The following is a 115,343-nucleotide window of genomic DNA, read 5'->3' as shown; positions in this document are numbered from 1 at the left end:
ACGTCTACGGGATGATAAGGTCGCGACCCTGTCGCGATCACAATATTCTTGGCGCAAAGAATTTCAGAAGTGCCCTCGGAGCTTACCCTTAGCGTATTTGCATCGATGAAGCTAGCATTACCAAAGAAAATCTGACAACCATTACGATCATAAAAGCTCTGACGCATACGAACTTGTTGTTCAATGACTCGTTCAGCATGACGCAAAATATGAGAGAAGGAGGATGATGTGATGGTACGTAGATTATCGTTGTACAACGGATTCTGGTTGAATTCGATAATACGGCTAACCGCGTGACGTAACGCTTTAGAAGGAATGGTCCCCCAATGGGTACATCCACCGCCGACATTGTGGTAACGTTCAATAACGGCGACACGAGCGCCTTGTTTAGCTAGCCCCATTGCGGCACTCTCACCGCCAGGACCCGAACCAATAACGATGGCATCAAAATGGGAATGCTGTTGCATGTGGCAAAAACCTATTTTCAGACAAGATTGCCGCCCGATGCTAACACTATCTTATTTATAACCCAACTATCTATTGGCTTTTTCACTATGATCTTTTTTGCGAAGTATACTTACGAGCACCGCACAACGCAGAGTTCATTAGATTTCTTGCAAAACCTACTACGTACTGCAAATTCTGCGTTATCTATAGACGTACTGCTGGAGTAACACAATAAGTGCAACCAGCCCCAATAATGTAGGTTTCACAACAGATCTGGCCATATAATGGTGATTCACACTACAATCAACGGTTTCATCAGAGATCTATTAAAAAATTGGATATATTTGGATACGATTATGGGGGTTCGGGCACAACAAAAAGAACGTACTCGTCGTTCTCTTATCGAAGCGGCGTTCAATCAACTGAAAGCTGAACGCAGTTTTTCCAGCCTCAGCTTGAGAGAAGTCTCCCGTGAAGCAGGCATTGCGCCAACTTCTTTTTATCGACATTTCCGTGATGTTAATGAGCTTGGATTAACCATGGTCGATGAAAGCGGTTTAATGCTGCGACAGCTTATGCGTCAGGCACGCCAGCGCATCGCCAAGGGCGGCAGTGTTATTCGTACATCTGTGACCACATTTATGGAATTTATTGGCGAGAATCCAAATGCGTTTCGTTTGTTACTGCGTGAACGCTCAGGTACATCGGCAGAGTTTCGGGCTGCAGTAGCACGCGAAATTCAACATTTTATTGCTGAATTAGCGGATTATTTAGAACTAAAAAATAATATGCCACGTAGTTTTACCGATGCACAGGCCGAAGCAATGGTAACTATTGTATTCAGTGCCGGTGCGGAAGCGCTCGATATTGATATTGCACAACGCAAGAAGTTAGAAGAAAGTTTGGTATTACAATTACGAATGATCTCCAAAGGGGTTTATTACTGGTATCATCGTGAGACAATAAAATAGACTTCCTTCATAGTCTACTGTGCGGTGTGAATTCGGCGTGAAATCAAGGTACACAAGTGAATGATCAAACATATTTTTCCAGTAAAACTCCACATTCCATATGGCAGCTATAGGGAAATTGGTCAAATAACGCTAATCTTTTGATTTTATGACTGTATTTTAACTGTCCGAGGTTAGCACACAAGGTGATTGGATTGCATGAAATATAAAGGATACGTGGGTAAGCACGCACCATATCGAGCATGTTATTATCCAATCCACTACGTGGCGGATCGACAAAAATGGTTTCACAACGATAACTATTTAGAGCAATAGATTGCAAACGATTAAATTTTCTCACTCCCTGTAAGGCCTGGATAAGTTCTTCTGCCGACATACGAATAATTTTTACGTTATCGACATTATTAGCCACAATATTAAATTGCGCAGCGGCAACTGAAGGTTTTGCTATCTCTGTGGCTAATATCCGATCAAAATTACGCGCCAGTGCCAACGAAAAATTTCCATTACCACAATAAAGCTCAAGCAAATCACCCTGAACATTTTTTGTTATTTCTATAACCCATTGTAACATATGAATATTTACTGCCGCATTGGGTTGAGTAAAACTGTTTTCTACTTGCCGATAAATAATATCACGCCCAGCAACAGGTAATATTTCATCAACATAATCTTGATCCAGAAGAATTTTAGTCTTGGCAGCACGCCCAATAAGGTGCAAATCAAATCCCTGTGACCGTAGCTGATCACGCAAAATGCTCGCATGCTGCTGCCATTCTTCATCTAATGGGCGGTGATAAAGCAAAGAAGCAATAATTTTATTACTGCGTGTCGACAGATAATCAATCTGAAATAGTTTATATCGTAAAACAGGCTTATCTTTGATGGCAGCGATCAACGCACGCATCAGGAGGTTGATTAACTGGCTAGCAGCTGGAAATTGTTCAATACGGATATGCTGTTTCGTTCCTGGCACAAACATGATGTGATAGAGCTGATCTCCATCATGCCATACCCGGAACTCTGCTCTCATGCGGTAATATTTTGCTGGGGAGCTAAATATCTCTGCTTCAGGTGCTTGGAACGGGGCCATCATGCTCTTGAGGCAAGCCACTTTTTCTGCCAATTGATGAAGGTAACTCCCACTAGGCAAGGTATTGAAGATCATCAAGGTCCCTCGGCTGGCTATTGATATTTATTCGCTCAAAAGGCAAGTACCGCTCGACCTCTAACAACGGCTTCGCTGTCCATGGTAGGATCGTTCACCTATTTGATAAAAATTACGAGACGGTTTATGGCGACCACACTCCAGAACGCGAACATTTTTTCACTGGAAGCTATAACTTCTAAGGCTAACCCGGCCCCCCACTACCGCCGACTGTGCTAATTCTTGATTCAGGAGTCGGCGGCCTGTCAGTATACCAGCACATCCAAAGATTACTGCCGGATCTTCATTATATTTACACTTTTGATAATTTTGCCTTCCCTTATGGCGAAAAATCAGAAGAATTTATTGTGGCACGCGTATTGAAGATTGTTACAGCAGTGCACCAGCGCCATGCATTGGCACTGGCGGTCATCGCCTGTAATACTGCTAGTACCGTTTCTCTGCCTACCCTACGCACACACTTTTCTTTTCCTATAGTCGGTGTAGTTCCTGCCATAAAACCCGCCGCATGGCTCACTCATAACAAGGTAATTGGCTTACTGGCGACTCGGGCAACGATCACTTGTTCTTATACACAGGATTTGATTAAACGCTTTGCTAGTGGTTGTCAGATTGAACAGCTATGGTCCTCCGAGTTGGTTAAACTGGCAGAAGCAAAATTACATGGCACCAGGGTATCTATCGATATGTTAAAGGAGATTTTAACCCCTTGGATTAATATGCGAAAACCACCTGATACCCTGGTACTCGGCTGCACACATTTTCCTCTGCTAATAGAAGAATTGACACAAATTCTACCACAAGGTACCCAAATGGTAGATTCAGGTGCAGCGATAGCACGTCGTACATCTTTACTGCTTTCACCCCTGAGCAATAGGGTATCCGCTGAGGAAAATATTGCTTATTGCCTCGTTAAAAACACTGACACTGATCTTTTATTACCTGTTTTACAGCAATATGGTTTTACCACAGTGAAAACATTACCCATTTAACAACATGATAAATAAACAACGAACAGAGCATTGGCTTAATACTTTTCCAGTTAGGTACCATTCTGGTGGTATTTTGGTCTGTCTCGTCTTTCTGAGAAATTTAGCGTTGACAGTATGATCACAGCTGGATATGATGCGCACCGTTCACATCATTCCCCTGTAGTTCAGTTGGTAGAACACCGGACTGTTAATCCGTATGTCACTGGTTCGAGTCCAGTCAGGGGAGCCAAATACGATATTAGCCAGTATTAGTGGCTGACTGTAGTGATAAAGAAGCCCGCATTCTAACTAGGTTTGCGGGTTTTTTATTGCCTGTTCTCTTCCAGTATGGCATGGCTATATTCTGTTTTTTAGGGACTAGATTTGGGACTCTATTTTTTAGTCCCCCAAATAGGTAGTTCCAGAGTCCTATTAATGGTGATTAATATGGTAATACAAATAAAATCCCTGACCAATGATAAAAGCAGTAAGGCAGAACGATTGGTAAAATTAGATCATACAACCGATTCGCTTGATGCTAGTGACAAATAGAAAACTATTAGGCAACTGATTTAGTGTTTTTAATGGCGATGGCTATATGTTAACTGTCCCTAGATAAAAAACAGTCTTTTACTGGCTTGTAGAATTTGTTACTTCTATACCCATCGCCATTAAAACCACTGGAAAATTTGCTCAACTAGATTAAAAATAAGGTCATGAAAATAAACTCACTGACAGCCTCTCAAAAACAAGATTTGGAACGCCTTCATCGTTACGAACACGATGGCCGTGTTCGAGATCGAATCAAAGCCGTGTTGTTGAAAAATGAAGGCTGGAATAACAAAGCGATTGCCCAAGCATTACGTATTCATGAAGAAACAGTGAGGCAACCTGTAACAGATTGGCTTTCAGACGAAAAATTAAAGCCTGAAAATGGCGGCTCGTATAGTAAGTTGAGCGTGCATGAATCTTTATTGCTTGAAAAACACATTGAAAGCACGACTTATAGCCGTGTCATCGATATCTGTGCTTATGTGGAAACCCAATTTGGCGTCTGTTACACCGTATCTGGCATGACAAAATGGCTGAAAGCGCATTGTTTTAGCTATAAGCAGCCCAAAGCGATGCTGGTTAAAGTGGATGTTGCTCAGCAAGAAGCGTTTATCGCGTCTTATTTCACTTTGCTAGAGAGTGCTCTTAAGAATGAACCGATTGTTTTTATGGATTCAGCCCCTCCAACGATGGCCACCAAAGTGGTCTGCGGTTGGATAAGGAAAGGCAAAGATAAGCCGCTGGTCAAAACAGGGGCAAAAACACGGGTTAATGTCATGGGAGCCATTGAATTGAGCACCATGAAGGTGGTCAGTGCCCGTCCTGAGCAGGTGAATTCAGAAACCACCGTCGCTTTTTTTGAGCAGCTCAAAGCTGCTTATCCTGATGCACAAAAGATACACATTATTTTAGATAATTCTGGCTATCATTGCCGTCAGCGAGTCAAAGACGCCGCATTAGAGAAGGCTATCGTACTCCATTATTTACCCCCTTATAGCCCTAATCTTAATCCCATCGAGCGATTATGGAAGGTCATGAACGAGCGTGTCAGAAACAACCGATTTTTCTCTTCAGCCAAAGAGTTTCGTGGGCTATAGCCGAATTTTTTGATAATACATTGGCAAAAATTGCTCCCTTTCTCAGGGGCAGAATTAACGATAATTTCCAAACCATCTAATCCAGACCTTCAAGTTGAATGAGTATATAACAATTTATTCAGGATCTCTCGCTAAGGTTAAAGAAAGAAAAATCAAGCGAAAGAATGCGGTTTATAAGGAGCACAATAAGATGTCGGAGCCGATTTCTAATAGTACGGCTACTCTCGTGACTACTAGCGTAACCATTGCTGATGTATTATCACGGGCGGATGCAAATGTACTGATCGCTGCATTAGCAGGAGCAGTAATTTTTGTTCTATCGGCAATAGAATTTACATTGTTCAAAAGAATCATGTTGTTTGCGGTATCTTTTTTTACGGGTATTGTTACAGCTGGTTTTGTTTCTGAGATGCTCGCCACGATTGTACCCACACAGATAGAAGTTAAAGCGCCTATCGGCGCTCTACTTGCTTCAACAATCTCCGTCCGTTTTTTGATGTCGATTAACAATAACCTTACTTTTTTTATAAACCGTTTTGACAAGCGAGGTGGTGAAGATGTTAAGTAAATATGTAATTATTGTTAATGCAATCGCATGTTTGGTGACTGCGGGCGCTTGTTCTCATATCAACGCCAAGGCGCCGCCTATCGCCCGTGGGCTGGATTTTATGCGTATATTCTGATTGTTGCCAGTGGATCTGTAACAATCCGCGTTCTAATGGGTGATTACACGACTGCTGACTGGTCAGAAACCTTAATCAACATCACAGTATGTATTGCTGTTGTCGCTGCGCGTGGAAATATCATGCGTTTAGCACGACCTGCAAAAGATAATCTGTAGTTACGTTACATTAACATCAATAAACCAGTTTCCTAATAGCCCTCCATCATATTTTCAATCGGCTAGAAGAAAATAATAAAGTCGAAAGAGGGCGCAGAGATGAAAGAAATAGAAATGACCAATGCAGATCGCTTGTTACTATATATCATATTCTAATGTTGCGCTTTCATCACTAATTGTTATGGTGACCGTTGAGTCAATGATAAGAAAGCGCATATCTGAAATATGTCCATTAGGAAAAAAATCTTAGAAATTGTATATTTCTTTACATTTTCTGCAATAACTTCATAAGCTCTTTAGTTATATTGTGATTTACCTCCACCTATATTTTCATCCCACCGACAACAATACCTCGTATTTTACTTAACGCACCAGAAAATTCTAATCTTTGCATGTATCGGTCTATCTTGTAATAGAAATCCTCTCCGACCTCTTCTATAAATAGAATGGCATCTTTATAAGAAAAATTGTATTTTGTTCCAACGAGCGCTGCTACTACAGTTAAATTCCCCCAATCAATTTTCCCTTATATTCGCCTGTTTGGTTGAGTGAATTATTATCAATTGAATAATTAATTTTTTTTCGGCCAATATTTTAAAAATATTTTCATAAGATATCGGAGTTGATTCAGGCACTCTGATAATATCTTGTCCATGTATGTTCCAGCATAAGAATAGTAGTGATTATATTTATCAAGGGTATTAGATCCAAGTTTAACAATATAGCCTTTGCCTTTAATCATATTAATTGCCATATTTAAAAATAAATAATTTTCATCCTTTACCGCACCAGCAGGAGACAAAATTGCAATTTTACTACCTTCTTTTAAAGGCTTAGGCCAATTTGGATTATTTGATATCATTGTATTGCCGCATTTCAATCATTTGTTTTCGCATCATAAATTTTTGCACTTTTCCTGTAACGGTCATTGGCATTTTATCGACAAAACGTACGATTTTTGGAATTTTGTAGCTGGCGATCTTTTCTTGGCAGAACATAATAATCTCCTCTGCGGTCGCTTGTTCACCCAAGCGTAACACCACCCATGCACAGACCGCTTCACCATATTTTTTATCGGGTATACCAAAAACCTGTGCTAACTCAATTTTGGGGTGCCGGAATAGAATATCTTCAACTTCACGTGGATATATGTTCTCTCCACCACGAATCAGCATGTCTGTCAGCCTACCGACAATGCTGCAATATCCATCGATGTCAATTGTAGCAAGATCACCCGAGTGCATCCATCCATCTATAATTGCCTTATTTGTTGCTTTTTCATCAGCCCAATACCCCCTCATCACTGAATATCCACGGGTACATAGCTCCCCGATTTCAGTAAGTGGTACAATTTTACCTTCCTTATTGACGATCTTTACTTCCAGATGCGGATGAATACGCCCGACAGTAGTAGTGAGCTTATCGATAGGATCCGCAATGTCGCTTTGGAATGAAAGTGGGCTGGTTTCTGTCATGCCGTAAGCAATCGTGATCTGGTTCATATGCATCTTGCTAACGATGCGCTTTATCGTTTCAACTGAAAAGATTGCACCTGCCATGATCCCAGTTCGCAGGTGGCCCAGATCATATCTATCAAAATGTGGATGTCCAAGTTCGGTGATAAACATCGTTGGTACGCCGTGCACCGCGCTGCAACGCTCCTCACTGATGGCAGAAAGTGTAGCCTCTGCGTCAAAGATTTCACCAGGAAACACCATAGTTGCTCCCGTAGAAACACAGACCAACACGGAAAGTACCATACCCATGCAGTGATACAGAGGCAAGGGAATACAAAGCGAGTCGGTTTCCTTCAGATTTATCGCCAGTGCTGAATAGCGAGCATTGTTGACGATGTTGTGATGTGTCAGAGTCGCCCCTTTGGGATGACCTGTTGTTCCACTGGTAAACTGAATATTGATGGGATCCTGTGCTGCTAACCGAGCTTCTACTTCATTCAGTTGGCTGATATCCAACGATTCTCGACCTTGTGCCATCACGTCTTGGAATCTAAACATTCCTGGTGTTACCTGCCCGCCCATTCTGATTACAACACGTAAATGTGGTAAACGAGCCACGCTTAAAGCGCCAGGCTGTGAATCGATTAGTTCCGGTGCTAAAGATTGGAGTATTTTCGACGCCTTGGCATGGGGTGACAAGATCAAAACCTTACAGTCGACTTTATTCAGGGCATACTCAAGTTCTAATTCAAGGTATGCTTGATTGATATTCACTAGAATTGCACCAATTCGTGCTGTTGCAAACTGTGTCAGTAACCATTCAAAGCGATTTGCAGACCAAATACCAACACGGTCTTTAATATTCACTCCTAACCCTAGTAATCCGCTTGCGAGTATGTCGACTTGTTCGGCGAATTGACGCCATGTCCAGCGAATATTCTGTTCTCGAAAAATAATGGCAGGATGATCGGAAAATTTTGAAACTGTCTCGTCAAGAAAACGCCAAATAGTGGCGTCACTCAAGGGAATATTGGTCGAACCACGCACATAAGAAAGGCCATCTAATGGAGCAGTTCGTTTATCACTTTGTATAAATTGAGTTATCATTGGTTGGCTTCCTTTTTTCACTTCTGACCGACTTAAGTTCTGCTAAGTCATCGGCTATTTGCTTGCCAATTAATTAAACTTCTTACAAAACCGTCACGAGTGCTGCGAAGTCAAGGCGCCTGGAGCGCAGCAACCGCTGTGTAATATATCCACCTGATGGAAAATATTGTTTATAACTTGTTCGAAATCTCTTGTGATCGCCGTATTTTGGTCAAGTAATTCGTCAAAAACACGCTCAAAATGCTCATTGATTCCCTTTTTGTTGTATACAAAGAGTAAACCGCGCTTTTTTGCCCATTTTTTCCTCTTCTGAGCACAGCGAAAAAGATTTGGAACAGATTCTTAGAGACAGGACTCTTTGCCTATACGAACAAGAAGCACAAATCATAGCGTAAAAATATGATTACTTTTTAAACCATTTTTTATATCTATGAAATTAATTTTTATCATCGTGCAGTTCCCTCGCGGCCTCGACTGATCGATTGAGGTCTCTTTCTTTTAAACTCCCTGAACCATGACGATGTAAAATAACAGTCGTGCCTATCTGTCTATGCACATTTGATCTTTGTTTTCTTTTTTTATGAAGTGTGTTGAAAAGATGCCAGAACAGACCACTTTTACTCCAGAGCCTAAAGCGGGTGTAAATTTCTTATAAAATCTGACTCTTTAATTGGACTTTTTGTAGAACCGTCGTTCGTTATGTGCAGCCAAGGCGCACAGCAGCCGTAGTGTACATACGAGTACATGAGGATTGCGAGCACACCGCGTAACGCCGAATTCACACCACGCAGCAAATTATGCAAGAGGTTGATTAGGTAATACGCTACACTGAGTGTTTTGTTGTAGATAATTGATCACAATATCGTGGTGATTGTCCGTTTTGAAATTATCAAATACTTTTTCCACTTTGCCATCAATATCAATCAAAAAACTAATCCGATGAATGCCATCATAGGTTTTTCCCATGAAACTTTTACGACCCCAAACGCCGAATTTTTCCGCAACCTTATGGTGTTCATCCGATAGCAAAGTAAAATTCAATAATTCTTTATCGGCAAAACATGCCAATTTTTTCGGTGTATCGGTACTAATGCCCAGTACTTCAACGTTGGCTTTTTTCAATACATCCATTTTATCGCGTAGGCCACAGGCTTGAACGGTACAACCCGGTGTCATCGCTCTTGGATAAAAGTAAATCAAAATACGTTTTGTAGAAAAGTCGCTAGACTTAATCTCTGAGCCATCTTGATCGAGTAAACTAAATTGTGGTGTAACATCTCCGGCTTTCAATGGACTCATCATTCACTCTCCGTTTAATCGCTATATTGTGAATAGTTCATAATATTAATATTGCCCTGTACATTAAATTCTGTACATAACTGTTTGAAAGTTGTTTAGGTAATTGAGTTATTTTCGCTGGTAGGACTATGAAAGTTACTTTTATATGTCTTGTAACCCGTGAGTATGATACCTCATAGTAAAAGTAAAAAAACACAGGTTTCCGAGCGTTCATAACACACTTAGTTACTTGATTTTTGATAGAGGTAACTGTTTTTTATATTTGTTTCCCAGTGATTTCTGTACAAAATTACTACTTTTATAGTAGATTTTGCAACAAGCCTAATGTGCTACCACAATTAAACGTATCGCATCAAGCCGCCAATTGGCTTGATTCAAGTTAGCTAAAACTTGTTTATAATTATCTTGCAAGGCTACTATTTCGCTATCACGAATAGTTGAGTTGACCATTTTCAGTGCTTTCATACGTGCTAACTCGGTACTTAGCTGCTCGTTAGCGTTATCTTTCGCATTGTTAATCAATACCTTTGCTTGCGGTTTTACCAACACTTCAGCCTGTTGTAGTATGCCATGTACTTCTTGCTGTACGGTATTGATTAATTTACGCGCCATATGGCGGCTAACTAAGGTTAGTTGGCAATGAAAGTGCTCGAACTCTACCTGAGTAGCTAAATTAGCTCCTTTAGGATCTATTAGCATACGTATTGGCGTTGGCGGTAAAAAACGAGTCAGTTGTAAGTATTTAGGTGCTTGCGCTTCAACCACGTAGACTAATTCAGTCAGCAACGTACCAACAGGTAACGCTTTGTTCTTCAGCAAAGCAACAGTACAACTGCCAATATCACTCGATAGAATCAAATCCAGACCATTACGGATGATCGGATGTTCCCAACTGATAAACTGAGCATCTTCTCTACATAGCGCCAAATGGCGGTTGAATGTCACCGTGCAACCTTCTGGTGGTAAACCAGGAAAATCAGGCACCAGCATGTGATCCGAGGGGTTAGGATAGTCAGATTATCACTGCTGTCTTCTTGATTGATACCCACAATATCAAACAGATTAACGGCGAAGTTCACCAATTCTACATCATTATCTTGCCGAGCAAGGGTTAACGCGAGCTGCTGGCTTTGTTCTCCACCGTTGGAATGCATTTCTAGCAAGCGGTCACGACCCTGCTCCAGCTTTGATTTCAGAAGATCGTGTTGCTGGCGACAACGATGAATAAATTCATCTAGCATTTTCTTTTCTTCATCGAAGCCAGGTGAAGAGAGATAATCAATCAACTCCTGATAACAACTATCATAAATGGCACGACCCGTTGGGCAGGTATGTTCAAAGGCATCTAATCCTTCGTGATACCAACGTACTAAAATGGCCTGTGCGGTATTTTCCAGATAGGGCACCATAATTTGAATGTCACGCCGTTGACCGATGCGATCCAAACGCCCTATCCGTTGCTCCAGTAGATCGGGGTTAAACGGCAAATCAAACATCACCAAGCGGCAAGAAAACTGGAAATTACGCCCTTCAGAACCGATTTCAGAGCACAACAGAACCTGAGCACCCTCTTCTGTTGAAGAGAAGTACGCCGCTGCGCGATCACGATCAATGAGGGATAAACCTTCGTGGAATACACCAGCACGTATCGCTTCTCGTTCGCGTAATACCTGCTCTAATTGTAGTACTGTGGTGGCCTGAGCACAGATAACCAGCACTTTCTTATCACGGTTAGCAAGCAAATAATTTAATAGCCATTCGATTCGGGGATCAAAATTCCACCAGGTTGCGTTTTTACCTTCAAGTTGTTGGTAAATTTGCTCTGGATAGAGCATCTCTTTAGCACGCTCTTCCTGTTTTTTATTGACACTCATCATATCAGAGACTTTAATTGCCGTTTTATATTGACTGGGCAACGGCAACTTAATTTGCTGCACCACACGCTGTGGAAAGCCTTTGACTCCATTACGGGTATTACGAAATAGCACCCGGCTGGTTCCGTGACGATCCATCAACAAAGTGACAAGTTTACGACGTGCTACTGCCTGGTCTTCATTTTGGTTATTAACTGCCTGTAGCAATGGCTTGATGTTTTGTTCTTTGATCAATTCACTAAGCAAGTTCAGCTTATCTTGTGCCAAATGCTCACCGCCAAGTAATAGCGTCACGGCATCAGCAATTGGACGATATTTTTGTTGTTCTTCGATAAACTTTTGATAGCTATGAAAACGATCCGGATCCAACAAACGTAAACGGGCAAAATGACTTTGTTGACCTAGCTGTTCAGGAGTGGCAGTTAACAGCAAAATACCCGCGATATGTTGTGTTAACCGCTCAATAACCTGATATTCGTGGCTTGGAATGGTTTCATTCCAGGCAAGATGGTGAGCTTCATCCACCACCAACAAATGCCAACCGGCAGCGGAAATCTGATCTGAACGTTGCTTATCCTTACACACAAAATCCAGCGAGCAAATTACCAATTGCTCAGTTTCAAATGGATTACTGCTATCTTGCGTTGCTTCTATGTAACGGTTGTCATCAAACAGTGAAAAACACAGATTAAAGCGACGCAACATCTCTACCAGCCATTGATACTGTAAACTTTCTGGCACCACCAGCAACACTCGCTCAGCACGTCCCGTCAGCAATTGCTGATGGATAATCATCCCCGCTTCGATGGTCTTTCCCAAACCTACTTCATCGGCTAACAACACGCGTGGTGCATGGCGCCGACCCACTTCATAGGCGATATGTAATTGGTGGGGAATCAAATCGGCCCGGATACCGCGCAAACTACTCCAAGGGAGGTGAAACTGCTCGCTTTGGTATTTACGAGCACGAAAGCGCAGCGCAAAACGATCCATACGATCAACTTGACCGGCAAATAACCGATCTTGAGGTTTATTAAAAGTGAGTTGACTATCAAGAAAGACCTCTCGCATCGTTACATCGTTTTCGCCGGTATCCAGACGAATACCGACATAACTCAGCAAGCCATTTTTTTGCTCTACTGAGACGACTTTTAGCTGCCAGCCCTCGTGATTATTGACGGTGTCACCTGGATTAAAAATCACTCGGGTAATGGGAGGATGATGCTTAGTATAGAGGCGGTTCTCACCGGTTGCGGGGAACAGCAAAGTGACCATACGTACATCAACAGCGATGACGGTACCCAGTCCAAGTTCACTTTCTGTGTCGCTGATCCAGCGTTGACCAAGAGTAAAAGACATAAATTATCGGCTCGATTTTTGTAAACAATATTCTTCAGGATATGGAATAGACTTCTTGCAAAAACATAGCGAGTGCTGCGAGGTCAAGGCGCATGGAGTGTAAAAATCGCAGTGTACATACGAGTACATGAGGATTGCGAGCACCAGGTAACGCAAAATTTGCAGTACGTAGTAGGTTTTGTAAGAAGTCTAATGTTATTCGTGATGCAAAGTGAGGGCGGTATGTTAATGGAAGAAGCGCACTGCGTCACCTGTAAAACGTTAGGGGAAGTCGACTGATTTGCTGATTATCCTACAATAAAAATAAATCTAACAACGAGTTAAGAAATAATTTCCCTTTTTCAGTAATCTGCCAATATTCATCGGTCTCCTCCAAATAACCTTTAGCCAGGGCTTGATCCAAGGGAGAGCGAATGACACTTTCTGTTAATCCCGTTAAATTATAGAAATCAACACGGGGTGTAGTTTCCAATAAACGGAAACGATTCATAAAAAATTCGAATGGACGCTCAGTTCGTTCAACATTATACTGTTGATTTTTATACTTACCTTGCATAAAACCACGTGGATGCTTCGTTTTTACTGTACGTAATATCTGACCATCACTAAAGGTTATTTTACTATGAGCACCACAACCAATGCCAAGATAATCACCAAAACGCCAATAATTTAGATTGTGCTGACATTGATAGCCTGATTTGGCATACGCTGAAATTTCATATTGCTGATAACCGGCGTTGCTTAAAACCTGGTGCCCTTGTTGAAAAATTTCCCATAATGCATCGTCGTCGGGTAGAACGGGAGGACGAGAGCTGAAAGCGGTATTTGGTTCAATAGTGAGCTGATACCAAGAGATATGGGGTGGATTTAAGGCGATGGCTTGACGAAGATCGTCAAGGGCTTCTAACGGTGTTTGATCGGGTAAGCCGTGCATCAGATCTAGATTAAAACTACGCAATTGCAGCGAAGTTGCCAGCAGTGCCGCTTGTTTTGCTTCATCACTGCCATGTATGCGCCCAAGCTGCATGAGCTTACGGGGGTTGAAACTTTGTACACCAATAGAAATACGGTTCACTCCGGCGCACTGGTAGTGACTGAAACGATCTGCTTCGATCGCACCCGGATTGGCTTCCATTGTTATTTCAGCGTGTTTTGCCAGCGGCAGCCGTGCTCTGACACCTTGTAACAATTGCTGCATGGCTTCAGCACTCAGTAAACTTGGAGTGCCACCACCGATAAAAATGGTGCTAATTTCTCTCCCGCTACTAAGAGGCACATCAGCATCAAGGTCGGCGAGCAAATGCCTAACATATTCTTGATGAGGAACCTTTCCTTTTAATGTATGAGAATTAAAATCGCAATAAGGGCATTTTTGTATGCACCAGGGAATATGAATGTAAAGGCTGATTGGCGGTAATTTAATCATTTTTAAAAGCATTCAACAACAATTTCAATGCTTGACCACGATGGGAAACCGCCCGTTTTTCCTCATTACTCAACTCTGCCGCTGTACGCCGGAATTCGGGGATATAAAAAACAGGATCATAACCAAAACCCCATCACCCATTCGAGTGTGAGTGATTTCTCCCTGCCAACAACCGTGAAACACCAATGGAACCGGATCAGCGGCATGACGCAGATAAACTAACACACAATGAAACTGTGCTCTCCGTCGTTGATCAGGTATGTCTTCCATGCGGGCCAGTAGTTTCTCCAGATTTTCCTGATCACTGGCATGACTACCAGCATAGCGAGCCGAACAGACCCCCGGCGCTCCCCCTAATGCATCTACAGCTAAGCCAGAATCATCAGCAATAGAGGGCAAACCCGTGTGCTGTGCGGCATGACGTGCTTTTAAAATGGCATTTTCGATAAAAGTAAGGCCGGTTTCTTCAACAGAGGCAACACCCAGCGCCGTTTGCACAACGACATGCAAACCGCAACTGGACAGCGAGTCTGCCAGTTCACGTACTTTACCTGAATTACTGGTGGCTAATACAATTTTTTGCATCAATAAATCCTGACTAATTAGTTTAGACTTCTTGCAAAACCGTTTTAGAGCCGGTTCCAAATCTTCTTGAGCGACGCTCAGACGAGGAAAAAACGGGCGAAAAAGCGTATTTTACTCTTTGTATACAACAAAAGGGAGTCAATGAACATTTTGAACTCGTTTTTGACAAATTACTTGACCAAAACACGGCGAGAATAAGAGATTTCGAACAGGTTCTTAGAGTACTAACCACAACTCACCGAGCAAATCCATCCCCAGATAATTGATCAGATACAAAATCAATATCACCGCCATCGGAGAAAAATCAATACCACTCATCGATGGAAGAACACGGCGAATCGGGGTTATCAACGGCTCGGTTAATTGATACAACAGATAGTCCATTGAACCACGACCTTGGCTAATCCAACTCATTAATGCCCGAATAATCATCACCCAGAAAATGAGATGACCCACGGCTTTGAGCAAAGAGATGACACCGAATAGAAGATTGTAGGGGTTTAATGCAATGCTTCCCCTTGAATCAGCAATAACAGCGGATACTTTATCGTCATCAACAAAAATGCCAGCAGCAATGACGCCCCATCGATTGCTCCTGACGACGGCAGTATCTTACGTAAGGGAGAGACAATCGGCTGGGTAAATTTCACTACGGATTGTGCAAATGGGTTGTAAAAATCACTCCGAACCCATTGCATCCAGACTCGTAACAATAACAACATGACGTAAAGGTCAATGACGGTTTTAGTCAGAAAAATCAGTGTTAGCATAAATTGTTTTTAATCCTTAATTATATTAAATTCTTGCAAAATCTGTCGTGTAGCGTGGATTACCCTTCAAAGAGCGATGACTAAAATAGTTTCTCCATTTCTTCTGCACGGATGGTCGCCGCTTGCATGGCACGGGAAACAATACCCGATAAATCTTGCTCTTCAAAGACCTGTAACGCTGCTGCTGTCGTTCCTCCTTTCGAAGTCACTTGCTCACGTAATTTGGATAAAGGCAACTGTGGATTAGCTTCAACCAGTGCTGTAGCACCGGACGCCGCTTGTTGCACCAGTAATCGTGCTGTTGCTTCGTTAAATCCCTGTTTAATGGCCTGCTGCTGCATAGCTTCCATCAGCAGGAAAAAATAAGCGGGAGCACTGCCAGCAGCAGCAATGACTTTATTGATATCTTGTTCGTTTTCTAGCCAACAAATTTCACCGATTGAACGCAGCAGACGTTCGGTGAAATCACGATCTGCCTGATTAACATATGTTGGCGCAAACAAACCGCTCATTCCTTTGCCTACTGATGCAGGCGTATTTGGCATAATGCGGATTATATTAAGCTTATCGCCCAACAAGGCGTAAAAACGTGAAATGCCGATTCCAGCAGCAATGGATAAGATTAACTTACTAGAAAAATCGATTTTTTTCCCTTGCAGCGACTGGCAAACCTCGACCATAACTTGTGGTTTTACTGCTAGCACAATAACCTCTGCTTGCTGAGCTTGAGCGATATTATCACTGCTATTTGTGATATTAAACTCTTCAGACAAGGCATTACGCTTATCCACAGAGGGAGCGCAAACACTGATTTGCGTAGCAGGATAACCACTGGTGATCAATCCTGAGATGATCGCACGAGCCATATTTCCCGCACCGATAAAAGTAATATTACGATTTTTCATAGAAATATCTCTTTAGATTAGAGTCCTATCACGTAAACCATATAACATGATTGCTTCTGTTAATAATGTTATTTTATATCAATAGACTTCTTGCAAAACCGTCTGTAATCACGGGTGCCAAAAATAGCGCTGCCAATCCGCAGCAAAGTACTGCCGGCATGAATAGCGGCAACCATATCAGCACTCATTCCTAAAGAAAGCGTATCCATTTGAAAATAATTTCTTTTTAGTTCCAAAAAAATCTGTTTTATTTCCTTAAAATTTTCCAGTTGACGCTGATAATCATTTTCTACTGCTGGAATAACCATGAGTCCCCGTAATCGTAGCCTGGGCAAGGTACAAATATTTTCTGCCAGCTGCCGCAACTCATGTAATGGGATCCCCGATTTATTACTTTCATTACTGATATTAATTTGGATTAAAACATTTAACGCAGACATATTAACCGGACGTTGCTTATTTAATCGCTGAGCTATCTTCAGATTATCCACAGTATGACACCAAGCAAAATGCTCTGCTACTAAACGACTTTTATTCGATTGTAACCGGCCAATAAAGTGCCATTCCAATGTTAAGTTCCGTGCAAAATGATGAATTTTTTCTACCCCTTCCTGAACATAGTTTTCACCAAAGGCACGTTGTCCGGCTAAGATAGCTTTTTCGATCGCCGTCACAGGTTGAGTTTTACTCACTGCAAGCAATAACACTTCTTCTGGAGAACGTGCACAGTCTCGTGCTGTTGATGCGATCCGTTCTCTCACATCATGTATATTCTGTCGGATAGTCGTCATCTCGTACTCATATGGACCAAGGAGTTTGCAATGGATTTCGAGGAGTTCGTTGCCTTCAGTGTAAAGCATAAGGCATCCGATCTACATCTCTGTAGCGGTCATCACCCACGGTTGCGTATTGATGGTGTGTTACAGTCTTTACAGCAATATGCACCGCTAAGTGATAGCTGGACGCAAATATTGTGTCAGCAACTATTAAATGAAAGGCAATACTTAAAGCTACAGCAAAAAGGACAACTCGATTTTTCTTACACAACGAAACATGGACAACGGTTAAGAGGCAATTTTTTCCAGCAACAACACGGATTATCTGTCGCTTTCCGTTTAGTATCCAGTCACTGCCCTGAACTGAAAGCCTTAGCTGCTCCCGCAATCATCGAACGATTAATGCAGCAAGAAGACGGTTTGATTTTAGTGACAGGTGCCACTGGCAATGGCAAATCAACCACACTAAACGCCATTATTGGTGCCATTCACCAGCAAGGCGGACGGCATATTATCACGTTGGAAGATCCTATTGAATACATTCATAACGAGGGATCAGGGCTTATCCAACAACGAGATTTAAGCTGTCACACTCACTGCGCGAGCGCTGCTTTGAATGCGGCGCTACGTCAAGATCCTGATATTATTTTACTCGGTGAACTGCGTGATACGGCAAGCATTCGTCTAGCATTGACTGCAGCAGAAACCGGTCATCTTGTTTTGGCGACGTTGCATACCCGAACAGCAGCACAGGCGGTCGATAGGCTGATAGATGTTTTTCCGGCAGAAGAAAAGGCATGTGTACGAGGGCAGTTAGCCGTCGGACTAGTTGCAGTCATTGCTCAAAAGCTTGCTCGTAAGCGTGGAGGGGGTCGTATCGCTTTATTTGAAATTTTGGTTCGCAGCACAGCAGTCAGCAATCTGATCCGTGAAGGAAAAACACACCAGCTAGAAGGTGTCATGCAAACAAATGGGCAACTGGGTATGCAAACTTTTTCGCAGGGAATACAGCAGCGTCAAAAACAGAAGCTATTGGCAGAAATTGAGCAAGAAATTTAATCAGGATAAAAATAGACATAACATCAACAGACCCCTTGCAAAACCGTATTTCGTTATGCAAAGTTCGTTATGCGAAGTCAGGACCGCTTGAAGCACGCGGTGTACATTAAGAGTATTGCGAGCACCACGCAATGCAGAATTTGCAGCACGTTGGCCATTTAGAATAACAAATCACGCACAGATCTCATGCGTGCATTTTTCTTACAACAATGTTCGTATCAGAAAAAACACTACTAATCATATTTTTGCTATCAGTATGTGAAGGGCGCGCCTGCCAATCGAGGATACCATGACCAGTACTCTCATCGAGACTAACACAAGCGATAGCTGAAGTGGCAAACATTGGGGGATAGTGCCCCGGGCAGAGTTCAGCAACCAAATAACCCACCAACGGCAAATGTGATATCAACAGTACCGCGGAACACCCTTCTTTCGCCAACGTTTGTAAATAGCAAGTCATCAATACCACGTCACCGCTCGGAGTCAGCTCTGGCATGACCTCTTGCTCTCTTGGTAAAACAAGGGCTTCACGCGTAACCTCAAGGGTTTGTTTCGCTCGCAGATAGGGGCTGACTAATATTTGCTCTATATTCACGGATTGCTTATTTAGCCAACTTGCCACTTGCAGCGACTCACCTCGACCAGATAAGGTGAGAGGTCTTTCTACGTCTTTGATTGTATCCGGTACCGCGTCGCCATGACGCATAATTAAAACTTGCATATTACACCGTTTTCATTAACAAAAAAGAACGTTATACGGGAACACCTAACATGCTATAACGCCGAAGTCCCAGCTAAAGATCGAAGAAACTTTCAAACGATAAACACGCTATCTCTATGCCGGCTGTGCATTCTGCCTGAAAATTAACATGAATAAAATGTCTATTTTCTATACACATCCATTAGTAATCAGTTTATCTTCCTATCTTATCAACCAAGATCAATAATTTAACCATAATTATACTTGATGTTAATGAGTGGTTATTACCTTTAACAAAAATTCTACCCATACCCTTAACTTCTGTTAAACAAACCTGGCATTAACACTTCTATCCAGATAACACAACTCTATTTAATATCATCATAGTACAGTGCTGAATAATTGCTGCTAATTACTGACATCACCCTACTAATAAGGATAACCTTATCATTTATTTTTATTAATTTACTCTCAAGTTAAAACCTGATATTTGCTGGAATTTGGTTTTATTTTTTTCAACTTGAAATTTCAACGATTCATTTGCGAAAAAGTGCAGTCTGCATTTACTTTTTAGCAACAAAAGGAATAAATGAGCACATTTTTGACGAAATATCAGCGAAAGCAATAGGTTTCGCAAGTGGCTAAGACTATGACGTTAAAGATGTACACATTGGCTAGAAAGCAAACTAAGCAATCAAATGGCACAGAAACGCCCCTCTTTTTATTCGACAATTATCATCTTTCCAAAGGGAAAACTCACATCAAGCTCCACCAGATTATAAGGATCGATTTTAATCGTATGAACATTAACATCACCGGAAAATAAGTAAAAAATACTCTAAGACGGAATGCTATCGTGAAGCCAGGAGCTCCACGCGCTTTGACTTCACATAACGCACTACAGTTTTACAAGGAATCTATTACCAATAGCAGCGATAGCCTCTTCGCGCATTATATTAATCCTTAGAAAGTAAATTTAACGAGTAGGGATACCGCTTTCTCCCTCTTTGTATACCGTAAATTCCTCAATAAAAATGTTAATTACAGTACTTATATGAAGATATTCATGTGAAAACGGCAGAACACAAAAAACTCCGGTTATTAACCAAAGCTTTTTAGAAAAGAAAGTTAAAAAAATACGGATATCATTCGCAGAACCTATACCAAATCTATGCAAAATGCAAAAGCTCATTGATAATTCGGTGTAATACAATTATAGGGTAATCCCACAACCTACTAAAAATCTATTCCGCTCGTTGATACTTCGTCAAAAATGGGATAAAAAATGCTTATTTATTACCCTTTATTGTTACAAAAAGTGACTGCACTTTTCGCTAATTTTTTCCTTTTCTTTGAGCGTCACTCATGACGATTTCAAACAGGCTCTCAGATATCACAAAGGCTGTATGATATGATTGTTTTTATTAAAAAATTATTTATTATCAATATATTAGGTATTATTCCATAATCAGATTATGCCACTCTTGCCATGTCATTTTATGACGACTAGGTTGAAATTGAGAAATCACACTGAACGATCAGTAATTGAAAAGTTACGTAAATAAAGGGTATATAGTACTCAATATAGAGTACTATGTCCCCTTCCCTGGTGTTAGCCAATTGGCAACCCTTCTTCAAGCTACGCTTGCAGAAGGGATTTTTTGTCTGGAATGTTCGATCAATTGTCAGCACATCGTTTTAACACGATGAGCTTCTAATAATTTTTCACTGAATGTAACGCTACGTACATAAACGGCAACTGTATAGTATGACCACTATGAAACCGCTTTATATACCCGTGATCAATGAAGATGCTTGATTTTGAAGTCGATAAGGATCATGCTCATAGCCATGAAAATAGAGCTGACTGCTGACCAGAAAATTACCCTCGAAGCCCAACATCGTCAAAGCCATGACCGCCGTGTCTGTGACAGGATCCGGTGTGTTTTGTTGTCCGCAGACGGCTGGACTCCCCCTATGATTGCTCACTCACAGCTCATTAATGAAACCACGGTGCGGCGCCACCTTACAGACTATCATAAACTCAACAAGCTCAAGCCTGAAAATGGCGGCTCCGATGGCTATCTCAATGCGGAACAGACCACGTCGCTGGTTGAACATCTCACCCAGCCGCTCTACCACCACAATCACCAAATTGTGGCGTATATCGCGGGACGCTGGAACATCACCTTTACCGTATCAGGTCTGTATAAAGGGTTGAAGCAGCATGGCTTTAGCTATAAAAAGCCGAAAGGTGTTCCGCATAAATTTGCCGTTGAGAAACAGCAGCAATTTATAAAGACCTACAGCGAATTGAAAGACGCCGCGGGTAATGACCCCATACTGTTTATTGATGCCGTTCATCCGACACAAACCACCAAAATAAGCTACGGCTGGATACGAAAAGGCCAGGATAAAACGATAGAGACCACCGGAAGCAGAACGCGGTTGAATATCATGGGAGCCTTGAACATCCAGAATGTGGCTAACCCCATAATCCGTGATGATGAGACGATTAACAGCGAAAATGTGGTTCACTTCCTGTCTGCCATTCGCGCGCATTATCCCATCACGACAACGGCACATGTGATCCTCGAGGGTGCAGGCTATCACCGTTCACAGCTTGTGCAAGACGCCGCGCTTACGTTGAATATCCAGCTTCATTACCTTCCGCCGTATAGCCCGAATCTAAACCCGATAGAGCGATTGTGGAAGGTGATGAATGAGCAAACACGAAACAATAGATATTACCCATCTAAACAGAGTTTTAAGAACGATATCTTAAACTTCTTTGAAGTGAAGCTACCACAAATGGCAAGTTCTCTGGTATCTCGCTTAAACGATAATTTCCAGGCGCTAAATCCTGCATCTTGATTTCACTTGGGTATAGATTGACGTCAGTATACCGCGCAAAATATTGAGTTCTTCGCTCTCAGGGCGTGCACGAGTAAATAAACGACGTAATTTGTTCATAATCTGTCCCGGATGAACCTGACGAATAAAACCAGTGTGGACCAAAGTCTGCTCTAGATGCTGATAAAAACGTTCAAGATCATCGGCTGGTGGGTAGGCTGTGGTTTCTTCTGGTTGCAGCAAAGGTTGCTGTAACTTTAGAGAAGCCTTGTGTATTTCATAAACGAGAATTTGTACTGCCATTGCCAGATTAAGCGAGCTGTATTCTGGGTTTGTCGGGATTGCCACATGATAATGGCATTTTTGCAATTCTTCGTTAGTTAACCCTGTGCGTTCACAGCCAAATACCAGCCCAACAGGCGCTTGTCTAGCCGCAGAAACACTACGAACAGCGCACTCAGACGGTTCTGAAATCGGCCATGATAGAGTACGTGAACGGGCGCTGGTTCCGATCACCAGGCTGCATCCCTTTAGTGCATGATCCAACGTATCGACAAGAGTCGCTTCCTTGATAATGTCAGCGGCACCAGCAGCCAATGCGGTGGCCTGGTGATCCGGTTTTACCAGTGGATTCACCAGATATAGACGAGTTAACCCCATGGTTTTCATTGCCCTTGCGGTCGAACCTATGTTTCCAGTATGCGATGTTTTAACCAAAATAATACGAATATTATGTAGCATGCTCACTCTGAATGATTAAGGGGAGACAAACACATTTTAACACAGACGTAGGCATTTTTTCGATCCCCTGCTATACTGCGCGCCGCTTCCTGTTCTTTAACATCCTAGTGGAAAAAATACCCATGCATCCAATGCTGACTATTGCCATACGTTCTGCACGTAAGGCCGGTGATTTTATCGCCCAAAGTTATCACCTCCAGAATTCTACCGAATCGAGTAACAAAAGCAGGAATGATTTTGTTACTTGTCTTGCTCAGGGGCAGAACGTCAGGTTATTGACGTTATCAAAAAATACTACCCCAAACATAGTATCATCGCTAAACATTGTGGTGAACGCATTGGTGATGACAGGGATGTACAATGGGTTATTGATCCACTGGGTGGTGTTGCCAATTTTATCAAATGCCTACCTCATTTTGCGATATCTGTTGCTGTGCGTATCAAAGAGCACACTGAGGTTGCTGCGATTTACGACCCGGTGCGCAATGAATTATTCACCGCGGTCCGCGGGCAAGGAGCACAGCTTAACGGTTATCGGTTGCGTGTTATCGCTGCCCAAAAAAGAGATTTGCGTACCGCTACGCTAGTGACAGCTTTATCCGTTAATTCCCGTCAACACTCAGCAAGTTATCTCAATATATTTAACAAATTGTTTATGCAATGCACTGATATGAATAGTTCTGGTTCATCTGTCCTAGATCTGGCCTATGTTGCCGCGAGCCGTGTGGACGGTTTCTTTGGTGTCGGTTTAGAACCTCGGGATTTTATCGGCGGTGAATTACTAATACGTGAATCTGGCGCTCTGATAACAGACTTTACTGGTAATCATAATTATTACGATTCCGGTAATGTTGTCGCTGGTAATTCAAATGTAGTTAAAGCGATGCTGCAAACAATACGTGAAGAATCGAGCGAAGCACTTAAACGCTGATTTTTTTCTCCGTCTAAGCTTCACATACGACGATTCCGAACAGGCGCCAAGGACATCAAGAAAAAACAGTAAGTTGTAAGCCAATGTAAAAATCATCACTTAAACAAGCTCTATTTACCTCTTTTGCTATGCTTAGACTGATAAGTACTAACATTACTCTTGCAGAAGGATGTATGAGCCTGGAAACTTTTCCTGTGATTAAGCTATCTAATCAACAGCGACAGTGTCGTGCATTGTTGATGCTTTTTTCACCAAAATCAGCGGTGCCACTAGAGACTATTAGTCAATTCAATGGCGTAGCATCTACGATTAGTCGACAAGATATCGCTGATATTGCCAATGATATAAAACTATATCATCTGGATATTTGTATCCACGCCAATAACCGTTGCCAACTTGAAGGAAAATTATTGGATAAAAGGCTGTGCCTCATCCATTGGTTACGCCGTGGATTACGCTATTGCCCTGAGTTTATTGATAACTACTTTTCTGTGTATTTATATCAAGCATTGTCTTTAGAATCGCATCAAGTCGATAACTGGTTAAAACCGCAGTTACAGCGAATCATTGCTCATTGTGAAAAGCTGCTGACACAGCCTTTTAGTGAGAGGGATCGCCGGTTTTTACTGATTTATATTTTTTATTGTGCCTGGGAAAACCAGCAACAATGCTGCCTCAAGCTAAAAACCAATCAGAGGGACTGGCTGAATCAGAAACGAGAACGGGCCGCCGCTAATATCTTGTTTCATTCAGTAAATCCCCTTTTACCTACCCCTTTGGCTACCATTGAACGAGATATGATCATCTTAATGCTGACCTTGCTTAAACCTCATAATTATGATAGTAGCAGCTCAGTTGAAGATACGAGATTAATGGTCTCCATTCATCAATTAATTAGCCGTTTTCAGCAATTGTCCGAGAAAAAAGTGAGCAACAAGCTGGCGTTAGCGAGTCGATTATTTGCTCATTTAGGACAGGCCATCCCACGTTGTCACTTTGATATTGGTGTTGAAGGTTTATCATTAGAGAGAATCACTAAAAAATATCCACGATTGTTACGTACTACCCAGCAATCTTTGAGAGAGTTTGAAAGAGAATATCAAATCGAATTTTCATCGGAAGAAACGGGACTGATCGCACTGAGTTTTGGTGCCTGGTTAATGCAAGGTAATGCCTTACAGGAAAAACAGGTACTTCTACTCACCCGGGATAATTCTCAACTCGAAGATCAATTGGAACAGCAAATTCGAGAGTTGACAATATTGCCACTGCATATCAGATATCTGCCTCTCGATCAATATCTTCAATCAGGGAAACCAATGGATGATGAATTAGTAATAACACCCTATTTTGTTCTTTTTTCCCCATCAGCACCGCCATTGACGCAAGTTTTTCTACCACTGACTAAACAACAAAGCGAGCGAATACGTATTTTACTGGAAACACCTCATCATTCAAATTATTAGATTTGACTGTATTGTTCCCATGCATTATAAAATCCCCGTCTTCAAGCTGCGAGTTACTCGGGGAAAATCATTAGACTTCTTGCAAAACCGTCGTTCGTTATGAATTGTATTTTTGTTCATCACTTACCAACAAAAAACGGTTTTTTCTTCCTAAGAGGCTTGCCGTCGCGTAAAATTCTCGTATAATGCGCCCCCGTACCGGTGGATGGCTGTGAACAAAACACTTTTATGCTCACAAGCTATCGCCTATACGGTAGCTCCAAAGGCGGTTTTTAGGCGTCTAAAGCGGGAATAGCTCAGTTGGTAGAGCACGACCTTGCCAAGGTCGGGGTCGCGAGTTCGAGTCTCGTTTCCCGCTCCAATTTTTTCAATTTCACCTCGATTATCCACAAAGCATATTAGGCTACCACGCAGTCCGATCACTCAAAAAATTAATTTCGTCAACAGACTTATCCACATATTCCCCCTTCCTCACATACTGGTAATGAGTTAATAGCACTCCATTGTTATTATATATCTAATTGATTTTATTTATTTTATTTTTATATGCAAATATTAAATCAATCACTTGCTATTTTTTTTCTTTTAATTGACAAGGTTTTTTATTTTTATGCACAAGGAGGTCGGAACATTATCCACAAAATAATAACTGATTGAAAAGTATTAGGCATCCCGAGGTAATCCTCTTTTCACCACACGAACCAGCCGTTTTTTTTGTGCCGATTGAACCTGTACCTCTTGCGCAACACGACGAGTTAGCTGTTGATTAACCGCCCACTCAATGTGTTCATCGAGCATAGGGTGCAAACCTCGGCGTTTTTCCAGTGCTAATACAATATTGTCCTGGTAGTCAGCGTTACCTAATGCAACCGAAATATTACGCAACCAGCGTAGATGACCAATACGCCGGATGGCGGAGCCTGCGGTTATTCGCAAAAACTGTTCTTCATCCCAGGCAAAGAGATCCAGTAACTTGGGTGTATGTAATGACGCCCGTGGACTAAAATCTTCCTCATCGGTCAGTTGCGCAAAACGATTCCACGGACAAATTAGCTGGCAATCATCACAGCCATAGATTCTATTGCCCATTAACGGACGGAATTCTTCGGGGATGGTACCTTCCAATTCAATGGTGAGATACGAAATACAACGGCGGGCATCGATAGTGTAGGGGGCGACAATCGCCTGTGTCGGGCAGATAGTGATACAAGCAACGCAGCGTCCGCACCCTTCCTGTACGGGTTGATCAATGGGCAGAGGTAAATCAATTAATAATTCGCCTAAAAAAAACCAAGAACCGGCTTCACGATTTAATACCAGAGAATGTTTACCGACCCATCCAAGCCCCGCTTTCACCGCTAATGGCCGCTCCATAATAGGTGCTGAATCAACGAAAGGACGAAAACTAATTTCGTTAATATCACTGCAATAAGTTTGAATTTTATCGCCCAGTTTTTTAAGCCGTTGGCGCAACAGTTTATGATAATCCCGCCCCAAGGCATAGCGGCTGATATAACCCAAATCGGAATTATTTAATGTGCTAGCAAAGGAAGCTTCAGCGGGTAAATAATTCATGCGTACGCTGATTACCCTTAAGGTGCCGGGCAGTAACTCATGTGGTCGCGCACGTAGCATACCGTAGCGTGCCATCCATGCCATTTCTCCGTGGTATTGTTTATCTAACCATGCCTGAAGCTTGGGTTCTTCCGCAGACAAACCAGTATCGCATATTCCTACTTGCTGGAAGCCCAGTGATTGCCCCACTGTTTAATATGTTGAGCTAGTTGATTTAAATCTAGATGATGTGCCATAAGTAACCTACAAAAAAAGCAGAAAGATAACTGTGCTAGTGAACATAGCAAAGTTATGCTGCATTTCATGAGAACCTGTTCCAAATCTTTTGGGCTGTGTTCAGAAGAAGCAAAAATGGGCGAAAAGGCGCAGTCTACTCTTTGTATACAACAAAAGGGAGTCAATGAGCATTTTGAGCACATTTTTGACGAATTACTTGACCAAAACACGGCTAACACAAGAGATTTCGAACAGGTTCTAAGTCATTTTCGCAAGAAATCTAATATACTAGTACCAATAGTTTTGTTTTTTATTAGGCTTCTTGCAAAGCCGTAGTGCGTTATGTGGAGAGTTCATTATGTGAAGTCAAGGCGCCTAGTAGCGCAACAGCTGCAGTTACATGCAAGTATATGAGAATTGTGAGCACCGCGTAACACAGGATCTGCAGCGCGTAGTAGGCTCTACAACACGTAGTAGGTTTTGCAAAAAGTCTATTGTAGACGCCCTACTTATGTAGGGCAGAATGTCAGCTGTAATAGGGTGTTACAATGGGTTAACCTAGTGGAAACCGAGTCAAAATAGATGTCATCGTCGCCAATAAAACTACAAGGCAGTAATTTTACCCTGGTGGTTGTGCACTTACACAGTTCACAACCGGGGGAGATCCGCCTGGCATTACAACAAGAAGTGGATAAAACGCCCACATTTCTGCAAAATGCGCCCGTGGTGATTAATGTCGCCATGTTGCCGACAGAAACAAATTGGGTGGAGCTGCAACAAGTGGTGGCAAGCGTTGGCTTGCATGTTGTTGGCTTTAGTGGTTTTCGTGATGATGAACACAAAACTGCACTGATAAAAGCAAATTTGCCGTTACTCAGTGAAGGAAAAAAAGAAAATTCGGCACCAAATCCACCTGAGGGTAGTTTGTCTAATAAAGCACAAATCGTCCGCACTCCTGTCCGTTCTGGTCAACAAATTTATGCTCGTCATCGTGATTTGATTGTTATGAGTAGTGTCAGCCGTGGTGCCGAGTTAATTGCCGATGGTAATATCCATGTCTATGGAAAAATGTGCGGACGGGCGCTCGCAGGAGTCTCTGGCAATGTTGAATGTCAAATTTTTTGTACGCAATCGGAAGCTGAACTGGTTTCTATCGCTGGGCATTATTGGTTGAGCGATAAAATTCCGTCTGACTATAAAGACAAGATTGTTCGCTTCTATTTATTGGGTAATGCCCTAGCTATAGAATCATTAAACTAAGCCCTTTAACAAGGAATCCACTTCATGGCACGTATCATTGTTGTTACATCGGGTAAGGGGGGTGTTGGCAAGACGACATCAAGTGCGGCCATCGCGACGGGTTTGGCTCAACAGGGTAAAAAAACAGTGGTCATAGATTTTGATATTGGCCTGCGTAACCTTGATTTGATTATGGGCTGTGAGCGGCGGGTGGTTTATGACTTTGTTAATGTGATTCAGGAGGATGCCACCTTAAATCAGGCATTAATCAAAGATAAACGCACAGAGAATCTGTATATTTTACCTGCCTCACAAACCCGTGATAAAGATGCTCTGACTAAAGAAGGCGTCGAGAAAGTGTTAACGGGTCTTGATGAGATGAATTTTGAGTATGTTGTTTGTGATTCCCCTGCAGGGATTGAAACGGGGGCATTGATGGCACTGTATTTTGCCGATGAAGCGATTATCACGACCAACCCTGAGGTCTCCTCAGTACGTGATTCCGACCGCATTCTTGGTATTTTATCATCAAAATCGCGTCGTGCTAAGCGAGGTGAAGAGCCAATTAAAGAACACCTATTACTCACTCGCTATAATCCAAGTAGAGTTAGCCGTGGTGATATGCTGAGTATGGAGGATGTTCTTGACATATTGAGGATCCCACTGTTGGGCGTTATCCCGGAAGATCAGTCTGTTTTGAGCGCTTCCAATCAAGGCGAACCCGTGATCCTAAATGGGGGATCCAATGCCGGTAAAGCGTATGCTGATACTGTCGCTCGCTTATTAGGAGAAAAGCGCAACTTCCGTTTCATTGAAGAAGAAAAAAAAGGGTTTCTAAAACGCCTTTTTGGAGGATAACACGATGGCTTTATTAGACTTTTTTCTGTCAGGGAAAAAACCGACGGCCAATATCGCCAAGGAGCGGCTACAAATTATCGTTGCCGAGCGTCGTCGTGGCGAACAAGAACCTCATTATTTGCCCGATTTGAAACGTGATGTTCTGGCGGTAATCTGTAAATATGTGCAGATCAATCCTGACATGTTGCAAGTACAGTTTGAACAGAAAGGGGATGATATTTCGGTATTAGAACTGAATGTAACTTTACCGGATATGGAAGAAACATCAAAATGACGGGTTTCAAGTGATTTAATTTTTCACATCATGAGGGTAAGACAATGTCAGAAAAAAAAAGGTGGATAGTCATTGCTTCAACAATATTACTGAGTGGTACTGCTACTGGTGTACTCGCTGCCGATGGAGCTGTGATTCAAAATCATGATAATCAGCACTACTATTTATCCGTCCCTGATAGGGTTGAAATCCCGTCAATTTACGAACATTTTCTTGCTGAACAACCAGATAGACCGGACACGGCAATCACTCCTCCCCGGTATTAGATCCTAATATTTTTTGAGTATTTCCTGTAACGGCGAGGCTAATAACTCAGCACGCCATGCAGTGATGAGTTCTGGCAGCTGCTCTGTTGATTTTGGCTGCCAATGCCATTTTAATAGTTGATTAATTTGTCTACGTGAAGCCAACAACTCGCTGTTTAGTCCGCAAGTCAGACTAGTCAATTGCACTTTCTTCTTAATCTCTTTGAAAGCTTCTTTATAGTTATGCTGTTCAAACAAAGTGGTTGCCAATGGTAGTAGCAGTTTTTCTGGTGCCAGATTGCCTTGTGCGACTGATTCCAACAAAGCTTTCCCGTGAGAATGGACCTCCAACCTGCTCAGTCCCAGTGAATTCAGTTCCCCAAGAGAAGTGGGTCGATAACGTGCAACCTTCCACAACCGTTCCTCCCGTATCACAAAATTCACCGCTAAATTGCGTTCACGTGCTTCGTTTAAACGCCATTCAGCCAGTTTTTGTAAACAGGCCAGCTCAGGGATCGATAATTGCCAGGCACGAGCAATTTTACGGTAAGCCAGTGCTGGATCCAGAATTTGACTACGACGGTGAACAAGTAATAAACATTCATATTCAACGGCTTCCATCCAACCGGCAGCAACTGTTTCGGCAACCAATTGTTTCGCGAGTGGCAAAAGGTGAAATACATCGGCAGCAGCATAATGACATTGTTCTTCACTCAGTGGGCGCATCAACCAATCGGTACGCGATGCATTCTTATTCAATTCAACACCGCAATATTGCTTCACTAAAGTGGCAAGACCACAGGACAGGTTGTGTCCAGTAAAAGCCGCCAGGATCTGGCTATCAATCATGGGAGTCGCTAACTGATTGAAGAAATGTAAGAAGACTTCAATATCTTCTCCTCCCGCATGTAAAAACTTCACCACATTTTTATCCTGTAACAGCTGACAAAAGGGCTGCCATTCTCTGATAACAAGTGGATCGATAAGGGACAGATTTTCACCGTCGTACAATTGCATCAAACCTAACTGCGGGTAATAGGTGTGTGTTCTGATAAATTCTGTATCCAGTGCCACTTCTTTACGGGTACGAGCTTGCTCGCAAATTCTTTGCAACGCACTGTCACTCGTGATCAATTGATAATCCAAAGTATCATTCTCTTTCATTACGCAGTTCCCTGCGGAGTATTTTGCCTAAGTTAGATTTCGGCAATTGGTCGCGAAACACTACTATTCTCGGTACTTTATAACCCGTGAGGTAACGACGACAGTGGGCAAGCAGTTCATCTTTACTCAAACGGCTATCTTTTCGCACCACAAAAATTTTTACTCTTTCACCCGAAATGTGATTAGGCACACCCACTACTGCCGATTCCAGCACTTTCGGATGCATGGCAACCACTCTCTCGATTTCATTGGGATAAACGTTAAATCCTGAAACCAAAATCATATCTTTTTTACGATCCACAATACGCAAAAAACCTTGATCATCCATAGTCGCGATATCACCGGTTGCTAACCAGCCATCTTGTAAGACTTGCTGTGTGGCGGCATATTGTCGCCAGTAACCTAACATAACTTGGGGTCCACGTACCCATAATTCACCTGGTTCACCGAGAAGAGCACTCTTACCCTTACTATTGAGTAAACGGATCTCTGTTGATGGCACCGGTATTCCGACACTCCCGCTATACGTTTTTAGGTCGTGTGGGTTACTGGTAACCAATGGCGAACATTCCGTCAGGCCATAACCTTCATTAAGGTGTTGACCGGTTAGTCGCTGCCATTGCTCTGCGAGTGTTTTTTGTCCTGGCATGCCACCACTGACTGAGAAACGCAATGTAGAAAAATCAAGTTTTTTAAAAGCTGCATGATTTAATAACGTGTTGAATAACGTATGAACACCTGTTATCGCACTAAAGGGATAACGACTTAATTCTTTTACCATCGCCGAGATATCACGCGGGCTGGTGATCAATAAATTTTTTCCACCTCGTTCGATAAATAATAAGCAATTAATGGTCAAAGCAAAAACATGATAAAGCGGCAAAGCGGTAACGACCAATTCCTGCCCTGATTGCAGTAATGATCCGTAGGATGCTTTTACTTGCTCAAGATTAGACAACATATTGCGATGAGTTAACATGACGCCTTTAGCCAATCCGCTCGTGCCACCGGTGTATTGTAAAAACGCCACATCAGTGTTGATGATATCTGGTTTCACATATTGTAGTTGTTGCCCTTTGCGCAACGCAGTACCAAAGGGGACGGCACCAGGCAAGTGATATTGGGGTATCTGCCGTTTGATATATTGCAGCACAAAATTCACTACAATCTTCTTGGCGACTGAAAATTGATCCCCCACATGCGTCAAAATGACATGCCTTATCTGGCTGTAGCCAATAACTTTTTCTAAAGTACGGGCAAAATTAGCCACAATCACGATCGCCGTTGCACCGCTATCGTTGAGTTGATGTTGCAATTCAGGTGATGTATAGAGGGGATTGACATTCACGACTATCATGCCAGCCCGTAAAATGCCAAACAGTGCGATGGGATACTGCAACAGGTTTGGCATCATTAGAGCAACCCGGTCGCCCTTTTTTAAACCCAATTCCTGTTGCAAGTAGGCAGCAAAAGCACGGCTATGCTCTTCCAACTGGTGGAAAGTCATCGCCTCACCTTTATTAATAAAGGCAACTTTGTCTGCATAAGCTAATACTGCATTCTCGAACATCTCTGGCAAAGACGCATAACGATCCGGGTTAATCTCTGCTGGCACGTCAACGGGATAACGTTTTAACCATATTTCTTCCACCTTGCTTACTCGGTAACGATAGTCTGTATTTGTGCAGTCTGGTTATTGTACCATCCCCAATTGGGATAACCACGCAAGCCCCAGGGATCCATTAGCGCCGGTGGCATAACGATTTGCTCCGCCAGATACCAACGCTTATAACCGTTAACATTAATCACTACGAAATCATAGGGAACTTTGCCGATTTTACCCTTTTCAATGCCGGCAACGGATCCAATAACCGTGACTAAACGCCCTTGAAAATCTACAGGTTCAAGAAACGCATTAACATAAGCAATAATCCTCCCTTGAGACGCTTCACCTAAAATCGGTTTGGCACCGCTATCCAGAGGAACGCTGGTAATTTCCAAACGCGTCCGTTTCGGCTCATTGACAACACTCACAACAGTCCCCCCGAAGCGGGCTTCTTGCCCGATAAACGCCTGAGGGGTCATTTTTATTACATTCAGATTTTGTTGTGGTGTCCTGGTGGTGCCTTCTAGCACTTTAGGTACATTCACACACCCCACCAGCAACATAACAGCCAAAGTCAATGCTGTAAAAGACGCTTTATTGCTAAATACATTGATTGTCACCACAGGTTATCTCCGCCAAAAATCTGCTCAAAATCTATTTAATTTTTTCCACGTTACTTCATTGCGTAAGTAGATCGGTTCAGCTTGTTCAACTTTGATAACATCTCCGTCGTACCACGATTGTAACGCGAGCGGTAACATATCTTCCGCCCGTGGTAATGTTAATTGCCCCGTCGACAAGATCACTCCGCTGTCGGCAATCAAATCAGGATAGGTTTGCCAACCCGTCCCCACAGTAACCCAATGACCTGCCAACGACTGTGAACACAATAAAGCCTGTTGAGGTGTGATAACTGCCTCGCTATCTGTTCCCAGCCAGTAACCAGAGGCACTTTGCGTAAATTGCCCCCAATAAATCTCACCCATACGGGCATCAATCGCTGCTAATACTTGCTGCGCTCCACTCTGCCGCCATGCGCCTTGAGCTAAAGTTTGTAAAGTTGAGACACCAATCATCGGCAAATCAGTGCCTAATGCTAGCCCTTGCCCAATGCCAATACCGATACGCACACCGGTAAAACTGCCAGGACCACGCCCAAAGGCTAACGCATCCAATTGATGAAGAGAGAGTTCTGAGTCAGCTAGAACCTGTTGTATCATAGGTAAAATACGTTGTGTGTGCTTGCGAGGACAAACCTCAAATAAGGTACAAATTTCACCGTCATTCCAAAGGGCGACAGAACAAGCCTCTGTTGCCGTATCAATCGCTAAAATTCGCACCGACATGCCAACCTCGGAAGAAAAAAAAGAAGGGATTTATTTATAGTCCGTTATGCTTCGTTACAACCCCAGCGTAAACAAGATCCTGCAGAACACAAATCATAGCATACCTTGCGATGATATGAGCCTTACAACATTAGACTTCTTAGAACCTGTTAGCAATTTCTTGTGCTCACCGTGTTTTGGTCAAGTCATTCGTCAAAAACGCGCTCAAAATGCTCATGAATGCCCTTTTTATTATATACAAAGGATAAACTGCGCTTTTTAGCCCGTTTTTTCTTCGTCTGAGCGTCGCTCAAGAAAATTTGGAACAGGCTCTTCAAAACCATAGTGACATATACCCGTGATCAATGAAGATGCTTGATTTTGAAGTCGATAAGGATCATGCTCATAGCCATGAAAATAGAGCTGACTGCTGACCAGAAAATTACCCTCGAAGCCCAACATCGTCAAAGCCATGACCGCCGTGTCTGTGACAGGATCCGGTGTGTTTTGTTGTCCGCAGACGGCTGGACTCCCCCTATGATTGCTCACTCACAGCTCATTAATGAAACCACGGTGCGGCGCCACCTTACAGACTATCATAAACTCAACAAGCTCAAACCTGAAAATGGCGGCTCCGATGGCTATCTCAATGCGGAACAGACCACGTCGCTGGTTGAACATCTCACCCAGCAGCTCTACCACCACAATCACCAAATTGTGGCCTATATCGCTGGACGCTGGAACATCACCTTTACCGTATCAGGTCTGTATAAAGGGTTGAAGCAGCATGGCTTTAGCTATAAAAAGCCGAAAGGTGTTCCGCATAAATTTGCCGTTGAGAAACAGCAGCAATTTATAAAGACCTACAGCGAATTGAAAGACGCCGCGGGTAATGACCCCATACTGTTTATTGATGCCGTTCATCCGACACAAACCACCAAAATAAGCTACGGCTGGATACGAAAAGGCCAGGATAAAACGATAGAGACCACCGGGAGCAGAACGCGGTTGAATATCATGGGAGCCTTGAACATCCAGAATGTGGCTAACCCCATAATCCGTGATGATGAGACGATTAACAGCGAAAATGTGGTTCACTTCCTGTCTGCCATTCGCGCGCATTATCCCATCACGACAACGGCACATGTGATCCTCGAGGGTGCAGGCTATCACCGTTCACAGCTTGTGCAAGACGCCGCGCTTACGTTGAATATCCAGCTTCATTACCTTCCGCCGTATAGCCCGAATCTAAACCCGATAGAGCGATTGTGGAAGGTGATGAATGAGCAAACACGAAACAATAGATATTACCCATCTAAACAGAGTTTTAAGAACGATATCTTAAACTTCTTTGAGGTGAAGCTACCACAAATGGCAAGTTCTCTGGTATCTCGCTTAAACGATAATTTCCAGGCGCTAAATCCTGCATCTTGATTTCACTTGGGTATATACCAGGTCGACATTGCTCGTAGATATGACGCATCTTTCCAGTGTTAATCTATGCGTGCTTTGAGGAAATCAATCGCAATGGTTAAATCGCGAGTACGCGGCGTCGGGGGCAAACTCTTAAGAAATACTTCCCCATAGGGACGCATCACCAATCGATTGTCACAAATGATTAATACGCCGTAGTCATTAATATCACGGATTAAACGCCCAACGCCTTGTTTTAGCATAATAACCGCATCAGGCAGTTGAACCTCATTAAAGGGATCACCACCACGTAAACGACAATCCTCAATTCTGGCTTTTAATAACGGATCATCAGGGGTAGTAAAAGGCAATTTGTCGATAATAACGCAGGATAATGTATCACCGCGTACATCGACCCCTTCCCAAAAACTGGTAGTCGCCACTAACAATGCATTGCCCGTAGTGACGAATTCGGCTAACAACTGCCCTTTACTGGTTTCTCCTTGCACGAACACGGGCAGATCCATGTTGGCACGGAACGCTTCTGCTAGCTCTCGCATCATCTGGTATGAGGTACATAAAAAAAAGCAACGTCCTTGATTAGCTTCAATCAAGGGTTGAAGCATAACAACTAATCTTTTTGCCGCACCGGGTTGATTAGGTGATGGAAGATCACGCGGTACGCAGAGTAACGCTTGATGTGCATAGTCGAATGGACTCGGCAGTAACAGGGTTTGTGCTTGCATCAAACCAAGACGCTGAGTGAAATGCTCCAGTTGTTCATTAACCGATAATGTGGCAGAGGTAAAAATCCAGCTAGCCGGTTTTTCCGCGATTAATTCATGAAAACGATCCGCAATGGAAAGCGGCGTCAGTGCTAGTACAAAGTGACGTGAACTACATTCATACCAATAACTAAAACCAGGGGTACTCACTTCGTTGAGCCGTTTCAACCGATGACGGTACAGGGTTATGCGCTCGAAAGCCGCATCAAGTATAGCGGAACGCCCAAGGGATAATTTACTCACCTCATAACAGAGTTCCAGTGCATCATCTAATAATAACAACGCCTGTTGGATCGGTGTTTGTTGTAATAAATCACGCAAATTACCGCGTAAATTACCGAGAAAGCTACCCTGAGAATCAGGGTTTCCAAGTGCCAAACGAAAATCCTGTGTACGCCGAACCAAACTATCAGCACTCTTCTGCAGCTGTACTACATCCCTCACTTCGGTACGATAGGCAATAATGATATCCTTTGCCAGATCCATTAATTGGCGGCTAGTTAATTGTTGACCGAAGTATTGGCTAGCAATATCAGGGAGTTGATGAGCCTCATCAAAAATAATCACATCAGCACGGGGGATAAGTTCGGCAAAGCCACTTTCTTTCACCACCATATCAGCCATAAACAGATGGTGATTGACCACAATGATATCAGCGTCTATCGCTCTGCGTCGCGCTTTGACAACGAAACAATCCTGGTACCTTGGGCAGTCACCGCCTAAACAGTTATCATTGGTGCTGGTGACTAACGGCCAGACAAGGCTATCTTCTGAGACTTGAGAGCAGGTGCTAACATCTCCATCCCGTGTTTTCGACGACCAACGACGCAAATGTGCCAAATCTTTCAGCGTATTCTTTGTTTGCTCGCCGCCCGCAAGTGATTGTTGGTCTAAACGCTCCAGACAAAGGTAATTTGATCGCCCTTTCAATAACGCCAATCGACCTTTAAAATTTACCGCACCAGCAACGGTAGGAAGATCCCGTCCATATAGCTGATCCTGTAATGCTTTTGAACCGGTAGAGATGACAACTTTACAATTCGCCCGTAGCGCCGGTGCCAAATAAGCAAAAGTTTTCCCCGTTCCAGTACCAGCCTCTACCACCAACTGTTGTTTAGTATCAATGACTTTACTTATCGCTTGTGCCATCTGCCGCTGAGATCCCCGCGGATTAAAACCAGTGATCGCCCGTGCTAACGCGCCATCTGTTGTAAAATCGTCTATCACACTATCTCTCAGTCAGTTCAGGGCTAATTATCTCGTCGGAACCTCGCTCATGACGATTTCGAACAGGTTCTTTCGAACATTCGTTCCATAAGCGACCATCACGCGTAATCATGGCAATAGAAGCGGTTGGCCCCCAAGTACCGGCTTGATATGGCTTCGGTGCTTCATCGTCTGTCTGCCAGGCATCCATGATGGAGTCAACCCATTTCCAGGCTTCTTCAACTTCATCACGACGGACAAACAAGGCTTGAATACCGCGCATAAATTCCAGAAGTAAGCGCTCGTAGGCATCAGCGAGATGTTTTTGATGAAAAGTTTCTGAAAAACTCAAGTCAAGCTTCGTGGTTTGTAACCGATGCTTATGCTCTAAGCCAGGTACTTTATTAAGTACTTGTATTTCGATACCTTCATCAGGTTGTAGACGGATAATTAATTTATTTTGTGGCAGTTGTTGATAGGATTCACGAAATAAATTAATTGCTGGATTTTTAAAGTAAACGACGACTTCAGAGCATTTAGTCGGCAGACGTTTGCCAGTGCGTAGATAAAAAGGCACGCCAGCCCAACGCCAATCATCAATATCAACACGAATTGAGACAAAGGTTTCAGTCGCACTATCTTTATTCGCGCCTTCTTCTTCCAGATAGCCTGGTACTTTTTCTCCTTGCACAAACCCAGAAGTGTATTGACCACGGACCGTGGTATCACGCACGTTGCCATGATCGATCCGGCGTAGTGAGCGTAGTATTTTCACTTTTTCATCACGGATACGGTCAGCACTGAGATCGGCGGAAGGCGACATAGCAATCATGGTAAGGATCTGTAGCAGATGGTTTTGCACCATATCACGCATTTGCCCCGCACTGTCAAAATATCCCCAACGCCCTTCAATACCAACCTCTTCAGCAACGGTAATTTGCACATGGTCGATGGTGCGGTTATCCCAGTTTGAGACAAACAATGAGTTAGAAAACCGTAGCGCCAACAAATTGAGCACTGTTTCTTTACCTAAATAATGATCAATACGATAAACCTGAGACTCATCGAAATATTCAGCAACCTGGTCGTTAATTACCCGTGATGATGCTAAATCGGTTCCCAATGGTTTTTCCATTACCACTCGACTTGGTTGTTTATTTAACCCTGCCTGACCTAATCCCTTACAAATTGTGCCAAAGGTGTCAGGCGGCATGGCAAAATAATGTAGAGTGGTACGTTTTTTTTGATCAAGCATTGCGCTTAATTTCTTAAAGTTTTCTAAGTCATTGATATCAAGATGACAGAAATCTAGCCTGGCACTGAGTTTATGCCAAAACTGATTATCTGGTTTCTCTTTCATAAATTGTTCAAGGGCTTCCTTCATCTCTTCGATGTAGGTTGCTTTGTTCCAATCGGCACGAGCCACACCAATGATCCTGGTATCAGGATGAAGATGCCTCGCTTTTTCTAACTGGTAAAGGGAAGGCAGCAATTTTCGGCGTGCCAGATCACCTTTAGCACCGAAAATAACCAGATCACAAGCTGGAGCTGTATTGATCACTGCCATATTGATTCTCCTTGTTAGCGAACAGATGATAGGTAAACGAATACTATCAGAAACACTGCCGGGTGGTAGTCTCCTTCTACCTCGGCTTACCACTATAAAATGTCTCCTCCCATAGCACAAATAAGAGCCTTGTGTACAAAGGATGTCAACAAATGCGAGGTAACAACCCTATTATCATGCGACACAGGAAGAGGCTTCATTACCCAATGATACCAAGCAACCTACGGCACTACCTCCAGCTAACCTCTTTCTTTCTCTACTTGTCGTGAACACTGCCCTCCTATTACTAAAGAGGTCACCTCTTCCTGAAATACTTTTCTAGGGCGTTCTCGTTTGTCTTCATAATCTGATAAATACGGCTCTTTATGCTTTCTCTTACACCTTTTATGTTCCCCACACACTGCCCAAGAAAACCCGGCCTAAGAGGCTCGAGAATCGGTTACCTAAAAAACATCCTATTTATTACCAAGCTAGTTATATAATAAAGTAGGTAAACTATCTATAGATCCTCACGTGCGTAAGGATCTATCTCGCCCTGCCTACGAGTTTTAATTAATTTAAGTATCCAGGTGTACTGTTCTGGGTATGGGCTGACTAATGCTTCAATCTCTTCATTCATCCTACGAGCAATATAGTGGTTATCTGCTTGTGCTAAATCATTCATCGGAGGATGGATATAAACATCCAAACGGTGTTTATCATAATCGTATACAGGGAACATCGGCACAATGGCTGCCTGGCATACTTTCATTAAAGAACCAATAGCCGGCAACGTCGCTTTATAAGTGGCAAAAAAATCAACGAATTCGCTTTGATCAGCGCCATAATCCTCGTCCGGAGAATAATGCCCCCAAAATCCCTGACGTACCGAGGAGATAAAAGGTTTAATACCTTTCTCTCGTGCATGGAGACGACCGCCAAAACGTGATCTGGCCTTGTTCCATAAGTAATCGATAAGCAGGTTACGTTGATGATGAAAAACCACAGCAATAGGTTTACCTTCAGCAGCCAGTAACATCGCTGGGATATCTATTACCCAGGCGTGAGGAACCAGAAAAATGATGTTACGCCCTTGCTGCTGCACATCATCCAATACTTCCCTACCATGCCAATGTACGCGTGAACGCAACGATTGAGTGCCTCGAAAATACAATTCAGCCAGCATTACCATGGGCTGTGCCGCAGTAGCAAACATGTTATCGATCAGCTGTTCACGTTGTTTTTCATTCAGTTGGGGCATGCAATAGAGAAGGTTAATACGTGCCCGCCGACGCGCACCTTTAGCTAATTTACCGACGAAGCGGCCAACACTTGCCCAAAATGGGTCACGTATTTTGGCGGGGACATAAGCTAGGACAGCAAGCAACCCAATACCAAACCAAATCGCCCAATAGCGGGGATGCAGAAATGCTTTTCGAAAGCGCGGAGTGAAACCTGAGTTCGTGCTCTTCTTTTTATATTGTTTTTTTTCTTTACACATTCAGAAAGCTCTGTGTTTCACATAAAGGTTTATTAATTAAAACGTAGCTAGCTGTGACGCTACCTGCTTTACCATCGCCATATATTCGCGGCGATCTTGCCCGGTTAACCCTTCAGAACGCGGTAATTTCACAGTGATGGGGTTAACCGCCTGCTGATTCATCCATAATTCATAATGTAAATGAGGACCGGTGGAACGCCCAGTATTACCAGATAAAGCAATACGATCACCTCGTTTTACTTTTTGCCCAGGTTCAACCAAAAGCTTTTTCAAATGCATATAGCGCGTAGTGTACTGGCGACCGTGACGGATAACGACATAGTTACCCGCCGCTCCGCTACGCTTTGCTATCAATACATCACCATCACCGACAGCTAATACCGGTGTCCCTACTGGCATGGCAAAATCCACCCCTTTATGGGGAGCGATACGTCCAGTCACAGGATTAAGGCGGCGTGGATTAAAGCCAGAAGAAATGCGAAATTGTTTCATCGTCGGAAAGCGCATAAAACCACGCTCTAAACCAGAGCCTCGATGATCGTAAAATTTGCCGTCATCGGCACGAATAGCATAATAATCCTTACCTTCGGAACGCATCCGTACCCCGAGTAAGCGGCTTTGCTCGTTACGACCATCGAACTTTTCACGAGATATCAGTACAGAAAACTGATCACCACTGTGTAATTTATTCAAATCTAATTGCCACTGTAATGCTTTCGTCACCGCATGTATTTCAGCAGTATTCAACCCTGCATTTTTCGCACTGTTGAAAAAACTGCCCGTGAGACGACCGCTTAGCACACTATCGTGCCACTCACCTTGTTGTAGGGTTTTCTTTTCTTTAAAGCTATTACCAACACGGTCATAAGTGCGTGTTTCACGACGTGAGACCTCCCAGATCACCTGTTGTAGATCACCCTTTTCATTCACAAACCAGGAAATTTGTTGGCCTATTTTCAGATTACGCAAATCACGGTGTTGTGAAGCCAATAAAGAAATATCAGCCATATCAATACCATACTGTGTCAGAATACTGCCTAAGGTATCACCCGTTGAAATAACATATTCATGCGCACCGGTTTCATCAGGATACTTGCTGTCAAGTTCATCTTGCGGGATATCATCATCAGGTAATGCTTGATCGAGAGGCTCACTGGCTTCAGGGAGTAATGAGCGCGATTGAGTGAGATTCAAAGCCACACTCCTGACAACAGGATCATTTTCTGAATGATAAGACGCAGGCCGCCAAGCGATAACGGCCAATGTGATTAGGGTCAAAGACCCTAATATTATGCGATGAGGGCGGGATAGCGTGTTATACGCCAGAGTGATAGTTCGGACTATCTGCTGCACTGATATTTATCCTTATAAGTCTCATTCTAGGCAGCTCACATATTGCTTCGACAACTGAGATAAAAATCTCATATAGCTGTCCCTGCTCAATTTGATGCCATTACCCAACGGATCCAGCTCACCTGTACGTACGTTTGTATCCTTGGCAATAGCATTAATTACGGCTGGCTTGAATTGTGGCTCAGCAAAAATACATACTGCTTCTCGCTCAATCAACTGTGTTTTAATTTGATGTAAACGTCGTGCACCAGGAGGTATGGCAGGATTGACGGTAAAATGCCCTAATGGCGTCAAGCCAAACTGTTTCTCAAAGTAGCCATAGGCATCATGAAAAACAAAATATCCCTTACCCCGTATAGGTTTAAGCATACTAGCAATATTTTTCTCGCTTTGCGCTAATTTATCTTCGAATCGGCGCAGGTTTGCGTCTAGTTTGTCTTTTTTTTGCGGCATAAGTTCCAATAAATTATCATGAATGGTGATTGCAGCCAGTCTAGCTATTTTAGGTGACAGCCAAACATGCATATCATAATCACCATGATGATGATGATGCTGATCGTTAGTCGGGGGATCATCGGTTTGGTGATCGTGGTGCTGATGATCATCAGTGGATTGATCGTGTTGACTGCCAGCCATTAGTAGTCCGGCAATCTTAGCCAAGGGTGCAATGGCAATCTGTTTGCCAGTCGCCACTTTCATTAATGGCTTGCCGAGAAAGGCTTCCATCTCCACACCAACCCAGACAACCAGATCTGCGTCGTGTAAACGCTGTAAATCAGATGGTCGTAGCGCATAATCATGAGGTGAAGCGCCATCCGGTAAGAGAACTTGAACTTCTGTTGGCATGACACCCTCAGCGATAGCCGCCGCAATAAAGCCCAACGGACGTATTGAGGTAACAACTGCAGCAGAAACCTGACTAGAGGAGTTAATTACAAGCAAAATAAGCGCTAACACGGCATGATTAGCTAATACGGAACAGTGTTGCCATCTATTTTTTTTCTGTAACATCAGTTAAATTCTCTCATCGTCTTAGTGGATAAAGTGTAATACTATATATCAAATTTATTAGACCTTTTTACGTAATAGGTCTGTTCAGCAAACGTAATCATCATGTCCACACTGATAGCTCTGAATAAAATATCCGTCACTTTGGGTAATCGACAGGTACTTAGCGATATTTCTCTTTCCCTACAAACAGGTAGGCTACTGACGTTGCTTGGTCCAAATGGAGCAGGTAAATCAACTCTGGTTCGAGTAGTGCTCGGACTCATTCCGCCAACGAGTGGCACATTGATTCGCCGACCCACTTTGTGTATCGGCTATGTACCCCAGAAACTACATTTAGATGCCAGTTTACCTTTGACTGTCAACCGTTTTATGTGCTTGAAATCAGCGGCTCTGAAGTCAAAAAGAAAACGCACAGATATTTTATCTGCACTTAGTCGTGTTCAGGCTGCTCATTTGTTAGAAAGCCCAATGCAAAAACTGTCTGGCGGTGAGAATCAGCGAGTCTTACTCGCTAGGGCATTACTCAATAAACCACAACTGTTAGTGCTAGATGAGCCAACACAAGGGGTTGATGTTAATGGGCAGTTAGCGCTGTATGCTTTAATCGAACAACTAAGAAAGGAATTAGGCTGTGCGGTATTGATGGTGTCACATGATTTACATTTGGTCATGGCTAAAACTGATGAAGTGTTGTGCCTAAATCAACATATCTGCTGTTCTGGTACACCTGAAGTGGTTTCGATGCATCCTGAATTTATTGCTATGTTTGGTAACAGTGGTGCAAAACAACTGGCTGTTTATCGCCATCATCACAACCATAACCAGGATTTACATACCCATGGATCTTGTTGCAAGACCGGAGCCGTGACTGATGATTGAATTACTTTTGCCAGGTTGGCTAGCCGGCATTTTGCTAGCAGCGGCAGCAGGACCACTGGGTTCTTTTGTCGTATGGCGCCGAATGTCTTATTTTGGTGATACTCTTGCTCATGCTTCTTTACTTGGCGTAGCTTTTGGCTTGTTGTTAAATATCAATCTATTTTATACAGTTATCGCCATTACCTTAGTGCTGGCGTTGGTGCTGGTCTGGTTGGAACGCAAACCGCAACTTGCCATTGACACCTTACTCGGGATCCTAGCTCATAGTGCGTTATCTCTCGGGTTGGTGGTGGTCAGTTTAATGTCCAATGTGCGGGTCGATCTCATGGCCTATCTATTTGGCGATTTGCTTTCAGTGACGTTCGGTGACATTTGGCTTATTGCCAGCGGGGTGATAGTGGTGTTAGTGCTACTATGTTGGCAGTGGCCGGCATTACTATCGATGACCATCAGCCCCGAACTTGCTCATGTCGATGGCGTTAATCTGCAACGGACCAAGATGTTGTTGATGCTGATTACTGCACTCACCATCGGACTATCGATGAAGTTTGTCGGCGCATTGATCATTACCTCTTTACTGCTTATCCCTACCGCCGCTGCTCGTCGGTTCGCTCGTACGCCGGAACAGATGGCGGGCATTGCAGTGCTTATCGGTATGCTATCGGTTAGTGGCGGCCTTGCTTTTTCAGCCTATTACGATACGCCGGCAGGTCCTTCTGTCGTCCTCTGTGCCACAATGATATTTATGCTAACTTTATCGCAAAAAGCGCGGGGGTAGTTCATCACAAGTGGCCGCATAACAATTGTAAGCAGCCCTTAAGCATAATAACCTGTTCGAAATCTCTTGTGCTCGCCGTATTTTGGTCAAGTTATTCGTCAAAAACGAGCTCAAAATACTCATTGACTCCCTTTTTATTGTATACAAAAAATAAACTGTGCTTTTTCGCCCATTTTTTCCTCGTCTGAGCGTCGCCCAAAAAGATTTGGACAGGCTCTAAGATTGAGATCCTGCTTATTTATTGGAAAAAGTTTCAGTGTGATCAAAACACCTCGTATAATAATGTTGGATATTTTTCATGCGGTAACGGTTTTTGCCCACCCGTCTGATAAACAGTACAGTGTTTATCACCAGACAGCTGATCACCACCAATAGCAACAGGCTAGTACCTTGGTAGCGAATTATTGTGATCATATCTGGTTTACTGTGCAAACTAATATGCTGAGTACCCTGCGTATCTGTAACAATATCCGTGATGATGCCTTCTGCTTTAAAGTATGTGTTGAGTAACTGACGAGAAAGCCGTTGCAGTTCTTGCCACTGCTCCAACGCACTGTAATCAAATAGTGGTACTAAAGGAGGGGTGTGCTCTACCCATTGTTTGCCTTCACTGTTGGTTATTAAAAAACCACCGGGTGAGGGGCTATTCAGTGCCACTGTTGCCCGATGGATTTCACGATGGACATATGAAGAAATAATGATATTGACCAATCTTTGCAGCGCTTCGACTTTGACCGGGGGCAAAAGTACATTTACCTGTGCTAACCGTCCTGAACACGCAGCTTCAACAAGTACAGTCCAATTTTTGGCATGCCCCAAATTAATCAACACATTTTTTAGCCAAATGCAATCGGACGCTTTTTCGCAAAGGGCTTGAGTTTTTAAAATAATATCAGTGAAATCATCTAGCCGTGTCATACTTGATTTTTTCATTTTTGCGGTTGATTGTTGATTTCCCGAGATACCTTTGTTCTCTTGCGGATGTAATTGTCGCTTAATCGTGTTCATTAACGTGGCTACTTTCTCAATGATGGCTGATTCAGGTTGTGCTAAGGGTGCCACACTATTCCAGTAAATTCCTGAACAATCAAAGGGAGTAAAAACAACATAATTAGGATGCTTACTACTCGGTGGGACATAGCACATACCCGTACCCTGAACGCTGAGTATATCGCCTATATGCAGGGGGATCTTTCTCAGCGCTTCGATATCGGTTACGTGCCAACTTTGTGCTCCTTGGAACCAAACAACACTTAGCTTGAGTGACAGACTGAGCGGAACATACAGTAGCAGCATAATCAGGATTAATAGTGAACCGACCATCAAAATCAGGTTTCTGCCCCAGCGTTGCAAAGGGAAACGTTGCGCTTCGTCATGGAGTGATAAATGACTTCCCTGACGTATTACCTGATGATTAACGTAGATATCTATCTGGGTTTTTTTATCCAAATCATGAGTCAAACGAGATCCCCAATGAGAGGGATAAATCAAGTCGATCATACCTAAAGAAATATTATTATTCATTTGGCTTTGCTTCGATTCACCAAATAATCCCCAGCGTTTTGGTGTACCACTTAAGCAATAGACTTCTTGTAAATCGGCTTTGGATAGCGGACGAAACAAACGCCAACATGCCCAGACAAGGGGCATTAACGCAATCAAAATCAGCCAGGGTAATAGCATCCCAGGACTAATAAGACTAAAAAACAAACATGACAAAGCAATGCAAATAGTGATCGCTTCCTGCACGCCTCGCGAATGATGTAAAGTATATTCTTCAGGTGTTTCTTTGCGGATATCAATCAGCTCAATGCGTTCACCATCCTCCTTGCGCACTGATGTAATGAGTTCTTTTAGTGTCAGTTTTCGGGTTGTTGACCGACGCCGTATATAAAACCACCATCGCAAACCTACAGTGACCAAACTGGTAAACAGTAAGGTCAGTATTAACGCTATCGTGCTCATTTCATTTCCATACCAGGGTCTCTGATTTATTTTTTATCTTAACTAGCGGATATGTCAGAACAATTCTTCTACCTGCCCACGATATATCAAGGTAGTACCTACGTCCAGAGTAATATTGGCGTCTTGAACGACATAAGCAGTGGGCTGCGTCCCTTCAATAAAATACTCAGTACGACTGTCTGCCCCACCTTTTGATAGCTTACCCGTTCGCTTATCGATAACGACACTCACAACACCGTCAGGTGGTATGATTTTTTCTTCTGGTAGCCCTGTTACGGCAACTTTCATAAAATCATCCCAAGCTCTCTGAGCACTCTTTGCTCCCCCTCAGCACCAGAGATTTGCTTATCTATCACTCCTGATACACTACTGTGTCCCAAGCTCCGACGATGATCGTCAAAACCTATCCATACAGACGTCACCGTATCTGGTCCATAGCCTGAAAACCAAGCATCTCTTAAATTGTTAGTGGTTCCCGTTTTACCACCGATATCATTACGCTTTAGATCACGCGCCGAACGCCAACCTGTCCCCATCCAGCCAGATTCACCAAAGATATTGCTATTTAGTGCATCTCTCATCAAAAAAGCCAACTGTCGGCTGATAACACGTGGAGCATACAGCTGCTGAGCCTGTTGTTGATGACAACTATCACAAACGATCTTGGGATTGGCTTTGAACAACACATTACCCATATTATCATTGATTTTACTGATAAAATACGGATCCACTAAATGACCGCCATTAGCCAGCACGGCGTAACCACGTACCAGTTGCAGCGGTGTAAATGAGGGAGAACCTAACGCCAAGGATTCTGTACGGACAATATTTTGCTTTGGAAAGCCAAAACGTTGCAAATACTCTGCCGCATAGTCGACACCTATAGCACGCATTACTCTGACCATAACAACGTTTTTCGATTGCCCCAGCCCCTGACGCAAGCGAATAGCACCATTGTAAATGGGTGGGGAGTTTTTCGGACGCCAGTCAGTACCTGCACCAGGATCCCAACGAACAATAGGCAAATCATTGAAAAGGCTAGATAATGTTAATCCTTTATCCAATGAAGCAGCATACAAAAAAGGTTTAATGCTCGATCCTATCTGACGCAATGATTGCGTTACACGGTTGAATTTGCTCCGATTGAAATCGAAACCTCCGACTAGCGCCTTAATAGCGCCGTTATTGGGATCGATGGAAATCAACGCAGAATTGACATCGGGTATCTGTGCCAGCCACCAGCCATTCTCAACCTTTCTCACCCAAATTTGCTGCCCAGCTTGCACAACATCACTAACCCGTTTAGGTGTCGTCCCCTGAGCATCATCCGATTTAAAAGGACGCGCCCAACGTACTGATTCCATTGATAACCTGATATTACTTCCATCAAGACGCAACGCATTGGCTTGCTTAGCATCCGCTTGAGTGACTACTGCCGGCAGCAATGGGCCAGAAACCGGTAACGTTTTCAACCAGTCCATAATTTGTTCAAGACTCCATACAGGTTCACCGACTTTCCATAACACAGTAGATGTACCGCGATAACCGTGGCGCATATCATAAGCCAGCACATTAGCTCTTAATGCATTGAATGCCGCCAGTTGCAGTTTTTTAGTAATGGTAGTATGTACCTGATAACCATCTGTGTAAGCATTCTCACCATAACGTTTTATCATTTCCTGACGTACCATTTCTGTGAGATAAGGCGCGGAAAATGCAACCTGGGGTGCATGGTAATTCGCTACTATAGGTTCAGCTCTCGCTTGCTCATATTGTTCTCGGGTAATGTAACCTTCGTCTCGCATCCTTTTTAGTACCACATTACGACGACTCATCGCTCGGTCGTAAGAATAAAGAGGATTAGAAGTAGAAGGTGCTTTTGTCAAACCCGTGATCGTTGCTATTTCACATAAAGTAAGTTGACTGATTTCTTTACCAAAATAGACTTCTGCCGCTGCGCCAACACCATAAGCACGGTAGCCAAGATAAATTTTGTTCAGATATAACTCAATAATCTCATTTTTTGTCAATAATTGCTCAATTCGGATTGCTAAAAACGCTTCTTTTACCTTGCGCATGATGCTGCGTTCTCGACTTAAGAAAAAATCTCTGGCGAGTTGTTGAGTAATAGTACTGGCACCTTGCGAAGCATATCCTGAAGACAACGCAATAAAAACAGCACGTAGAATACCGATAGGATCGACACCATAATGTTCATAAAAACGACTATCTTCAGTAGCAATAAATGCATGGATTAACTGAGGAGGGATTTGGTTCAGAACTAGCGGAATACGACGTTTTTCACCATATTGGGCAATTAATTCACCATCGGCACTGTACACCAACATCGGTGATTGCAATCGAATATCTTTTAACATGGCAACATCGGGCAACTGCTGTTCAATATATTTGTACAAACCAAACATTGAAGCGGCTCCCAATAAAATGCAACAGGTTACAAGGATCAAAAAATACTTTACGAGCTTCACCTAAAATTTTCCATTCAATGCCATTTGGGCAGTTTATAAACAAACCTACTGTAGTATAAATGCAAGCCATAGATCGTGGATACGTTCTTTTGCTGTCTCTCAATACGGAGGTTAAACAGATGTACTCAAAACTATGGCAAGTGGGTCTGGATATTCAAACGAGCTGTGTACGGGCATTAGCTGTAATGCGACGCCGTTACGGTTGGCAGCTCCGTTATTGGTGGCAGCAGGCTTTGCCACCGGGCGTCTTACAAGATGGAAATTTACAGCAGCCCGAGGTACTTAGTGAGATACTTTGTCTGCTACGCCAACACTTACCCAAACGTATTTCATTGCGTATTGCTCTGCCCGCTCAGCGGATACTACAACAAACGATGCTGTTGCCCGATAAACGGTTAAAAGAACCTTCCCGCAGTGAATTTATCCAGCTAAATGCAATTAAACAGCTCCCGCTCAATGGTCAAACGTTAGCACTGGATTATCGGATTGATACAGGCAATAGCACCGAATTATTGATCACCGCAGCACATCAACAGGAAATACAATGTTGGAGTCACTGCCTGCAACAAGCCAATCTACCGCCAGAAGTGATAGATATTACACCTTGTGCGCTGCGCTATATGGTGATAGCGGCAGGGCTATCAACGGAATATATTTTACTCCATCGCCTGGAGAATGAATGGCTATGGGTGTCTCCACTCAGCACCCCCTTTCGCTACGGATTAATTCCACTTACGCAGAATATTTTGAAGCAATTACATCATATTTATCCATCCGAACGGGATAAGCCATTAATGGCATATTACAGCAGCATTGTTGATGAGCTTCCACCGATCAACGCCACAGGATGGTCGCCGTTTTCTATATTTAAGCGACTACAATCCCCCTTACCGGCAATTCCAATGGCTTTTGCCCTGGCGGGTGGACTGGCAATACGAAAAGTGGACTATTGATGTTTCAGGTAAATTTCTTGCCTTGGCGCGCCAGGCAATTAAAACGTCGCTATCACTTTTGGCGTAACCTGTTTTTATTGCAAGCCATCATGTTAATAACAGGAATAATGCTTATTTCGCTGTTATGGCACAGTGAGCATCTGCAACAACAAGTAACAATCAGACTACTGTTACAGCAACAAAAGGTATTATAAACGATTCTCCTTGCAACTCAACAAGGAGCGGAGCATTTAGAACGTATCAAAGCACGTCGCCGCAATCATCAAAAAATACAACATCAAACATATAATTATTTAATATTATTACAACGCTTGTCACGTCTAATTCCTGATAGTTGTTGGTTAATTAAGCTGGAACAACATGATGATCTGCTGGTTCTTGCTGGAATAGGCAACAACTACACTACAATTATTGCTTTTTTACAGAAATTAGTTGCTGAAGATAATCTGTTTAACATTCAACTACATAATCTTAATCAACAGAAAAAAGGGGAGCTGCATTTTGTGATACATGTAAAAGGGTTGTACAAAATGTACAACTTGCAGGAGAAACTCAGGGATGAATAAGAAATTGCAACAATGGTTAGCTAAGCCGGCATGGCAGTTACTGTTTTGGCAATGGAGCCTATTTATAGTGCTAGTGTGCTTTGCCTATCTGTTGGAACTGCAACCAATATGGCAAAAAAGGGCTTCAAAGCAACAGGAACTGGTTACCCAACAGAATAGAGTCTAGCAGACTCGAAAGGAATTGGCATCTTTGCCAACATTATCACTTACTCAACACCAGATTAATGAGCTACTGTCAAAAGAACAATCGCGGGATGCTACACAACATACATTAGAGCTTTTACGAGATCGTGACCAGTGGTGCACAGTCAAAGTAAAGGAAACACAACAATCTTTGTTAACTGGAAAACATAAAGATTGTGAAGGCCGTGTAATAGATTTAAAAACAGATACCACAACAACAACCAATATGTTGATAGAGCATGTTGGCAAATCGCTCACTGCTTTTGGTGGACAAATTGTTCATTGGCAACGGCAAGCACTGCTGCCAGAAAACAGCCTCATACGTCAACATTGGAGTGTCACTGTTGCTATAAATTTTCAAGGATTAATATATTTTCTTTATGATGTTCTAAACATTTATCCTCCCATATTGATTGAACAAATGCATATTACTCGTGAAAAAGACGGACTGATTGTGAAACTAAGGTTAACGGAATTCTCACCCAATGATGGATCGAATGAATAAAACCCCAATACGGCTCGTCGTCCTTATTTTGATGATGCCATCAATCGGCGGAACGAATGATACGATCCCTATTAAAGATCCTTTTCAGCCACTACCGTTGACATCCTGCAACCAAGATATTGACCATCTAAAAAAATGGCGATTACGGGGGATAGTAGGTCGACAAGGTTATCATCATGGTTGGGCATTGACGCCAGAAGGCGGATGGCACAAGCTGGTTGTCGGCAAACTTGTATTAACGAATTGGCGGGTAAGTCATATCGATCAGAGGCAGGTTGAGGTGCGTTATGAAAAAACAACACCACTATGCCTAACAGTGCGCCAAATATTATGGTCGATGCTATCAGGCTCTAACCAATGACGGGTGACACCATGAAATTTTTTCTAGGACTATTTTTGTTAGCAATAAGTAATCTGACTTGTTTAGCAGCACAACAAGATATTTCTGTTAACATGGAATTTCAGGATACGCCAGTCTCTGTCATATTACAGGCTTTAGCCGATTATCAGCAGCTTAATTTGATCACCACAAAGGAAGTCAGTGGCAATCTCAACCTGAGGCTAATTGAGGTTCCTTGGACACAGGCATTGGCCATTATCTTACGAGTCGGAAGGCTACGGGTCGAACATGAAGGTAATGTGATGTTGGTATTTACCGAACAAGAAATTACGGAAAGAGAACAACAGATAGCAAAAATACGAAACCAACAGAAAATACGCCAACAACCGCTAGACAATCTAATATTGACATTACAGCATGCCGATGCAGAACAACTCGCGGAGAGCCTTAGCAGTAGCTACGGCTCGTTAATTTCCGATCAAGGCAGCATAATTGCCGATAAACGAACAAACAGTTTACTTATCCGTGATACTCCAGAGTCTCTGATAACACTAAAAGCCTGGCTGACCGAAATGGATGCGCCCTTACAACAAGTACAATTAGCTGCTCACATTGTCACCATCAGTAGTGAAGATTTACATGAACTAGGAGTACGTTGGGGAATGAAAACTGAAGAAGGAAGCAGCCCACTGAGAATAAATAACTTCAATGTGAGTTTGCCTTTGCAAAATCCGGCTCTGGCGGCGGGTTTTCATGTTGCTCGGATTAGTGGCCGCTTACTGGATCTTGAACTCAGTGCACTCGAACAAGAAAAACAGGTGGACATCATCGCCAGCCCTCGTTTAATCACCTCTCACCAACAAACAGCCAGCATTAAGCAAGGTACTGATATACCCTATGCTGTATCGAGTGGCACAAAAGGGGCTACAACCATTGAATTTAAAGAAGCAGTCCTGGGCATGGAAGTTACACCAAAAATATTTCGTAATGGTCAAATTACACTAAAACTAAAAATTAGCCAGAATGTGCCCGGAATGGCGATTAAACGTGGTGAAGGGGAAGCCTTCGCTATCGACAAACAGGAAATAAAAACACAGATCACAGTAAAGCACGGTGAGACCATTGTTCTTGGGGGTATCTTTCAGCAAAAAAATAATCAAAGGGTGTATAAAGTGCCAGGATTAGCAGATATCCCTCTGTTAGGCGGTTTATTTAAACAAGATGTTCAGCAACAAACTCGGCGAGAATTGGTGATTTTTATTACACCTAAGCTGATCAGTTCTTAAAAAAATATGCATTTGGCATTTATTTGCAATTTTTTATGATTTTGAAGCCTTCTAAATTTGACGCTGCGAAAGATTTAGCTTACAAGTGTTATCGAAAGTTGAAGAAATACATTTCACTTTTTGAGGGTGAAGTTTTTAGGTGTTCATCGTGGGCAAAACTTAGCGCTGCAATAAACATTCGAACACCAAAGGTATCGTTGATTTAAAAACAGCGGTGTTTTTGTCGTTTCTGTCCACTGAAACCGAAGTCAGACTCATCCCACATGAGCTACGGTCCACAGAGAGTGAGGGAAGGATCGCCAAAGTAGGGTGACGAACACGTTGTAGACAACAAATTTACAGTAACAGAGTTTAAGTAATAAGTTTTAACGGATCTAGTTTAGGTCCCGTCGCTGATCTGATTGGCGGGCGGGTTATCATCAACGAATAATCTTAGTAATACCAAAAACATGGCAGAGAAACGCAATATCTTTCTGGTTGGGCCTATGGGTGCCGGCAAAAGCACTATTGGACGTCAATTGGCTCAACAGCTCAATATGGATTTCTTCGACTCCGACCAAGAAATTGAACGACGTACTGGAGCTGACGTAGGCTGGGTGTTCGATGTAGAAGGCGAAGACGGCTTCCGTGATCGTGAAGAAAAAATCATTAATGAACTAACGGAAAAACAAGGCATCGTGCTAGCAACTGGAGGGGGATCTGTAAAATCTAAAGAAACCCGCAACCGCCTGTCAGCTCGTGGCATAGTGGTATATTTAGAGACCACCATAGAAAAACAACTGGCACGTACACAACGTGACAAAAAACGGCCACTGTTACAAGTGAATGAACCTGGGCGAAAGGTACTGGAAAAGTTGGCAGCAGAACGTCGACCTTTGTACGAAGAAATTGCGGACGTTACCCTCCGTACTGACGACCAAAGTGCAAAGTTAGTAGCCAATCAAATCATTAATCTATTGGGGAATGACTGACGTTAGCATCAAGCATCATATGGTTAAAATTACTGTTACACTGGGGAAGCGTAGCTACCCGATTGCTATAGCCTCTGGGTTATTTGGTGATCCGACGGCATTTGTGCCATTGAAAACAGGTGATCAAGCGATGCTGGTGACTAATCAAACGCTGGCTCCTCTTTATTTGGATTCACTCCGGGTAACCTTGGAACTGAGTGGCGTTAAGGTCGATCAGATCATTTTACCTGATGGTGAACAGTATAAATCTTTAGTCGTTCTTGAACAGGTATTCTCTGCACTGTTAGAAAAATCACACGGGCGTGATACTACACTGATTGCCCTAGGGGGCGGAGTAATAGGCGACTTAACCGGTTTCGCTGCCGCATGTTATCTACGTGGAGTACGTTTTATTCAGGCACCTACCACTTTGCTGGCACAAGTGGATTCTTCCGTTGGTGGTAAAACGGCGGTTAACCATCCGCTGGGCAAAAATATGATCGGCGCGTTTTATCAACCTATCTCGGTAGTGATTGATCTTAATTGCCTACAAACCCTACCAATGCGTGAGTTCATTTCTGGCTTAGCTGAAGTGATTAAATATGGCATTACCCTTGATTTTCGGTTTTTTGTCTGGCTAGAAAATAATATCGATGCTTTGTTAGCGCGGGATGTAACAGCATTGAGCTGCTGTATCCGTTGGTGCTGTGAACTAAAAGCAGATGTTGTCTCCACCGATGAACGTGAAGAGAATGGAAGACGTGCGTTACTCAATTTCGGCCACACTTATGGTCATGCTATTGAGGTTAAAATGGGTTATGGTGTCTGGTTACATGGTGAAGCTATAGCCGTAGGTATGCTAATGGCTGCCGAAACCGCACGGCTACTGGGTTGTTTTGCGGAGGCCGATGTTGAGCGTATTAGAAAACTATTATCGAGTGCCCGTCTTCCTATCCACAGGCCAGCGGAAATGACAGCAGGATCTTATTTGACGTACATGAAGCGGGATAAAAAAGTGTTGGTAGGTGAACGTCGTCTGATACTCCCCACAGCCATTGGCCGAGCAGAGATCCGCAGCCGAATATCGAACGATATTGTCCTCACTGCGATTAGAGCCTGTTCCAAATCTTCTTGAGCAACGCTCGCAAGCACCACGTAACACCAAATTCACGCCACGTAGTAGGTTATGCAAGAAGTCTAATGATATGAGTATGATGATGTTGTATCATCAGTGTGATATCTTCTTTCAAATCAATTCACCCGATTGCTGTGGCGGGGAGCTTCATTTTTAGTTGGAGGGATTAAATGGACGATTTAAAGCCGAAAGACGACCTAAAAGCAGACAGCAGTGATCACCGTCCTACACACTTACGGAAATCTTCAAATGGGTCTCAACTCGCCATTTCACATCAACGTATGATGATTGGTATTGGTATTTTAGTCTTGTTATTGATTGTCGTCGCTGTTACTTCTGCTTTAAAAGCACCAACACAGCATGAATTAGCACAGCAGACACCGAATATGGCAACGAAGGAAGTCAATATTCCTGCTATTTCTTCACTAGCATCCAATGCCGATGTTTTGAAAATAGACAGTAGCCATGATACCAAAGGTGTTAAAAACAGTGTCCAGCTACAGGATGTCAGGATACCACCGATTTCTGCAGTTCCCACTGACGCAGCACCCAGGCTTGCAGCCAGTCAGACACAACGTATCGAATTATCGGGCAATATATCTGATGCTCTTTCGGCACATCAGGGTGAGATCTTATCTCACAATACAAACAATACTCCGTTATCAACTGTGCCGGCGCGAGCGACGACTATCTCTTCGTCGAAAGAGACAGTCCAACCCATAGTAGTATCTCCTCCGTCCACTCAGACAACACCTAAACCGAGTGATAATGCAGCCAAAAACCTGATTATGAGTAATAAAAATACGGTAATAACGAGGGATACTGGCACGAAGTTTGGTTCAACCCATATCGTCGGCTCATTGAGAACTGCCCCGAAGCACCATTTTACCTTACAACTGAGCAGTGCATCACGTGCAGATACCCTGAATGCTTATGCCAAACAGCAAAAATTAACCAATTATCAAGTGTATGAGACCAAACATGATGGTAAATCCTGGTATATATTGGTAAGCGGTAACTATGCCTCTTTTACTGAAGCCAAGAGTGCTCTCGCTATGTTACCCGCCGATATTCAAGCAAAAAAACCCTGGATTAAACCTGTGTATCAATTGCAGCAGAATCTGAAAGACTAAAATATTTTATCCAGTACGCTGATAAGCAGGTTTCGCAAGAGGTCTAATCTGTATCTCTGAATGACTAAGTAGCCGACGGCATGAAGAAAAACCGCGCTTTTTTAAAATGGGCTGGTGGAAAATATCAGCTAGTTGATGATGTACGACACCATCTGCCGGCAGGGGAATGTTTAATTGAGCCATTCGTCGGCGCCGGCTCGGTGTTTTTGAATACCGAATACAGGTCTTATATTTTGGCCGATATTAACAACGATCTTATCGAGCTCTATAATATTGTTAAGTTACGAACAAATGATTTTGTGCGTGACGCTCGTGTACTGTTTAGCGGTGAATACAACAACGCTGAACGGTTTTATCTTATTCGTCAAGAGTTTAATACCAGTAAAGATGCTTACCGCCGAACGCTTCTCTTTCTCTACCTTAATCGCCATTGCTACAATGGGTTATGTCGTTATAACTTGAAGGGTGAATTTAATGTACCCTTTGGTCGTTACAAAAAGCCTTATTTTCCTGAAGCAGAGCTGTACTGGTTTGCAGAAAAAGCGCAACATGCCACTTTTATCTGTGAGCATTACCAACAAACTTTATTAAAAGCGACCTGTGGTGCAGTTGTATATTGCGATCCACCTTATGCTCCATTATCAACAACTGCCAATTTTACCTCCTACCACAGCAATAATTTTACTATGGAAGATCAACAAAATCTGGCACGTCTGGCTCACCAACTTTTCAGCCAAAACCAGATTCCGGTACTTATTTCTAATCACGATACTGAATTGACACGAGCCTGGTATTATCAAGCAATACTGCATCAGGTCAAAGCTCGCCGCACTATCAGTAGTAATATTCTTGGTCGTCACAAAGTAAATGAGCTTTTAGCACTCTACAGTTAAACAAATTTTTAATGGCCTTTCATATTTTATTTTTTCGTAAAAATAGATTACTGAGCAAGTAAAAATTTTGGAGAAACAAAATGAAAGAATTTTTAATTGCCCCATCCATTCTGGCGGCAGATTTTGCCCGTTTAGGTGAGGATACAGCCAAAGTACTGGCCTCCGGCGCTGACGTTATTCATTTTGATGTCATGGATAACCATTACGTTCCCAATTTAACAGTCGGCTCCATGGTTTGTCAGTCTCTGCGAAATTATGGCATTCTTGCCCCCATTGATGTGCATTTGATGGTTAAACCTGTTGATCATCTAGCAATAGCTTTTGCTAAAGCGGGTGCCACCTCTATTTCTTTTCATCCAGAAGCCACTAAAGATATCACCTGTACCCTAGCACTAATAAAAAATCAGGGTTGTAAGGTTGGCTTAGTATTCAATCCCAATACGGATCTGAGTTGTCTCGATAATGTAAATGTAATGGACAAATTAGATATCATTTTATTGATGTCAGTTAACCCAGGCTTTGGCGGTCAATCGTTTATTCCGGCAACGCTAGATACATTATGTCAGGTACGAAAACTCATCGATGACGGTGGTTATGATATTCGGTTAGGGGTGGATGGAGGTATTAACACAGCGAACATCTATGAGACAGCAAAAGCAGGAGCAGATATGTTCGTCGCAGGTTCCGCTATTTTCAAACAGCCGAATTATAAAACGGTGATTGAGATGATGCGATGTGAGTTAGCAAAGGTTTTCCCTCCATCTGTAACAGATGTCAATCATTAAGGAAAAATAAAATGAATCAAACAACACAAAAACCCATTGTATTTAGTGGTGCTCAGCCTTCCGGTACATTGACCATTGGCAACTATATGGGCGCCCTGCGTCAATGGGTAAAGATGCAAGACGATTATGACTGTATTTACTGCATTGTTGATTTACATGCTATTACTGTACGCCAAGATGCCCAAACTCTGAGCAAAAGAACGTTAGATATCTTAGCCCTATATTTGGCATGTGGTATCGATCCGCAAAAGAGCACTATTTTTGTGCAATCACATGTCCCCGAACATGCCCAATTAAGCTGGATACTGAACTGCTACACCTATTTTGGTGAGCTAAGCCGGATGACCCAGTTTAAAGATAAATCAACACGCTACGTGGAAAATATCAACGCCGGATTGTTTAGCTATCCAGCACTTATGGCCGCAGATATACTGCTGTATCAAGCCAGCCAAGTGCCCGTAGGCGAAGATCAAAAACAGCATCTGGAACTAAGCAGAGATATTGCTCAACGCTTTAATAAGCAGTATGGCAAGATATTTACTGTCCCTGAACCCTTTATTCCTAAAAATGGAGGAGCAAGGGTGATGTCACTGCAAGAACCACATAAAAAAATGTCTAAATCAGACGATAACACTAATAATATTATTGGATTATTAGAAGATATTGATTCGGTAGAAAAAAAAATCAAACGGGCGGTAACCGATTCTGATGAACCTGCCCTGATCCGCTACGATGTAGAAAAAAAAGCGGGAATATCTAATTTGCTGGATATTCTATCAGGTGTGAGTGGACAACCTATTTCTGAGCTAGAAACACAATTTATAGGCCAAAAATACAGTGATCTAAAAAGCGCAGTGGCTATTGTACTTATTCATATGCTCGGCAATTTACAAGAGCGTTATCGTAAGGAACGTAAAGACGAAAACAATTTAAAAAATATAATGCGCGAGGGAGCGACTAAAGCACAAAAACGCGCACAAGAAACGCTTAAAAAAGTGTACGAGGCAATAGGTTTTGTGACTCCATGATAGACGATATAGTAGTACGATTTAATTTTGGTTACATAATGGATACCATTAAGTATAAATATACGACATGATTCATCTTTATTCTGTACTTATAATAAAATCGTTCTGCTATATTACGTATCTCTCATGATTGATAGGATTGAGTACCCGACTATTAAGGATTTAGAGAATTATGAAAAAAGATATATTTAGAAATATTTGTAATTCGCTTAAAAAAGATGATGAACCGGATAGAAGATGCTTTTATGTTGAAGGTGCACTAAAACCATCAGATGTTCAGATAAACATTGTAGAAGTAGGAAAAATTGATCCGCTCCCCACACAACAAGATATTCAAAAATTGATAGCGATTTCTTCAAAGGCAAAATTCGGTTTAGGAGATAAAACATTATTAGATGAAAACATTCGCGATACACAAGAAATTTCAAGAGATAAGCTACGTGTCATCATCAACGAAGATGCATTATCTATCATATTAACTAATATTAAAAATGCATTAGAACTTTCTGATGACACCACACTTGTACCTCATCTACATAATCTGTTGGTTTACGGTAAAGACCAATTTTTTAACAAACACCAGGATACAGAAAAATTGGAGGGTATGGTTACAACATTAGTCATGATATTACCCTCTCCCCATATTGGTGGTGACTTGATCGTCGAACATAATAAAAAACAATGTATTTTTTCTTCAGAAAATATTGATTGTAACATGATAAAATATACCGCTTTTTATGCTGATTGTCATCACGAGATTAAAAAAACCACACAAGGATCTCGTATCGCTTTAACGTATAATTTAGTGTTAACATCAAAAAATATTGCTGGAAAAAAAAATGAAAATCCTCATCTAGAAAAAGCCATTGGCGAATATTTTAATAGCAAAGAAAATTTAAAACCCTTGCCACTTGTCTATTTTTTAGATCACAGTTACACAGAACACAGTCTGGGATGGAATATATTAAAAGGTCTTGATCGTGTTAATGCCTCTTCTTTTTATATCACTGCAAAAAAAATTGGGGTTCATTCTTCATCTTGCCCTGATAGAAATTTATCATTCGTAGGCGACAATCGGATATGATGAAGATCCACAAGTTGATGAACTCATTGACAATGCAACAATTTTATCCTACTGGATAGATGCCGATAATAAAAAATCACCTTTTTCTGAGTATGATGTTTCAGACGATTATATCTGTTGCAATACAGAAACAGAGGATTTTGTCCCTTTTAATTCAGAATATGAAGAATATACCGGTAACACTGGTAATACTATGGACTATTGGTATCGGCGAGCAGCAATTGTCTTATGGCATACATCAAATCAAATTCCGATGAATTTTTTGTTAAATTATGAAAATGCGATAAAAGAACTGTTGTTGCTGACAACGATACCAGCTCAAGAAGAAAAGGTTATCGAAATTATTCACAAAGCTGGAGAATATTTTCATCAATCTGGCAAACAATATCAGAAAAATGATTTTTCAACTTATAGTCGTATTGGAATATATATTCAAAATAAAGAGTTAGCTCAAGCAATATTGTCCCATTTTAAATGGAAAATACTAGAATATGATATTGTTAATGAACTTATCGCTTTACAAGATCTTTATGGTGTTGCCTGGTGCCTTGAACTTTTAAAAACCTGGAAAAAAGAAAATAAATTTTACCACCACTTTACAAAAAATTAATTTTGAAAAATATCAACTCTTTTATAAAGAGTTTCTTATCCTGTAATGGTGTCGTTCAGATAGCTGAATTATTATTAGATACTCAGAGCGATGCTATAATTAACAATGACAAATACTTGTATCAATATAAAAAATCAATAGACTAAAAAAAACACTACCACAAAGAATAGATTGGGTAAAGGGTATACTACAGACCGCTGTTACCATTAAATATGACAGAATACTCGATAAAATAATTAAACACTTAATATCAAACCCTAAATTATATCCAGAAGTTCATTTATCTAAACTTTTTTATACTAAAAGATGCAATTTCGTCTGACGATTTAGTTTATTATCAATCGCTACAAAACTATTTAATAACAAAGATACAGAAAGAACTCACCTTGGGTTTACAGCATAAAGATAATTTTTCGATCAAAACAGAATTACCTTGTCAATGTGAATACTGCAAAATAACCACGAATTTCTTATGTGCAGAAACTAAAAAAACAAAAATATGGCCCATTCGTGCAGAAATCCTCGATCATATTATGAATATCTTTCAAGATTCTGACTTACCGATTGACCTATCAGTAGAAAAGAAAGGGTCTCCCCATCGACTTATTATGACAAAAAATAGTCGCCTACACCAAGATGCTGAAAAAAAGTTTGACCCATTAAATCATTACTACCAAAAATTCTACAAATAACAGGATCTCCCTTCTCTAGTATGCCAATGCAAAAAACCGGGCAAGCCCGGTTTTTTGTCTGCTCACAGCAATTTTGGTACAACTATTCCGTTTTTTCTACTTGCTCAGATGATTGGGATTCAACCAGTTGGATGTAAGCCATAGGTGCATTGTCACCCGTACGGAAGCCACACTTTAAAACTCGAGTGTAGCCACCTGGACGCGTCGCAAAACCTGGACCTAGATCATTAAACAACTTTGCTACTATTTCGTTATCACGAAGATGATCAAATGCTTGACGATACCTGGCTAAATGCTCAGTCACTGGCTTAATGGCACTTTCCTTGGCTTTCTTGGCTGTATCATACTCGTCGAACTCATCGAGCTTACTATGTTTTTCTTTGAACCTCTTCTTAAGATCCGCTTTGAGACTCTTTTTGAAATTCTCAAGATGTTTCTCGAACCCTATGAGCTTTTGGGCTTCCTCCTGCTCAGATTTATACTCCTCACTTTCAGTTACCAGTTCCTCTAGCTTAGTTTCATATTTTTCTTTCGCGGCTTTGTACTCCTCCTGCTTAGCTTCGTACTCCTTCTTCTTAGCTTCGTAATTCCCTTCGTGAGCTATATAGTCGTTCTTAGCAAGAGTAATTAGTGGTTCAACAACACGACGCAACTCTTTTGCTTTCGGCAAGGTTGTTTTGATCACCTCGTGACGAAGCAAAGAACTGGCCATATTGCGTAACATAGCCTGTCGATGACTGCTATTGCGGTTCAGTTGACGACCACTTTTACGATGGCGCATAACCTTATCCTTTTCAGTAAAACTTTAATCTACGATTGTTATGAGTGTTCTGTTAGATCGTCGGCGATACAAACTGGAGGCCATTTTTCCAAGCGCATGCCTAAAGACAGACCACGTGAAGCCAGCACATCCTTGATTTCAGTGAGCGATTTTTTACCCAAATTTGGCGTTTTCAGCAATTCAACCTCTGTGCGCTGTACCAGGTCACCGATGTACTGGATAGCTTCTGCCTTAAGGCAGTTGGCGGAGCGGACAGTCAACTCCAAATCATCAACAGGGCGCAATAAGACCGGATCAAATTCTGGCTTCGCTTCTTTTTCTTCCGGTTGGCGTACATCACGTAGATCAACGAAAGCCTCCAACTGTTCAGCCAGAATAGTTGCGGCACGGCGAATAGCGTCCTCAGGCTCAATGGTACCATTGGTTTCCATATCAATGACTAACTTATCCAAGTCAGTACGTTGTCCTACACGAGCTGCTTCAACATCGTAGGCAATACGCTCTACAGGACTATAGCATGCGTCCACCAATAAACGACCAATAGGGCGCTCATCTTCTTCCGAATGAATCCGGGCAGAAGCCGGAACATAACCACGACCACGCTGAACCTTAATACGCATACTGATAGACGCATTTTCGTTAGTCAGGTTGCAAATCACTTGCTGTGGCTTGACGATTTCAACATCACCATCATGAGTGATATCAGCAGCCGTCACAGAGCCAATGCCAGACTTATTCAGGGTAAGAATAACTTCATCTTTTCCTTGAATTTTCACCGCCAACCCTTTCAAGTTGAGCAGGATTTCCAGGATATCTTCCTGTACGCCTTCTTTACTACTGTACTCATGAAGTACACCAGCAATCTCAACCTCAGTCACCGCACAACCCGGCATCGATGAGAGCAGAATACGGCGCAGTGCGTTACCAAGAGTATGGCCAAAGCCACGCTCTAAAGGCTCAAGGGTCACCTTAGCGTGCGTCGAAGTGGTTTGCTCGATATCTACTAAGCGTGGTTTTAGAAACTCTGTCACAGAACCCTGCATTGTGTCCTCTCTCTTTGGTACTAAACTTTACTTGGAGTAAAGCTCAACGATCAGGTGTTCGTTAATATCCGCAGGTAAATCAGCACGTTCAGGAATACACTTGAACATACCCATCATCTCAACAGCATTAACTTCCAGCCAAGTTGGCTTTTCACGCTGCTCAGACAGCTCCAAAGCAGCCTTAATACGTTTTTGCGTTTTCGCTTTTTCACGAACGCTGATTTTGTCATTCGGAGATACTTGATAGGAAGCGATGTTGACAACACGCCCATTTACCAATATAGCTTTATGACTCACTAACTGACGTGCTTCAGCACGAGTAGCGCTGAAACCCATGAGGTAAACGAAATTGTCTAGACGACTTTCCAATAGTCGCAACAAGTTCGCACCTGTATTGCCTTTTACACTTGCGGCTTTTTTGTAATAATTACGGAATTGACGCTCCAGAACACCATATATCCGGCGAACTTTTTGCTTCTCACGCAACTGCACACCATAATCAGACAGACGTGGCTTACGTGCACCATGCTGGCCAGGTGGTTGATCAATTTTACACTTGGTATCAATCGCACGGGCACCTGACTTCAGAAATAAATCAGTACCCTCACGACGGCTCAGCTTGAGCTTAGGCCCCAGATATCTTGCCATTTTTTTTCTCCAACAAACCTAGGCGTAGCGCTATACACGACGCTTTTTAGGCGGACGACAACCGTTATGAGGGATCGGAGTCGCATCGGTAATATTAGTGATGCGGAAGCCCGCCGCGTTTAACGCACGGATGGTAGACTCACGACCTGGACCTGGTCCTTTCACCATAACTTCCAGATTCTTGATACCGTAGTCTTTTACTGCCTCAGCGCAGCGCTCTGCTGCAACTTGCGCTGCAAACGGAGTTGACTTACGAGAACCACGGAAACCACATCCCCCTGCCGTTGCCCAACCTAAAGCATTACCTTGACGATCAGTGATGCTAACAATAGTGTTGTTGAAAGAAGCATGGATATGAGCCACACCGTCAGAGACTTGTTTTTTTACACGTTTACGCGTACGAACAGAAACCTTTGCCATTATTTAATCACCCCGATTATTTCTTGATCGGTTTACGCGGACCCTTACGGGTACGTGCGTTGGTCTTCGTACGCTGCCCACGAACCGGCAAACCACGACGATGACGTAAACCACGATAAGCTCCAAGATCCATAAGACGCTTGATATTCAGGGTAACTTGACGACGCAGATCACCTTCTACAACGTATTTGGGCTTAAGCTTGTTATCATCAGACATAACCGACCGGGTAATTTCTTGACGTAACTTCTCGATTTGTTCTTCAGACAGTTCCTTGACCTTAACATTTTTAGCAACACCCGCAGCATCACAGATAGACTGTGAGAGAGTTTTGCCTATACCATAAATTGCGGTTAACGCGATAACAGTATGTTTTTGGTCAGGAATGTTAACGCCTGCTATACGGGCCACTATGCACTCCTAACTATTTTATAAACAATGCCACTCTGAAAAGCCCGTTTTCAGGATACTCAAATGACATCTAGTCATAGACAAAAGATCAGCTGGCTAATCTAGCCAGCTCAATCCAACTTTGCAAGAAAATTATACAAAAATCAGCCTTGACGCTGTTTATGCTTTGGTTCGACACTGCAAATTACACGAACGACACCACGACGCTTAACAACTTTACAGTTACGACACAATTTCTTGACGGAAGCACGAACTTTCATTTTTCTCTCCGTTTTACTTCTCAAACATTCCTGACTAGCGGTTATTGCCTTTCAGGTTTGCTTTTTTTAATGCAGACTCATACTGATTCGACATCATCAGAGTTTGCACTTGTGCCATGAAGTCCATGATAACCACGACAACGATCAACAGTGAAGTACCGCCAAAATAAAAAGGTACTTTCATTGCATCACGCATGAACTCAGGGATCAGGCAGATAAAAGTAATATAAATCGCGCCAATCAAGGTAAGACGCGTCATTACTTTATCAATATACCTAGCTGTTTGTTCTCCCGGACGAATACCTGGTACGAATGCACCGGACTTTTTCAAATTATCCGCTGTTTCACGCGGATTAAACACCAACGCAGTGTAAAAGAAACAGAAGAAAACAATTGCCGACGCATACAGCAGTACGTAAAGCGGTTGCCCTGGTTGTAAATACATTGAAATAGTCGTTAGCCAATTCCAACCCGTACCACCACCAAACCAAGAGGCAATAGTTGCGGGGAACAAAATTATACTGGAAGCAAAGATTGCCGGGATAACCCCAGCCATATTTACTTTCAACGGTAAATGTGTACTCTGTGCTGCATAAACACGACGACCTTGTTGGCGTTTCGCATAGTTAACAACAATACGCCGCTGACCACGCTCGATGAAAACAACAAAAAAAGTAACTGCAAACACCAATATTGCAACCAACAGCAACAGAAGAAAATGCAGATCACCTTGCCGAGCTTGCTCAACGGTATGACCCACTGCTGATGGCAGTCCCGCTACAATACCAGCAAAGATTATGATTGAAATACCGTTGCCAATACCTCGTTCAGTAATTTGTTCACCTAGCCACATAAGAAACATGGTTCCAGTAACCAGGCTCACAACAGCGGTGAAATAAAAAGCAAAACCGGGATTCAGCACCAAACCCTGCATACCAGGCATATTCGGCAATCCGGTAGCAATACCGATCGATTGGAATATCGCCAATACCAATGTACCATAGCGAGTATACTGACTAATCTTCCGACGACCGGCCTCACCCTCCTTCTTTATCTCTGCTAACGCGGGATGAACTAGCGTTAACAGTTGGATAACGATCGATGCCGAAATATACGGCATAATACCCAAGGCAAAAATTGAAGCACGACTGAGAGCACCACCAGAGAACATATTAAACATTTCAATGATAGTGCCCCTCTGTTGCTCGAGCAATTTAGCAAGCACAGTGGCATCGATACCAGGGATCGGAATAAAAGAGCCGATACGGAAAACAATAAGCACACCGATAACAAACAACAGTCTGCGTTTCAGCTCACCTAACCCGCCTTTAGCACTTTGAAAATCTAGTCCCGGTTGCTTGGCCATCTGCTACTTATTCCTCAATTTTGCCGCCAGCGGCTTCAATAACAGCACGGGCACTGGGGCTGATACGCAAACCATGAAGAGTTATTGCACGATTGATTTTACCAGGAAGCACAACTTTCACAGATTCAACTTCGGTATCAACAACGTTAGCCGCTTTCAGTGTACCCAAATCAATGACGTCGCTTTCCATTTTAGCCAGTCTGGACAAACGAACCTCTGCGATCACTATTTTCTCAATTTTACCGCCAGCAGCTTCAATAGCAGCTTGAGCGCCTTTAGTAACACGCAGATCACCCAAAGTCGCTTCACGAGCACTTTTGGCAACACGCAGACTACGTAAAGTTATCGCACGATTGATTTCACCAGAAAGAATGATTTTTACAGATTTAACCTGGGTACCAATAATATTAGCGGCTTTTAGTGCGTCCAGGTCGATTAGCTCAACTTCCATTGACGCCAGTTCAGAAAGACGAACTTCCGCTACAAACTCCGCTTTACGAGAAACAAAACCAAACTTTGGCAAACGACGCTGCAGAGGCATCTGACCGCCCTCAAAACCACGACGCACGCCACCGCCCGATCGCGAATTCTGACCTTTATGACCACGACCGCAGGTCTTACCTAGGCCAGAACCAATGCCACGACCTACACGCTTTGGCGCATGCTTAGCACCTTCAGCCGGAGACAGAGTATTTAAACGCATTACTTACTCTCCTCAACATTTGCTTTTTTAACAACTCTAACCATGTAAGAAACCTGCTCTACCATACCACGTATGGAAGGAGTGTCTTCACGCTCTACAGTATGACCAATGCGACGCAGTCCTAAACCAACAAGCGTCTTCTTATGCTTAGGTAAACGACCGATAGAGCTGCGAGTTTGAGTTATTTCAATCATAGTCTTTGCCATGGTCATTCACACCCTAGAATTTCTTCAACGGTTTTACCACGCTTCGCAGCGACCATTTCTGGAGACTTCATCCTTTCCAAGGCAGCAAAAGTTGCACGAACCACATTGATTGGATTAGTAGAACCATAAGTCTTAGATAATACTTCACGAACCCCTGCAACCTCCAGAACAGAGCGCATAGCGCCACCGGCAATAATACCGGTACCTTCGGAAGCGGGTCGCATAAACACATTAGACCCCGTATGAGCACCCTTAATAGCGTACTGCAGAGTACCATTATTCAACGGAACGTTAATCATAGAGCGACGGGCTTTTTCCATCGCCTTTTGGATTGCTGCTGGAACTTCGCGGGCTTTGCCATAGCCAAAACCAACACGACCATTACCATCACCTACAACTGTAAGTGCGGTAAAGCTGAAAATACGACCACCTTTTACGGTTTTAGATACGCGGTTCACCGCAATCAGCTTTTCTTGCAGTTCACCAGCTTGTTTTTCGGTGTGAGCCATCTTACATTTACCTTAGAACCGAAGGCCAGCTTCACGGGCAGCATCTGCCAGTGCCCTGACTCGACCATGATATTGGAAACCGGAACGGTCAAAAGATACGCTCTTGATATCTTTTTCCAACGCGCGTTCAGCAACAACCTTACCGATTACTGCTGCTGCATCTTTGTTACCAGTATATTTCAACTGCTCTTTAATAGCTTTCTCCACTGTAGAGGCTGCTACCAAAACTTCAGAACCGTTTGGGTCGATAACCTGCGCATACATATGGCGCGAGGTACGGTGTACCACCAGGCAAGTCGCACCCAGTTCTTTTAATTTGCGTCGTGTACGGGTCGCACGACGGATACGAGCTGCTTTCTTATCCATAGTGTACCTTATTTTTTCTTAGCCACTTTAGTACGCACGACTTCATTGGCGTAACGGACACCTTTGCCTTTATAAGGCTCAGGACGACGGTAGGCACGCAGATCTGCTGCAACCTGACCAACAACCTGTTTATCAGCGCCTTTTAGCACGATTTCAGTTTGGCTCGGACACTCGGCAGTGATGCCTATTGGGAGCTCATGATCAACGGGATGAGAAAAGCCTAGGGCCAAATTTATCCTGTTACCCTCAACTTTGGCACGATAACCCACACCTACCAGTTGTAGCTTCTTGGTGAAGCCTTCGGTGACACCAACAACCATAGCACTAACCAGTGCACGAGCAGTACCCGCCTGTGCCCAACCTTCTATAGCACCCTCGTGTGAAGCAAAAACCAATGTATTTTCTTTATGCTCAACAACAACGGCACTATGGATTGTACGAGTCAACTCGCCATTTTTACCCTTAATCGAAATAACCTGACCGTTGAGTGTTACCTCTACGCCGGCAGGAATAACGACGGGTGCTTTTGCAACACGAGACATTCTTTCCTCCCGAATTAAGCTACGTAGCAGATAATCTCGCCGCCAATTTCGGCTTCACGAGCTGCACGATCAGTCATGACACCTCGAGAGGTAGAAACAACAGCGATGCCTAAACCAGCCATAACCTTTGGTAGCTTATCTTTTTTCTTGTAGATGCGCAAACCCGGACGACTGACACGTTGAATAGTTTCTACGACTGGCTTCCCCTCAAAGTACTTGAGTTCCAGTTCCAAGGTAAGTTTAGATTCCCCAGTAACACAGAAATCTTCAATGAAACCCTCCTTTTTCAGCACCATAGCAATAGCTATTTTCAGCTTAGAGGAAGGCATAGTGACCGTGACTTTGTTCGCGGCCTGACCGTTGCGGATACGGGTCAGCATATCTGCGATCGGATCTTGCATGCTCATTTGTCTTTACTCCCGTGATTCTCAATGGGTAATGATTACCAGCTAGCCTTTCTAAGACCCGGTATTTCACCGCGCATCGCGGTTTCACGGACTTTCATGCGGCTCAAGCCAAACTTTCGCAGGTAAGCATGCGGACGGCCAGTTTGGCGACAGCGATTACGCTGGCGAGACGGACTGGAATCACGCGGTAAAGTTTGCAGTTTAAGAACAGCAGCCCGACGCTCTTCGTCACTCCAATGCGCTTCGGACGCTTTACCCTTACTAGCAATGATATCTTTCAACTCCGCGCGTTTTTCCCGGTATTTAGCAGCCAGTGCCAAGCGTTTTACTTCACGTGCTTTCAATGATTGCTTAGCCATGAGTTGTAACCTTACCTTCCTTGCGGACTGGAAATGGGAAATCGTCGCGGAATGGGAATTTAAAAGCAGTCAGCAACTCGTAACCATCCTTATCGGATTGTGCAGTAGTAGTAATGGTGATATCCAAACCACGCATGCGATCGATTTTGTCGTAGTCAATTTCTGGAAAGATAATTTGCTCGCGCACACCCATACTATAATTTCCATTACCATCAAATGACTTAGCAGATAAGCCACGGAAATCACGAATACGAGGTACAGCAATGAAAATGAGGCGCTCAAAAAACTCCCACATACGCTTGCCGCGCAGGGTCACCTTACAACCGATCGGATAGCCTTGACGAATTTTGAAGCCTGCAACCGATTTACGGGCTTTAGTCATCAACGCCTTTTGACCGGAGATAGCTGCCAAATCATTCATCGCACTATCCAACAATTTTTTGTCGGAAACAGCCTCACCAACACCCATATTCAAGGTGATTTTTTCAATCCTAGGGACTTCCATGATAGAGCTGTAGCCAAGCTTAGCCTTTAATTCTGGGGCTACCTTTTCTTTGTAACAATCATGCAGTTTCGCCATCGTATTATTCCAAATTACTTGCTAATTTTTTCGCTAGGAACAGTTTCACCATTAGATTTAAAGAAACGCACTTTTTTACCTTCTTCAAACCTAAAGCCCACACGATCAGCCTTACCCGTTTCCGTGTTGACCAGTGCAACATTAGAAACCTGAATCGCCGCTTCTTTTTCAATAATACCACCTGGTTGACTCTGGTTCGGAGCCGGCTTTTGATGCTTTTTAACCAGATTAATACCGTCAACAATGACTTTACCAGAAGATAAAACATTCGTTACTTTACCGCGCTTACCTTTATCTTTTCCGGTTAGCACGATAACTTCGTCATTACGACGGATTTTCGCTGCCATGGTTCGCTCCTTAGAGTACTTCTGGTGCCAGAGAAATAATTTTCATGAACTTGTCACTACGTAGTTCACGAGTCACCGGTCCAAAAACACGGGTACCAATCGGCTGCTCGCTGCTATTGTTTAAAATAACACAAGCGTTACCATCGAAGCGAATGACAGAACCGTCAGGGCGACGTACACCCTTCTTAGTGCGCACAACTACCGCTTTCATTACATCGCCTTTCTTCACCTTGCCACGGGGAATCGCTTCCTTGATGGTAATTTTGATGATGTCGCCGATGTGTGCGTAGCGGCGGTGTGAGCCACCTAGAACCTTGATACACATTACGCGGCGCGCGCCAGAGTTGTCGGCCACGGCTAGCATAGTCTGTTCTTGGATCATGTTAGTGCTCCGCTAATATCAACTATCATTTAGACCCCAAACAGGCACATCAGAGCCCAAGATAGGCCGGTTAAAAACCCAGTAAACTAGGGCGCAGCATTGTAACACTGCTCCCAGATTATGGGTAGACAAAATGAACGACCCATTTTTTGAGCCGTTTTTTGAGTAGCGACGTTAATTAAAGAATCGCTTTCTCTACAACTTCAACAAGTGTCCAAGATTTAGTCTTTGACAGTGGACGGCATTCGCGGATCTTCACCACGTCACCAATACCACATTCATTGTCTTCGTCATGTACATGCAATTTCGTCGTACGTTTGATGAATTTACCATAAACCGGATGCTTCACCATTCGCTCAATAGTAACAACGATAGATTTCTCCATTTTGTCACTTACCACACGACCTTGCTTCGTACGGATCTTTTTCTCAGTCATGACACACCCGCTTTTTAGCCTCTTCAGTCTTTTCAGTCAGTACAGTCTTAACACGTGCGACCTGTCGCCGCCCTTGTTTCAACAGGTGAGTTTGCTGTAACTGACCACCGGCTGTTTGCATGCACAGGTTAAACTGTGCACGCAACAGGCTGAGCAGTTCAGTATTCAGCTCTGTAATGCTTTTTTCACGCAGCTCTTGTACTTTCATTACATCACCGTCTTGGTTACAAACGTGGTCCCAACAGGCAACTTTGCTGCCGCCAGCTTAAATGCTAGACGGGCGACATCTTCAGGAACACCAGCCATTTCAAATAACATTTTTCCTGGCTTAATCAAAGCAACCCAATACTCTACGTTACCTTTACCTTTACCCATTCGTACTTCTAGCGGTTTTTGCGTGATCGGTTTATCAGGAAATATACGGATCCAAACTTTACCTTGACGCTTGATTGCACGTACCAGCGCACGACGGGCTGCTTCAATTTGACGCGCCGTTATGCGGCAACAGCCGCAAGCCTTCAAGCCAAACTCACCGAAACTAACATCCCTACCACGCGCCAGACCACGGTTACGGCCCTTCTGCATCTTACGGAATTTTGTACGCTTTGGTTGTAACATCAGCGATTCTCCTTACTTACGGCCTTTACGCTGCTGCTTTTTAGGCTGAGCAGCCGGTTCCGGTTGTTCAACAGCAGTCATGCCACCCAAGATCTCACCTTTGAAGATCCATATCTTAACGCCGATAATACCGTAAGTAGTGTGCGCCTCAGATGTATCGTAATCGATATCCGCACGCAGTGTATGCAACGGAACACGACCTTCACGATACCATTCGGTACGCGCAATTTCAGCACCACCAAGACGGCCACTGACGTTAATTCTGATGCCTTTCGCGCCAAGACGCATAGCGTTCTGTACAGCACGCTTCATCGCACGACGGAACATAACACGGCGTTCCAACTGTGAAGTGATGCTATCAGCCACCAATTTTGCATCTAATTCCGGTTTACGAATTTCGGAAATATTAATCTGCGCCGGTACGCCAGCAATATCTGCTACCATCTTACGCAGTTTTTCGACGTCTTCACCTTTTTTACCGATAACAATGCCCGGCCTAGCAGTGTGGATAGTCACACGAATGCTTTTTGCAGGGCGTTCGATAACGATACGAGAAACAGACGCCTTCGCCAGTTCCTTATACAAGAATTGACGAACTTTAAAATCGCCGTCCAGGTTGTCAGCGAATTCTTTGGTATCTGCGTACCAGGTAGAGTTCCAGCGTTTGACAATACCTAGCCGAATACCATTAGGATGTACTTTCTGACCCATTGCTAGTCTCCAACAAAGTCTCGGCGATTATCGGACACAACCACAGTAATATGGCTGGTACGCTTCAGGATACGATCTGCTCGACCTTTTGCACGCGGCATAGTGCGCTTCATGCTAGGACCTGCGTCTATGAAAATTTTTGTGACCGTAAGCTCATCAACATCAGAGCCATCGTTGTGTTCTGCGTTAGCAATGGCAGACTCCAATACTTTTTTAACCAAACCAGCTGCTTTTTTGTTGGTGTAAGTTAGAGTTTCCAGAGCTTGCGACACTTTCTTACCGCGAATCAAATCCGCCACAAGACGAACCTTCTGAGCAGAAGAACGAGCGTGGCGATGTTTAGCGATAGTTTCCATCTCTTCCTCCTACCTTAGCGTTTTTTAGCCTTTTTGTCGGCCGCATGGCCGCGATAAGTACGGGTTGGCGCAAATTCACCCAATTTATGTTCGATCATCTCTGAGGAAACAAATACCGGAACATGCTGACGACCATTATGGACAGCGATGGTCAAACCGACCATTTCTGGAAGGATCATTGAACGACGGGACCAAGTTTTAACTGGTTTTTTGTCTCCGCTTTCCACCGCTTTCTTTACCTTCTTCAGCAAGTGATGGTCTATAAAGGGACCTTTCTTGAGAGAACGTGGCATGGCTTATCCTCTAATAATTACTTTTTACTGCGGCGATGTACGATGAATTTATCAGTACGTTTGTTGCTACGCGTTTTTTTACCTTTGGTCTGAACGCCCCACGGGGTTACTGGGTGCTTACCAAAATTACGCCCCTCACCACCACCATGTGGGTGATCGACCGGGTTCATTGCTGTACCACGAACGGTAGGACGAATACCACGCCAGCGGCTGGCTCCCGCTTTACCCAATTGACGCAACATATGCTCAGCATTACCCACTTGACCTAAAGTAGCACGACAAGCAGATAAAACCTTACGTATTTCGCCAGAACGCAGACGCAGAGTGACATAAGGACCATTACTCGCAATAATCTCAACGTACGCACCAGCAGAACGTGCCAATTGACCGCCTTTACCCGGTTTCATCTCTACGTTATGAACTTTTGATCCCATTGGGATATTGCACATAGGTAGAGTATTTCCTAATTTAATTGCGGCATCGACACCCGATTGGATTACATCTCCCGCTATTAGCCCCTTTGGTGCTAGGATATAACGACGTTCGCCATCCGAATACAAAACCAACGCGATATTGGCAGAACGGTTCGGATCGTACTCCAGGCGCTCAACCTTAGCAGGGATACCGTCTTTATTACGTTTGAAGTCAATGAGACGATAATGTTGCTTATGGCCACCACCGATATGACGGGTGGTGATACGACCCTGGTTGTTACGGCCACCGCTTTTGCTTAATTTTTCAAGCAGCGGAGCATAGGGTTTACCCTTATGTAACTCAGGGCTGACCAATTTAACAACGTGACGACGACCCGGAGATGTAGGTTTACATTTAACAAGTAGTGCCATTGTTTACTCTCCTTCGATTTACTTTGCGTCGTTAATGAAGTCCAGCCTGTGGCCTTCTTTCAGGGTGACGTAAGCTTTTTTCCAATCACTACGCTGACCAACACGTTGACCCCGACGCTTAGTTTTGCCTTTCATCAGCAAGGTATTTACGTCTTTGACTTTGCTTTCAAACAGTTTATCAATCGCAGCGTTGATTTTTGTTTTTAGCAGGCCGGCATATCTAATCGATTTTAAATCCTTTAGCTCTTTTTCTGTCGGCCTGTCCAAATCTGTCAAAACTTTTCTAAATCCTGGTTTGGTCTTAGATTCAGCTTTAGAAAACAGTTCATCCATCGCAGCTTTGGTTTCTGTTTTAAGCGCATTGCGGGTTTCAAACAGCTCACTAACCACAGTATCAATTTCTGTATCAGTGGGTATTATAAACAGTTTATCTATCGAAGCCTTCAGTTCTGATTTAGTCAGGAATTTAGCTCCAGAAAACAGACCTTCCAGTGCTTTTCGAATTTCCTTTTCAGTTTTAATCTGTTTATATAATAAGGCTTTTTGGAAGTCTGTTTTATTCACATTGTCAACGCCAGAAAACAGTTTATCCAAAGCGTTATCGATTCCTGTTTTAGGTGCCTTTCTGATTTCACACAATTTATACGCCTCTGCTTTGACTTCTGTTTCAGTCACCTTTTCTTTGGTTTTTCTGAACAGTTCATTCATAACAGTGGTAATTTTTGTTTTAAATGCACCTGTAGCTGCGAACAATTTATGCAGTTCCACCACAATTTCTGCATCGCTCAAGAAATCCAGGCTATTTACCGCCGTGCTGACCTGTGCAGAAGTTGCCTCACCAGTGTCAAGAAACAATTCATTCACTGCCGCTTTAATTTCTGCTTTGGTCGCGTCTTTAGCAACTTTAACAACAATAGTATTATTTTTCTCCATTACTACAGTCGCCTTCTCAGAGACCAATGGAGCACGTAACACTTTTAGCAAACGCTCTTCAGGAATCATGCCAGCATCTCCTCAACTTGCTTCACCGCATCAGTAGTCATCACCACTGTATCAAAAGCGATCAGGCTAACTGGATCGATACTCGCAGCGTTGCAAACATCGACTTTGTATAGATTGCGAGCGGCCAAATACAACGTTTCATCAATTGCATTCGTTACAATCAGTACGTCTTTTAGATCCATTTCTTTAAGCTTTTGCACCAGCAACTTGGTTTTAGGTGCCGCAATAGAAAACTCTTCGACAAGGACCAGACGATCTTGACGTACAAGCTCTGATAAGATACATGTCATCGCACCACGATACATTTTTTTATTTACTTTTTGACTGTGATCCTGAGGTTTCGCAGCGAAAGTGACACCACCAGAACGCCAAACAGGGCTTTTTACAGAACCTGCTCGCGCACGGCCTGTCCCCTTTTGACGCCAGGGCTTCTTACCTGAACCCACTACTTCAGCGCGAGTTTTCTGAGCACGAGTACCTTGACGGGATCCTGCTGCATAAGCAACAACAACCTGATGTACCAGCGCTTCATTGAAATCACGCCCGAAGGTAGTTTCGGAAACAGTCAGCACGCCTGACGCGTCTTTTATTACCAATTCCATTCTATCTCCTCGACGCTACGCCTTGACAGCCGGTTTAACGATCAGATTGCCACCGGTCGCTCCCGGTACAGCACCTTTGACTAGCAATAGGTTGCGTTCAACATCAACACGCACTACATCCAGGCTTTGAATGGTTACGCGTTCATTACCTAACTGGCCGGCCATTTTTTTGCCTTTGAATACTTTACCCGGAGTCTGGTTTTGGCCGATAGAACCCGGAACACGGTGAGACAGGGAGTTACCGTGGGTAGCATCCTGAGTGCGGAAGTTCCAACGTTTTACCGTACCTGCAAAACCTTTACCTTTAGATGTTCCGGTAACATCGACTTTTTTAATATCTACGAAAATTTCGACGCTAATTTCGTTGCCAACAGTATACTCATGGCTTTCTGCAGAACGGAATTCCCACAAACCACGACCTGCTTTTACACCCGGTTTTTCACCCGTTTCTAAACCCATTCTTTTACGCGCATCTTCACGCGTTTCACGCGTTTTACGCGCTTTTTTGCTCACTGTTCTACCCAGTTTTACTTTACCCGCTTCGGCAAAGTGACCCGCCGCAGGTTTGTTCACACGACTTGCTTTTTTACTACCAGTAGTGACCTGAATGGCACAATAGCCATCGGTATCCAGGGTTTTAACCTGAGTCACCCTGTTTGCTTCCACTTCGATAACAGTTACCGGGATTGAAACACCTTCTTCGGTGAAGATACGTGTCATACCCAGTTTTTTACCAACTAAACCAATCATTGTTTCAACCTCTCAATCGTTCAATGACCTGATTAACTCAAGCTAATCTGCACATCGACACCAGCAGCGAGGTCAAGACGCATCAAAGCCTCAACGGTTGTCTCGGTTGGTTCAACGATATCAACCAGACGCTCATGAGTACGAATTTCATATTGATCGCGCGCGTCTTTATTGACATGCGGAGAAGTCAAAATAGTAAAACGCTCCTTACGGGTTGGCAATGGGATCGGTCCACGAACCCGCGAACCAGTACGTTTTGCAGTCTCGACGATTTTTCCTGTTGATTGATCGATCAAATGATGATCAAACGCTTTCAGGCGGATACGGATCCTTTGTTTCTGCATGAGACCAAAGCTCCAATTATTTATAAAACGTAAATAACCACCACCCACATCCTCCGATTAACGGGGAGAAGAGCGCAGTCGTTCAACATATAACTCCCCTATCGGGAGTATTTGTTTGCTGACATTATTAAGATACTGAGTGCCAGACTAACTTTATGACCCACCAAGACCAGGCGAGCCAGCGGGATTATACGTAAATCAAGATAGGAAGCAAGACAGTGTTGACAATCTTTGTAATAAAAAAACGAAAAGGGCACCGAAGTGCCCTTCTACTGCTTAGAAATTACTGGATAATCTTAGCAACAACACCCGCACCGATAGTACGACCACCTTCACGAATCGCAAAATGCAATCCTTCATCCATTGCTATCGCATGGATCAAGGTAACCTCCATCTCGATGCTATCACCTGGCATCGCCATTGCTACACCTTCTGGCAATTCAATAGCACCGGTTACATCAGTAGTACGGAAATAGAACTGTGGACGGTATTTATTGACAAAAGGAGTGTGACGACCACCTTCTTCTTTGGTAAGAACATAAATCTTTGCTTTGAACACAGTATGAGGTTTGATGCTACCTGGTTTACATAAGACTTGCCCACGTTCAATCTCTTCACGTTTAATACCACGTAACAAGACACCAACATTCTCACCCGCGAGGCCTTCATCGAGTAGTTTGCGGAACATCTCGATACCGGTAGCGACACTCTTAACCGTATCTTTAATACCAACGATTTCTACTTCATCACCCTTTTTAATAATACCTCGTTCTACACGACCGGTTACTACCGTACCACGGCCCTCGATACTAAACACATCTTCAATGGGTAACAGAAATGGCTTGTCAACATCACGTTTTGGCTCAGGGATATAGCTATCTAGATAATCAGCAAGCTCGATGATTTTCGCTTCCCATTTTTCCTCACCTTCTAGTGCTTTTAGTGCTGAACCTCGTACAACTGGCGTGTCCTCACCGGGGAACTCGTACTGAGTAAGAAGCTCACGAATTTCCATTTCAACCAATTCTAGTAGTTCTTCGTCATCAACCATATCGCATTTGTTCATAAATACGATCATGTAAGGCACACCAACCTGACGACCTAACAGAATGTGCTCACGCGTCTGTGGCATTGGGCCATCTGTTGCGGCAACAACCAAGATTGCCCCATCCATTTGAGCCGCACCGGTGATCATATTTTTTACGTAATCGGCATGTCCTGGGCAGTCAACGTGCGCATAGTGACGAGTCGGAGTATCATATTCAACATGAGAAGTATTGATGGTGATACCCCGCGCTTTTTCTTCCGGCGCGTTATCTATCTCATCAAATGCGCTAGCGGTACCGCCGTATGTTTTGGCCAATACTGAGGTAATAGCAGCAGTTAGGGTAGTTTTACCGTGGTCAACGTGGCCAATAGTACCTACGTTAACATGGAGCTTTTTACGTTCAAATTTTTCTTTAGACACGATTATTTCCTCACTCTAGTGCTCTTTGTTAAAGAAAGAACACTGAATCTAAATTTTAAAATCGCAAGCTTATTTAGCATTACGAGCTTCGATAATGGTACAAGCGACGTTCTGCGGCGCTTCATCGTACTGCTGAAATTCCATGGAGTAAGAAGCACGCCCCTGAGTCTGAGAACGCAGGTCAGTAGCATAACCGAACATTTCAGCCAACGGAACCTTAGCACGAATTGTCTTACCGGCAGCCGTATCTTCCATACCTTCGATCATACCACGACGACGATTCAAGTCACCGATAACATCACCCATATAGTCTTCTGATGTTTCAACCTCGACTTTCATGACGGGTTCCAACAAAACGGGTTTTGCTTTCATGAAACCCGCTTTGAACGCCATCAAACCTGCGAGTTTAAACGCAAGCTCCGAGGAGTCGACCTCATGGAAAGAGCCATCGAACAGGGTTACTTTAACGTCAACGATGGGGTAACTAGCCAAAACACCTGTCTTCAGCTGTTCTTTAATGCCTTTTTTTACCCCTGGGATGTATTCTTTTGGAATAACACCACCAACGATTTTATTAACAAATCTATAGCCTTCTTCTATATCTACTTCGTATCTTGCTCTTTCTTTTTCATCTTCTTCTTCATTGAAACTCAATGGTTCAATTTTTAGCCACACATGACCAAATTGACCACGACCACCCGACTGTTTGGCATGTTTTCCTTCTTGCTCAACAGTGGCCCGGATAGTTTCACGGTAAGCGACCTGAGGTTTACCAACGTTTGCTTCCACATTAAATTCACGGCGCATACGATCAACCAAAATCTCTAAATGCAATTCACCCATGCCAGAGATGATAGTTTGACCCGATTCCTCGTCAGTCCTTACACGAAAGGAGGGATCCTCTTTCGCCAAACGCCCTAAAGCCATACCCATTTTTTCCTGGTCGGCCTTGGTTTTCGGTTCTACAGCAACAGAGATAACCGGTTCTGGGAACTCCATTCGTTCAAGGATGATTACACTGTTCGGGTTCGGATCACATAAAGTCTCACCTGTCGTCACATCTTTCAGACCAATAGCGGCGGCAATATCACCCGCATGTACTTCTTTGATCTCTTCACGCTTATTAGCATGCATTTGCACAATACGGCCAAAGCGTTCACGCTGCCCTTTTACTGAGTTTAATACCGTATCACCGGACTTAACCACACCAGAATAAACGCGGAAGAAAGTAAGATTACCTACAAAAGGATCGCTGGCGATTTTAAAAGCCAATGCAGAAAACGGTTCTTCATCGCTAGATTGGCGCTCGGCGGGAGTATTATCACTCAACATCCCACCAATTGCTGGAACATCAGTGGGCGCTGGCAAATATTCGACAACAGCATCCAGCATGGCTTGTACGCCTTTATTTTTAAAGGCAGAACCACAGGTAACCAGGATGATCTCATTCCTCAATACCCGATCACGTAAACTTTTTTTGATCTCTTCTTCGGTCAGAGAATTACTGTCGGCGAAGAATTTATCCGTCAGTTCATCCGAAGCTTCAGCGGCGGCTGCAACCAGATGTTCACGCCATTCGTCAGCCAATGCTTGCATATCGGCCGGGATATCCTGATATTCGAAAGTAACTCCTTGATCAGAGTCATTCCAGTTGATGGCTTTCATTTTCACCAGATCGATAACACCGGTGAAATTATCTTCTGCACCTATAGCTAGCTGAATTGGCACTGGATTTGCGTTCAAACGATCTCGTAGCTGCCCAACAACACGTAGGAAGTTAGCACCCATACGATCCATTTTGTTGACGAACGCGATACGTGGAACTTTATATTTATTCGCCTGACGCCATACAGTTTCAGACTGTGGTTGAACACCACCCACAGCACAATAAACCATCACTGCGCCATCAAGAACACGCATGGAACGTTCCACTTCGATAGTGAAATCAACATGCCCTGGGGTATCAATAATGTTGATGTGATGAGATGCAAACTGTTCGGCCATACCAGACCAAAAGCAGGTAGTCGCAGCAGAAGTAATGGTGATCCCTCGCTCCTGCTCCTGCTCCATCCAGTCCATCGTTGCCGCCCCGTCATGCACTTCACCGATTTTATGATTTACACCGGTATAGAACAAAATACGCTCGGTAGTGGTTGTCTTACCAGCATCGATATGCGCACTGATACCGATATTGCGATAGTGCTCAATGGGCGTTTTACGGGCCATTTAATTTCTCCTAAAAACGTTCAGGTTAACCCATACCAAACCTGCTACTGCAGTGTTGCCATGGTTAGCATACTCCTGCTTAGTGATCAGCAGATGATAGTGAAATCACCAGCGGTAGTGGGCGAACGCTTTGTTAGCCTCGGCCATACGGTGAACATCTTCACGTTTTTTAACGGCAGCACCTTTGTTTTCTACTGCGTCGGACAATTCATTCGCTAGGCGCAAAGCCATTGATTTATCACCACGTTTACGCGCAGAATCAACGATCCAACGCATTGCCAAGGCATTACGGCGAACCGGACGGACTTCAACTGGCACCTGATAAGTAGAGCCACCGACACGACGCGACTTAACTTCTACCGTAGGACGTACATTGTCCAGCGCGACTTCAAAAGCTTCTAGATAATTTTTACCAGAGCGTTGAGCCAGGGTTTCCAGCGCGCTGTAGACGATGGCTTCAGCAGTAGATTTTTTACCATCTACCATCAGGATATTAACAAATTTGGCCAGTAGCTCAGATCCGAATTTAGGATCTGGCAAAATTTTACGTTGACCAACAACACGACGACGTGGCATGGAAATAACTCCGTTGTTAATTCAGGGTTGTCCAAAACTCTACGAGTTTATTTTGACATTAGAATGAAAATGTTTGGCCTTACTTAACGGAGAACCATTAAGATTTGGGCTTCTTCACACCGTATTTGGAACGTGCCTGTTTACGGTCTTTAACGCCCGAGCAGTCGAGTGCACCACGAACGACATGGTAACGAACACCAGGTAAGTCTTTAACACGACCACCACGAGTCAGAACCACTGAGTGCTCCTGCAGGTTATGGCCTTCACCACCGATATAAGAAGTCACTTCGAAACCGTTAGTTAAACGCACACGACACACTTTACGCATCGCAGAGTTAGGTTTTTTCGGTGTGGTGGTATACACGCGGGTACAAACACCACGTTTTTGCGGGCAAGCCTCCAGAGCAGGAACGTTGCTTTTCACAACCTTCCTGCTGCGGGGCTTACGAACCAGCTGGTTAATCGTTGTCATTATTAAACAAGCTCCTAATTTTTTTTCTGTGTAAACGGTGACAAATCTTCCTCCCTATGCATAGCTGGCAAAGTAAGAGGACGCAGAATTCTATGGCTGACAATGCAAGGAGTCAAGAAATATACAACATTGCCTGGGCTGTTATACCCTGTGGTGTTTACCATGCCAAGTACTGACGATGTTTGGTAGTGAGATCAACGAAAGCATGATAGTTGATCACCTCAACATGATCTGATATCTGATAACGCAAGCCACGCGCTACCAAATCATTTTCCAGTACAAACAGATTTTTCAGTTGACTTAACATCAAGTTATAAATTGCACCCTTCTTTACTAACGCCACCACGCCATCCTGCAAAAACAAGATGTCATCCTGTGGTGTCACTAATCTTAACAGAGAGGCTAAATCACATTGATACGGAGAACGACTGACACTGTACAACATATTGATATCTTATCCTGATTAATAACCTTAGAACCTGTTCCAAATCTTTCTCACTGTGCTCAAGGGAGGAAAAAATGCGCGAAAGAGCGCAGTTTACTCTTTTATATACAATAAAAGAGAGTAGATAAGCATTTTGAGCGTGTTTTTGACGAAGCATCAGTGAACACAAGAGATTTCGAATAGGTTCTTAAAATGTCAGTACAACATCATACGTTTTCAGTTGACGGCTCAAATCTGCTGGAGATAATAGGGTGACATCATCGATAGCCCATTCGCCGTTGATATCAAGCCCACGTTGCTCTAATGAAGTTGCACACAGATAGCATTTTTTCACATCGTACAGCGATAACACACCGAAAGTAGCAATGTAGTCTCGAGCTAGAATTTTTTCTGGCTGTTGCTGTGGTAACAGTTGCAACACACCATCAGCAATAAAGAACACCGCAACCCTGTCCGCATCATCCGTCAATGCCGAAACAGCAAGCAACGCATCCAACCCTTCTCTGCCTGCGGCGGAACCGTGAGGCGAGTGTGTGAAAACAAAGGCGACCGAGTTCATTTTTTCTTTCATTGTCGAACCATGTATCGGGGCTAAAATTGCACCACACGGTCACAGGTCCACAGCGCTTCAGCCAGCGTGCCCAAGCCGCTAAATGTAAAATTGGGTTGTAAGCTGGCCACGCCAAGATCACCCTGTACCGCTTGATCGCTGACACCACGCCGCAATGCTGCTGCTACGCAGACGTTGAGTGTTATCGCCTTATCGCGAGCTAACTTTTGCCATGCCCGCACCAGATCAAATTCGTCTGTGGCCGGTGCCGTCAATTGATTCGCGTTCAACACCCCTTCGCGATAAAAAAAAACGCTAGTCAACTGATGACCTGCAACCAACAACGCTTTTGCAAATTGATAAGCGCTGCTGGCTTGCTGAGTGCCGTATGCAGGGCCAGTAACCAGCAAACAATAGTTCAAACAGTGCATTGAACCTCCTGCGAAATCTACAGCGTTGAGCGATTATGGCGTCGAACACACAGACTGTTTGTAGCAGCTACTCAGTGGTCGCTACAGATTTTTCTTTTACTTTCGCCTCTTCTTTTTTTACAGGTTCCACGGCTTTTGCGGGGAGCACATCCAACAGCTCCACCTCGAACACCAGCGTAGATCCAGCAGGTATACTGCCTGGAACACCGTTTTTACCGTATGCCAGACTAGGTGGGATCACCAAAGTAATTTTGCCCCCTTTTTTCAGTTTTTTTAGACCTTCCTGCCAACCAACAATTACGCTATCAAGACGGAAAGAGGTTGCCTCACCACGCTTATAAGAGTTATCAAATTCAGTACCGTCAATCAGAGTGCCTTTATAATTAACTTTCACGGTATCGCTGTCTTTTGGCGTAACACCGGTTCCCGGCCTCTCTATTTTGTATAGCAGCCCCGATGCCATTTTCTTCACGTCGGATTTTTTAGCGAAAGAGTCACGGTACTCATCACCTTGTACCGCATTTTTCTTGGCAATCTCAGCATTTTTTGCAGCCTCTTGCGCCATTTTTACATTAGCCGCCGCTTTTACCTGTGCTTCAAACCCTTCCAGGGTTTTTCCAACTTCTTCATCGCTCAATTTATTCTCGTTAGCAAACGCATCTCGAACACCGGCAATAATCTGATCCTTATCCAATGTATAGATGCCGAGTTTTTTTTGTTCTGCAAACGCATTTTCCATATAGCTCGCGAGAGAAGCACCTAACGCATAAGCAGTTTGTTGCTCTGTATTTTTGAAGTGGCTATCCAGTGTGGGCTTGACAGGTTCTTTGGCGATTTCTTCCGCAGCCAAAGTCTGAGTAGTATTCAGGGTCAGTGCCAGGGTGCTTGCCAGCAGGGTGATTTTAAACAGTGACTTCATCTATCTCTCCAATGGCTTAAGCTGTTTTACTTAAGCAAAAATGACAAGAGCTGCATACTATAGCGTCCACGGCATAGAGAAAACAATCCTTACATTCATACAGGTTAAACGATTTTCACACTTTTTTACTGATTAATCCGTTAGAAAGCATATTAATTAAAAATTAAATCATAATTTCGGGGGCTTTTCGAAAGCATGTGAGCAGGATTTACTTATAATTCCTGAAATTTATTATTTAATGAGGAATTTTCATGTCATGTATAATTACAGTTTTTAATCCACTAAATATTTCCTCATTCCAAAATGTAGATAAAGCTTTCGAGCCTAAACTAACTTCTTGGGATAAATTTTTTGATTTTTTTAGAAAAATTATTTTTGGTGCCGACGAAACAAAAGAAGCGCAGTTGCGTAAAATATATGGTTATATATCTTCTGAAGATAATCGTATAGCAATAAAAAATGGCTTCTCGGATTTGATAAATAGCACTCCATACGATTATAAAAATAAATTTAATATAACGGTGGATTGGAATAAAAACGGGACAGTTATTAAGCTGAATTATGCAAATTCTTTAATAAAACAAATTAATCTAACAGCTGAAGAGAGAGACTTAGACGATTTTTTTTGTAGTCAACAACTACTACCAAAACAACAAGTAACAATAAACAGCAATAAACCAGCTTGTATACCAGCTAATACAAATTCAGCCAATGATTGGCGTTATCAATTTCGCGTACTAAGAGCTAATATTCAAAAAATCTATGATAGTGGTACTGTTTCTGCCCCAATTTCTAGCATTGAAAAATTACAAAGTGTTGTTAAACAATGTTTGGACGAAATTAGTAAAAAAGGGGGAGAACCTACTGATGAAATGATTATAAAACTTAGATACGCATTAAAAGAATTTAAGAAAATAGACTCCAACGAGTGGGAAAAAATTATAGATGCTTCGATTTGCGATGACAAAAACCCAATAAAAATAGAAATGGAAAAGGCCTATAAAAAAATAGATAAACTCTCTAATTTTCTTAAGATGGATAATAAGCATTTCAATCTAAATCAGATAGATGAAAAAGAACTCATAAAAATATTACTCACTTCGAGTCAAATGCCGGAACCAGTTCTTCAGGTGAAAAAGAAAGTTATTCAGGCTATAGGCCCTAATAAAGATAATAAATTTTTTTGCCGATTAGGTGAAACTCAAACATATATTACGACTTTACTAAAAAACTATGTTCAGAATTTTCTAACTCAGGTTCCCTTGTCACAATTTAAGACTAAAGAAGATCTTAACACATTGAAAGCAGCTCTCGAAACTCTAGATAACACATTAAAACCAGAAGACAGGCCCGGTATTTTGGCAGAACATCTTTGTGCTATAGAATCATTACTTACTTCTCCTTCTAACAAAAGATCTCATCGTGCTCATGATGAAAGAACGTGCCTTCTACCCGATGTGGGAACTTCTCGTGCTAGTAATGGAGGAAATGGGCTTCTATCACTTGCGAAAAAATTCCGTGAGGTTTCTGAACAATTGTCTTAAATTAAATAACTAGTTAGAGAAAAACATCATGATTAAAAGATGTTTTTCTCAGCATGAGACAACTATTTTTTCAATAATGAAAAGGATTTCATTTCCAATAAGTTGCTTAATTGACTGAGCCAGACCACCCAAAAAAGCCAGCGTTTTTATTTTAATAAAAAGTTACATTTGTTTATTTTAAAAAAAATAAAAAGTGTGGTTATCTAAGAACTTATTGGATGAAATTATAAAAACACCTTACTGAATGAGATAAAATGATAAAAAAGTAACTGTGTAATAGGAGATGGTTATGACTATGAGAGTAATGCCCGTAGGAGCATCAGGATCCGAACTGATTGTAGAACCATGTAAAACTGAAAAAAAGCAGCCACCTTCAAATAGATTCATAGATATTTTAAAGGAATTATTTGAATGGCTTAAAAGCATATTTACCAAATTTATAAGCGAAAGCGATATACAAGATACTTTGTTAAAAGCTCAAAAATATTCAGCGACTCCAAGTGATAAAAAAAATCAAAGTGAACTCATTACACAACTAACTGCCCTCATCAATAAATTGCCATACGATTTTAAAGAACACGTAGAGTATACTATTGATAAGATTAATAATAATATTATTATTACTTATGATACATATAGTACAACTATTAGCATAAATGGAGTAATAGACAATGGGGTAATAGACAATGTACTGAGGAAGGTTAATGATAAACTGAGGAAACTCAATCTGGTACTTGAGTTGAGCGATTTAAGAGTGACTCAGGAATTTGAAAACTGTCCGCCTAGCGCAGATTCCCAAACTACTCCCATAGTAGTGCCGCAAACTCTTTCGACTCTTCAGGAGTGTCCTAATGTTGTTATGGAAAATTCTAGCCCTACTGATAGTGTCGCTACTAAGATAGAACAAATAAAAAAAAATACAAACGAAGTTTTAGAAGAAATTATAGCATTCTTGAACATGAATCCTCCTCTTGAGCAAAACGATAAAAAACTAAGGACAACAAGAAGTGAAAGAATTATTGGGTCCCTAATGACGTACTCCTCAGCATTGGTAGAAAATATAGAAGAATTAAGTAATGTATGCTCAAAAGAAATACCTCCACAAGACTCACCAAATTTATGGTATCTAGATATATCAAACATAAAGATACTTGACAGTATCAAAGAATTATCTACTTTATCTAGCATACATAAAAGATATGAATCAGATAATGGTACGAATCCCGATTTCATGTCTGACTTCCATACAAAAATAAATGAAATCGTCTCTAACAACTCTTTAACAGTAGACATAAGTAACTTTCAAAATGAGTTAAATCGTATATTTGAGAAGGTTCAAAATATACTCAGTGTATTATCAACACAAAAAGAAGCTTAGATATACGATCCAAATTTTCAGCCCCATTTAAAACAAAAGATGCAAGGACCAACAAATGCCCCTATCTCCCCTCGAGAAACGGCTTGAAGATCTGGAAAGCCGATTAGCTTTCCAGGAAGCCACCATTGAAGAACTCAATCTAAGTGTGATTGAGCACCAGATGGCAATCACAAAATTGCAGGGGCATTTGCATTTGTTGAGTGAGAAATTACAAACATCACAGACTTCACTGTTAGCCTCTGCGGCGGAAGAAACTCCGCCGCCACACTATTAGAACCGGCTCGAAATTTCTTGCAAAACCGTAACCAATGGTATGAAGATTACCTCGAAATCCCTCACCGAGGGTAAAGACATCGGAAGAAATGCAAAAAAAACTGATTAGGAAAAATTAGCTATTACTTTTTGATAATTAACATGATTTGTATCATGACAGTGCCCATCGAAAGAATAATAAATGAAAAAAAATGTTGCCATAAATCATATAGCTATGATAACTCTGTATGTACTCAATTCGACAAAAGACAATAGATGACTCAATGATGAAAACAACTTTCCAAGTGATTAACCTACTCCTCATTAGCGTGGTGGTGATTCTTATCCCACCGTGCGGGGTTGCATTTGGAAGACGAAGGGCTTAGAAAAAAAAGCCAGAATCTCAAAAAACCCCCGAACCTTTCGGTGCGGGGGTTTTTTATTGGTCATTAAAAATGCGAGGAACATAGCATGAACAACAGAACAAAATACCGTTTTCCTCGTAAAAACAAAGGAAAATAACTATGAATGGTGCGCAATTTGTCGTTCAAGAGTTACATCAACAGGGTGTTGATACAGTATTCGGTTATCCCGGTGGCGCAATCATGCCACTCTACGATGCTCTGTATGACGGAGGTGTTGAACATCTGCTGTGTCGACATGAGCAAGGCGCAGTGATAGCGGCTATCGGTTATGCACGTACCAGCGGTAAAGTGGGTGTCTGTATTGCGACCTCCGGTCCTGGCGCCACCAATCTGGTCACAGGTCTGGCGGATGCTTTGTTAGATTCAGTGCCGATCATTGCCATTACCGGACAAGTCAGCTCTGCCGCTATCGGTACTGATGCCTTTCAAGAAATTGATATGCTGGGTTTATCACTGTCCTGTACCAAACACAGTTTTTTGGTTGAATCACTGGAAGCCTTGCCGCAGATCATGGCTGAAGCCTTTGCCATCGCTAACAGTGGACGTCCTGGACCGGTTTTAATCGATCTCCCCAAAAATATTCAGCTCGCCTGTGGTGAATTTATCTCTTATCCGCTCGCAACGAAAGCCCATTTTATCGATGCTGATGCGCAGTTACAGCAAGCTGACGCCCTGTTAGCCACCGCTAAAAAACCAATATTGTACGTTGGTGGCGGTGTAGGCATGGCTCAAGCGGTCACAGCATTGCGCAATTTTATTGCCCAAACGCATATTCCCACGGTAGTCACGCTAAAAGGATTAGGTGCCGCCGACAACAATCATCCCTGTTATCTGGGGATGTTAGGTATGCATGGCACTAAAGCGGCAAACTTAGCAGTACAGCAATGTGATTTGTTGATGGCGGTGGGTGCTCGTTTTGATGATCGTGTGACCGGTAAGCTGGATCAGTTCGCGCCCTTAGCAAAAGTCATTCACATGGATATCGACCCCGCAGAGTTAAATAAATTACGACGAGCGCACGTGACGTTGCAAGGCGACCTAAAAACCTTGCTGCCATCCTTGCAACAAGCCTTGCCGATCGAAAAATGGTGTGCAGAAGTCCTGGCATTAAAACAGCAATATTTCTGCCGTTATGATCATCCTGGTCAAGCCATTTACGCGCCGCTGTTATTGAAACAGATTTCCGAACGCAAAACGGCTTCCACCATTGTGACAACAGATGTTGGTCAACATCAGATGTGGGCAGCACAACATATGTCCTTTAGCTGTCCGGAAAATTTTATTACCTCGAGCGGGCTAGGCACTATGGGGTTTGGTATTCCCGCAGCCGTAGGCGCTCAGATGGCGCGCCCTGAAGATCAGGTGATCTGTGTAACCGGTGATGGCTCTTTTATGATGAACGTACAGGAATTAGGGACGATAAAACGTAAACAATTACCGCTAAAAATTGTTTTATTGGATAACCAGCGTTTGGGGATGGTTCGTCAGTGGCAGCAACTGTTTTTTGAGGCACGCTATAGCGAAACCAATTTGTCAGACAATCCCGATTTTATCACTCTGGCTAGCGCCTTCGATATCCCCGGTCAGTGTATTACCCGTAAGGATCAGGTTGAGGCCGCTTTGGCAACATTATTTGCCAGTGAAGGCCCCTACCTGCTGCAAGTTTGTATCGATGAACACGAAAACGTTTGGCCACTGGTTCCGCCAGGGGCATGTAATGCCACCATGATGGAGGATGTAAAATCATGAGACAACATCAGATTTCAATCAAAACCCGCTTTCGTCCTGAAATAATAGAGCGTGTTTTGCGCGTAGTACGTCATCGTGGCTTTTGTATTCACACAATGAATATGATGTCGATGACAAATAGCAATATTAATATTGAACTGACCGTTGCCAGCCAACGCCCAGTCGATTTACTTTCTTCTCAGCTCAATAAATTAATGGATGTCACCCATGTTGAGATCGTGCAACCCACGTACAGGACAACTACCGATGTAGCAAAGGCGACATAACATGATCACTTTTATTGAACATATTTAATATCAATATATTAACCATAATTAATACATTCAAATTATACAACTTCTGTTATACAAACTCCTGCATGATCACTCAGAGGAAAAAGTAAGATGACAAAAAAAGCAGATTATATTTGGTTCAACGGTGAGATGGTGCCCTGGGCAGAGGCAAAAATTCATGTGATGTCACATGCACTGCATTATGGTACCTCGGTTTTCGAAGGCCTGCGCTGTTATGAATCTTACAAGGGTGCCGTCATCTTTCGTCATCGTGAACACATGCAACGTTTACATGATTCGGCCAAGATTTATCGCATGCCCATCACAGAATCCGTTGATGAATTAATGGCTGCCAGCCGACAAACCTTACGTAAAAATAAATTGACCTGTGCTTATCTTCGTCCATTGGTGTTTATCGGTGATGTCGGAATGGGTGTCAATCCACCAGAAAATTACGAAACAGATGTGATTATTGCCGCTTTTCCTTGGGGTGCCTATTTGGGCAAGGAAGCACTCGAAGAAGGGATTGATGCAATGGTTTCCTCTTGGCACAGGATGGCACCTAATACCATCCCCACCACCGCGAAAGCCGCGGGTAATTATCTTTCTTCTTTATTGGTGAGTAGCGAAGCACGTCGCCACGGCTATCAAGAAGGGATTGCGTTAGATGTGCATGGCTATCTCTCTGAAGGAGCAGGTGAAAACCTGTTTGAAGTAAAAAACGGGGTGATCTTTACACCCCCCTCGACCTCTGCGGCGCTGCCAGGTATCACCCGTGATGCGATTATCACATTGGCTAAAAACAGTGGGCTGGAAGTGCGTGAACAGGTGTTATCCCGCGAGTCACTTTACTTGGCAGATGAAATTTTTATGTCCGGTACCGCGGCAGAAATCACACCGGTACGCAGTGTGGATGGTATTCAAATTGGTAGCGGTAGATGTGGCTGCATCACCAAACGGATCCAACAGGCATTTTTTGGTTTGTTTAATGGTGAAACTGAAGACAAATGGGGCTGGTTGGATCCCGTCAATCCAACAGAAAATTTCGCACGAGATCTTTACGAGTGCTCAAAACCTGTGCGAAACCGTCATCAGCGAACACAACAGATTTCGAACAGATCTTCAGAGGAGAGTAAAACATAATGCCTAAATACCGTTCCCATACCACTACCCACGGTCGCAATATGGCGGGCGCGCGAGCGCTGTGGCGCGCTACCGGTATGACTGATGAAGACTTCGGCAAACCGATTATTGCCGTCGTAAACTCTTTTACCCAATTTGTACCTGGGCATGTGCATTTGCGTAATTTGGGTAAATTGGTCGCCGAACAAATTGAAGCCTGCGGTGGTGTTGCAAAAGAGTTCAATACCATTGCTGTGGACGATGGTATTGCCATGGGCCACGGCGGCATGTTGTATTCACTGCCTTCACGCGAATTAATTGCCGATTCAGTAGAATATATGGTCAATGCACATTGCGCTGATGCAATGGTCTGCATTTCCAATTGTGACAAAATTACCCCCGGTATGCTGATGGCCGCTTTACGGCTCAATATTCCGGTTATTTTTGTTTCCGGTGGACCAATGGAAGCCGGTAAAACGAAATTATCGGATCAAATTATCAAGCTTGATTTAGTGGATGCGATGATCCAGGGTGCCAATCCCGCAGTCAGTGATCAAGAGAGCGCACAAATTGAACGTTCCGCTTGCCCGACCTGTGGTTCCTGTTCTGGCATGTTTACCGCTAATTCGATGAATTGCCTCAATGAAGCGCTAGGCTTGGCGTTGCCAGGGAATGGTTCTCTACTAGCAACACATGCCGATCGTAAAGAATTATTTCTTGCTGCCGGTCAACATATTGTTACTTTGACTCGACGCCATTATGAAGGAGATGACGACGGGGCACTGCCACGTAGTATCGCCAATAAAGCCGCGTTTGAAAATGCGATGACACTGGATATTGCAATGGGTGGCTCTACCAATACAGTGTTGCATTTGCTGGCTGCCGCGCAGGAAGGTGAGATTGATTTCACCATGGAAGATATTGATCGTCTATCACGTAAAGTCCCTCATCTGTGCAAGGTGGCACCTAGCAGCGCAAAATATCATATGGAGGATGTACATCGCGCCGGTGGAGTCATGGCTATTTTGGGCGAACTTTATCGTGCAGGCTTACTGAATACGGACGTTAACAATGTGTTGGGTCTGAATCTGCTGCAAACACTGACGGCCTATGATGTGATACTCACCCATGATGATAAAGTTAAAAAAATGTATGCCGCGGGTCCGGCAGGGATCCGCACTACCAAAGCGTTTTCACAGCAGTGCCGCTATCCCTCATTAGATATCGATCGTCAGCAAGGGTGTATCCGTGACCACCAGCATGCATACAGTCAGGATGGCGGTTTAGCGGTGTTATACGGCAATATCGCTGCCGACGGCTGTATCGTAAAAACCGCAGGGGTGGATCAGGATAATTTAATTTTCAGGGGCGTCGCCAAAGTATATGAAAGCCAAGACGACGCGGTTACCGCCATTTTAAGCGGTCAAGTGATGGCCGGTGATGTCGTAGTGATCCGCTACGAGGGACCGAAAGGGGGCCTGGTATGCAAGAAATGCTTTATCCGACCACCTATTTAAAATCGATGGGATTAGGTAAAAGCTGTGCCTTGATTACCGATGGTCGTTTTTCCGGCGGGACATCAGGTTTATCCATTGGTCACGTTTCCCCTGAAGCCGCCAGCGGTGGCGTGATCGGTTTAGTCCAGGATGGAGACATCATCTCTATCAATATCCCGCAACGCAGTATGAAATTGAATATTACTGACAGCGAACTGCTGACACGGCACTGTGCTGAGTTAGCCCGTGGTGATCGTGCATGGACCCCACAAACCCGTAAACGGCAAGTTTCTTACGCGTTGCGGGCTTATGCGCTCTTGGCAACCAGCGCTGATCAAGGTGCCGTCCGTGATAAAAGTAAATTAGGAAGCAAATAATATGGCAGCATCACAACCTCTCTCTGCTACGCCCTGCGATGCAGAATATCTACGTGCAATCCTAAGTGCACCGGTATATGAAGTAGCAAAGGTCACTCCGTTACAAATAATGGATAAAATATCCAGTCGTTTGGCAAATACTATTTTAGTCAAACGTGAGGATCAGCAACCAGGACATAGCTTTAAGCTGCGTGGTGCTTACACCATGATGAAAGCGCTCACCTCTGATCAAAGAGTCTGCGGTGTGATCACGGCTTCTGCTGGCAATCACGCTCAGGGAGTCGCTCTTGCGGCAACCAAACTGGGCATTAATGCATTAATCGTTATGCCGTTAGCGACAGCGGCAATTAAAGTGGATGCCGTACGTAATTTCGGCGGAAAAATACTGTTATTTGGCAATAATTTTGATGAAGCAAAAGAAAAAGCCATCGAATTGGCACAGCAAGAGGGTTACACCTTTGTGCCACCCTTTGATCATCCAGCGGTGATAGCAGGACAAGGCACGCTGGCACTGGAATTATTACAACAAGATATCCTTTTGGATCGAATTTTTGTCCCGATTGGTGGTGGGGGCTTGGCTGCAGGGGTGGCGGTACTCATCAAACAATTGATGCCAAATATCAAAGTCATTGGTGTCGAAACACAGGATTCAGCCTGCCTGTGTGCTGCATTGACGGCAGGCAACCCGGTTGATCTCACCAGGGTAGGTTTGTTTGCCGAAGGGGTTGCCGTACGCCGCATTGGTGATGAAACTTTCCGTTTATGTCACGATTATCTAGACGACGTGATTACCGTTGATAGCGATGCTATCTGTGCGGCAGTCAAGGATTTGTTTGAAGATGTACGCGCCATCGCCGAACCTTCTGGCGCTTTGGCGCTAGCCGGTCTGAAAAAATACGTTCAAGAAAAACAGATCCAAGGGGAAAGACTCATACACATTCTTTCAGGAGCCAATGTCAATTTCCACGACTTGCGTTATGTCTCTGAACGCTGCGAACTCGGTGAACAACGAGAAGCGCTGCTAGCAGTCACTATTCCCGAAGAAAAAGGCAGTTTTCTCCGTTTTTGCCAATCGTTGGGCGGGCGTTCAGTCACTGAATTCAATTATCGCTATGCAGATGCTAATAACGCGCGCATTTTTGTTGGCGTACGTTTAACAGGTGGCGATATCGAACGGGCAGAGATCATTGCTACATTACAAATAGAGGGTTATCAGGTAGCGGATCTCTCTGACAATGAGATGGCTAAATTACACATTCGTTATATGGTTGGCGGGCGACCTTCCAAATCGTTAAATGAAAAATTATTCAGTTTTGAATTTCCTGAATCACCTGGTGCCTTATTGAGGTTTCTACAAACCCTGGGTACCTGCTGGAATATTTCTTTGTTTCATTATCGTGGCCACGGTACTGACTGTGGCAGAGTGCTAGCCGCTTTTGAACTGGCTACAGTAGAAGCAGAATTTAAACAGCATCTAACAAAGTTAGGCTACCACTGCAATGATGAAACGGACAATCCTGCTTTTAATTTTTTTTTGACGGGCTAACTGGTTGAAATTATCATAAGCGCCGCCCAATGGTATATTGAGGGTTAATCTACAGGCCACGTAGCGATATTTCACCACCAAGATAGATTTTTTCTACACCATTTTGCTCCAATAGTAATGCGCCTTCTGGATCAATACCTCTAGCGATACCCAGTATTTCCTGATCTCCAATGATCAATTTTACCGGGCGATCAAGATAATTATCCAGTTCAAACCAACGTGGAATAAAATCCGTTAATCCATTTTTTTCAAACTTAGCTATTTCACGTCGTAATACCGATAATAACTCTGCAGTTAATTGATTACGGTCAATAGTAATCCCCGCTTCCTGTAAATTAATCCAACCCTGATTGATTAAATCTGTGGATGATCCTCGCATTAAAAGATTAATACCCATGCCAATAATTAATTGAGCAGCATCGCCAGTTTTACCTGTCAATTCTACTAGGATCCCTGCCAATTTTTTATCATGTAAATAAAGATCATTTGGCCATTTTACCCGGATATCGTGCGCACCCAGCTTTTTTAATACTTCTGCCATCACTATACCGATAACCAGGCTTAGCCCGATAGCAGCGGAAGGACCTTGCTCCAAACGCCAATACATGGAGAGATAAAGATTAACGCCAAATGGTGATATCCACTGACGACCACGCCGCCCACGACCCGCACTTTGATATTCGGCAACACAGGCGTCACCGGGTTGGAGTTCATTCATGCGTTCTAACAAATATTGATTGGTTGAGTCCACTACAGATAGAACATTCACTCGTCCTGAAGGCATATAGCTAAGTATTATCTGTTCGTTAAGTAATTGTATCGGATAAGGTAGACAATAACCTTTTCCGCATAAGGTAAATACATCTAATCCCCACTCTCTAATAGTTTGAATATGCTTACAAATGGCGGCACGGCTCATTCCCATTATTTCACCTAATTGCTCACCGGAATGAAAAAAACCATCAGCCAATATATTAATTAATCTTAAAGGAACTCTGATATTTTTCACCCAACACACTCCACTGAATTTATTTCTCCATTCGCTGCAATGAAACGAACTTCTGGCTCCAGGTAAATTGCAAATTTCGCGACCACCTGTCTACGTACATAACGGGCTAAATCTAATATATCCTGGCTGACGGCATTATTGATATTAATTAGCACTAAAGCTTGTTGCTGATGCACTGCTGCGCCCCCTATACGATGGCCTTTTAAAGCACAACTGTCTATCAGCCACCCTGCCGCCAGTTTTATACAATGATCAGGCTGAATATAATAAGGGACCCTAGGGTATTTTTTCAGGATCTCCATTGCCTTTTTTCTACTGACTATTGGGTTTTTAAAAAAACTACCGGCATTACCTGTGACAGCTGGATCAGGGAGTTTGCGGCGACGTGTAGCACAGACCTGATTAAAAATTTCTTCAGCAGTAACGGTTAATGGATCCAACTGAGTTAAATCACCATGACTTAATGTTGGGATCCATGCCTTGGTTAATTTAATCCCTACCGCAATAATAGCAAAACCTTCTTTGTAACAATGTTTAAAAATACTATCGCGATAGCCAAATTGACAATCTTCGACCATCAAGCGCTGACTTACGCCATTATTCAGATCGAGCAGATCAACGTATTGACAGACATTTTGTAATTCAACCCCATAGGCGCCAATATTCTGGATCGGGGCAGCGCCAACACAGCCAGGGATCAGGGCCAGATTTTCTAGCCCCCTTATACAATGCTGTAATGTATAACAGACCAACTGATGCCAGTTTTCACCAGCACCGACATGCAAATACCAGGCGCCACTATCCTCAGTACAGCTAATACCTTTGATCCGATTCAGTAACAAGGTTCCCGAAAAATCTTCGACAAATAACACATTACTGCCTTCACCAAGCAATAAAACAGATTGATCTGCCATCCTTGCTTCGTGCCAGGCAGTGATTAATGTGCTGACTGAATTAATACCTATTACCCGAGTAGCATATACAGGTAAAGCAAAAGTATTGAGATGTTTTAGGGACTGCCCTTGATTCGACATGAAAATAAGTACTCGTTCTCGCTCACTGGCTGTCTAGTTTAACCGACCTAATACTGAGATGATATTTTGTTTAAGTGAAGTGGTGAAAAAAACAGGCAAAAAGATGTAGTTTACTCTTTGTATACAAAAAAGGGAGTAAATAAGCATGTTGAGCACGTTTTTGACGAATTATTTGACCAAAACACGGCGAGCACAAGAGATTTCGAACAGGTTCTCAGAGAGTGTGCTTAAATATATTCATATCAGATAACTACCGTATTTATCTGATAGATCAATAAACATTACCTATCACCCTATATTTCCCTGTTTCATATCCTGTGATTTTGCTAGAGTGGTGTTTTTTTTAATCCCGCATCCCCGAAGGCAATTAAAAAAACAAAGCATAAGGGGTGCACTCGGGCATATGAGGATGGGGCAAGTACTACTCCACACGGGATACACACCAAGCAGTAGGTTTCGAAAGAGGTCTGGTCATTAGGAATAGCACATGGATATTATTTTTAAACTTTTACACGCGCTATGGCAGCAGGATTATGAAACGCTGGCGAATCCCTCTTTGGTTTGGGCTATCTATATCTTGTTGTTTATAATAATTTTTCTTGAAAATGGCCTACTCCCCGCCGCCTTTTTACCGGGCGACAGCCTGCTTATTCTTGTTGGTGTATTGGTAGCAAAGGATGCGATGAACTTCCCCATCACGGTGATTGTGCTAACGATGGCTGCCAGCCTAGGATGCTGGCTAAGCTATATTCAGGGTCGGTGGTTGGGCAATACCAAAATTGTGCAAGGATGGCTTGCTCATCTTCCTGCTCATTATCATGAACGCTCCCACCAATTGTTCTACCGTCATGGTTTGTCTGCTCTCTTGTTGGGACGTTTTTTAGCTTTTATCCGTACCCTGTTACCGACGATTGCTGGTATCGCTGGTTTGAGTAATACGCGTTTTCAGTTCTTTAATTGGGTTAGCGGTTTGCTTTGGGTACTTATCCTCACTTCTTTAGGATTCGCATTAGGTAAAACGCCAGTTTTCGTTAAATATGAAGATCAAATGATGTTTTTTCTAATATTACTGCCTTTAGCATTACTGGTGATTGGCTTATTTGGCTCACTCTATTTTCTATGGCGCAAAAAACGCATCAATGCAAATCATGATAAAGGGAACAGCTTATGATCCGATTTAAGACTGATGTCCACCTTTCTAATTGGCAATATCTGGGGCTGATGGTATTAACCTTATTAGTCGTAGTAATATTTCTTATGCCCATTATGTTACCGACAAAGAATACCTTAAAAATCAGCTCTAATCAGCAAGGATTAATGCCACCGGATGGCTTTTCCGTATATCAATATCTTGATGCACAAGGCATCCAGTTTAAAAGTATCACCCCTGAAAATGACGCATTGGTAGTTAGCTTTGAATCCCCAGAGCATCAGAAAAAAGCAATGGCAGTACTCAATACTCTCTTGCCACAAGGCTATGACATCGTATTAAGCGAAGCCAGGACCCCTTTTAATTGGCTACCCAACTCAATAAGCAGTTAATAAAAAAATATTAAAGTAAATTTGGGGGATTATAATATTTAACGCTATGCTTAGCTTTGAGCGGTAGTACTATTAATCTTCGACGTTGTTTGCTGTATAGCATGAAGTAAAAGTTTGCCGCTATTGTGTCTTTTTAGATCAGGACAACTTAATTATGTCGCTACGTCATTATTTTCTACTGGCCCTGCCGACTGTTATTTTTTGTGGCTTCAGCCAAGCTAACGAGTGCCAAGACCGAATGCACGAGATACAACGACAAATCGACTACTCCAGAGGGCATAACAATACCGAGCGCGTCACAGGTCTGAAAACAGCGCAACAAGAGATAAAAGCCAACTGTAATGAAAAAAATTTGCAAAGCGAGAAGCAGCAAAAAATAGTTAAACAACAGCGAAAATTAATGGAAAGCCAACAACAGTTAGCTGCTGCCAAAGAAAGCGGTGATCGTGAAAAAATCATGAAAAAGCAACGTAAATTAGATGAAGCCAAAGCCGAATTGCAAGCAATACAAGCAAAATAATTTCACCATAGGTCATCGGAAAACTATTTGTATCAGCGAGCGCAAGAGATTTCAGACAGGTTCTAACTGGATCAAACGTTCTTCAGCACCTATATCAAGAGGTTATTTATATGGAACAACATGCTACTTTTGGAAATTTACGCAATGAACTTGACTCACTCTCAGACGCCGTAGAAGAGGTGCTCGATTCTTCAACCGACAAACCCAAAGCGGAGTTGGAGAAGCTACGCGCCAAAGCAGAAAATGCGCTGAAAGATATACGGGAACATTTATCTGAAACCAGCGATAAAATCACTGCTCATGGTAAAAAAATTACCGCGCAGGCGGATACTTATGTCCATGATAACCCATGGGCGGGTGTCGGTATCGGTGCTGCGATAGGTGTGGTATTGGGCGTTTTGTTATCGCGACGTTAATTATGACTAAGCAACCTAATGCCAAAGGGCCTGCGGGTGGGATCCTCGGTATTATTAGTCGTGTTGCAACCATTGTTGCTGGCATGGTAGAAACACGTTTACGCCTGGTGGCTATTGAATTGGAAGAGAGCAAAGCAACGCTTGTCCAACTGTTTATTATCGCCAGCATTGCCCTGCTATTCGCCATTTTTGGGTTAGCCGGTCTGCTGGTGTTGATAATCTGGTCGATTGATCCTACTTATCGCTTAATAGCCCTCGCCATCACTACTGCAATATTGCTGATACTAGCTTTGGTAGGCATCATCTGGGCATTAGTCAAGGTGCGTAGAACCTCGATACTGGGAGCGACCCGTAAACAACTGGCCATCGATTGCCATTTATTGGGAAGAAGTAAATGAACCGCCAGCAACGGGAGCAAGAGAAAAATAAATTGCTGTATGTGATTGAACAGCAACGCCAGGATCTCGCTGACCATAATGCTCGTTGGCGACAGGTAGTGACTTCTTACGATCGTGGCTGGCTCAAAGTGGTCGGTATGCGTAAATATTTGCTGATAGGATCAAGCTTGCTAGTGTTGTATGCTGTGCGTCATCCCCGATTTATATTCCGCTGGTCTAAACGCACTATAGGCACTTGGGGAGCCATCCGGTTATTACGGCGTAACCTTTTTTTACGCTGAGTTTGTTCTGCCACTTTGTGACTTTAATAGACTTCTTGCGAGACCTACTACGTACCAAAAATTCTGCGTTACGTGGTGCTCACAATCCTCATACACTCGCGTACCATGCGGTTACTGCGCGCAAGCCGCCTTGACTTTACATAACGAACTACGGTTTTGCAAGAAGCCTATGAAAAAAGCGCCGAATAGCTAAAGCTGTTCGGCGCTTTGGTGTTAGGGGAGTCAACCGGTAAGCCGGGTCCTGTCGTGGACAGTCATTCATCTGGGCCAGCAATCGCTCACTAGCTCAAGCAGCCTACCCGGGTTCAGTACGAGCCGCACCATGTGAACCCCTATTTGGCCTTGCTCCGGGTGGAGTTTACCTTGCCACAAGCTGTTGCCAGCTGCGCGGTGCGCTCTTACCGCACCCTTTCACCCTTACCTGATCTCGCTTACGCGAGCCATCGGCGGTCTACTCTCTGCTGCACTTGTCGTGGGCTTAAGCCCCCAGGAATTACCTGGCACCCCGCTCTGTGGAGCCCGGACTTTCCTCCCCTCTACCACTTCTCTCCGGAGAGGATTGAGGTAAAGCGGCGACTGTCTAGTCAACTCCTCAGGCGATTATAACGAAGTCACAACAAAATGTCATCAGAGCCTATTCCAAATCTTCTTGAGCGACACCATAACGATACAAAGCATTTTTTTTCACACTGTGGATTTTAGCAGTCAACGCTGCCGCTTTTTTTAACGGCAATTCTTGTCGCAACAGCGCCAAAGTACGCAATGCCTCCACAGGCAATGCGTCATTAAGTGGAACTTTATATCCCTCAACAATCAATACCATTTCACCACGGCCACGATATTCATCTTCTTGCACCCAAGCTAAAAGTTCTTCCACTGGCGCGCCATAAATCGACTCATAAGTTTTCGTCAATTCTCGCGCAAGTATTACATAACGCACTGAGCCAAATATGTTAACCATATCTGCTAAACTTTCCTTGAGCCGATGGGTTGATTCGAGAAAAATTAAAGTTCGTGGTTCTTTAATAAGCGACCGTAGCCTATCTTCACGTGCTTTTTTTGTAGCAGGCAGAAAACCTTCATAACAAAAGCGATCCGAAGCGACACCCGCCGCAGAAAGCGCAGTGATAGCAGCACAAGCCCCTGGCAGAGGCACCACCCTGATGCCCGCTTCACGACAGCACCGTACCAAATGATAACCAGGATCATTGATCAGAGGTGTCCCTGCATCGGAAACTAGGGCTATACTTTGGCCTGCTTGCAATTTTTTCAATAGTTGATCCGTTGCCTGCTTTTTTTCATTATGGTCATGAAATGCAAACATACTGGTCTTAATAGCAAAATGTTGTAACAGTAGACCGGTATGACGTGTATCTTCTGCTGCGATCACACTAACCTGTTGTAATACTTCCAGCGCCCGATAGGTAATATCGCCTAAATTACCGATTGGTGTTGGCACCACGTAAAGTGTAGAGGCAAAAATGACTGTTTGATTTGCTGAATTCATTAGACCTATTGTAGAACCGTAGGTTATGGTATGAAATTAATGTTAGGCCTCTTGCATAACCTGCTGTGTGGTATGGATACGGTTTTGCAAGCAGTCTATTAATCACTTAAATAAAACATCATTGGATACAGTTATGCTTTCCTCAATATGTGTTCGTACCTTTGTGGATACTCAAATAGCGCTTTTTATGGCTGTGGTCCTTGCCGTTTTTATTCTGAGTGGGTGTGCGGATGATGACCCACAAATGCCACCTCCATCAAATATACTTCACAACACCAGTACTCATTCTGATAATAGATTACCACCCGTGCAGCACAGCCAGAATGATAACAACTCTGACGAACGATTACTTACCATTCGCGGCTACCTGTTTCAAGAACCATTACTGGAAGATGAACAGGATCATCAAGATAATATCGATAACACCTGGCAGACGTTGACGCAATTGACTCCCCAGCAACTCAATGAGTTGGTTATCAACACTGATGAAAACGTGCTACAAGCCTGGCTGGATTTAGTCAAGCTCTACCATGATAGCAAGCAAAATCAAAATTTACTGAGAGTGGAAATAAGAAAGTGGCAAACACGTCATCCACTCCATCCCGCAGTTAAAAACTTACCGACACCGTTAAAGCAGAAGATTAACTTTATTCCTGTATCAACGGATAAAATTGCGTTGTTATTACCACTCAGCGGCTCCGCCAAAGTATTTGGTGAGGCTATTCGCCAAGGATTTCTCGATGCCCACAGTGGTTTACCGGTGGTTACTATGCCAATGCCGACCGTTATGGCTGCTAATGATGATGTTAACCCAGATCAAGTTGATCACTTGTTGGATCCCGTAGAGTCGGTTGCCAATACCACGACTACCTTTAACCCACAGGTAAAAGTTTATGACACTGAGAGTCAACCTGTCGCAAAAATATTGGCGCTTGCACAACAAGAGGGAGCGACACTGGTGGTGGGCCCCTTATTGAAACCAGAAGTGGCACAGCTGGCAACCATCGCAACAACACTGAATATTCTGGCACTTAACCATTCTGAAGAAAGTAAAACCAGCACAAATATCTGTTATTTTTCCTTGTCTCCTAAAGATGAAGCACGTAATGCGGCTCATCATCTATGGCAGAAAAAAAAACAAACGCCATTACTGATTACCCCGCAGGGAACCTTTGGCGATGCAATTGCTTATGCCTTTACCCAGGAATGGCATAAACTTGGCGGTCAAACTGTGCTACAACAACGCTTTGCTTCAATGAGCAAACTGAAACAGGCGATCAACCGAGGTCAAGGTATACGCCTAAGTGGTCAGCCGGTCTCTCCCCTACCTGGCTCACCCCCCGTTACGGCAGCCATGAGCAATCATGTGGATGCGGTTTATATTGTGGCAACACCCGGTGAAATGACGCTTATTAAACCAATGATCGAAATGACAACCGATTCGCCGACTAAACCTGAGCTGTTTACCAGCTCACGCAGTAATCAGACAAATAGTAGCCGGAAAAATAATAATCAGTATAGTATTAGCGCAGATTATTATTTGGAAATGGAAGGCATTCAGTTCAGTGAGATCCCACTGATAGCGGGGTCGAATCCCGCACTCATGAAACAGGCTGCGGATAAATATAATAATGACTATTCTCTGATACGCTTGTACGCTATGGGGATAGATGCTTGGGCGTTAGCTAACTATTTTGCTGAAATGCGCCAGATAGCCGGCTTCCATCTTTCAGGCACCACAGGTGATTTAAACGTCACAACAGATTGTGTTATCAGCCGTAAATTGCCGTGGTTACAGTATCGTCAAGGCAAGCTGATCCCTGCGATATAACGGTTTATTATTTAATAGACTTCTTGCAAAACCGTAGTTCGTTATGTGAAGTCAAGGCACATGGAGCACAGCAACCGCAGCGTATAGAGTAAATGAACATTTTGAGTGCGTTTTTGACGAATTATTTGACCAAAACACGGCGAGCACAAGAGATTTCGAACAGGTTCTAAGAAGTCTAATGAACCACGCCAACCCATTGGCTTTCACAGCAGCTTTAATCTAAAGCGAGAAAATTATGGATAAACGTGTTAGCCAACGGGATATTGGCAACAGTTACGAAATGCTAGCCCGCCGCTATCTCGAGCAAGCGGGTCTAGTGTTTGAAGCTGCCAATATCACTCTAGGTGGCGGAGAGATTGATATTATTATGCGTGATAGAAAAACCTGGATATTCGTTGAAGTACGCTTCCGTCGTAATAATGCTTTTGGTGGTGCAGCCGCTAGCGTCACCTGGGCCAAACAACAACGATTATGCCGTGCTGCAGCATTGTGGCTGGCAAAGCGCAGTGCCAGTTTTGATACTGTGCCCTGTCGCTTTGATGTTATCGCTATCACTGGGAACCAATTAGAATGGCTACCTAATGCGTTCAACGCGGATCGGTAGGAGACTTCCTGAAGTCTGTGCGAAATCTATTGGGTTGCTCGTGACGATTTCAAACAGGCTCTTAGCAATTAGTTTTACGAGAGGGTGAAACCAACGTGTTGGATAGAATCAAAGTCTGTTTTACCGAAAGTATTCAAACCCAGATTGCAGCGGCAGAGGCCTTGCCTGATGCTATATCCCGTGCGGCAGAAACACTCGTCCAGTCACTGCTTAACGGCAACAAAATTCTCTGTTGTGGCAATGGTACCTCTGCGGCAAATGCACAGCATTTTGCGGCCAAAATGATAAATCGCTTTGAAACCGATAGACCCAGTTTGCCTGCTTTCGCCTTGAATGCTGATAATACCGTGCTCACTTCCATCAGCAATGACAATTTACATGAAGCAATTTATGCCAAACAAGTGAGTGCTTTTGGGCAAGCAGGTGATGTTTTGTTGGTGCTTTCCGCACGTTGCAAAAGCCGTAGTATTATCAAAGCAGTTGAAAAAGCAGTCACTCGAGATATGAATATTATTGCCCTTACTGGTTGCGACGGTGGTGAATTAGCCGGTCTGCTAGGCCAAAAAGATGTAGAAATTCGTGCTCCCTCTCATCGTAGTGCCCGGATACAAGAAATACATATGTTAACAATGAATTGTTTGTGTGATTTGATTGATGGGAAGCTATTTTCTCAAGAAGACAAAAGGAGTACGAATGAAAATTGATGCTATTTTTACTGCGCTGTTGTGCACTCTGCTGCTACAAGGTTGTATCAGTGCCGTGGTCATTGGCAGTGCTGCCGTTGCCACAAAATCCGTCACTGATCCTCGAACCATAGGTACACAAGTTGATGACGGTACTTTGGAGATACGTATCGCTAACGCATTAAGCAAAGATCAACAATTAAAGAAAGATGCACGAGTGATTGCTACTGCTTACCAGGGTAAAATTCTACTCACCGGTCAAGCGCCTAAGACCTCGTTATCTGATCGTGCCAAACAGATCGCCGGTAACATAGAGGGAGCTAACGAGGTATATAATGAAATTCGCCAGGGAACACCGGTAGATTTAGCAACAGCATCGTCAGATACCTGGATCACCGCCAAAATACGTTCTCAGCTCTTAACCAGTAATTTGGTCAAATCATCGAATGTAAAAGTTACTACCGAGAACGGTGAAGTATTTCTACTGGGTTTGGTTACTCAACAAGAAGGACAGTCGGCAGCGAAAATAGCCAGTAAGGTCAGTGGAGTTAAACATGTCACTACCGCGTTTACTACTGTTAAATAAGCCCCTCTAATCCAGATTTTTGTATTATCAAGCATTTAGATTTTTTAAGTAAAAAAGCAACCTGTATCACATATTTTAATAATTTTTGTAACAAGGATCCTGACGTTTGCTATGTTTAATTATACATGTGTCCGTGAGGACGGTTGGGCCCACAATAATCATGACGAAAATGATACGTGGGTTAAGTGTTTCCCTGGTGTTGGCGCAATATTGGCGCACCCCGGCTGCGGTCGGGGCTATTTTTTTCAGCGTCAACAAGCCATTCGCGTAAAATTTGCACGTCGTTGCGCCATTCTAGTTTTAATTCATCGATCCAGTCTTGAACATTATCCCACCACGCAGGCAACGACGGCGTCTGTATCTGTTGTGCTAACTGCTGTAAATGACGCAAACCAACCGAACCGGCAGCACCTTTGATTTTGTGTGCCTGCTGCGCGATACCATTTTGGTCACGCGCCGTCATATTTGAATCCAGTACAGCTAAATAATCCGGCATCATTTTCTCAAATAGCAGTAGACTCTGATGAATCAATTGAGATCCCACCAATTCCAGATATTGTTCTAATATTTCAATATCAAGTAACGACTTACAGATTTGCATCGATTTATATTCCTGTTTTTCTGTGTCAGAATAGGGTTGATGATAGCAAAGTTGCTTAATCATTCGTGTCAGCGCCGTAACGGACAACGGTTTACTCAACACGTCATCCATCCCTGCATCCAGATATTCTTTTCTATCTTTTAATACATTGGCGGTTAACGCTACCAATGGCGGCAGCGGATGTTGCTTATAGTCCGATCTGATTTTGCGGGCGATATCCAAACCGCTCATATCAGGAAGCTGGATATCTAATAACACTAAATCGAAATTATTCGGATTAAACATCGCCAATGCATCCTGTCCATTCATTGCCACTTCAACGCTATAGCCTAATTTTTCCAGCACAGAACGGGCAACGACGACATTAAGTTCGATATCTTCAACCAACAAAACGTGCAGCGCCGATAATGGCAGATTATCGCACACCTGAGTAACCGTTTCTGCTGTTGTGGCCTTGATCGACAAAGTAAAACAGGACCCCAATCCAGGCGTGCTTTTGACTGTAATATCACCACCCATACTCTCTGCCAGACGTTTAGACACCGCCAGACCAATGCCGGTACCCGTAGCTGGGCTTCTGCCATGACAGTCTTTCACCTGATAGTACATGGCAAAAATTTTGTCCTGTTCATCCTCAGCAATACCCACACCAGAATCTTCAACGGCAAATATTAGCTGATTGTTGGCCTCATAACATACCCGCAAGACAATCCGCCCTTGCTCGGTAAACTTTACCGCATTGCTAATGAGATTCCACAATATCTGACGTAGACGCGTACCATCAGTGATGATTTTCTTCGGTAAAGGCACTTGTGGTTCCATGACAAATTGCAAATTTTTAGGCTGTACTAACAAGCCAGACAAATTCTCTAAATCCATCATAAAGCTGATAAAATCAATGGATTTATTATCCAGGCGTACTTTACGTTGCTCGAGTTTATCCATCTCGATAATATCGTTAAAGATATTTCCCAACGTGATGGCACTAACATGAATAGTTTTAAGATACTTGAGTTGTTCGGCATTTAATTCGGTATCAAGCAAAATACGGCTTAACCCGACAATGCCATTAAGTGGTGTACGCAATTCATGGCTGATAGTCGAAATAAAGGTAGTTTTATCCCTACTGGCATTTTCCAGTGCGTCTTGATAGCGTTTACGTTCGGTAATATCGCGACCAAAGCCCATTAACCCACGTCGCTTACCCACCTGGTCATAGAATGGTACCTTACGCAATTCAAAACAGGCCTTACGCCCATCAGGGTAAGTGAGCCACAGCTCATAAGTTAAAGAAAGATTATGCTGCAATACTTTCTCATCTGTTGCTAATACTTTTGCTGCAATATCCGACGGATACACATCCTTTGGTGTCAAACCAACCAATTGTCTCTCACTTTTACCGAGTAGTAGCTCTATGGCTCGATTACAACCGGAGAATTTATGATTTTCATCACGGTAATAGACTAAATCTGGCGAAGCATTAAGAAACGAACGCAGCAAAGAAGATTGTTGACTTAACTCAATCTGTGCCTGTTTACGCTGCTCCATTTCTTCTTTCAGCTTGGCGACGACTCGCGTGCGCGCTTTTTCGGCTTTCTCGCGTTCGACAATTTCCTGGTTAAGTTGAGCAATATTTTGAGTGAGTTGTCGATTCAGCTCCATATCTCGGTAACGCATCACGGCTAATTTATCGACCAGACGGGAAAGACGTTGCCTTGCCTCTTCAAGCTGCTCAACCACTACGGATAAAAAATAGACCGCCCAAGGTGTGATCAACAAGCCAAAAAATATAGAGCGTACGATATCGACACTTTCCACGGAACCCCGTAATAGTAGAGTGACGGTCATCTGCACCAGTATCGCTAAAGTAACCAATGCCGATGCCAACAACAGCGAAAAACGCACTAGTCCCAATTTAACCATCAGATCAACGTAATGTTGAGCTAACCCTTTAATTTTGTTCATAACAACTCCTTACAGAGTTGTTATGATAAATCATTTGATTGATGGATGAATTTTTTATTTTTACCACTGTATGAGTGATGGGATTAATCTAATTACTAAGGCCGGTAACGTGCTTTTGAATTTCATCGAGCATATATTTTTTAGTTTTCGCGTCTAGTGCATTTTCTGCACTTATAACTTTTAGGTATTTTTGGAGACCTCTATCTAATAAGTACCTTAATATTATTTTTGTCAATACCAACTGTAAGAGCCCTCATTACTGAGTAAAAATCTCTTCCATTATCCTTTTTTTTCTTTTCTGTATTTCTTGTGTAATTTTTACTTTATTTTTTCGTCTAATAACGTACCACCATCTATAGATTCTTCCTACTTTATTAAAAAAACTTAATGGCTCAGAAAAATTTTCTATCAGATTTTACCTTTATGATTGGTGTTGAACAACGAGCTATACATAGAAACAGATCCAAGCATAAATTTCCTATTCATGCTGTAATTATAAATCAGGTTATATTTATCAACATTATAAGGTAATATGACAACAAAATACTCTCAAAAAAGTGTTTTTATAAGATAAAATCACATTAATTCATTAAGTTACATAAGATAAAATGAAAAAATTTATAACAATAAATGTTGCACAAGCTCACTTACGTTGGAAACAAGGTAGTGCATTGTTAATTGATATTCGGGATCAACATAGCTACCTGGTAAGTCACGCACCCGGTGCCCTTCATCTGGCTAATGACAAGGTGCAATCCTTTATACGACAAACTGATTTTACCAAGCCATTGATGGTAATGTGCTATCACGGCAACAGTAGTCGAGATGCGGCGCAATATTTGCTCGAGCAAGGCTTTGCCGCAGTTTATAGCGTTGACGGGGGTTTTACTGCCTGGGCGAAACAGTATCCACGGGATGTTACCACTAAATAAAATAATAAAAAACAAGTAGATAAAATACTTTTGCTTATATAACAGACAACAAAACACGACTTTTCAGTCATTATTCATGAATACGTTACCTCATTTTGATCTGTCGTCTTGCACTGAGAAAACGTTCATTTCTGTCATTTCTGTCATTTCTGTCATTTATCATAAAATCATTCGCTTTTTCAACTTTCAATAAAAGTTATTCTGTGTTGGCACTCTTCAGTTCATCATCTCAATAAAACATACTAGCTAGATATCCGCAATTAGATAAATTTTTTGCAGCTTCAGCTGGATTCATTAGACCTCTTCGGAAACTCTGATTTATCTAATTTCCATGTTATAAATTGCTGCAATCAGATTAAATCGTAATCCAAAACGTTTTCGCCTGTTTCGATAACGATCTGATACGATTTTAAATCGTTTAATCATACCAAGGACATTTTCGTTTAATACACGCTGGCTTGATAACTCACGATTGTTGCGTTTATCTTCTTTTGTTAAGGGATTTTTCTTTGTCTTTTTCTTAGGCAACGCCGAGTTTGAATGGATCTTGCCAAGCCCTTGGTAACCTGTATCTGTCACTGTTTTGATTTCAGGATGTATTCGCACGCCAGACTCTTTGAACAACCTAAAATCATGACGCCTCCCATGAGTAAAGCTTGTACAGATGACTGCTTTGCTTTTTTTATCGACGATCACTTGGGTTTTTAAGGTGGGTCGTTTCTTTTTTCCTGAGTAAAACTGCTTTTGTTTTTTTGGGGACGTTCAATCGGCGTTTCTGTGGCATCAATAAGAACGAGCTCATACTCCCTATCACTTTTTAATAAAGCTTTGCGTCCAAGGAGTGCAAAATCAGGATGCTTTATTAGCGTATTTTCTATCCATTTAATCGTTTCATAGCAGGTGCTCTCACTCACCCCATCGCTTCGGCTAACATGAAAATAAGTGCGATATTCCCGTAGATACTCAAGGGCCATTAATAAGCGATCTTCTAAACCCAGCTTGGGTTTCCGACCTCCTTTCCCTTGCTTACATTTATCTGCTTCATTCAATATCTTTATCATCTTTTCAAATGTACTGCGTTTAACTCCGGTTAAGCGCCGAAATTTTTCCTCTTCCAATACCTTTATTTGTTCATATTTCATGGGGGCTCCTTGTTCAGGAGATTTTTAACAACATTCCTACATGAATGCTATAGCAGGCGCCGTATCAGTTGATTATGAAAATTAGAAATAACATATTGATATTAATTAATATTTATTAACAAAAGTGATCACGTTACATGGCGCCTGCTATAGTTTCCGAAGAGGTCTATTAATAAAGATTCAACAGTCTGATGGAATTTAGGTTTGACATTTTTACGTATCCAATCTGGAAAGAAATCATGGTTTTTAGGATCCATCACTCCGGAATGTTCATAAGAACGGTTGCGCAGGCAGCTGGAAGAGATGACAAAGATAGGTCGGACCGAGATTCACTAAACCTGAATGATTTTCTGAGCTTAAAGCTCGTCCACTAAATGAGGCCTGAGTCGACGGATTTCATCGGGGCCCACAGTAGCGTATACTGCAACCAGGCCGAATATAAAGCTGCAACCGAACATTTTTCAGTCAAAACAGCCGAAAGCTTTGGCAAACGGTATGCCTTCATATAAAAGTCGTGAGTTCTGCCCAAAAAAAAGAGGGGGAGTGGATACGCTGCTTCGAGCCATCCGTTAAACGTTGTGCATTTAAATAGGGGCTCAAATTTTTTGCAAAAATCATCCATTAAGCAATAAAGTTCGGTAATATCGTCCATAAGTGTCTTGCTATTTCGTAATTAAGCCTGCTTGCAAACATGATTATCTCAAAGCACGAGTCATTTATTCATTTTTTATCAAAAGGTTAATGGAACTGAACCTTAACTCCTTATATCGAACTCAGGTTTGAGTAGGTTATAGGTATCGGTTTGTGTTTAATTATTATCGTTTTTATGTTAATTTTTTGATTTACTGAATGTTTATAAATTCAGTGTCCGCATAACGCTGGGCAATTTGATGACACTGACTCAATAAGGCAGAAATAGCTTTGACAAGGTTTAAAGGATCCAAGAAACGCATATTCGTAATTATTATTTTGATGATTGCAGGTTTTATTGCTATCAGCTATTTTACGACACCGACGCCGGTTCAATATCACACCTTGAAAGTCGTTCAAAAAGATCTACAACAGAACGTGCTAGCAACCGGTAAACTTGACGCGGTGCGTAAGGTGGATGTTGGCGCTCAAGTTAGCGGTCAATTACAACATCTATATGTAAAAATCGGCGATAAAGTGCAACAAGGCCAGCTATTGGCGCTAATCGATCCCAAACAAGCGCAAAACCAAATCAAAGAGGTTGAGGCTACTCTACAAGATTTGAATGCTCAGTTGTTATTGTCACGAGCCGAGCAACAGCTTGCTAAAATGACCCTGGATCGTCAGCGTAAGCTGGTTCAGTCACAGGCCACCCCAGAACAAGAGTTAGATAAAGCCAGTACCGAACTAGCAGTAAGCGTAGCCAAAGTAGCCACCATCAAAGCAAAAATTAATAAAACTACAACCAGTCTGGACACCGCAAAACTTAATCTTGATTACACCAAAATTTCGGCACCTATGAGTGGTGAAGTCGTGCAGATCACCACTTTGGAAGGCCAAACAGTCATCGCCTCGCAACAAGTGCCCACCATTCTCACACTGGCGGATATGAACACCATGCTCGTTAATGCGCAGGTTTCTGAGGCTGACGTTATCCATTTGAAGCCTGGCTTAAAAGCCTCATTTACCATGTTAGGTGATCGGAGCAAACGTTTTAATGGTGTTTTAAAAGATATTTTGCCGACACCAGAAAAAGTCAACGACGCGATTTTCTATATAGCCCGTTTTGAAGTCCGTAATCCCAATGCAGTATTGCGTCTGCAAATGACTGCACAAATCTCGATCCAATTGATAGATATAAAGCAAGCGACAGTAATACCTCTAGCTGCTTTGGGTGAATCCTTAGGGGACGATTACTATCAGGTCGCAGTACTAGTAAACAATAAAGAAGAAAAGCGCAAGGTTCGCATCGGTATCCGTAATGACGTGGATGTGCAAATCATCGAAGGGCTAAAAGTCAATGAGGACATTATTCTCAGCCGTAGTGGTCAGGAGGAAGAATAATGACGGCCTTACTTGAACTCAAATCTATTCGTCGGCGCTACCAGTCCGGCGAACCCTGTATTGATGAACAAGGTATCGATGTACTACAGGATGTTTCGTTAGAAATTCATGCCGGCGAGATGGTCGCGATCATGGGTGCTTCTGGCTCTGGTAAATCAACGCTGATGAATATTCTCGGTTGTTTAGATCAACCGACAGCAGGCACCTATCTGGTTGCCGGCCAGGATGTGGCAACACTGGATAACGATGGGCTAGCCCTGTTGCGGCGTGAACATTTTGGTTTTATCTTTCAGCGTTATCATTTATTGTCACATCTCAATGCCACCCATAATGTTGAAATACCCGCGGTTTATGCGGGACTAGCTAAGAACAAAAGGCGAGAACGCGCCATTGAATTGTTGACACGTCTCGGGCTAGAAGAAAGAATCAATTATCAACCGAATCAGCTATCAGGGGGACAGCAACAGCGCGTCAGTATCGCTCGGGCGTTGATGAACGGTGGACAAGTGATCCTCGCTGATGAACCCACCGGGGCATTGGATAGTCATTCCAATGCAGAGGTCATGGCTATTCTAAAACAGCTGCAACAGCAAGGCCATACCGTGATTATCGTCACCCATGATCCCAATATTGCGGCTCAAGCTGAACGTATTGTTGAAATCAAAGACGGTAGAATTATCGCTGATTCCGGTTATTGGTCGTCGCCAAAGAACAGGATATCAACAAACCCCAAAGTGAATATCCCTTCGTGGCAACAAGTGATCGGGCGGTTTCGTGAAGCGCTACTTATGGCCTGGCGCGCCATGATGTCCAGTAAAATGCGCACCGCCCTGACGATGTTAGGGATCATCATTGGTATCGCCTCGGTGGTGTCTATTTTGGTGATTGGTGATGCCGCTAAACAAAAAGTTCTGGCGGATATTCGCGCTATAGGCACCAATACTATCTATATTTACCCAGGGCGTGATTATAGTGATGATGATCCCAATAATCAGCGCGTGCTGGTTTATAATGATGTAACCGCACTCAATGCTCAATCCTACGTTAGTGCAATATCGCCGGTTATTTCCGGAAGTATGCGTCTGCGAGCGGGTAATCTTGATAGAGCGGGCAACGTTTTCGGCGTCAGTAACCAATATTTTCATGTTTTTGACATGGCGATGGCACAAGGGGTGCCCTTCAGCCAAGATCAGGTAGACCAGCAAAATCAGGTCGTGGTGATTGATAACAACACGCGACGTCTCTTATTCCCACATCTGAAAGAAGTGATCGGACAGGTTATTTTGATCGGTAATATGCCTGCAACCGTAGTCGCGGTGGTAGAAAAAAAACCATCGATGTTTGGCAATGGCAAGACTTTGCAGGTATGGCTGCCCTATAGCACGATGGCGAATCGGTTAATAGGCAAATATTATTTTGATTCTATTACGGTACGCCTAAAAGAAGGGTACAACAGCAAAGAAACCGAGCAAAAATTAATCAGGTTGTTAACACTGCGTCACGGCAAAAAAGATATCTATACCTATAATATGGATACTTATCTACAAGCTGCTGAAAAAACCACGCGGACAATGCAGCTTTTTCTCACCTTGGTGGCGGTGATTTCTTTGGTCGTTGGAGGCATAGGGTAATGAACATCATGCTAGTCTCTGTGACAGAACGTACTCGTGAAATTGGCATCCGTATGGCAGTCGGCGCGCGGTCGGGTGATGTGATGCAACAATTTTTGATTGAAGCAGTATTGGTGTGTCTGGTCGGCGGCGCTCTGGGGCTGACACTGTCCTTTACCATTGGCTTAACAGTTTCAGCCTTGTTACCAAACTGGCAAGTGGCTTTTCCACTTATGGCAATGGTCAGTGCCTTCTTATGCTCTACTATTATTGGTGTTGTTTTTGGTTATCTACCCGCACGCAATGCGGCGCGTCTTAACCCTATTGACGCTTTAGCACGGGAGTAAAATCATTTGTATCACGACAACGAGCAAAGCAAGGCAACCCTATACAACAACAACGAGGGACTAGATAATTCGGGACTGGATGTCGAATATTTAGTTAATGAGCAGCAAATCGATCAGCTTAGACCACCCTCTATGTATAAAGTGATACTTAACAATGATGATTATACTCCAATGGAATTTGTAATTGACGTGCTGCAAAAATTCTTTTCTCATGACATCGGACTAGCAACACATTTGATGTTAAGTATTCATCATCAGGGTAAGGCAATTTGTGGTGTGTTCACCGCAGAAATCGCAGAAACTAAAGTCGTACATGTAAATCAATACGCCAGGAAGAACGAACATCCATTGCTTTGTACGCTGGAAAAAGCCTGATTAAGGCAATTTATTGGGGAGGTGCCTATGCTCAATCAAGAACTTGAACTCAGTCTCAATATGGCTTTCGCCAAAGCGCGGCAGCATAGACATGAGTTTATGACCGTGGAGCACCTATTGCTAGCGTTACTGAACAATCCGGCTGCAAGAAGAGCACTAGAGGAATGTACAGTTAATCTGGTTGCATTACGGCAAGAACTGGAAACTTTTATTGAACAAACGACACCGACATTATCTAAAAATGACAAAAAGCGTGATACTCAGCCAACACTCAGTTTTCAACGTGTTTTACAGCGTGCGGTATTCCACGTGCAATCATCCGGCAGTAGTGAAGTATCCGGTGCCAACGTATTGGTTGCTATCTTTAGCGAACAGGAATCCCAGGCAGCTTATCTGCTGCGTAAACATGATGTCAGTCGTTTAGATGTTGTTAATTTTATTTCCCACGGATCGCGGAAAAATGAACCCGATCCCCTACCCAATGTGGAAAATTCGTCGAGCGAAGAACAGACGGGAGCGGAAGAGGTGATAGAACATTTCACTACCAATCTTAACCAACTGGCGAATGTCGGTGGTATTGATCCTCTGATTGGTAGAGATAATGAATTAGAACGTGCCATTCAGGTGTTGTGCCGTCGGCGAAAAAACAACCCCTTGTTCGTCGGTGAATCGGGTGTCGGGAAAACAGCTATTGCTGAAGGATTGGCCTGGCGTATCGAGCAAAAAGAAGTGCCCGATGTAATAGAAAAGTGCAAACTTTATTCTCTGGATATCGGTTCATTATTGGCTGGAACCAAATACCGCGGCGATTTTGAGAAACGTTTTAAAACTTTATTGAAACAGTTGGAGCAAGATAAAGACAGCATTTTATTTATCGACGAAATTCATACGATTATCGGTGCTGGAGCGGCATCAGGTGGGCAGATCGATGCCGCTAATTTGATAAAACCGCTGCTTTCCAGTGGTAGGATCCGAGTTATGGGTTCGACCACTTATCAGGAATTCAGTAATATTTTTGAGAAAGACCGCGCTCTAGCCCGTCGCTTCCAGAAAATTGATATCGCTGAACCCACAACAGAAGAAACGATACAGATCCTTAATGGATTGAAATCGAAATATGAGGCATATCATAATGTCCGTTATAGCGCTAAAGCCATTCATTCGGCGGTAACGCTGTCAGTCAAATATATTAATGATCGTCATTTACCGGACAAAGCTATTGATGTACTTGATGAGGCTGGTGCCCGTACCCGATTAATGCCAACGAACAAACGCAAAAAAACCGTCAATGTTGCTGATATTGAAGCTGTGGTCGCTCGTATAGCGCGGATACCAGAGAAAACCATCTCAGAGCGTGATAAAGATGTGTTACAACATTTATATGATCGTTTAAATATGTTGGTATTTGGTCAAGATAAAGCGGTTGCAACATTGACCGAAGCCATCAAAATGAGCCGTGCTGGGTTAGGTCATGAAAAAAAACCGGTGGGTTCCTTCTTATTTGCAGGCCCAACCGGCGTAGGGAAAACCGAAGTCACCGTGCAATTGGCGAAAGCGTTGGATATTGAATTACTGCGCTTTGATATGTCGGAGTACATGGAACGTCATACTGTTAGCCGATTGATTGGCGCACCACCAGGTTATGTCGGCTATGATCAAGGAGGATTACTGACCGATGCGGTAATGAAACATCCACACGCAGTCTTGCTGCTGGATGAAATCGAAAAGGCGCATCCTGATCTTTTTAATCTCCTACTTCAGGTAATGGATAATGGCATCTTGACGGATAACAATGGTCGCAAGGCCGATTTCCGTAATATCATCCTGATCATGACCACCAACGCCGGTGTACGGGAAACAGAACGTACCTCTATCGGTTTCAGGCAACAAGACAACAGCAGCGATGCGATGGAAGAAGTCAAAAAAATATTTACACCGGAGTTTCGTAACCGTCTCGATAACATTATTTGGTTCAATCATTTGTCACCGATGGTGGTACAACAAATCGTTGACAAATTTATTGTCGAATTACAAGTTCAGCTCGACGCAAAAGGCGTGTCGCTTGAAATCAGTGATGAAGCACGTCACTGGCTGACAGAAAGGGGCTATGACAAAGCGATGGGGGCACGACCAATGGAAAGAGCCATTCAGGAAAATCTGAAAAAACCGCTAGCTAACGAGTTGTTGTTCGGCTCGCTGCTTTACGGTGGATCAGTCATCGTTGGCTTGGAGAAAAATAAAAAGCAACTTGCCTATCAGTTTCACGCGGCGCAAAAACGAAAAACAGTAGGAGCGGTTCATTAATATTTATTGATTAACATTGCACATCATCCCGTCGAGCGAGTTTTTTTGCTCTGTGTTGTAGCCGCCGCTGGCTGAAAAAAGCGCTCAACAACTGTGAACAGGCTTCAGTTAACACCCCGGTACTGATTTCTACCTGATGATTCATGCCGGGATGACGCAAAAT

109 protein-coding genes, 2 tRNA genes, 1 other RNA gene and 18 pseudogenes (2 of these 130 only partly in view) are annotated in these 115,343 nt (G+C 43.0%); 57 read left to right on the top strand and 73 right to left on the bottom strand.

From position 1 onward, the window contains the following. A protein-coding gene (gene sthA, locus CCS41_RS11475; protein WP_072551086.1) for a Si-specific NAD(P)(+) transhydrogenase crosses the window boundary here: on the bottom strand, positions 1-467 show its 5' end (the start). Its footprint begins 937 nt before the window's first position; the window shows 467 of its 1,404 coding nt (coding positions 1-467); the start codon lies at positions 465-467; its stop codon lies off the left edge, out of view. A 336-nt stretch (positions 468-803) separates the two neighbouring features. Here sthA and fabR point away from each other — a divergent pair, with 336 nt between their 5' ends. Continuing rightward, a complete protein-coding gene (fabR, locus tag CCS41_RS11465; RefSeq protein ID WP_072551090.1) occupies positions 804-1,418 on the top strand; it encodes an HTH-type transcriptional repressor FabR in 615 nt (204 codons plus the stop codon). Positions 1,419-1,482: 64 nt separating this feature from the next. Here fabR and trmA read toward each other — a convergent pair whose 3' ends face one another. Further along, a complete protein-coding gene (trmA, locus tag CCS41_RS11460) occupies positions 1,483-2,586 on the bottom strand; it encodes a tRNA (uridine(54)-C5)-methyltransferase TrmA (RefSeq protein ID WP_072551087.1) in 1,104 nt (367 codons plus the stop codon). Between the two features lie 126 nt (positions 2,587-2,712). Between trmA and murI the strand changes: the two are divergent. From murI to CCS41_RS11435, 5 genes and pseudogenes are all read left to right on the top strand, one after another. Beyond that, a pseudogene (gene murI, locus CCS41_RS11455) lies at positions 2,713-3,578 on the top strand (glutamate racemase). A gap of 153 nt (positions 3,579-3,731) precedes the next feature. Next, positions 3,732-3,807, top strand: a tRNA-Asn gene (locus tag CCS41_RS11450). A gap of 466 nt (positions 3,808-4,273) precedes the next feature. Further along, positions 4,274-5,286 (top strand): annotated as a pseudogene (locus CCS41_RS11445) (IS630 family transposase). A gap of 110 nt (positions 5,287-5,396) precedes the next feature. After that, on the top strand, positions 5,397-5,774 hold the full coding sequence (locus CCS41_RS11440; RefSeq protein WP_072551004.1) for a putative holin: 378 nt from the start codon (positions 5,397-5,399) through the stop codon (positions 5,772-5,774). A 27-nt stretch (positions 5,775-5,801) separates the two neighbouring features. Continuing rightward, entirely contained in the window at positions 5,802-6,047 is a 246-nt protein-coding gene (locus CCS41_RS11435) for a phage holin family protein (protein ID WP_240313753.1), read from the top strand. 322 nt (positions 6,048-6,369) lie between these two features. On the opposite strand, the gene CCS41_RS17785 is transcribed toward CCS41_RS11435, so the two are convergent. From CCS41_RS17785 to CCS41_RS11380, 10 genes and pseudogenes are all read right to left on the bottom strand, one after another. After that, the gene (locus tag CCS41_RS17785) at positions 6,370-6,567 is read right to left on the bottom strand and encodes a hypothetical protein (protein WP_083429661.1); all 198 of its coding nucleotides are present in this window, start codon (positions 6,565-6,567) and stop codon (positions 6,370-6,372) included. A 51-nt stretch (positions 6,568-6,618) separates the two neighbouring features. Next, entirely contained in the window at positions 6,619-6,909 is a 291-nt protein-coding gene (locus tag CCS41_RS11425; RefSeq protein ID WP_072551006.1) for a hypothetical protein, read from the bottom strand. Then, positions 6,896-8,611, bottom strand: a complete 1,716-nt coding sequence (locus CCS41_RS11420) for an AMP-binding protein (RefSeq protein ID WP_119797581.1) — start codon at positions 8,609-8,611, stop codon at positions 6,896-6,898. The genes CCS41_RS11425 and CCS41_RS11420 overlap by 14 nt, the downstream gene beginning before the upstream one ends. A gap of 795 nt (positions 8,612-9,406) precedes the next feature. Next, positions 9,407-9,910, bottom strand: coding sequence for a thioredoxin-dependent thiol peroxidase (bcp, locus tag CCS41_RS11415; protein WP_072551016.1), 504 nt, complete (start codon positions 9,908-9,910; stop codon positions 9,407-9,409). A gap of 321 nt (positions 9,911-10,231) precedes the next feature. After that, positions 10,232-13,143 (bottom strand): annotated as a pseudogene (gene rapA, locus CCS41_RS11410) (RNA polymerase-associated protein RapA). Positions 13,144-13,435: 292 nt separating this feature from the next. After that, a complete protein-coding gene (hemW, locus tag CCS41_RS11400; RefSeq protein WP_072551017.1) occupies positions 13,436-14,569 on the bottom strand; it encodes a radical SAM family heme chaperone HemW in 1,134 nt (377 codons plus the stop codon). Next, positions 14,562-15,154, bottom strand: a pseudogene (rdgB, locus tag CCS41_RS11395) (RdgB/HAM1 family non-canonical purine NTP pyrophosphatase). Before rdgB ends, hemW begins: the two are co-directional and overlap by 8 nt. A 216-nt stretch (positions 15,155-15,370) precedes the next feature. Next, positions 15,371-15,924, bottom strand: a pseudogene (locus tag CCS41_RS11390) (YggT family protein). Positions 15,925-16,004: 80 nt separating this feature from the next. Next, positions 16,005-16,829 (bottom strand): pyrroline-5-carboxylate reductase, encoded by an 825-nt coding sequence (proC, locus tag CCS41_RS11385; protein ID WP_072551011.1) that lies wholly within the window; start codon positions 16,827-16,829, stop codon positions 16,005-16,007. A 68-nt stretch (positions 16,830-16,897) separates the two neighbouring features. Next, positions 16,898-17,631, bottom strand: a pseudogene (locus CCS41_RS11380) (YggS family pyridoxal phosphate-dependent enzyme). Between the two features lie 19 nt (positions 17,632-17,650). Between CCS41_RS11380 and CCS41_RS11375 the strand changes: the two are divergent. Then, positions 17,651-18,664 (top strand): type IV pilus twitching motility protein PilT, encoded by a 1,014-nt coding sequence (locus tag CCS41_RS11375; protein ID WP_072551013.1) that lies wholly within the window; start codon positions 17,651-17,653, stop codon positions 18,662-18,664. A gap of 184 nt (positions 18,665-18,848) precedes the next feature. Here the strand turns inward: CCS41_RS11375 and sixA are convergent, their stop codons facing one another. Next, the gene (gene sixA / locus CCS41_RS11370) at positions 18,849-19,385 is read right to left on the bottom strand and encodes a phosphohistidine phosphatase SixA (RefSeq protein WP_072551014.1); all 537 of its coding nucleotides are present in this window, start codon (positions 19,383-19,385) and stop codon (positions 18,849-18,851) included. Between the two features lie 1,830 nt (positions 19,386-21,215). Between sixA and CCS41_RS11360 the strand changes: the two genes are divergently transcribed. Further along, positions 21,216-22,238: an IS630 family transposase gene (locus tag CCS41_RS11360; protein WP_119797580.1), complete on the top strand. Its 1,023-nt coding sequence runs from the start codon at positions 21,216-21,218 to the stop codon at positions 22,236-22,238. Here CCS41_RS11360 and trmJ read toward each other — a convergent pair. Beyond that, positions 22,221-22,958, bottom strand: coding sequence for a tRNA (cytosine(32)/uridine(32)-2'-O)-methyltransferase TrmJ (gene trmJ, locus CCS41_RS11355; RefSeq protein WP_072551064.1), 738 nt, complete (start codon positions 22,956-22,958; stop codon positions 22,221-22,223). The two genes, CCS41_RS11360 and trmJ, sit on opposite strands and share 18 nt — an antisense overlap. A gap of 122 nt (positions 22,959-23,080) precedes the next feature. On the opposite strand from trmJ, the pseudogene suhB reads away from it, so the two are divergent. The 3 genes and pseudogenes from suhB (at position 23,081) to CCS41_RS11340 (ending at position 25,716) form a co-directional block, all read left to right on the top strand. Then, a pseudogene (gene suhB, locus CCS41_RS11350) lies at positions 23,081-23,889 on the top strand (inositol-1-monophosphatase). Positions 23,890-24,062: 173 nt separating this feature from the next. Further along, a complete protein-coding gene (gene csiE, locus CCS41_RS11345) occupies positions 24,063-25,355 on the top strand; it encodes a stationary phase inducible protein CsiE (RefSeq protein ID WP_072551062.1) in 1,293 nt (430 codons plus the stop codon). Between the two features lie 285 nt (positions 25,356-25,640). Then, positions 25,641-25,716 (top strand) — tRNA-Gly (locus CCS41_RS11340). A gap of 302 nt (positions 25,717-26,018) precedes the next feature. On the opposite strand, the gene queG is transcribed toward CCS41_RS11340, so the two are convergent. Then, positions 26,019-27,119 (bottom strand): tRNA epoxyqueuosine(34) reductase QueG, encoded by a 1,101-nt coding sequence (queG, locus tag CCS41_RS11335; protein ID WP_420866968.1) that lies wholly within the window; start codon positions 27,117-27,119, stop codon positions 26,019-26,021. A 609-nt stretch (positions 27,120-27,728) separates the two neighbouring features. Here queG and minC point away from each other — a divergent pair. The 4 genes from minC to CCS41_RS11310 are packed head-to-tail and all read left to right on the top strand — an operon-like array spanning position 27,729 to position 29,783. Then, a complete protein-coding gene (gene minC, locus CCS41_RS11325) occupies positions 27,729-28,406 on the top strand; it encodes a septum site-determining protein MinC (protein ID WP_072551059.1) in 678 nt (225 codons plus the stop codon). Between the two features lie 24 nt (positions 28,407-28,430). Continuing rightward, entirely contained in the window at positions 28,431-29,243 is an 813-nt protein-coding gene (minD, locus tag CCS41_RS11320; protein WP_072551058.1) for a septum site-determining protein MinD, read from the top strand. A gap of 4 nt (positions 29,244-29,247) precedes the next feature. Next, positions 29,248-29,517 (top strand): cell division topological specificity factor MinE, encoded by a 270-nt coding sequence (gene minE / locus CCS41_RS11315; RefSeq protein ID WP_072551057.1) that lies wholly within the window; start codon positions 29,248-29,250, stop codon positions 29,515-29,517. Positions 29,518-29,561: 44 nt separating this feature from the next. Continuing rightward, complete coding sequence (locus CCS41_RS11310; protein ID WP_072551056.1) at positions 29,562-29,783, top strand: hypothetical protein; 222 nt, start codon at positions 29,562-29,564, stop codon at positions 29,781-29,783. Positions 29,784-29,786: 3 nt separating this feature from the next. Here the strand turns inward: CCS41_RS11310 and rnd are convergent, their stop codons facing one another. From rnd to tsaB, 4 genes are read right to left on the bottom strand one after another with little or no spacing between them, the layout of a single operon-like run. Further along, positions 29,787-30,908, bottom strand: a complete 1,122-nt coding sequence (gene rnd, locus CCS41_RS11305; RefSeq protein ID WP_072551065.1) for a ribonuclease D — start codon at positions 30,906-30,908, stop codon at positions 29,787-29,789. 4 nt (positions 30,909-30,912) lie between these two features. Further along, on the bottom strand, positions 30,913-32,577 hold the full coding sequence (gene fadD / locus CCS41_RS11300) for a long-chain-fatty-acid--CoA ligase FadD (protein WP_072551055.1): 1,665 nt from the start codon (positions 32,575-32,577) through the stop codon (positions 30,913-30,915). A 5-nt stretch (positions 32,578-32,582) separates the two neighbouring features. Beyond that, positions 32,583-33,152 (bottom strand): Slp family lipoprotein, encoded by a 570-nt coding sequence (locus CCS41_RS11295; protein WP_083429670.1) that lies wholly within the window; start codon positions 33,150-33,152, stop codon positions 32,583-32,585. Between the two features lie 27 nt (positions 33,153-33,179). Then, positions 33,180-33,878, bottom strand: a complete 699-nt coding sequence (gene tsaB, locus CCS41_RS11290) for a tRNA (adenosine(37)-N6)-threonylcarbamoyltransferase complex dimerization subunit type 1 TsaB (protein ID WP_072551053.1) — start codon at positions 33,876-33,878, stop codon at positions 33,180-33,182. Between the two features lie 390 nt (positions 33,879-34,268). Here tsaB and CCS41_RS11285 point away from each other — a divergent pair, with 390 nt between their 5' ends. Then, positions 34,269-35,291, top strand: coding sequence for an IS630 family transposase (locus tag CCS41_RS11285; RefSeq protein WP_119797384.1), 1,023 nt, complete (start codon positions 34,269-34,271; stop codon positions 35,289-35,291). A gap of 59 nt (positions 35,292-35,350) precedes the next feature. On the opposite strand, the gene CCS41_RS11280 is transcribed toward CCS41_RS11285, so the two are convergent. From CCS41_RS11280 to znuA, 5 genes and pseudogenes are all read right to left on the bottom strand, one after another. Then, positions 35,351-37,282 carry a DNA repair helicase YoaA gene (locus CCS41_RS11280; RefSeq protein WP_072550068.1) on the bottom strand — a complete coding sequence of 644 codons (1,932 nt, stop codon included), beginning with the start codon at positions 37,280-37,282 and terminating at the stop codon, positions 35,351-35,353. Between the two features lie 79 nt (positions 37,283-37,361). Then, positions 37,362-38,828: pseudogene (zwf, locus tag CCS41_RS11275) on the bottom strand (glucose-6-phosphate dehydrogenase); the annotation flags it as partial. Positions 38,829-39,327: 499 nt separating this feature from the next. Next, positions 39,328-40,308 carry a lauroyl-Kdo(2)-lipid IV(A) myristoyltransferase gene (gene lpxM, locus CCS41_RS11270; protein ID WP_072550067.1) on the bottom strand — a complete coding sequence of 327 codons (981 nt, stop codon included), beginning with the start codon at positions 40,306-40,308 and terminating at the stop codon, positions 39,328-39,330. A 36-nt stretch (positions 40,309-40,344) separates the two neighbouring features. Next, positions 40,345-41,661, bottom strand: coding sequence for a murein DD-endopeptidase MepM (gene mepM / locus CCS41_RS11265; protein ID WP_072550066.1), 1,317 nt, complete (start codon positions 41,659-41,661; stop codon positions 40,345-40,347). Between the two features lie 21 nt (positions 41,662-41,682). Continuing rightward, positions 41,683-42,672: a zinc ABC transporter substrate-binding protein ZnuA gene (znuA, locus tag CCS41_RS11260; RefSeq protein ID WP_072550065.1), complete on the bottom strand. Its 990-nt coding sequence runs from the start codon at positions 42,670-42,672 to the stop codon at positions 41,683-41,685. Positions 42,673-42,774: 102 nt separating this feature from the next. On the opposite strand from znuA, the gene znuC reads away from it, so the two are divergent. Next, positions 42,775-43,551, top strand: coding sequence for a zinc ABC transporter ATP-binding protein ZnuC (znuC, locus tag CCS41_RS11255; RefSeq protein WP_072550064.1), 777 nt, complete (start codon positions 42,775-42,777; stop codon positions 43,549-43,551). Continuing rightward, positions 43,544-44,329, top strand: coding sequence for a zinc ABC transporter permease subunit ZnuB (gene znuB / locus CCS41_RS11250; RefSeq protein WP_072550063.1), 786 nt, complete (start codon positions 43,544-43,546; stop codon positions 44,327-44,329). The genes znuC and znuB overlap by 8 nt, the downstream gene beginning before the upstream one ends. Positions 44,330-44,563: 234 nt before the next feature. Here the strand turns inward: znuB and CCS41_RS11245 are convergent. Both CCS41_RS11245 and CCS41_RS11240 read right to left on the bottom strand, forming a co-directional pair. Next, positions 44,564-46,168 (bottom strand): annotated as a pseudogene (locus CCS41_RS11245) (IgaA/UmoB family intracellular growth attenuator); the annotation flags it as partial. Between the two features lie 180 nt (positions 46,169-46,348). Then, positions 46,349-48,783: pseudogene (locus CCS41_RS11240) on the bottom strand (PBP1A family penicillin-binding protein). A gap of 119 nt (positions 48,784-48,902) precedes the next feature. Between CCS41_RS11240 and pilM the strand changes: the two are divergent. The 15 genes from pilM (at position 48,903) to CCS41_RS11165 (ending at position 60,234) form a co-directional block, all read left to right on the top strand. Continuing rightward, on the top strand, positions 48,903-49,736 hold the full coding sequence (gene pilM / locus CCS41_RS11235) for a type IV pilus biogenesis protein PilM (RefSeq protein ID WP_072550060.1): 834 nt from the start codon (positions 48,903-48,905) through the stop codon (positions 49,734-49,736). After that, a complete protein-coding gene (locus CCS41_RS11230; protein ID WP_072550059.1) occupies positions 49,736-49,930 on the top strand; it encodes a hypothetical protein in 195 nt (64 codons plus the stop codon). The genes pilM and CCS41_RS11230 overlap by 1 nt, the downstream gene beginning before the upstream one ends. A gap of 117 nt (positions 49,931-50,047) precedes the next feature. Further along, entirely contained in the window at positions 50,048-50,302 is a 255-nt protein-coding gene (locus tag CCS41_RS11225) for a PilN domain-containing protein (protein WP_072550058.1), read from the top strand. Then, positions 50,295-50,468 carry a hypothetical protein gene (locus CCS41_RS15715; protein ID WP_162860064.1) on the top strand — a complete coding sequence of 58 codons (174 nt, stop codon included), beginning with the start codon at positions 50,295-50,297 and terminating at the stop codon, positions 50,466-50,468. The genes CCS41_RS11225 and CCS41_RS15715 overlap by 8 nt, the downstream gene beginning before the upstream one ends. A gap of 24 nt (positions 50,469-50,492) precedes the next feature. Further along, positions 50,493-50,990 carry a hypothetical protein gene (locus tag CCS41_RS11220; protein WP_072550057.1) on the top strand — a complete coding sequence of 166 codons (498 nt, stop codon included), beginning with the start codon at positions 50,493-50,495 and terminating at the stop codon, positions 50,988-50,990. Then, the gene (locus CCS41_RS11215; protein WP_072550056.1) at positions 50,983-51,351 is read left to right on the top strand and encodes a hypothetical protein; all 369 of its coding nucleotides are present in this window, start codon (positions 50,983-50,985) and stop codon (positions 51,349-51,351) included. Before CCS41_RS11220 ends, CCS41_RS11215 begins: the two co-directional genes overlap by 8 nt. A gap of 11 nt (positions 51,352-51,362) precedes the next feature. Continuing rightward, entirely contained in the window at positions 51,363-52,616 is a 1,254-nt protein-coding gene (hofQ, locus tag CCS41_RS11210) for a DNA uptake porin HofQ (RefSeq protein WP_240313752.1), read from the top strand. A 449-nt stretch (positions 52,617-53,065) separates the two neighbouring features. Continuing rightward, a complete protein-coding gene (gene aroK / locus CCS41_RS11205) occupies positions 53,066-53,587 on the top strand; it encodes a shikimate kinase AroK (protein ID WP_119797765.1) in 522 nt (173 codons plus the stop codon). A 19-nt stretch (positions 53,588-53,606) separates the two neighbouring features. Further along, on the top strand, positions 53,607-54,701 hold the full coding sequence (aroB, locus tag CCS41_RS11200; protein WP_072550054.1) for a 3-dehydroquinate synthase: 1,095 nt from the start codon (positions 53,607-53,609) through the stop codon (positions 54,699-54,701). 170 nt (positions 54,702-54,871) lie between these two features. Beyond that, positions 54,872-55,834 carry an SPOR domain-containing protein gene (locus CCS41_RS11195; RefSeq protein ID WP_072550053.1) on the top strand — a complete coding sequence of 321 codons (963 nt, stop codon included), beginning with the start codon at positions 54,872-54,874 and terminating at the stop codon, positions 55,832-55,834. 80 nt (positions 55,835-55,914) lie between these two features. Next, the gene (gene dam / locus CCS41_RS11190) at positions 55,915-56,727 is read left to right on the top strand and encodes an adenine-specific DNA-methyltransferase (RefSeq protein WP_072550052.1); all 813 of its coding nucleotides are present in this window, start codon (positions 55,915-55,917) and stop codon (positions 56,725-56,727) included. 80 nt (positions 56,728-56,807) lie between these two features. Beyond that, positions 56,808-57,512 (top strand): ribulose-phosphate 3-epimerase, encoded by a 705-nt coding sequence (rpe, locus tag CCS41_RS11185; RefSeq protein WP_072550051.1) that lies wholly within the window; start codon positions 56,808-56,810, stop codon positions 57,510-57,512. A gap of 11 nt (positions 57,513-57,523) precedes the next feature. After that, positions 57,524-58,540 carry a tryptophan--tRNA ligase gene (gene trpS, locus CCS41_RS11180; RefSeq protein WP_072550050.1) on the top strand — a complete coding sequence of 339 codons (1,017 nt, stop codon included), beginning with the start codon at positions 57,524-57,526 and terminating at the stop codon, positions 58,538-58,540. Between the two features lie 172 nt (positions 58,541-58,712). Then, on the top strand, positions 58,713-59,624 hold the full coding sequence (locus tag CCS41_RS11175; protein WP_072550049.1) for a 2OG-Fe(II) oxygenase: 912 nt from the start codon (positions 58,713-58,715) through the stop codon (positions 59,622-59,624). Positions 59,625-59,817: 193 nt separating this feature from the next. Continuing rightward, positions 59,818-60,234, top strand: a complete 417-nt coding sequence (locus tag CCS41_RS11165) for a hypothetical protein (RefSeq protein WP_162860062.1) — start codon at positions 59,818-59,820, stop codon at positions 60,232-60,234. 774 nt (positions 60,235-61,008) lie between these two features. Here CCS41_RS11165 and rplQ (CCS41_RS17430) read toward each other — a convergent pair. The 39 genes and pseudogenes from rplQ (CCS41_RS17430) to fkpA all read right to left on the bottom strand — a co-directional run bounded on the left by rplQ (CCS41_RS17430) (position 61,009) and on the right by fkpA (position 83,298). Beyond that, positions 61,009-61,230 (bottom strand): 50S ribosomal protein L17, encoded by a 222-nt coding sequence (gene rplQ / locus CCS41_RS17430; protein ID WP_323586460.1) that lies wholly within the window; start codon positions 61,228-61,230, stop codon positions 61,009-61,011. Positions 61,231-61,485: 255 nt separating this feature from the next. Continuing rightward, positions 61,486-61,707 (bottom strand): annotated as a pseudogene (gene rplQ / locus CCS41_RS17425) (50S ribosomal protein L17); the annotation flags it as partial. A 38-nt stretch (positions 61,708-61,745) separates the two neighbouring features. Beyond that, positions 61,746-62,750: a DNA-directed RNA polymerase subunit alpha gene (locus CCS41_RS11150; protein ID WP_072550044.1), complete on the bottom strand. Its 1,005-nt coding sequence runs from the start codon at positions 62,748-62,750 to the stop codon at positions 61,746-61,748. A gap of 27 nt (positions 62,751-62,777) precedes the next feature. Continuing rightward, complete coding sequence (gene rpsD / locus CCS41_RS11145) at positions 62,778-63,398, bottom strand: 30S ribosomal protein S4 (RefSeq protein WP_072550043.1); 621 nt, start codon at positions 63,396-63,398, stop codon at positions 62,778-62,780. A 30-nt stretch (positions 63,399-63,428) separates the two neighbouring features. Further along, positions 63,429-63,818, bottom strand: a complete 390-nt coding sequence (gene rpsK / locus CCS41_RS11140) for a 30S ribosomal protein S11 (RefSeq protein ID WP_072550042.1) — start codon at positions 63,816-63,818, stop codon at positions 63,429-63,431. A 16-nt stretch (positions 63,819-63,834) separates the two neighbouring features. Next, positions 63,835-64,227 carry a 30S ribosomal protein S13 gene (rpsM, locus tag CCS41_RS11135; protein WP_072550041.1) on the bottom strand — a complete coding sequence of 131 codons (393 nt, stop codon included), beginning with the start codon at positions 64,225-64,227 and terminating at the stop codon, positions 63,835-63,837. Positions 64,228-64,370: 143 nt separating this feature from the next. Next, positions 64,371-64,487: a 50S ribosomal protein L36 gene (gene rpmJ, locus CCS41_RS11130; RefSeq protein WP_072550040.1), complete on the bottom strand. Its 117-nt coding sequence runs from the start codon at positions 64,485-64,487 to the stop codon at positions 64,371-64,373. A 34-nt stretch (positions 64,488-64,521) separates the two neighbouring features. Beyond that, a complete protein-coding gene (gene secY / locus CCS41_RS11125) occupies positions 64,522-65,853 on the bottom strand; it encodes a preprotein translocase subunit SecY (protein WP_072550039.1) in 1,332 nt (443 codons plus the stop codon). Between the two features lie 7 nt (positions 65,854-65,860). After that, a complete protein-coding gene (locus tag CCS41_RS11120; RefSeq protein ID WP_083429587.1) occupies positions 65,861-66,043 on the bottom strand; it encodes an uL15 family ribosomal protein in 183 nt (60 codons plus the stop codon). 39 nt (positions 66,044-66,082) lie between these two features. After that, positions 66,083-66,556: pseudogene (gene rplO, locus CCS41_RS11115) on the bottom strand (50S ribosomal protein L15); the annotation flags it as partial. Further along, the gene (rpmD, locus tag CCS41_RS11110) at positions 66,556-66,762 is read right to left on the bottom strand and encodes a 50S ribosomal protein L30 (RefSeq protein ID WP_072550038.1); all 207 of its coding nucleotides are present in this window, start codon (positions 66,760-66,762) and stop codon (positions 66,556-66,558) included. The pseudogene rplO and the gene rpmD, both read right to left, overlap by 1 nt. 2 nt (positions 66,763-66,764) lie before the next feature. Then, positions 66,765-67,271 carry a 30S ribosomal protein S5 gene (rpsE, locus tag CCS41_RS11105; protein WP_072550037.1) on the bottom strand — a complete coding sequence of 169 codons (507 nt, stop codon included), beginning with the start codon at positions 67,269-67,271 and terminating at the stop codon, positions 66,765-66,767. 12 nt (positions 67,272-67,283) lie between these two features. After that, the gene (gene rplR, locus CCS41_RS11100) at positions 67,284-67,637 is read right to left on the bottom strand and encodes a 50S ribosomal protein L18 (protein ID WP_072550036.1); all 354 of its coding nucleotides are present in this window, start codon (positions 67,635-67,637) and stop codon (positions 67,284-67,286) included. Between the two features lie 8 nt (positions 67,638-67,645). Next, positions 67,646-68,179 (bottom strand): 50S ribosomal protein L6, encoded by a 534-nt coding sequence (rplF, locus tag CCS41_RS11095; RefSeq protein ID WP_072550035.1) that lies wholly within the window; start codon positions 68,177-68,179, stop codon positions 67,646-67,648. Positions 68,180-68,193: 14 nt separating this feature from the next. Further along, entirely contained in the window at positions 68,194-68,586 is a 393-nt protein-coding gene (gene rpsH, locus CCS41_RS11090) for a 30S ribosomal protein S8 (protein WP_119797579.1), read from the bottom strand. Between the two features lie 35 nt (positions 68,587-68,621). Continuing rightward, positions 68,622-68,945, bottom strand: coding sequence for a 30S ribosomal protein S14 (rpsN, locus tag CCS41_RS11085; protein WP_072550033.1), 324 nt, complete (start codon positions 68,943-68,945; stop codon positions 68,622-68,624). Beyond that, the gene (gene rplE, locus CCS41_RS11080; RefSeq protein ID WP_072550032.1) at positions 68,938-69,525 is read right to left on the bottom strand and encodes a 50S ribosomal protein L5; all 588 of its coding nucleotides are present in this window, start codon (positions 69,523-69,525) and stop codon (positions 68,938-68,940) included. The genes rpsN and rplE overlap by 8 nt, the downstream gene beginning before the upstream one ends. 14 nt (positions 69,526-69,539) lie before the next feature. Continuing rightward, complete coding sequence (gene rplX, locus CCS41_RS11075) at positions 69,540-69,872, bottom strand: 50S ribosomal protein L24 (RefSeq protein ID WP_072550031.1); 333 nt, start codon at positions 69,870-69,872, stop codon at positions 69,540-69,542. 10 nt (positions 69,873-69,882) lie between these two features. Beyond that, a complete protein-coding gene (gene rplN, locus CCS41_RS11070) occupies positions 69,883-70,254 on the bottom strand; it encodes a 50S ribosomal protein L14 (RefSeq protein ID WP_072550030.1) in 372 nt (123 codons plus the stop codon). Between the two features lie 178 nt (positions 70,255-70,432). Next, positions 70,433-70,690 carry a 30S ribosomal protein S17 gene (rpsQ, locus tag CCS41_RS11065; RefSeq protein WP_072550029.1) on the bottom strand — a complete coding sequence of 86 codons (258 nt, stop codon included), beginning with the start codon at positions 70,688-70,690 and terminating at the stop codon, positions 70,433-70,435. Further along, a complete protein-coding gene (gene rpmC / locus CCS41_RS11060; protein ID WP_072550028.1) occupies positions 70,683-70,898 on the bottom strand; it encodes a 50S ribosomal protein L29 in 216 nt (71 codons plus the stop codon). The genes rpsQ and rpmC overlap by 8 nt, the downstream gene beginning before the upstream one ends. Beyond that, on the bottom strand, positions 70,898-71,308 hold the full coding sequence (rplP, locus tag CCS41_RS11055) for a 50S ribosomal protein L16 (RefSeq protein ID WP_072550027.1): 411 nt from the start codon (positions 71,306-71,308) through the stop codon (positions 70,898-70,900). The genes rpmC and rplP overlap by 1 nt, the downstream gene beginning before the upstream one ends. Positions 71,309-71,320: 12 nt before the next feature. Then, positions 71,321-72,019: a 30S ribosomal protein S3 gene (gene rpsC / locus CCS41_RS11050; RefSeq protein ID WP_072550026.1), complete on the bottom strand. Its 699-nt coding sequence runs from the start codon at positions 72,017-72,019 to the stop codon at positions 71,321-71,323. 2 nt (positions 72,020-72,021) lie between these two features. Next, the gene (rplV, locus tag CCS41_RS11045; protein WP_072550025.1) at positions 72,022-72,375 is read right to left on the bottom strand and encodes a 50S ribosomal protein L22; all 354 of its coding nucleotides are present in this window, start codon (positions 72,373-72,375) and stop codon (positions 72,022-72,024) included. Between the two features lie 14 nt (positions 72,376-72,389). Further along, complete coding sequence (gene rpsS, locus CCS41_RS11040; RefSeq protein ID WP_072550024.1) at positions 72,390-72,668, bottom strand: 30S ribosomal protein S19; 279 nt, start codon at positions 72,666-72,668, stop codon at positions 72,390-72,392. Positions 72,669-72,685: 17 nt separating this feature from the next. Further along, entirely contained in the window at positions 72,686-73,513 is an 828-nt protein-coding gene (rplB, locus tag CCS41_RS11035; RefSeq protein WP_072550023.1) for a 50S ribosomal protein L2, read from the bottom strand. Positions 73,514-73,531: 18 nt separating this feature from the next. After that, positions 73,532-73,717: pseudogene (locus CCS41_RS16750) on the bottom strand (uL23 family ribosomal protein); the annotation flags it as partial. A 645-nt stretch (positions 73,718-74,362) separates the two neighbouring features. Next, positions 74,363-74,515: pseudogene (gene rplW, locus CCS41_RS11025) on the bottom strand (50S ribosomal protein L23); the annotation flags it as partial. Continuing rightward, positions 74,512-75,117, bottom strand: coding sequence for a 50S ribosomal protein L4 (rplD, locus tag CCS41_RS11020; protein WP_072550021.1), 606 nt, complete (start codon positions 75,115-75,117; stop codon positions 74,512-74,514). The pseudogene rplW and the gene rplD, both read right to left, overlap by 4 nt. Positions 75,118-75,132: 15 nt before the next feature. Continuing rightward, positions 75,133-75,867 carry a 50S ribosomal protein L3 gene (gene rplC, locus CCS41_RS11015; RefSeq protein ID WP_072550020.1) on the bottom strand — a complete coding sequence of 245 codons (735 nt, stop codon included), beginning with the start codon at positions 75,865-75,867 and terminating at the stop codon, positions 75,133-75,135. Between the two features lie 32 nt (positions 75,868-75,899). Next, complete coding sequence (rpsJ, locus tag CCS41_RS11010; RefSeq protein WP_072550069.1) at positions 75,900-76,211, bottom strand: 30S ribosomal protein S10; 312 nt, start codon at positions 76,209-76,211, stop codon at positions 75,900-75,902. A 283-nt stretch (positions 76,212-76,494) separates the two neighbouring features. Next, a complete protein-coding gene (gene tuf / locus CCS41_RS11005) occupies positions 76,495-77,679 on the bottom strand; it encodes an elongation factor Tu (RefSeq protein ID WP_072550019.1) in 1,185 nt (394 codons plus the stop codon). Between the two features lie 69 nt (positions 77,680-77,748). Next, positions 77,749-79,905, bottom strand: a complete 2,157-nt coding sequence (fusA, locus tag CCS41_RS11000) for an elongation factor G (protein ID WP_072550018.1) — start codon at positions 79,903-79,905, stop codon at positions 77,749-77,751. A gap of 105 nt (positions 79,906-80,010) precedes the next feature. Then, on the bottom strand, positions 80,011-80,481 hold the full coding sequence (gene rpsG / locus CCS41_RS10995) for a 30S ribosomal protein S7 (RefSeq protein ID WP_072550017.1): 471 nt from the start codon (positions 80,479-80,481) through the stop codon (positions 80,011-80,013). Between the two features lie 97 nt (positions 80,482-80,578). Then, a complete protein-coding gene (gene rpsL / locus CCS41_RS10990) occupies positions 80,579-80,953 on the bottom strand; it encodes a 30S ribosomal protein S12 (RefSeq protein ID WP_072550016.1) in 375 nt (124 codons plus the stop codon). Positions 80,954-81,110: 157 nt separating this feature from the next. After that, complete coding sequence (gene tusB, locus CCS41_RS10985; protein ID WP_072550015.1) at positions 81,111-81,398, bottom strand: sulfurtransferase complex subunit TusB; 288 nt, start codon at positions 81,396-81,398, stop codon at positions 81,111-81,113. Between the two features lie 187 nt (positions 81,399-81,585). Next, complete coding sequence (tusC, locus tag CCS41_RS10980) at positions 81,586-81,957, bottom strand: sulfurtransferase complex subunit TusC (protein ID WP_119797764.1); 372 nt, start codon at positions 81,955-81,957, stop codon at positions 81,586-81,588. A 32-nt stretch (positions 81,958-81,989) separates the two neighbouring features. Further along, entirely contained in the window at positions 81,990-82,379 is a 390-nt protein-coding gene (gene tusD / locus CCS41_RS10975; RefSeq protein ID WP_072550013.1) for a sulfurtransferase complex subunit TusD, read from the bottom strand. 67 nt (positions 82,380-82,446) lie between these two features. Next, positions 82,447-83,298, bottom strand: a complete 852-nt coding sequence (gene fkpA, locus CCS41_RS10970; protein WP_072550012.1) for an FKBP-type peptidyl-prolyl cis-trans isomerase — start codon at positions 83,296-83,298, stop codon at positions 82,447-82,449. Between the two features lie 251 nt (positions 83,299-83,549). Between fkpA and CCS41_RS10965 the strand changes: the two genes are divergently transcribed. The 9 genes and pseudogenes from CCS41_RS10965 to ilvA all read left to right on the top strand — a co-directional run bounded on the left by CCS41_RS10965 (position 83,550) and on the right by ilvA (position 93,459). Continuing rightward, positions 83,550-84,842 carry a hypothetical protein gene (locus CCS41_RS10965; RefSeq protein WP_072550011.1) on the top strand — a complete coding sequence of 431 codons (1,293 nt, stop codon included), beginning with the start codon at positions 83,550-83,552 and terminating at the stop codon, positions 84,840-84,842. Positions 84,843-85,131: 289 nt separating this feature from the next. Then, positions 85,132-86,220 (top strand): hypothetical protein, encoded by a 1,089-nt coding sequence (locus CCS41_RS10960; RefSeq protein WP_072550010.1) that lies wholly within the window; start codon positions 85,132-85,134, stop codon positions 86,218-86,220. Between the two features lie 55 nt (positions 86,221-86,275). Continuing rightward, positions 86,276-86,494, top strand: a complete 219-nt coding sequence (locus CCS41_RS10955) for a SlyX family protein (protein ID WP_072550009.1) — start codon at positions 86,276-86,278, stop codon at positions 86,492-86,494. Between the two features lie 265 nt (positions 86,495-86,759). Then, positions 86,760-86,858, top strand: coding sequence for an ilv operon leader peptide (gene ilvL / locus CCS41_RS10950; protein ID WP_119797763.1), 99 nt, complete (start codon positions 86,760-86,762; stop codon positions 86,856-86,858). A 138-nt stretch (positions 86,859-86,996) separates the two neighbouring features. Further along, positions 86,997-88,646 (top strand): acetolactate synthase 2 catalytic subunit, encoded by a 1,650-nt coding sequence (gene ilvG / locus CCS41_RS10945; protein ID WP_072550007.1) that lies wholly within the window; start codon positions 86,997-86,999, stop codon positions 88,644-88,646. Next, positions 88,643-88,912, top strand: coding sequence for an acetolactate synthase 2 small subunit (gene ilvM, locus CCS41_RS10940; protein ID WP_072550006.1), 270 nt, complete (start codon positions 88,643-88,645; stop codon positions 88,910-88,912). Before ilvG ends, ilvM begins: the two co-directional genes overlap by 4 nt. Positions 88,913-89,029: 117 nt before the next feature. Then, a pseudogene (locus CCS41_RS10935) lies at positions 89,030-89,953 on the top strand (branched-chain amino acid transaminase); the annotation flags it as partial. Between the two features lie 107 nt (positions 89,954-90,060). Then, positions 90,061-91,913 (top strand): annotated as a pseudogene (gene ilvD / locus CCS41_RS10930) (dihydroxy-acid dehydratase). Position 91,914: 1 nt separating this feature from the next. Further along, complete coding sequence (ilvA, locus tag CCS41_RS10925) at positions 91,915-93,459, top strand: threonine ammonia-lyase, biosynthetic (protein ID WP_072550004.1); 1,545 nt, start codon at positions 91,915-91,917, stop codon at positions 93,457-93,459. Positions 93,460-93,508: 49 nt separating this feature from the next. Here ilvA and birA read toward each other — a convergent pair whose 3' ends face one another. Both birA and murB read right to left on the bottom strand, forming a co-directional pair. Beyond that, complete coding sequence (gene birA, locus CCS41_RS10920) at positions 93,509-94,468, bottom strand: bifunctional biotin--[acetyl-CoA-carboxylase] ligase/biotin operon repressor BirA (protein ID WP_072550003.1); 960 nt, start codon at positions 94,466-94,468, stop codon at positions 93,509-93,511. Beyond that, the gene (gene murB, locus CCS41_RS10915) at positions 94,465-95,502 is read right to left on the bottom strand and encodes a UDP-N-acetylmuramate dehydrogenase (protein ID WP_072550002.1); all 1,038 of its coding nucleotides are present in this window, start codon (positions 95,500-95,502) and stop codon (positions 94,465-94,467) included. The genes birA and murB overlap by 4 nt, the downstream gene beginning before the upstream one ends. Positions 95,503-95,989: 487 nt before the next feature. Here murB and CCS41_RS10910 point away from each other — a divergent pair, with 487 nt between their 5' ends. From CCS41_RS10910 to CCS41_RS10885, 6 genes are all read left to right on the top strand, one after another. Next, positions 95,990-96,673, top strand: coding sequence for a DedA family protein (locus CCS41_RS10910; protein ID WP_072550001.1), 684 nt, complete (start codon positions 95,990-95,992; stop codon positions 96,671-96,673). Next, a complete protein-coding gene (gene mzrA / locus CCS41_RS10905; protein WP_072550000.1) occupies positions 96,670-97,044 on the top strand; it encodes an EnvZ/OmpR regulon moderator MzrA in 375 nt (124 codons plus the stop codon). Before CCS41_RS10910 ends, mzrA begins: the two co-directional genes overlap by 4 nt. A 154-nt stretch (positions 97,045-97,198) precedes the next feature. Further along, positions 97,199-97,564: a DUF1090 domain-containing protein gene (locus CCS41_RS10900; protein WP_072549999.1), complete on the top strand. Its 366-nt coding sequence runs from the start codon at positions 97,199-97,201 to the stop codon at positions 97,562-97,564. Between the two features lie 110 nt (positions 97,565-97,674). Then, on the top strand, positions 97,675-97,980 hold the full coding sequence (locus CCS41_RS10895) for an ElaB/YgaM/YqjD family protein (protein WP_072549998.1): 306 nt from the start codon (positions 97,675-97,677) through the stop codon (positions 97,978-97,980). 2 nt (positions 97,981-97,982) lie between these two features. Beyond that, positions 97,983-98,378: a phage holin family protein gene (locus CCS41_RS10890; RefSeq protein WP_119797578.1), complete on the top strand. Its 396-nt coding sequence runs from the start codon at positions 97,983-97,985 to the stop codon at positions 98,376-98,378. Then, complete coding sequence (locus CCS41_RS10885; RefSeq protein WP_072549996.1) at positions 98,375-98,659, top strand: YqjK-like family protein; 285 nt, start codon at positions 98,375-98,377, stop codon at positions 98,657-98,659. Before CCS41_RS10890 ends, CCS41_RS10885 begins: the two co-directional genes overlap by 4 nt. 214 nt (positions 98,660-98,873) lie before the next feature. Here CCS41_RS10885 and rnpB read toward each other — a convergent pair. Both rnpB and rsmI read right to left on the bottom strand, forming a co-directional pair. Then, positions 98,874-99,251: RNase P RNA component class A (gene rnpB, locus CCS41_RS10880), an RNA gene on the bottom strand. 42 nt (positions 99,252-99,293) lie between these two features. Further along, positions 99,294-100,166, bottom strand: a complete 873-nt coding sequence (rsmI, locus tag CCS41_RS10875) for a 16S rRNA (cytidine(1402)-2'-O)-methyltransferase (protein ID WP_072549995.1) — start codon at positions 100,164-100,166, stop codon at positions 99,294-99,296. A 133-nt stretch (positions 100,167-100,299) separates the two neighbouring features. On the opposite strand from rsmI, the gene CCS41_RS10870 reads away from it, so the two are divergent. From CCS41_RS10870 to dolP, 4 genes are all read left to right on the top strand, one after another. Continuing rightward, the gene (locus tag CCS41_RS10870; RefSeq protein WP_072549994.1) at positions 100,300-101,997 is read left to right on the top strand and encodes a penicillin-binding protein activator; all 1,698 of its coding nucleotides are present in this window, start codon (positions 100,300-100,302) and stop codon (positions 101,995-101,997) included. Positions 101,998-102,232: 235 nt separating this feature from the next. Beyond that, positions 102,233-102,601 carry a YraN family protein gene (locus tag CCS41_RS10865; RefSeq protein WP_072549993.1) on the top strand — a complete coding sequence of 123 codons (369 nt, stop codon included), beginning with the start codon at positions 102,233-102,235 and terminating at the stop codon, positions 102,599-102,601. 95 nt (positions 102,602-102,696) lie between these two features. After that, on the top strand, positions 102,697-103,305 hold the full coding sequence (diaA, locus tag CCS41_RS10860) for a DnaA initiator-associating protein DiaA (protein ID WP_072549992.1): 609 nt from the start codon (positions 102,697-102,699) through the stop codon (positions 103,303-103,305). Next, entirely contained in the window at positions 103,295-103,870 is a 576-nt protein-coding gene (dolP, locus tag CCS41_RS10855) for a division/outer membrane stress-associated lipid-binding lipoprotein (RefSeq protein ID WP_072549991.1), read from the top strand. The genes diaA and dolP overlap by 11 nt, the downstream gene beginning before the upstream one ends. A gap of 181 nt (positions 103,871-104,051) precedes the next feature. On the opposite strand, the gene arcB is transcribed toward dolP, so the two are convergent. Beyond that, positions 104,052-106,436, bottom strand: coding sequence for an aerobic respiration two-component sensor histidine kinase ArcB (arcB, locus tag CCS41_RS10850; protein WP_072549990.1), 2,385 nt, complete (start codon positions 106,434-106,436; stop codon positions 104,052-104,054). A gap of 608 nt (positions 106,437-107,044) precedes the next feature. On the opposite strand from arcB, the gene glpE reads away from it, so the two are divergent. Continuing rightward, complete coding sequence (gene glpE, locus CCS41_RS10845; protein ID WP_072549989.1) at positions 107,045-107,368, top strand: thiosulfate sulfurtransferase GlpE; 324 nt, start codon at positions 107,045-107,047, stop codon at positions 107,366-107,368. Positions 107,369-107,686: 318 nt separating this feature from the next. Here glpE and CCS41_RS10840 read toward each other — a convergent pair. Next, positions 107,687-108,510 (bottom strand): IS5 family transposase gene (locus CCS41_RS10840; RefSeq protein ID WP_240313751.1). Its coding sequence is split into 2 segments (ribosomal slippage): positions 107,687-108,123 and positions 108,123-108,510, totalling 825 coding nucleotides; the frame shifts between segments, so codons are not numbered across the junction. A 504-nt stretch (positions 108,511-109,014) separates the two neighbouring features. Further along, a pseudogene (locus tag CCS41_RS17780) lies at positions 109,015-109,162 on the bottom strand (IS982 family transposase); the annotation flags it as partial. 269 nt (positions 109,163-109,431) lie between these two features. Here CCS41_RS17780 and macA point away from each other — a divergent pair. The 4 genes and pseudogenes from macA (at position 109,432) to clpA (ending at position 115,180) form a co-directional block, all read left to right on the top strand. Continuing rightward, positions 109,432-110,544, top strand: a complete 1,113-nt coding sequence (gene macA / locus CCS41_RS10825; RefSeq protein ID WP_072551081.1) for a macrolide transporter subunit MacA — start codon at positions 109,432-109,434, stop codon at positions 110,542-110,544. Next, positions 110,544-112,501: pseudogene (gene macB, locus CCS41_RS10820) on the top strand (macrolide ABC transporter ATP-binding protein/permease MacB). Before macA ends, macB begins: the two are co-directional and overlap by 1 nt. Positions 112,502-112,576: 75 nt before the next feature. Continuing rightward, entirely contained in the window at positions 112,577-112,876 is a 300-nt protein-coding gene (gene clpS / locus CCS41_RS10815; protein WP_119797762.1) for an ATP-dependent Clp protease adapter ClpS, read from the top strand. Positions 112,877-112,903: 27 nt separating this feature from the next. Then, complete coding sequence (clpA, locus tag CCS41_RS10810; protein ID WP_072551078.1) at positions 112,904-115,180, top strand: ATP-dependent Clp protease ATP-binding subunit ClpA; 2,277 nt, start codon at positions 112,904-112,906, stop codon at positions 115,178-115,180. A 10-nt stretch (positions 115,181-115,190) separates the two neighbouring features. Here the strand turns inward: clpA and tadA are convergent, their stop codons facing one another. Continuing rightward, on the bottom strand, positions 115,191-115,343 hold the end of the coding sequence (gene tadA, locus CCS41_RS10805) for a tRNA adenosine(34) deaminase TadA (RefSeq protein ID WP_072551077.1). 354 nt of this gene lie beyond the right edge of the window; only the last 153 of its 507 coding nucleotides appear in the window; the start codon falls outside the window, past its right edge; the stop codon is at positions 115,191-115,193.

This window comes from Candidatus Fukatsuia symbiotica (assembly GCF_003122425.1).
Classification (GTDB): Bacteria; Pseudomonadota; Gammaproteobacteria; order Enterobacterales; family Enterobacteriaceae; genus Fukatsuia; species Fukatsuia symbiotica.
Note: the sequence above shows the minus strand (reverse complement) of the source record. Positions and strands in the feature narration are given on the sequence as shown.

Bases quoted from the DNA above. Each gene is read 5' to 3' on its own strand.
- CCS41_RS10865 (WP_072549993.1), top strand. From the start codon at position 102,233: ATGGATAAACGTGTTAGCCAACGGGATATTGGCAACAGTTACGAAATG.
- bcp (WP_072551016.1), bottom strand. From the start codon at position 9,910: ATGAGTCCATTGAAAGCCGGAGATGTTACACCACAATTTAGTTTACTC.
- aroK (WP_119797765.1), top strand. From the start codon at position 53,066: ATGGCAGAGAAACGCAATATCTTTCTGGTTGGGCCTATGGGTGCCGGC.
- minD (WP_072551058.1), top strand. From the start codon at position 28,431: ATGGCACGTATCATTGTTGTTACATCGGGTAAGGGGGGTGTTGGCAAG.
- tusB (WP_072550015.1), bottom strand. From the start codon at position 81,398: ATGTTGTACAGTGTCAGTCGTTCTCCGTATCAATGTGATTTAGCCTCT.
- clpA (WP_072551078.1), top strand. From the start codon at position 112,904: ATGCTCAATCAAGAACTTGAACTCAGTCTCAATATGGCTTTCGCCAAA.
- mzrA (WP_072550000.1), top strand. From the start codon at position 96,670: ATGATCCGATTTAAGACTGATGTCCACCTTTCTAATTGGCAATATCTG.
- CCS41_RS10900 (WP_072549999.1), top strand. From the start codon at position 97,199: ATGTCGCTACGTCATTATTTTCTACTGGCCCTGCCGACTGTTATTTTT.
- CCS41_RS11195 (WP_072550053.1), top strand. From the start codon at position 54,872: ATGGACGATTTAAAGCCGAAAGACGACCTAAAAGCAGACAGCAGTGAT.
- dam (WP_072550052.1), top strand. From the start codon at position 55,915: ATGAAGAAAAACCGCGCTTTTTTAAAATGGGCTGGTGGAAAATATCAG.
- rpsC (WP_072550026.1), bottom strand. From the start codon at position 72,019: ATGGGTCAGAAAGTACATCCTAATGGTATTCGGCTAGGTATTGTCAAA.
- CCS41_RS11360 (WP_119797580.1), top strand. From the start codon at position 21,216: ATGAAAATAGAGCTGACTGCTGACCAGAAAATTACCCTCGAAGCCCAA.
- rsmI (WP_072549995.1), bottom strand. From the start codon at position 100,166: ATGAATTCAGCAAATCAAACAGTCATTTTTGCCTCTACACTTTACGTG.
- rpsH (WP_119797579.1), bottom strand. From the start codon at position 68,586: ATGAGCATGCAAGATCCGATCGCAGATATGCTGACCCGTATCCGCAAC.
- CCS41_RS11175 (WP_072550049.1), top strand. From the start codon at position 58,713: ATGAAAAAAGATATATTTAGAAATATTTGTAATTCGCTTAAAAAAGAT.
- secY (WP_072550039.1), bottom strand. From the start codon at position 65,853: ATGGCCAAGCAACCGGGACTAGATTTTCAAAGTGCTAAAGGCGGGTTA.
- CCS41_RS11215 (WP_072550056.1), top strand. From the start codon at position 50,983: ATGAATAAAACCCCAATACGGCTCGTCGTCCTTATTTTGATGATGCCA.
- trmA (WP_072551087.1), bottom strand. From the start codon at position 2,586: ATGATCTTCAATACCTTGCCTAGTGGGAGTTACCTTCATCAATTGGCA.
- rpmD (WP_072550038.1), bottom strand. From the start codon at position 66,762: ATGGCAAAGACTATGATTGAAATAACTCAAACTCGCAGCTCTATCGGT.
- hofQ (WP_240313752.1), top strand. From the start codon at position 51,363: ATGAAATTTTTTCTAGGACTATTTTTGTTAGCAATAAGTAATCTGACT.
- CCS41_RS10910 (WP_072550001.1), top strand. From the start codon at position 95,990: ATGGATATTATTTTTAAACTTTTACACGCGCTATGGCAGCAGGATTAT.
- rplN (WP_072550030.1), bottom strand. From the start codon at position 70,254: ATGATCCAAGAACAGACTATGCTAGCCGTGGCCGACAACTCTGGCGCG.
- rplV (WP_072550025.1), bottom strand. From the start codon at position 72,375: ATGGAAACTATCGCTAAACATCGCCACGCTCGTTCTTCTGCTCAGAAG.
- rpe (WP_072550051.1), top strand. From the start codon at position 56,808: ATGAAAGAATTTTTAATTGCCCCATCCATTCTGGCGGCAGATTTTGCC.
- znuB (WP_072550063.1), top strand. From the start codon at position 43,544: ATGATTGAATTACTTTTGCCAGGTTGGCTAGCCGGCATTTTGCTAGCA.
- CCS41_RS11375 (WP_072551013.1), top strand. From the start codon at position 17,651: ATGGATTTCGAGGAGTTCGTTGCCTTCAGTGTAAAGCATAAGGCATCC.
- murB (WP_072550002.1), bottom strand. From the start codon at position 95,502: ATGTCGAATCAAGGGCAGTCCCTAAAACATCTCAATACTTTTGCTTTA.
- proC (WP_072551011.1), bottom strand. From the start codon at position 16,829: ATGAAAAATCGTAATATTACTTTTATCGGTGCGGGAAATATGGCTCGT.
- ilvG (WP_072550007.1), top strand. From the start codon at position 86,997: ATGAATGGTGCGCAATTTGTCGTTCAAGAGTTACATCAACAGGGTGTT.
- rpmJ (WP_072550040.1), bottom strand. From the start codon at position 64,487: ATGAAAGTTCGTGCTTCCGTCAAGAAATTGTGTCGTAACTGTAAAGTT.
- lpxM (WP_072550067.1), bottom strand. From the start codon at position 40,308: ATGTGTAAAGAAAAAAAACAATATAAAAAGAAGAGCACGAACTCAGGT.
- aroB (WP_072550054.1), top strand. From the start codon at position 53,607: ATGGTTAAAATTACTGTTACACTGGGGAAGCGTAGCTACCCGATTGCT.
- dolP (WP_072549991.1), top strand. From the start codon at position 103,295: ATGAAAATTGATGCTATTTTTACTGCGCTGTTGTGCACTCTGCTGCTA.
- sixA (WP_072551014.1), bottom strand. From the start codon at position 19,385: ATGCAAGTTTTAATTATGCGTCATGGCGACGCGGTACCGGATACAATC.
- rplR (WP_072550036.1), bottom strand. From the start codon at position 67,637: ATGGATAAGAAAGCAGCTCGTATCCGTCGTGCGACCCGTACACGACGC.
- CCS41_RS10955 (WP_072550009.1), top strand. From the start codon at position 86,276: ATGCCCCTATCTCCCCTCGAGAAACGGCTTGAAGATCTGGAAAGCCGA.
- tsaB (WP_072551053.1), bottom strand. From the start codon at position 33,878: ATGTCGGTGCGAATTTTAGCGATTGATACGGCAACAGAGGCTTGTTCT.
- CCS41_RS10895 (WP_072549998.1), top strand. From the start codon at position 97,675: ATGGAACAACATGCTACTTTTGGAAATTTACGCAATGAACTTGACTCA.
- znuC (WP_072550064.1), top strand. From the start codon at position 42,775: ATGTCCACACTGATAGCTCTGAATAAAATATCCGTCACTTTGGGTAAT.
- CCS41_RS11120 (WP_083429587.1), bottom strand. From the start codon at position 66,043: ATGGAAAGCGACGTCATTGATTTGGGTACACTGAAAGCGGCTAACGTT.
- CCS41_RS10885 (WP_072549996.1), top strand. From the start codon at position 98,375: ATGAACCGCCAGCAACGGGAGCAAGAGAAAAATAAATTGCTGTATGTG.
- CCS41_RS11420 (WP_119797581.1), bottom strand. From the start codon at position 8,611: ATGATAACTCAATTTATACAAAGTGATAAACGAACTGCTCCATTAGAT.
- fkpA (WP_072550012.1), bottom strand. From the start codon at position 83,298: ATGAAGTCACTGTTTAAAATCACCCTGCTGGCAAGCACCCTGGCACTG.
- CCS41_RS11285 (WP_119797384.1), top strand. From the start codon at position 34,269: ATGAAAATAGAGCTGACTGCTGACCAGAAAATTACCCTCGAAGCCCAA.
- tusD (WP_072550013.1), bottom strand. From the start codon at position 82,379: ATGCACTGTTTGAACTATTGTTTGCTGGTTACTGGCCCTGCATACGGC.
- CCS41_RS11230 (WP_072550059.1), top strand. From the start codon at position 49,736: ATGTTTCAGGTAAATTTCTTGCCTTGGCGCGCCAGGCAATTAAAACGT.
- minC (WP_072551059.1), top strand. From the start codon at position 27,729: ATGTCATCGTCGCCAATAAAACTACAAGGCAGTAATTTTACCCTGGTG.
- CCS41_RS15715 (WP_162860064.1), top strand. From the start codon at position 50,295: ATGAATAAGAAATTGCAACAATGGTTAGCTAAGCCGGCATGGCAGTTA.
- ilvM (WP_072550006.1), top strand. From the start codon at position 88,643: ATGAGACAACATCAGATTTCAATCAAAACCCGCTTTCGTCCTGAAATA.
- arcB (WP_072549990.1), bottom strand. From the start codon at position 106,436: ATGAACAAAATTAAAGGGTTAGCTCAACATTACGTTGATCTGATGGTT.
- rpmC (WP_072550028.1), bottom strand. From the start codon at position 70,898: ATGAAAGTACAAGAGCTGCGTGAAAAAAGCATTACAGAGCTGAATACT.
- CCS41_RS11310 (WP_072551056.1), top strand. From the start codon at position 29,562: ATGTCAGAAAAAAAAAGGTGGATAGTCATTGCTTCAACAATATTACTG.
- rpsJ (WP_072550069.1), bottom strand. From the start codon at position 76,211: ATGCAGAAACAAAGGATCCGTATCCGCCTGAAAGCGTTTGATCATCAT.
- trmJ (WP_072551064.1), bottom strand. From the start codon at position 22,958: ATGCTACATAATATTCGTATTATTTTGGTTAAAACATCGCATACTGGA.
- CCS41_RS11165 (WP_162860062.1), top strand. From the start codon at position 59,818: ATGGACTATTGGTATCGGCGAGCAGCAATTGTCTTATGGCATACATCA.
- ilvL (WP_119797763.1), top strand. From the start codon at position 86,760: ATGAAAACAACTTTCCAAGTGATTAACCTACTCCTCATTAGCGTGGTG.
- CCS41_RS11435 (WP_240313753.1), top strand. From the start codon at position 5,802: ATGTTTGGTGACTGCGGGCGCTTGTTCTCATATCAACGCCAAGGCGCC.
- CCS41_RS10960 (WP_072550010.1), top strand. From the start codon at position 85,132: ATGACTATGAGAGTAATGCCCGTAGGAGCATCAGGATCCGAACTGATT.
- rplB (WP_072550023.1), bottom strand. From the start codon at position 73,513: ATGGCACTACTTGTTAAATGTAAACCTACATCTCCGGGTCGTCGTCAC.
- rplC (WP_072550020.1), bottom strand. From the start codon at position 75,867: ATGATTGGTTTAGTTGGTAAAAAACTGGGTATGACACGTATCTTCACC.
- minE (WP_072551057.1), top strand. From the start codon at position 29,248: ATGGCTTTATTAGACTTTTTTCTGTCAGGGAAAAAACCGACGGCCAAT.
- trpS (WP_072550050.1), top strand. From the start codon at position 57,524: ATGAATCAAACAACACAAAAACCCATTGTATTTAGTGGTGCTCAGCCT.
- rplX (WP_072550031.1), bottom strand. From the start codon at position 69,872: ATGGCAGCGAAAATCCGTCGTAATGACGAAGTTATCGTGCTAACCGGA.
- fabR (WP_072551090.1), top strand. From the start codon at position 804: ATGGGGGTTCGGGCACAACAAAAAGAACGTACTCGTCGTTCTCTTATC.
- rpsL (WP_072550016.1), bottom strand. From the start codon at position 80,953: ATGACAACGATTAACCAGCTGGTTCGTAAGCCCCGCAGCAGGAAGGTT.
- rplF (WP_072550035.1), bottom strand. From the start codon at position 68,179: ATGTCTCGTGTTGCAAAAGCACCCGTCGTTATTCCTGCCGGCGTAGAG.
- ilvA (WP_072550004.1), top strand. From the start codon at position 91,915: ATGGCAGCATCACAACCTCTCTCTGCTACGCCCTGCGATGCAGAATAT.
- hemW (WP_072551017.1), bottom strand. From the start codon at position 14,569: ATGATTAAATTACCGCCAATCAGCCTTTACATTCATATTCCCTGGTGC.
- CCS41_RS11425 (WP_072551006.1), bottom strand. From the start codon at position 6,909: ATGATATCAAATAATCCAAATTGGCCTAAGCCTTTAAAAGAAGGTAGT.
- tusC (WP_119797764.1), bottom strand. From the start codon at position 81,957: ATGAACTCGGTCGCCTTTGTTTTCACACACTCGCCTCACGGTTCCGCC.
- pilM (WP_072550060.1), top strand. From the start codon at position 48,903: ATGTACTCAAAACTATGGCAAGTGGGTCTGGATATTCAAACGAGCTGT.
- fusA (WP_072550018.1), bottom strand. From the start codon at position 79,905: ATGGCCCGTAAAACGCCCATTGAGCACTATCGCAATATCGGTATCAGT.
- rpsS (WP_072550024.1), bottom strand. From the start codon at position 72,668: ATGCCACGTTCTCTCAAGAAAGGTCCCTTTATAGACCATCACTTGCTG.
- CCS41_RS11440 (WP_072551004.1), top strand. From the start codon at position 5,397: ATGTCGGAGCCGATTTCTAATAGTACGGCTACTCTCGTGACTACTAGC.
- rpsD (WP_072550043.1), bottom strand. From the start codon at position 63,398: ATGGCAAGATATCTGGGGCCTAAGCTCAAGCTGAGCCGTCGTGAGGGT.
- glpE (WP_072549989.1), top strand. From the start codon at position 107,045: ATGAAAAAATTTATAACAATAAATGTTGCACAAGCTCACTTACGTTGG.
- rplE (WP_072550032.1), bottom strand. From the start codon at position 69,525: ATGGCGAAACTGCATGATTGTTACAAAGAAAAGGTAGCCCCAGAATTA.
- rplD (WP_072550021.1), bottom strand. From the start codon at position 75,117: ATGGAATTGGTAATAAAAGACGCGTCAGGCGTGCTGACTGTTTCCGAA.
- znuA (WP_072550065.1), bottom strand. From the start codon at position 42,672: ATGTTACAGAAAAAAAATAGATGGCAACACTGTTCCGTATTAGCTAAT.
- rpsE (WP_072550037.1), bottom strand. From the start codon at position 67,271: ATGGCTCACACCGAAAAACAAGCTGGTGAACTGCAAGAAAAGCTGATT.
- rplP (WP_072550027.1), bottom strand. From the start codon at position 71,308: ATGTTACAACCAAAGCGTACAAAATTCCGTAAGATGCAGAAGGGCCGT.
- rpsQ (WP_072550029.1), bottom strand. From the start codon at position 70,690: ATGACTGAGAAAAAGATCCGTACGAAGCAAGGTCGTGTGGTAAGTGAC.
- CCS41_RS10890 (WP_119797578.1), top strand. From the start codon at position 97,983: ATGACTAAGCAACCTAATGCCAAAGGGCCTGCGGGTGGGATCCTCGGT.
- rpsN (WP_072550033.1), bottom strand. From the start codon at position 68,945: ATGGCTAAGCAATCATTGAAAGCACGTGAAGTAAAACGCTTGGCACTG.
- csiE (WP_072551062.1), top strand. From the start codon at position 24,063: ATGAGCCTGGAAACTTTTCCTGTGATTAAGCTATCTAATCAACAGCGA.
- CCS41_RS10870 (WP_072549994.1), top strand. From the start codon at position 100,300: ATGCTTTCCTCAATATGTGTTCGTACCTTTGTGGATACTCAAATAGCG.
- rpsK (WP_072550042.1), bottom strand. From the start codon at position 63,818: ATGGCAAAGGTTTCTGTTCGTACGCGTAAACGTGTAAAAAAACAAGTC.
- CCS41_RS10965 (WP_072550011.1), top strand. From the start codon at position 83,550: ATGTCATGTATAATTACAGTTTTTAATCCACTAAATATTTCCTCATTC.
- CCS41_RS11150 (WP_072550044.1), bottom strand. From the start codon at position 62,750: ATGCAGGGTTCTGTGACAGAGTTTCTAAAACCACGCTTAGTAGATATC.
- rpsG (WP_072550017.1), bottom strand. From the start codon at position 80,481: ATGCCACGTCGTCGTGTTGTTGGTCAACGTAAAATTTTGCCAGATCCT.